The sequence below is a fragment of the Providencia sp. PROV116 genome, from assembly GCF_028482485.1.
Lineage (GTDB): Bacteria > Pseudomonadota > Gammaproteobacteria > Enterobacterales > Enterobacteriaceae > Providencia > Providencia rettgeri.
Genome location: NZ_JAMPQO010000022.1, coordinates 57,672 through 142,402 on the forward strand (window position 1 = coordinate 57,672; position 84,731 = coordinate 142,402).

An 84,731-nucleotide genomic window follows, 5' to 3' on the forward strand; every position below is an offset into this window, starting at 1 on the left:
TAGTTAACTACTTAGCTAACTATAAATTATTGAAGTGTGAAGAGTAAGTCACCAAACCTTGGTGTTCTCCAATTTCACCATTCTCTAAGCCACAAACCAAAAAATGAGCTTGTTGTTCAGGCCATTGGCAGCTTATACCGTGACTTGCAGCGGGTTCAAAACCGAAGCGCGAATAGTAGCGTTCATCCCCCAGTACAACGACTGCACCATAACCAAACTCATTAAGGCTATCTAACCCTTCATAGACCAGTTTTTCTGCAATCCCTTGGCCTTGATGCGCTTTATTTACCGCTAATGGTGCAAGGCCAACCCATTGCACGTCTTCATCGTTAACGTCGACAGGCGTGAAGCCTACATAGCCAATCACTTCACCATCATCATTTGTTGCCACAACCCCGAGAGTTAGCAAACCATCCTCACGTAAATGTTGAACAAGATTAGCTTCTGCTTCAGTTGGAAACGTTTCACGCAATAATTTATCAATACCCATTGCGTCGACAGGGATTTCAACTCGAATTAGCATGAAGTTAACGCAGGCGACTTATGCTCTACGTCCTCACTTTCATGCACGGTTTTAATTACATCAGCCAATTGTAATAAAGCAAAACGCAACGGAGCTGGCATATTTTCGAGTTCAAAAGCATCCATTAAGTTTTTCACATAGAGGCCAAGCTCTGTATCCCCTTCAATCACCAACCTACGTTGGAAAAAGAGCGTATCAGGGTCTTCTTTACGCGCGGCGATCAGTACTAGATCATTCGCATTACCACTCACACTAACATCAGCCTCTGCATGCTGTTTGACGGACAGTTGGCCGCCTTGCAAACTGATAAACCAGACTAACGCTAAGTCACGAACTTCAACCTTTAGCCATTTGTCTTCGAGAAAATCAAGTTCCCCTTCTTTCACTGATTCACGAAATTGCCAGCTTAGTAATTGCTCAAGAACTTGGCGCTGCAATGCGAATGGGGTTACTTTTAAAGGCAGTTTCAAAAATGAAGGGCCTTTCGTGATGAGTTGAGAACGAATTTTACCTAACACAGTACTGACTCCCGTAGTAATTGTCTGCCCGTTTTCGTGTAACTACTTAACAGCAGTAGCAGCTCGAATTATTTAGGGTAACATATTGCATATTTAGACGATTAAATTTTCGACGCTAATAACCCCATTTATTGAAGCCATTAACCTAACATTTGACTCACGATAAGTTATCTTGCCAAAAAATGTTATTATTGGCTTGATCCTATATCAATTTTTGCCCATCCCGCCAATATTTATTTCTCACTTCCCATGGATAAAAAATCATCCCTAATTACCTATCCGTTCCAATAAACGATCAAAAACTAGTCATAGATAATTCATATACCCTATTTATAAAACTTATCCTCTTTCATTTGGTAAAGTTGCTTTATTACCCACCAGCCCCCTTATTTCCCTAACGACCTTAATTAACGAATACTGATATCCATTAACAATTTCTCTGCTCTAAATCAAAATCTATAACAGTTCTGTTGACTAGAATGTCAGCTGTTAAATTTTACACAGGGATAGGACAATGGAATTACTCTGCCCCGCAGGGAATTTGCCCGCTTTAAAAGCGGCGGTCGATAACGGCGCTGATGCCGTTTATATTGGACTAAAAAATGATACCAATGCACGGCATTTCGCAGGACTTAATTTTACTGAAAAAAAACTGCATGAAGCTGAGCGTTATATCCATAACCGTAAACGAAAATTACATATTGCGATTAATACGTTTGCACATCCTAATGGTTACGAACGTTGGCAAAACTCCGTCGATCTTGCCGCAGATCTTGGTGCTGATGCCTTGATCTTAGCCGATATTGCCATGTTAGAGTACGCTGCAAATAAATACCCGCATATTGAAAGGCACGTTTCTGTCCAAGCCTCAGCGACCAATACTGAAGCCATCCGCTTCTATGAACGTAATTTCCAAGTTCACCGCGTTGTCCTTCCACGTGTGCTATCTATTCACCAAGTGAAACAATTAGCCAAAAATAGCCCTGTGCCACTGGAAGTGTTCGCTTTTGGTAGTTTATGTATCATGGCTGAAGGGCGCTGCTATCTGTCTTCATATCTCACAGGTGAGTCACCAAATACGGTAGGCGCATGCTCTCCAGCCCGTTTTGTTCGTTGGCAACAAACGGAGGAAGGAATGGAATCACGCCTCAATAATGTGTTGATAGACCGTTACCAAAAAGATGAAAATGCAGGCTACCCAACGCTATGTAAAGGACGTTATCTTGTCGATGAACAGAAATATCATGTCCTTGAAGAGCCTACCAGCCTCAACACCATTGAATTATTACCTGAACTGATAGCAGCAAATATTGCCTCTGTCAAAATTGAAGGCCGCCAGCGCAGTCCTGCTTATGTGACTGAAGTGACGCGTATTTGGCGCCAAGCCATCGACCGCTTTAAATCCAACCCTAACAACTTTGTCACTGACCCGAAATGGCTAAAAGCGTTAGGTGGGCTGTCTGAAGGAAGCCAAACCACATTGGGTGCCTATCATCGTAAATGGCAGTAATTTAAAAGGTAAATATCATGCAGTACTCGTTAGGATCTATTCTTTATTACTGGCCAAAACAAACGCTGGAAGATTTTTATCAACACGCCATGCAAAGTGACGCTGATATTATTTATCTCGGTGAGACTGTGTGTAGTAAACGCCGAGAAATGAAGCCCAATGACTGGATAGAACTCGCACAACAACTGGCCAAGAGCGGCAAACAAATTGTTCTGAGTACCCTTGCTCTTCTTCAAGCTCCTTCCGAACTTAAAGAAATCAGCAAGTTAGTTGATAATGGCGAGTTTCTCGTTGAAGCCCATGATTTTGGTGTGATCAACATGTTAGTCGAAAGAAACCTTCCTTTTGTCGCTGGTCACGGTTTGAATTGCTATAACGCACAAACCTTAAATATTCTCTTACGCCAAGGTATGGTGCGCTGGTGTATGCCTGTAGAGTTATCGCGTGACTGGCTGGTTAATTTGCTAAATCAGTGCGATGACATAGGTATTCGTGGCAAATTTGATGTTGAAGTAATGAGCTACGGTCACTTACCACTTGCCTATTCCGCACGCTGCTTTACTGCGCGCTCTGAAAATAAGCAAAAAGACGAATGCGAAACTTGTTGTATAAACTACCCACAAGGGCGCAAGGTGCTTTCTCAGGAACATCAGCAGGTGTTTACGTTGAATGGTATTCAAACGCTCAGTGGTGCTTGCTATAACCTTGGCAATGACCTGTATTCAATGCATGACCTTGTGGATATTGTACGCATATCCCCTGAAGGTATTGAGTCACTTGAGATATTCAAGCAATTTAAAGCGAATGAAAATGGGGATATTCCATTGAATATTTCAGATAAAAATTGCAATGGTTATTGGCGACAAATTGCAGGATTGTCGATGGTGCCTTAAATCAATTACCCACCTTATAACCACCTATCCTCAGGTACAATGCATTTGCATTACACTGAGGATAGACTGGAAAGTTTTGAGGTAAATAAAATGATTGATATAGACCCAAGCACCGTGTCTTTACGTGCAAAATCCCACCTTACCGAATGCAGCCAAACAACTATCCCTGCGGCTATACGTGATGCCTATCAAGTATTTGCCTCAATGCTAAGTACAGGTAGCCCTCCTGATGACTGGGAAACCTTAAGCCAAGAAGCAAAAATGGCAACAAAAGCCGTTGATCTCAACTCAGCAATAGGTTTCCTACTCAAAAATAACGGTTAATGCCGATGCCTGCGCCAACGGTTAAACATATGGCTAATATGGCGTAATTCTCCATCTCGCAGCATACCAATGAATACCCCAATAACCGTGTAAATAACGCCTAAAATCAACATCATCACGATATCCATAAGTACATCACTAAACGGTAATCCCATTTGGTTAAGGCCTGCCATGGCGTTTGTAGCCCATGTAGATGGTAATGCAGAGGCAATCATACGTACCCAATCAGGCATCGCCTGTAGTGGCCAAATCGTGCCTGACATATAAAACACCGGGGTGGTAATAAATGCCAAAGTTAAGTAAATCATTTCAACACTGCGCAAACATTCCGTCACTAACTTGCCAAGCCCTAAAACAGCCAATAGGAATGGGAACGTGAACATCCAAATCACATACAATGGCGCTTCTTGTCGGTAGCCCAATACCCATGGCCAAAGCGCGAAAAATACAGTGGATAAAAATAACCAGATCGGAATTAAAGCAGATAACGCCCCTAAATAAACGGCTAATGGCGGCTTTCCTTTAGGTGTAGAACGCACCGCGATACTGACTCGTACACAGGCAATAAGTAAGGAGTGCTGCAATAACATCACCAATAAGCCAGGAAAAACGATCGCTGCAAAGCTGATCCCTGGGTTATACAATGGCTCAGTTTCACTGCGGATAGGGGTAATAATCACTTTGGCCTGCTCTTGGCTATAACCTGCTTTAGTGAGTAATTGGGTGTTATAAGCATTGAGCAGGGTTTGGTAGGCTTTTGATAACTCTTGCTGAATTTGCCCACTCGCTAGCCGGTTGGTTCCATCTCCATACACTGGCACCGTGATATTTTTACCGCTCAGTAAATGTTGTTGGAAATCCGTTGGAATGATAATTATCGCGAATAGTTTTCTCGCGATCATATCTTGACGTGCTTGAGCAAGGTTATCATAACTTTGCAATTCCACTTTCGGTGTCGCATCGAGGTCACGGATTAACTCGCGGCTTGCTGTGCTGTGATCCATATCAATCACAGCAACAGGTAAATCCCAAAGAACAGGCTTTGCATAAACTAAGCTCATGACGCACAGAGAAACCAACAATAATAGCCACATCGGTTTTTCCAACATTCCCAGTAGCACTTTACGAAAGGTTGCAAAATAGATAGTCATCAGACAACCCCTCCTTGGTTTTCTAACCGTTTGACTAAACGCTTACGAATTAAAAAGCCAATTACAAATGGGTAAATCAATAAAAATAGACACACTTGAACAATGCGAGCAAAGGAAATCTCCCGCAAGAAAATATCAAACATGGCATTTAATGTATGTGTAAGTGGTTCAATATTCGAAATAATTTGTGCAGGCAATATCATTGACAGTTCCGGTACCGCCATACCCGAAAAGGCCAAAGCGATACTCACCAGCATCCCTATCAAGCTATACGCCATAATGGCACTTGAGGTAAAACTAAACAGCAATAAACCAATACTCTGCGCTGCTATGACATAGAAAAAACCTAATATAATCATATACAACGGGTTTCCTACCACTTTAGCATCAAAAATAGTAACTAATGCCGCAATCTCTACAGCAAGTAATATACTGAAAAATAAGGTATAAGGGGCTAACTTCCCAAGTAACGCCATCACAAACGGTTTAACACTTTGTAAGGTAGAACCTCGTGACATCGTATAGATTGTTGCGGTAACAACAAACAGCTGGAGCATATGAATGGTTGCGGCAAACTGTTGATAATAAATATAACTACCGCTCGGGTTGAATAAACTGTCATAAGAAAGTGTCACTTGGGCTAACGGAGGCAGCGCCTTTCCCATTGACTTGGCCATTTCTTGGCGATACTTCGCATTCAGCTCTGCCACTAACCCACTAAAATCTTGAATCGCATAACTGCCTGATGCATAGAAGAGCGCATTATAATACATACGTAGCTCAGGTTGACGTCCTCGTAAGACATCTTCTTCGAAGTTATGAGGAATGTACAATAACGCGTAATCTTTTGAACTACCCAGTCTTTTTAATGATGTACTGAGATTGTCATCAATGGTTTTCACATCCGCATGTGGACCCGCATCGAGGTCACGAATAATTTGCCGAGACACTGGGCTATGGTTATTGTCCACCACAGAAACGGGTAAATCCATCAATGTCCCCTCTGAAAAGTTAGCACTAACTAACGTAAACAGCATTAATGGAAACAGCCAGCTTAACCAATGAAAAACAGGGCTACGAATAGCCATTTGGGTTTCACGGCTAAAGGCGTGCTCAAAACCGTGCCAAGCGAACTTAAATTTCATGGCAACACCTTTTACTTATCCCAGTGCCATAACACACTCATACCAGGCCTTAGCCCATCAATCGGCTCTACAGGGTATAAACGAATTTCAAATGTTTTTAAATCGAAGTCACCGGTTGCACGTGTCGCTCGTTTTGTCGCATAGTCACCTTTCGGTGCGATATAGCGAACCTCAGCCTCAATTAACTTATTCCCCAAGGCAGGCACATCAAGTTGCACTTTGTCGCCTTTTTTCACATCAACTAAAATATCTTCACGCAAGTTATAGACAAAATAAGCTTGAGGAAGTCGAATTAATGAAATTAAAGGACTACCGGCATTGAAAAGTTCACCTATTTCAGCAGGAATAGGACCAACTTCGCCATCTACAGGGGCTTTTACTTGCAAGTCATCAATTTGTACTTGGATTTCAGCAAGTTTATGTTCTGCTTGTTGTAATGCCGCTTCATATTGTTGGCGTTGCTCTATACGGTCACCATGTAAGCCCTCATCTAAGCGCGCTTTTGCACTTTGCACTTGCGAAAAAGCCACATCTTTGGCTTTACGTGCATTATCAAGCTCATTCGCGGAAACATACCCTTTACCTTTCAAATTACTCAAACGAGCATATTCACGAGACGCATTTTGATATTGAGAATTGGCTTGTGATAATGAGGCTTGTAAATCGCGGATGGTTTCAACACGAGTCCCATTCATGGATTGTTCTAGTTGCGCTTTTGCTTGGTCTCTCGCGGATTTCGATGCCTCATATTGCGCTTGCAGTTCTGGGCTCTCTAGAGTTATCAGTAATTGCCCTTGTTTGACATCATCGCCACGCTCTACGTGGCGTTCTATCACTCGTCCTTTTGCCTTCGAGGTGACGATTACCTCGGGTGCATCCACCTCTCCCTGTAACAATAAATATTGGTTATGGGAATGAAAAAGTGCCGCTGCTGCGATTAAGATAAGCATCAGCAAAATCAGTGCTATTGTTCTTTTTTTCATTATTTATGTGAACCTTAAATAATAACGGGGGAAACTATCATCCCTAGAGTATGACAAGAAAGTAAAATACAGCGTTAATAAATTCGTGCGCAAGATCACGAAAAGGTAGGACATTGACTAATATTGAAGCGATTTCTACCTTATGTCAAATAATGATGAGTGCACTTTTCTCAAATGCCGATTACTTAGCCAATGACTTACGGTATAATGACTAGCCAAATAAATACTAAAAATAGATAACAATAGTAAATAACTCAACCCCAAATAAGAATCCCACAACGTGAACACGACGAGCCATGCTCTAAATAATTCGCGATGTGGGTAGGCGGCAAGCGAGACTATCTTGGGAAGCATACATCAGCATGTGACCCGAGTAGGCGAGAGCAGCCAACACCCCCACAACGTGAAACATAACGAGCCATGCTCTAAATAATTCGCGATGTGGGTAGGCGACGAGGAAGCGAGACCCTAGGAGCATACATCAGTATGTGACTAGGGCGAGATGACGAAGTCAACACCCCCACATCACGAATTATGACGAGCATGTACGAATTTGATTTAATATTACTCCTACTCCAGCAAATGTGTGTCTACCTCGTTATTGCTTGGGCGCTTAGCCGCACACCATTAGTTATCCCTCTTCTGAAGGTGACCATCCGCTTACCGCATAAAGTCATGTGCTACCTGATTTTCTCGGTATTTTGCATTATCGGTACTTATTTTGGTTTGCATATCAATGATTCTATTGCCAATACTCGCGCTATTGGAGCCGTTCTTGGCGGCCTATTAGGCGGCCCTGTGGTCGGCTTTGCTGTCGGTTTCACTGGTGGGCTGCATCGTTATTCATTAGGAGGGATGAGCGCCTTTGCTTGTATGGTCTCGACCATTGTTGAAGGATTGATTGGCGGGTTAGTTCATCGTTACTTTATGAAACGTGGCGAAATTAATAAAATTTTTAATCCTATGATTGCCAGTTGTGTCACTTTTATCGCTGAAATCATACAGATGCTAATTATTTTATTGCTGGCGAAACCTTTCGATGAAGCGCTAGAACTCGTTAAAAATATCGCTGCACCGATGGTGATCGCGAATACTATTGGTGCGGCAATGTTTATTCGAATTTTACTCGACCGCCGTGCGATTGTTGAGAAATACACTACCGCGTTCTCTGCTCAGGCACTAAAAATTGCTTTAACGACTGAAGGGATTCTGCGTAAAGGCTTTAATGCTGACAACAGCATGAAGGTCGCTAAGATTATTTATCAAGAGTTAGAAATTGGTGCTGTCGCCATTACAGATCGTGAAAAAATACTCGCGTTTATTGGCATTGGCGCTGACCACCATCGACCCGGGACACCGATTTCGTCAAGCCAATCAAGGCAAGCTATTGAGAATAATGAAGTCGTCTATGCTGACGGCAATGAGACTCCGTATAAATGCTCATTAAGCCCCACCTGTAAACTCGGCTCTGCGTTAGTGATCCCATTACGCGGAGAAAACGAAAAAGTGATTGGTACCATTAAACTGTATGAAGCGAAAAATAGCCTGTTTAGTTCCATAAACCGTACTCTCGGTGAAGGAATTGCCAGCTTGTTTTCTGCACAAATTTTAGCGGGCCAATATGAACGCAACAAACAATCATTGTTGCAATCCGAAGTTAAGCTGCTTCACGCTCAAGTAAATCCTCACTTTTTGTTCAATGTGCTCAACACTCTGCAAGCCGTGATCCGCAAAGATAGCCAACAAGCAGGCCAGCTTGTGCAGTATATTTCGACGTTTTTCCGTAATAACCTAAAGCGGCCCGAGCAAAGTGCCACACTCGGCGAAGAAATTGAACATATCAATGCCTATTTACAGATAGAAAAAGCCCGTTTTCAAGAAAGCTTACAAATTCATATTGAGATCCCTGATGAAGTCAAACAGGTTGAACTGCCTGCATTTACCCTACAACCATTGGTTGAAAATGCAATTAAACATGGCACCTCACAGTTATTAGAAACGGGTTATATTACAATACGTAGTTATATCGGCAGTGAACATGTGTATATCGAAATAGAAGATAACGCAGGGCTATATAAGCCTGCAAAACAGTCTGATGGCTTAGGGATGGGCTTAGTCGATAGGCGCTTACGTTTAAAATATGGTGAGCAATATGGCATCAGCGTAGAACACGAGCCAGAAAAATTCACCCGAATGAAAATTCGCCTGCCTTATTTGGCTACAACATAATAATGATTAAATTACCTCTATGAATGTATTGATTGTTGATGACGAACCTCTTGCACGGGAAAATGTGCGTTGCCTGCTCGAAGAATACGATGATATTGAAATTATTGGCGAATGTGCCAACGCAATAGAAGCGATTGGCATCATCCATAAAAAAAAGCCTGATGTGGTCTTTTTGGATATTCAAATGCCACGCCTAACGGGTTTAGAAATGGTACGCATGCTAGATCCAGAAGACCGCCCTTATATTGTCTTTCTTACCGCTTTTAATGAATTTGCCATTCAGGCTTTTGAAGAACATGCTTTTGATTACTTGTTAAAACCCCTTGAAACAGAACGATTAGAAAAGACCTTAAACCGCCTACGCCAAGGCAAGCAAAAACAAAATCTAGAGCTGTTAAGTAACAATGAGCCACTAAAATTTATCCCTTGCACTGGCCATAGCCGTATTTATTTAATGAAACTTGATGAAGTGCTATATGCCACCTCGCGAATGAGTGGCGTGTATGTAATGAGTACGCAAGGATTGGAAGGTTTTACAGAGCTCACTCTGAGAACATTAGAGACTCGAACACCTTTAGTGCGCTGCCATCGCCAATATTTAGTCAATATGACCCAATTAAACGAAATTTTATTTGGTGACAGTGGGCAAGCGGAGTTAGTACTGAGCTCAGGTGAGCGCATTCCTGTTAGCCGTCGTTATCTAAAGCCACTAAAAGAGGCATTGGGGTTAGCTTAAAATCATAATATGAAAAATTGTTCTCTAATATGTATAACAATTTGAAAACACAACAATCAGATGCTTTATTAAAACTGATTATAGCCGCTAAAAATAACGTGGATAATAATCGTATAATGACAGTTAGTGAAGCTAGAAGAAGGTTGATTGAAAGAAGGGCTAAACAAACTTAAATAAAAAAACCCGCACTTCAATGAAATGCGGGTTTTGTGTTTTAGTAGGGAATTAATCCCTATAAAACCAAGTCATTATGCGTTATGGCTGCTGCTACGACGACGAGGTGCCGCATTAGTGCCATCTTGGCGTGGAGCAGAGTTACCACGGTCACGGTTACCACCGCCACGACGCTCACCGCCGCCACGACGTTCACCACCGCGCTCACCGCCACGGTCATTACGACGACCTGCACCGAAGCCACCTTCGCTACCGCCATCACGACGACCACCACCACGACGCTCACCACCGCCACGACGTTCGAACGGTTGTGCATCACCGATCAGCTGCATTTGAGTTGGTTTATTCAAAATGCGTGCGCGACTTAAATGAGTTAACACGTCCGTTGGCATACCTTTTGGCAATTCAATTGTCGAGTGCGTTCCGTACAATTTGATATTACCGATATAACGGCTGCTGATATCCGCTTCGTTAGCAATCGCACCAACAATGTGACGAACTTCCACACCATCATCACGGCCAACTTCGATACGGTACATCTCCATATCACCCACATCACGACGCTCACGACGACCGCCACGCTCACCGCGTTCTGCACGGTCAAAACCATTACCATTGCTATTACGGTCACGACGATCACCACGACGATCATCACGGTCGTTGAATTCACGACGTGGGCGACGCGGTGCATCTGGTGGCAAGATCAGCGCACGTTCACCTTGTGCCATTTTCAGCAAGGCTGCGGCTAAGGTTTCCATATCAACATCTTCTGATGGGGACATTTTCGCTAACAGTGAACGGTATTGGTCTAAATCGCTGCTTTCTAATTGCTGTTGAATTTTCTCAGCAAATTTCGCCTGACGACGTTGGCTAAGCAGATCTGCATCTGGTAATTCAACTTCAGGAATAGTCAGTTTCATCGTACGTTCAACGTTACGTAGCAGACGACGTTCACGGTTCTCAACAAACAGTAACGCACGGCCCGCACGGCCCGCACGACCTGTACGACCAATACGGTGAACGTAAGACTCCGCATCCATTGGGATGTCGTAGTTAACAACTAAGCTAATACGCTCAACATCCAGACCACGCGCTGCAACGTCAGTAGCGATCAAGATATCTAGACGACCATCTTTTAAGCGCTCTAACGTTTGCTCACGCAGTGCTTGGTTCATGTCACCATTCAATGCGGCGCTGTTGTAGCCATTGCGTTCTAATGCTTCAGCCACTTCTAATGTTGCATTTTTGGTGCGTACGAAAATAATCGCAGCATCAAAGTCTTCTGCTTCTAAGAAACGTACTAACGCTTCATTTTTACGCATGCCGTACACAGTCCAATAGCTTTGAGCAATATCTGGACGAGTGGTAATGCTAGCCTGAATGCGAATCTCTTTCGGGTCTTTCATAAAACGACGTGTAATACGACGAATTGGTTCAGGCATTGTTGCAGAGAACAGCGCAGTTTGGTGCTCAGCTGGAATTTGGCTCATGATGTTTTCAACATCTTCAATGAAGCCCATACGCAGCATTTCATCAGCTTCGTCTAAAACTAAGCCTTTTAATTTAGAGAGGTCTAACGTTCCACGTTTTAAGTGATCCAGAAGGCGGCCTGGTGTACCCACAACAATTTGCGGTCCTTGGCGCAGCGCACGTAACTGTACGTCATAACGTTGGCCACCATACAGGGCAACAACGTTAACGCGGTTCATATGTTTAGAGAAATCGCTCATTGCTTCCGCCACCTGAACAGCCAACTCACGAGTTGGTGCCAGAACTAAAATTTGCGGAGCTTTTAAATCTGGGTCGATGTTATGCAGCAATGGCAAACTAAATGCAGCAGTTTTACCGCTACCTGTTTGTGCCATACCTAATACATCATTACCATCCATTAACAATGGAATACATTGTTGTTGGATTGGTGATGGTTTTTCATATCCCAGGTCGTTTAGTGCTGTCAAAATAGATGCTGATAAACCTAACTCAGCAAAAGAAATATCGGTCTCAGTAGTCATGTAAAGGTGCCTCATACATAATGGCAGCCAGTTTACATAACCATGCGAAAATCATTTCGGTCATTTTCATTTAAAATGTGAACTGGCTCAAATTGTGTTTATTAAACGAACAAATAGGCCGTCACCCCGAGGGATGATGACTTAAAAAAATATCGTGAAATGTTCGTCAGCTATTGCTGGCCCGATTCTAAAAGGTCGTCTTGTTCTTGGCCTAACAGCGCCAATTCCAACAATGCATAGCGGTGTTCAACAAAGCTGTGAGCGTTGTTAGCTACCGTCAGTTTGAATAACGCAACTGCGCTATCCTTATCCCCCAGACTTAGGTAATGCTTACCTAAATAGAAGTTAGTTTCACTGAGATGCTCAGCGAGCGAAGTGTTATCCGTAGACGTTTCTTTCAAACGCGCCATCAATGTATTTTCATCGATATTGCCAAGATAGAATTCTACGATATTCCAGCCCCATTGCCCTTTCTCCGCTTGGTTGTAGCGGGCGGCAAGATTATCTTGCGCCATACGCGGGTCTATGTCTTTCTCTACGAGATAAAGCCACAGAGTACGAAAAGGATCATTTGGATCTATCTGATAATACGCCAGCAGATCATCCTGCGCTAGTTTGTATCGTTCACCGTAATATAATGCGATGCCACGATTCATTCGCGCGAAATTGTAAGTTGGATCAAGCTCTAAAACAGAATCAAACGCTTCATAGGCAGCATCATAATTGCCTGCCTGCGTAAAATATATCCCTAAAAAATTAAAAACTTCAGGAATATCAGGACGAATGGCTAACGCAGTTGAAAAATCATTACGCGCCAGTGCCCTTAAACCGAGACTATCATACAACACACCGCGCTCATATAAAAGCTGTGCGTATTCATCATCGGTTAAAGACCGGCTCGCAAGAATTTGTTCCATACGAGCCAGTATCACTTCTTGTTGCAATGAAGGTTGAAGTGGAACGGCAAATACCTCGTTCTTTCGCCAATCTTTGCTACTACATCCAATAATAACAAAAAAGATAAGCGCCAAGAGCACACGCGGTAACGTGCGATAATCTCTCACCCGAAGACAGATACTGTTCGACATACTCCGCCCTTACATTACCACGCTTTACAAATTATGGTTTCAGCAAATTTAGGCTGATAGCGCCCTAACTTAATAGAGCGCGGTTAGGTCAGCTTACTCTGCTGAGTCCTGCGGCTGTGCAGTTGATTCTTCAGTTGCTACCGCTTCTTTCATGCTAAGGCGGATACGACCTTGACGGTCAATTTCCAATACCTTAACAGGAACTTCTTGACCCATTTGCAGGTAATCTGTCACTTTCTCAACACGCTTGTCCGCGATTTGAGAAATATGAACCAGACCTTCTTTACCCCCACCAATCGCAACGAATGCACCAAAGTCGACGATACGGGTTACTTTACCTGGGTAAATGCGGCCCACTTCAACTTCTGCAGTAATGTCTTCGATACGACGAATTGCTTCTTTCGCTTTCAGGCCATCCGTTGCAGCAATCTTAACAGTACCATCATCTTCGATTTCAATCGTTGTGCCAGTTTCTTCCGTTAATGCACGGATCACTGAACCACCTTTACCGATGACATCTTTGATTTTGTCTGAGTTAATTTTGATCGTGTAAATGCGTGGTGCAAATTCAGAGATCTCTTCACGTGGGCCATTAATTGCTTGTTCCATTGTACCAAGAATGTGCAGACGTGCACCTTTTGCTTGGTTCAGAGCAACTTGCATGATTTCACGTGTGATACCTTCGATTTTGATGTCCATTTGCAGTGCACTGATACCTTCACGGCTACCAGCTACTTTAAAGTCCATGTCACCTAAGTGGTCTTCGTCACCTAAGATGTCAGACAGAACAACGAAATCGTTACCTTCTTTCACCAGACCCATTGCAATACCTGCAACAGCGGCTTTAATTGGCACACCAGCATCCATCAGTGCTAATGATGCACCACAAACAGATGCCATTGATGATGAACCATTAGATTCAGTGATTTCAGATACAACACGGATAGTGTATGGGAAATCAGCGTGGTCTGGCATTACTGCTAACACACCACGTTTCGCTAAACGGCCATGGCCGATTTCACGACGTTTTGGTGAACCCACCATACCAGTTTCACCAACAGAGTATGGAGGGAAATTGTAATGGAATAAGAAACGGTCAGTATATTCGCCCATTAATTGGTCGATAACCTGCGCATCACGTTCTGTACCTAACGTTGCCGTTACCAGTGCTTGAGTTTCACCACGAGTAAACAGTGCAGAACCGTGAGTACGTGGCAGAACTCCTGTACGAACGTCCAGAGCGCGAACCATATCTTTTTCGCGGCCATCGATGCGTGGCTCACCACGGATAACACGGCTACGAACAACTTGCTTTTCTAAGCTTGCTAAAATGTCAGCAACTTCAGAAACATCAACGTTTTCGTCTTCAGCAACTAATACTGCAGTGACTTCTTCTTTGATTAAGTCAACCTGCGCGTAGCGCTCTTGTTTCTCAGTGATGCGGTAAGCGTCGCCCATACGGCTTTCAGCTAATTGTGCAACACGGTCATGCAGAGCTTGGTTAACTGGCTCTGGCTGCCAATCCCATTTCTCTTTACCTGCTTCTTTCACTAATTCATTGATATTCTGAATAACAACTTGTTGTTGGTCGTGGCCAAATACCACCGCACCTAACATTTGCTCTTCGCTTAATAAATCAGCTTCAGATTCAACCATTAATACCGCGTTATCAGTACCTGCAACCACTAAATCCAAACGGCTGTTTTTCAGCTCGTCCGCTGTAGGGTTCAGAACATATTGGTCATTGATAAAACCAACACGCGCCGCACCAATTGGGCCATTGAATGGAACACCTGACAGTGCTAATACTGCAGATGCACCGATCATCGCAACGATATCTGGGTTAACTTGTGGGTTAACAGACACAACAGTCGCAATGATTTGAATTTCGTTATAAAAACCTTCTGGGAACAGAGGGCGTAGAGGACGGTCAATCAGACGAGCGATTAACGTTTCACCTTCACCAGGACGACCTTCACGACGGAAGAAGCTTCCAGGGATGCGGCCCGCTGCATATGTACGTTCTTGATAGTTAACAGTTAAAGGGAAGAAATCTTGACCTTCTTTCACTTTTTTCTGTGCAACTGCAGTCACAAATACTGCAGTGTCATCCATGTTAACCATAACAGCAGCAGATGCTTGGCGTGCAATCATACCTGTTTCAATCGAGACAGTATGTTGACCGTATTGGAATTTACGAACAATAGGATTTAACACTATATTACCCTTTTTGTAAGGCTACCTGAGATTCTCAGGGAGCATTGGCTTACTCTTCCTACTACAGCCTCGCGACTAATGAGAATACTGATATTCCAGTGATCAGCTCTCTCATTAGCCGCGCGAATCGGATGCAGCGAAGAGGCATTAATAAAACAGCTTACTACGACTTATAGCTTAGCATTTAAGTTAAGTATAATTCGAGTATTACTTCAACTTTCAAAATAACTTTTAGAAGAAAAGGGGCCTCTGGCCCCTTTTCTCTGAAACTGACTCTACTCGTCATACTTCAAGTTGCAACGTTGCTGACTACATTCACTTGTACTAGCCATATACTGATGTATACACCTAGCAACTCACTCATTTGTCGCCTAGCTGCAACTCAAATTATCTAGAGTAAGATTAGCGACGCAGACCTAAACGCTCGATAAGAGCAGTGTAACGCGCGATATCTTTACCTTTCAAGTAAGCTTGTAAGCGACGACGCTGAGCAACCATACGCAGCAGACCACGACGGCTGTGGTGATCTTTTTTGTGCTCTGCAAAGTGGCTTTGCAGGTGGTTGATTTGTGCAGTCAGCAGAGCGATTTGAACTTCGCTTGAACCAGTGTCATTTTCACCGCGGCCGAACTCAGCAACGATTTTAGCTTTCGCTTCATTACTTAGAGACATAATAAACTCCAAAATGATTAATGTAAGTGATGAGAGCCAATCTCTAATTTAGCATCTCAAGATTAAGCGCCGCTATTCTACGCTGCTTAAGGCAGCAAAGCAATAAGCGCTACTACGCGGGCTGTTCATTTTCCACAACCAAACGCTTCGGTGCGATGCGTCCATCCTCACTCACCAAAGCAATACCGATAAACCGCCGCGCTGTACCACAAGTGACTCGAACCATACCGTTTTCTTCAAGGCCTTCAACCGCGGCTCTCACAGGTTGTCCCTGTTTAAAGTAAGCCCCTGTTTCCTCTGTAATATTTACAGCTGGAAAATGAACGACTGCGGTATCCATTGGCAATAATAAAGTATCAAGCAAGGACTCAAAAGACCCTTCACCTGCATCTACTTTTGCTCGTAAAGCGGCTAATTGCTCTAATGTTACCATTCGCTCATAAGGGTAATTCGCCACTTGTACACGACGCAGATAAATCACATGCGCACCACAACCTAGCATCTCGCCTAAGTCATCAATAATGGTACGAATATAGGTGCCTTTTGAGCAATGAATTTCCAGCTCTAACTCATTATTTTCTAAACGAATAAACTGTAGCTCATACACAGTAATCGGGCGTGCTTCACGTTCAACCGTAATTCCTTTACGTGCATATTCATACAATGGACGCCCTTGATGTTTTAAGGCTGAATACATCGATGGAACTTGCAGGGTATCACCACGAAAAAATTCTAGAGCATCGTCCAGTTGCTGCTGTGTAAACTCTACGTTACGCTCACTGATAATTTCACCATGAGAATCTGATGTATCAGTTCGTTGCCCAAGACGAGCAATGACGCGATAACGTTTATCTGAATCGAGTAAAAACTGGGAAAATTTCGTCGCTTCGCCAAGACAAACAGGTAACATGCCTGTTGCTAGAGGGTCAAGTGCCCCCGTGTGTCCAGCTTTATTGGCATTAAAAAAGCGCCGCACTTTTTGCAGCGCATCATTTGAAGAAATATCCGTGGGTTTATCCAGCAGCACTACGCCGTCAATATTACGGCCGCTACGACGACGCCCCATTATTTTTCCTCTTTACTATCTGTATCAGCACGACGTTCTTCGTCATGGCGAATGACATTCGATACCAGATTAGACATACGCATGCCATCGACTAGTGAGTTATCATATTCGAACGTTAGCTCAGGAATGATACGTAAGCGCATTGCTTTTCCAATTAATGAACGTATAAAGCCTGATGCTTCATTTAATGCTTTAATGCCGTCTGCAACCATTTCTTCTTCACTTTTATCATTAGCGATATTGAAGAAGGTCACAAAGACTTTACCGTATGCAAGATCGCGAGATAACTCGACACCTGAAACAGTAGCCATACCAATACGTGGGTCTTTGATCTCACGTTGTAAGATGATCGCAATTTCTTTTTGCATCTCTTGCGCAACGCGCTGAGCACGACTGAATTCTTTTGCCATCGTTATATCTCCTGACAATAAAGGGGGCTATCGCCCCCTTATAACACTATTTTGTAATCACGATACTTCGTGGGCTCCCACAAAATTAACCGTCGATAGAACGCTTAACTTCAATGATTTCGAAGACTTCGATCATATCGCCAACGCGAACGTCGTTGTAGTTCTTAACGCCGATACCACATTCCATACCGTTACGAACTTCATTGACGTCATCTTTAAAGCGACGCAGTGATTCTAATTCACCCTCATAGATAACGACGTTATCACGTAATACACGGATTGGGTTATTACGTTTGATGGTGCCTTCAGTGACCATACAACCAGCAACAGCACCGAATTTCGGTGATTTAAACACATCACGAACTTCTGCCAGACCAATAATTTGCTGTTTGTACTCAGGCGCTAACATACCGCTCATCGCTTGTTTGATTTCATCAATTAAGCTATAGATAACAGAGTAGTAGCGTAAGTCAACACTTTCACTTTCAATCACACGACGAGCAGAAGCATCTGCACGTACGTTGAAGCCTAAGATAATAGCATTCGATGCCGCAGCTAATGTTGCGTCAGTTTCAGTGATACCACCGACACCAGAACCGATGATCTTAATTTTAACTTCATCAGTCGACAGCTTCATTAGAGAGTCAGTAATCGCTTCACAAGTACCTTGAACGTCGGTTTTCAGAACGATGTTCAGCTCAGATACTTTACCTTCTTCCATGTTAGCAAACATGTTTTCCAGTTTAGATTTCTGCTGGCGAGCTAATTTAACATCACGGAATTTACCTTGACGGTACAGGGCAACTTCACGTGCTTTTTTCTCGTCACGTACAACGGTGGCTTCATCACCCGCCGAAGGCACGTTAGATAAACCTAAAATCTCAACAGGCATTGAAGGACCTGCAGATTGAACTTCTTTACCTAATTCGTTACGCATTGCACGAATACGGCCATATTCGAAACCACACAGGACGATATCGCCTTTGTTCAATGTACCTTCTTGAACCAGGATTGTTGCAACTGGGCCACGACCTTTGTCTAAGTACGATTCAACAACGACACCGCTTGCCATACCTGCATATACTGCTTTCAGTTCTAAGACTTCAGCTTGCAGCAAGATAGCATCAAGCAGCTCATCAATACCGGTACCTTTCTTCGCAGAAACGCTGATGAACTGAGTATCACCACCCCAATCTTCAGAAATAACACCGTACTGAGACAGCTCATTTCTAACGCGATCTGGGTCTGCTTCTGGTTTATCAATTTTATTTACCGCGACAACAATTGGCACACCTGCCGCTTTCGCATGCTGAATAGCTTCAATTGTTTGTGGCATAACACCATCGTCTGCGGCAACAACCAGAACAACGATATCCGTTGCCTGAGCACCACGAGCACGCATTGAAGTGAATGCGGCGTGACCTGGAGTATCTAAGAAGGTGATCATACCCTTGTCAGTTTGTACGTGGTAAGCACCAATGTGCTGAGTAATACCACCCGCTTCACCTGATGCTACTTTCGTTGAACGAATGTAGTCAAGTAGAGAGGTTTTACCATGGTCAACGTGACCCATAATGGTCACAACTGGCGCACGTGGCTCTTGAAGTGCAGAACCCGTGTCACGGTCATTCATTACCGCTTCTTCTAATTCGTTTTCACGACGCAGAATAACTTTGTGGCCCATTTCCTCTGCGACCAACTGTGCAGTTTCTTGGTCAATCACTTGGTTGATAGTCGCCATGGCGCCCATCTTCATCATAGTTTTGATGACTTGAGAACCTTTTACTGCCATTTTATTAGCAAGTTCACCAACGGTGATCGTTTCACCAATTACCACATCACGGTTAACCGCAACGGCTGGCTTAGTAAAGCTTTGTTGTAAAGAACTACCTTTACGTTGCTTACCTTTGCTGCGACCTGAACGGCCAGCGGCACGTTCTTCTTCGCGATCTGCTTTTTCAGAAAGTTTATTACCTTTCTTTTGGCGAGGTGCTTTTGCAGTACGATTACGTGAACGACGGCCTTCTTCTTTCTCATCACTTTCATCTTCGGCTGCACGAGCGTGCGTCGAAGTTGTTGTGTGATAATCGCTGTCTTCTTCAGTTTTCGTGTCTGCAGTCCACTTTTCACCGTTTTCTTCAGCCATTTTGCGTGCTTCTTCAGCCACGCGACGTGCTTCTGCTTCAACTTTGCGCTGAGTTTCTTCTTCAGCTTTACGTTTTAGCTCCGCAGCTTCAGCTTCACGGCGTTGTTTGTCGGCATTACTTTCTACAGCTTTGCCTGCTTTTTGTTGATTTTCGCTTGGTTTCACTTTTTCTCTTTCCGCTGCTTCGCGCGTAGCTTTATCTGCTGCTTCACGTTTTGCTTTCTCTTGGGCTTCACGTTTTGCCTTTTCTTCCGCTTCACGTTTAGCTGTTTCTTCTGCTAATCGTTTTGCTTCTGCTTGACGTTGTGCCAGTTCTTCAGCTTCGCGCTGTGCCTGCTCTTCCGCTTCACGCTGCGCCTGCTCTTCCGCTTTTGCTTCTTCAGCATCACGGTTCACATAAGTGCGTTTTTTGCGGACTTCGACATTTACCGATTTGCTTTTGCCACCGGTGACGGGGACACTCAGCGTACTACGAGTTTTGCGCTGTAGTGTCAATTTGCTTGGCTGACCCGCTGCTCCGCCTTGTTCACGGTTTAAATGGCTCAGTAAAGCTTCTTTTTCTGACTGGCTAACAGAGTCATTCTCACCTTTTTTGATCCCTGCTTCAGCAAATTGCTGTACCAGGCGATCAACTGTGGTTTGAATTTCCGTTGCCAATGTTTTTACAGTTTCTGTCATGCCGTTCCTTCCTGCTACAGTGTTTACGCATCGTTACCGAACCAGCAAATATTACGTGCGGCCATGATGAGCGTACCTGCTTTCTCATCATCCAGACCTTCAATATCAATCAGGTCGTCGATGCCCTGCTCAGCAAGATCTTCCAGTGTACAGATTCCACGAGTAGCCAAATTATAGGCAAGAGTACGATCCATACCTTCAAGATTCAACAAATCTTCTGCTGGCTGATTATCACCTAGGCTCTCTTTTTGAGCCAATTCTATTGTGGTGAGGGCCGCTTTCGCTCTTTCACGTAGAACTTCAACAGTCTCTTCATCAAGACCATCAATTTCCAGAAGTTCATTAATAGGCACGTAAGCCAGTTCTTCTAACGTCGAGAAGCCTTCTTCAACAAGTGCAGTGGCAAACTCTTCATCAATATCAAGATGCTTGGTGAATGTATCAATAGAAGCATGTGCTTCTGCCTGATGTTTTGCATTAAGCTCTTCTGCGGTCATGACGTTTAATTCCCACTTGTCATCACCACGGTGTTTTTTCAGTAATTGCGCTGCCAGACGCACGTTTTGACCGTTACGTCCAATGGCTTGCGCCAGATTACTGCTTTCTACGGCAACATCCATCGTACATTTGTCTTCATCGACCACGATAGATGCAACATCAGCCGGAGCCATTGCATTAATAACGAATTGAGCTGGGTTATCGTCCCATAACACAATATCAATTCTTTCGCCGCCTAATTCACTAGAAACGGCTTGAACTCGCGCTCCACGCATACCAACACAAGCACCAACAGGGTCGATACGCTTGTCATTAGTTTTAACCGCAATTTTTGCACGAGAACCTGGGTCACGGGCAGCGGCTTTGATTTCAATAATTTCTTCACCGATTTCTGGCACTTCAATGCGGAATAACTCAATCAGCATTTCAGGGCGAGAACGCGTAACAAAAAGTTGTGCGCCGCGCGCTTCAGGACGAACATCATACAGGACTCCGCGGATACGGTCACCTGGACGGAAGTTTTCACGTGGCAACATATCTTCACGCAGAATCACAGCCTCAGCGTTATTGCCTAAGTCTAACGTGATATTTTCACGATTAACTTTTTTCACCTGAGCAGTGATAATTTCACCTTGTTGCTCACGGAATTGGTCAACAACCATCGCACGCTCTGCTTCGCGTACTTTCTGTACGATAACTTGCTTAGCTGTTTGAGTGGTAATACGGTCAAATACAACAGACTCGATTTGGTCTTCGACGTACTCTCCAAGCTGCAGTGCAGGATCTTCGTATTGAGCCGCTTCTAACGTAATTTCACGCGTTGGCATTGTGACTTCTTCGACAATTAACCAACGACGGAAGGTGTCGAAATCACCTGATTTACGGTCAATTTCTACACGGACATCAATTTCTTGCTCGTATTTCTTTTTAGTTGCCGTCGCTAATGCAGTTTCCAGAGCCTCGAAGATTTTTTCACGAGGGAGGGATTTTTCGTTAGAAACCGCTTCTACAACAGCCAGAATTTCTTTATTCATCCTAGTTGCCTCATTGAACTTTATTAAAAGTGGGGTACCAAGTTAGCTTTCTGGATGTTGCCGAGGGCGAACACCTCATCCTTACCATCTACAGTAACCGTAATCATTTCACCGTCTATGGCCTTAATAACGCCTTGCCACCTACGGCGGTTCTGCATTGCTATACGCAAAGTCAATGCCACCTCTTCACCCATAAAACGCTCGTAATGCGCAACAGTGAATAATGGACGCTCAAGCCCTGGTGACGATATTTCCAGGTTATAAATGACAGAAATTGGATCTTCAACGTCCAATACTGCACTGACCTGATGGCTGACATCAGCACAATCATCAACAGTGATGCCTTCTTCACTATCGATGAAGACACGCAGTGTCGATGTGCGACCACGGATAAACTCTAAGCCAACAAATTCAAAGCCTAGCGCCTCCACCGGTGCTGAAATCATCTCTGTTAATTTCTGTTCTAATGTGGACAAGCCCACCCCCAGACATAAAAAAAGGGCTATAAAAGCCCAGTTAATTCGATTGTCAAATAACAAAAAACCCCGAAATTCGGGGCTTTATGCAACTGGACCCTGTAGTGCACGGGTTCACCATATTCTTATTATACCTGTAAAATCTAGAGAAATCGATGAGAAATTTTGAGAGCTGTTAGTTAACTGCACTTGATTGCTACACCGGATAACTACTATAGACTAAGATACTGACAAGGTATGTTGAATAAGAAATGGTTGCGGGAGCCGGATTTGAACCGACGACCTTCGGGTTATGAGCCCGACGAGCTACCAAGCTGCTCCATCCCGCGTTCGAAAACGTGTCATATTCTACACAGATAACCTGCAAATCACAAGCTATCTAAAATAATGGTGCCGAGGACGGGACTTGAACCCGTACGCCCGTTTTGTAGGCACTACCACCTCAAGGTAGCGTGTATACCAATTTCACCACCTCGGCACTGAGGCGAGGTTATCAATAGTTAATCAATAACCTCAAATTTTAACTTCTCACTCATCGCTGAGCTTACTACTTAATGATGGCATTAGTTGCCTTCATTCGGAATCTTTCACACTTAACGAGGGATATCACTCGTTGGTGTAGCTGGTGCTGCCGGAACGTCTGTTGGTTGCTCGACTTTTGCAGGTTCACTAATGTTTTCCCACTTACTACCACTACCAGTTCCGTACTTGTTAGCAGTCATATTGCCAAGTACCAAACTGATGATGAAAAACACAGCAGCCAAGATTCCAGTCATACGGGTCATGAAGTTACCTGAGCCCGATGAACCAAACAGTGTTGCAGAAGCGCCCGCACCGAATGAAGCTCCCATGTCAGCACCTTTACCTTGCTGTAACATAATCAGACCAATAAGCCCGATAGCCGCTAGCAAGAAAATAATTAAAAGAGCTACATACATTTGAGTTACCTATTCAGTTGCGGTGCATAGCCTAATGCTATGACCTTTATCACTGCACACCTACTCATTTCGACCGTGAAATAATACTCTTACGGGATTGAGCAGGTGCGAATACTAACCAAAGCTGAGCCGACAAGCAAGTCTATTTTGATTCCATTTGATTATTTGCAGAAAAAAACAACAAATTATCAAAATATCGCTCAGCTTCACCCATAACAACTTAGCCTGCGGCTTTCACAGCATCCGCAATATGGTTTGCCATTGCAGTCACATCAGCTTCGTTTTCACCTTCAACCATGACACGGATTAGCGGCTCTGTTCCTGATTTTCTCAATAATACGCGGCCTTTTCCTGCCAATTGTTTTTCAACTTCTTCGTTCGCTGCAACCACCGCATCACTTTGTAGTGGGTCGTGTTGGCCTTTGAAACGGACATTGACTAACACTTGAGGTAATAATTTCATACCACTGCATAAGTCATGTAAGCTCATATGGTTACGTACCATAGCACTTAATACCTGCAAGCCTGCAACAATCCCGTCACCAGTAGTCGTTTTATCCAATAAAATCACGTGGCCTGAGTTTTCAGCCCCCATGCGCCAACCTTTTTCCTGTAATTTTTCGAGGACATAGCGGTCGCCCACTTTTGCACGCTCAAAAGGAATTCCTAATTGTTTCAGAGCGATTTCTAACCCCATATTACTCATTAGTGTTCCGACTACGCCGCCTTTTAGCTGGCCTTGACGTAGCGCTTCACGAGCAATAATAAAGAGGATTTGGTCACCATCGACTTTTTCACCGAGGTGGTCAACCATGATAATGCGGTCGCCATCACCATCAAATGCCAAACCAACGTGCGCTTTTTCTTCCAGTACTTTTTGTTGCAATTGACGCACATCCGTTGCACCACATTCTTCATTGATGTTGATCCCATTAGGATCACAACCGATAGTGATAACCTCAGCCCCTAATTCACGAAACACATTTGGTGCGATGTGATAAGTCGCCCCGTTAGCACAGTCAATCACTATTTTTAAACTTGCTAGGCTTTGTTCGTTCGGGAACGTACCTTTACAAAATTCAATATAACGGCCCGCAGCATCGACAATACGGTTTGCACGACCTAATTCTGCTGATTCAACGCATGTGATCGGCTTTTCCATTTCAGCTTCAATAGCTTCTTCGACTTCATCAGGCAATTTGGTTCCATCAATTGAGAAGAATTTAATCCCATTGTCATAATATGGGTTATGAGATGCTGAAATGACAATCCCCGCTTCTGCGCGGAAAGTACGTGTTAAATAAGCGACCGCAGGGGTTGGCATTGGGCCAGTGAAAGATGCAGATAAACCTGCAGCAGCTAAGCCGGCTTCTAGCGAGGACTCCAGCATATAGCCAGAAATACGCGTATCTTTACCAATAATAATTTTACGTGAACCATGGCGTGCGAGAACTTTTCCTGCCGCCCAACCTAATTTTAAAACAAAATCAGGGGTAATTGGGCTATCACCCACTTTGCCACGAATACCATCAGTACCAAAATATTTACGGTCGCTCATACGCTTATTTTTCCTTTTCTGACAGAGTCATCTGTACCACTTGCATCGCTTGCACGGTTTCTTTGACATCATGAACTCGAATGATGTGTGCTCCTTGCATCGCAGCAATCACTGCACAAGTTAGGCTGCCTGCGAGACGTTCTTGTGGTGGAACATTTAATAATTGTCCAATCATAGATTTACGTGACATCCCTGCCAATAGCGGTAGTCCGAAATTATGAAATTGTTCTAAGTTTGCCAATAACTGGTAATTATGCGACAAGTTCTTACCAAAACCAAAGCCCGGATCAAGGATAATTTGCTGTTTCTCTATCCCTGCTGTCACGCATCGGGTGATTTCAGCATCAAGATAGTCTTTTACTTCACGCACCACGTTTTCATAGTTTGGTGCTTCTTGCATCGTTCTTGGCTGGCCTTGCATATGCATAATGCAAACGGGTAAACCTGTTTTCGCAGCAACTTCTAATGCACCTGGTTCATGGAGCGAACGAATGTCATTGATAATATGCATGCCTGCGTTTGCGGCTTCGGCCATGACTTTCGCTTTCGAAGTATCGACTGAAATCCACACATCAAAACGCTGTGCTATCGCTTCAACAATGGGAATAACTCGGTCAAGTTCCTCATTCACAGAGACTTCAGCGGCGCCAGGACGGGTCGATTCGCCACCAATATCAATGATAGCCGCGCCGTGTTGAACCATTTTTGCCACATGCTCAAGCGCATCATGATAACGATTATGAGTGCCACCATCTGAAAATGAATCAGGAGTGACATTCAAAATCCCCATCACCTTTGGTGTTGATAAGTCAAGAACACTGCCTCTCGCTTTGATTTGCATTGTTATTTTTCCTTAACGAAAAAAACCCCAGCGAACTGGGGTCTTAGTATTTTATTTCACGACCGCTTATTGTGGTTTGCTGTCGTTATTATCTGATGGTTTTGATTCATCAGTATTATTACTATTATCGGTATTACTTGGTTCTTCAGCACTGTTGTTAGGTTCTTCAGATTGAGGTTTTTCGGCTGTTTTTGCTACATTTGCCGCACCTTTACCAAATGTTCCCGTCACATTACTGACTTTTTTATCTTCATCCCAACCCGCTGGTTCACGAACTGGACGACGATTCATTAAATCATCAATCATTGGCATATCGATAGTTTCATATTTCAGTAATGCATCTTTCGTTGCATGTAGAATATCGATATTGTCTTCCAGTGTTTTGTAAGCCAGTTGGTAACAGTGGTCTAAAATTTTCTTAATTTCTTCATCAACAATACGTGCTGTTTCATCAGAAATTCCAGAACCATTACCTGAAGAACGACCTAAGAACGCTGGACCTTCTTCTTTCGAGTATTGCATTGGGCCTAAACGGTCTGAGAAGCCCCATTGCGTTACCATGTTACGTGCGGTATTGGTTGCAAACTGAATATCTGAAGATGCTCCCGTCGTTACTTTATCGCGACCGTAAATCAGTTCTTCAGCAATACGCCCCGCATAGGCTGTCGCAATCATACCTTCGAGTTTCAAGCGACTACGACTAACTTCATCACCTTCCGGTAAGAAGAAGGCCACACCCAGTGCTTGACCACGTGGAACAATTGTGACTTTGTGAACAGGGTCATGCTCTGGCATTAAATGACCGATAATCATATGACCACCTTCATGGTAAGCCGTTGATTCTTTTTGCTCTTCGGTCATCATCAGAGAACGACGCTCTGCACCCATCCAAATTTTGTCACGCGCTTTTTCGAATTCAACCATGGAAACGACACGCATGTTTGCACGTGCGGCAAACAACGCGGCTTCGTTAACCAAGTTTGCCAATTCAGCACCCGAGAAGCCAGGTGTTGCACGTGCAAGAATGAAAGTATCTACGCTTGGGTCGATAGGAACACGACGCATATGTACTTTCAGAATTTGTTCACGGCCACGAACGTCTGGTAAGCCAACAACTACCTGACGGTCAAAACGACCTGGACGTAATAAAGCAGGGTCAAGTACGTCAGCACGGTTAGTTGCTGCGATAACAATAATACCCTCATTACCTTCAAAACCGTCCATTTCAACTAGCATTTGGTTCAGTGTTTGCTCACGCTCATCGTGACCACCACCAAGACCAGCACCACGTTGACGACCTACTGCGTCAATCTCATCGATAAAGATGATACAAGGCGCTGCTTTTTTCGCTTGTTCGAACATATCACGAACACGAGAAGCCCCCACACCCACAAACATTTCCACGAAGTCTGAACCGGAAATAGTGAAGAATGGGACTTTTGCCTCACCAGCGATAGCTTTTGCCAGTAATGTTTTACCTGTTCCTGGAGGCCCTACCATCAGGACGCCTTTTGGAATTTTACCGCCAAGTTTTTGGAAACGAGCAGGTTCACGCAGAAACTCTACGATTTCGCCTACTTCTTCTTTGGCTTCATCACACCCAGCAACGTCTGCAAATGTTGTTTTGATCTGATCTTCTGTCAACATGCGGGCTTTACTTTTGCCAAATGACATCGCCCCCTTGCCGCCACCGCCTTGCATCTGGCGCATGAAGAAAATCCAGACACCAATCAACAGAAGCATTGGGAACCAGGAAATAAAAATAGATGTCAGTAAGCTAGGTTCTTCTGGTGGTTCACCAACAACCGTCACATGCTTATTCAGCAAAGTGTCTAACAGCTTCTCATCCTGCATAGGAAGATAAGTTGTATAGCGGCTATTATCAGCCTTTCTGACGTTCAGTTCACGACCAGTGATACGAACTTCACGCACCTGATCCTGGGCTAACTCATTGATAAACGTAGAATAATCGACTCTGCGACTATTCGAATCGCTTGGGCCAAAACTCTGGAACAAGGACATCAGAACAACTGCGATGACTAACCAGAGAATCAGGTTTTTCGCCATGTCACTCAAGGGATTAACCTCATATTACAACTGTGTTAACAAATAACGCTCAGGGTACTATAGTTTTAGCCCTGTCGCTACAATGTATACTTCACGTGACCGTGCCCGCGAAGATTCGGGTTTACGAACTTTTACTTTCGTAAACAGGGAGCGGATATCCCTAAGGTAATCGTCAAAGCCTTCTCCCTGAAACACTTTAACAATGAAACTCCCCCCAGGCGCCAATACAGCACGGCACATATCCAATGCTAATTCAACTAGATACATAGAGCGAGGAATATCAACCGCTGGTGTCCCACTCATATTTGGCGCCATGTCAGACATGACCACCTGTACTTTTTTGTCGCCAACGCGTTCTAACAAAGCGGCGAGAACGGCTTCATCGCGAAAATCCCCTTGCAGGAAATCAACGCCAACGATTGGGTCCATCGGCAATAAGTCACAAGCAATAACCCGCCCATTATGACCTATTTGGCTAACAACGTATTGCGACCAACCACCAGGGGCTGCTCCTAAATCAACAACGGTCATACCTGGTTTAAAAATTTTATCACCTTGCTGGATTTCTTCCAGCTTAAACCATGCACGTGAGCGTAGCCCTTTTTTTTGTGCTTGCTGAACATATTTATCACTAAAATGCTCTTGCAACCAGCGACTTGAGCTTGCCGAACGTTTTTTATTGGCCATTGTGCTTTCCAACTATACTAAAAGAACTTCACCTAACTTGCTGCTTCTTTACCATCAAAAAGATATAATTGATGGTGATAGATATCAGATGGCGGTAGAATAAGCCATTTTCAATACTAACCAAGCAAAAAATCAATGAATCTTAATAAAAAACAAATTCAGCACCTAAAAAGTCTCGCTCACCATTTAAACCCTGTTGTTATGATCGGCAACAATGGTTTAACCGAAGGTGTTTTGGCTGAGATTGAACTCTCATTAGCGCATCATGAGCTTATCAAAGTCAAGATCGCAGGCGAAGACCGTGATACTAAAAATTTGATCGCTGATGCGATTGTTCGCGAAACTGGTGCAGTAAATGTACAAATCATCGGTAAAATTCTTGTTATCTACCGTCCTTCGGCAGACCGCAAAATCATTTTACCTAAATAATTTCCCATCATTTATATAAAAATGCCATTGAAAGCATGTTTTATATGATGAAAAAGGCCGCCTGCGGCCTTTTTCTTTAAATCAGGGAAATAATATAACCAATTCAGGGAAATAGGAATCAGATATACTCAACTTTAAGAATTTCGAACTCAACATCGCCACCTGGGGTTTTAATTGAGACCACGTCATCAACTTCTTTACCCACTAAACCACGTGCTATCGGGGAGTTAACAGAAATCAGATTGATCTTAATATCTGCTTCGTCATCACCAACGATACGATATGTTAGCTCTTCATCGGTATCAACATTCAGTACTGTCACAGTTGCGCCAAAGATAACGCGACCATTATTGACCATTTTAGTTACATCGATCACTTGAGCGTGAGAAAGCTTACCTTCGATTTCTTGAATACGGCCCTCACAGAAACCTTGTTGCTCACGTGCTGCATGATATTCTGCATTTTCTTTTAAGTCACCGTGCTCACGCGCTTCTGCAATAGATGCAATAATTTCTGGGCGACGGACAGATTTAAGGAATTCAAGCTCTTCTCTTAGCTTATCCGCACCAAGTACCGTCATCGGGATCTGTTTCATTAATAAATACCTCGGTTCAATCCTATCTAAAAACAAGTATCTTCCTGATTTTGTAACAACAGTACACCGAACACCTACGTAAAACCGGGGGGTGTTCTAGTAAAAAAACGCAATCAGACTTATGTACTCATTTATCTTATCATAATGTACGCTATTTTAACTGAGACTTAATAACGGGTCACCGTTTACTTTCTTGGGCATTACACTTTAGTATGTATTATATGTCCACCCTAATGCGTGAAATATATGTCATTATTAACTTTAACCAGAAAATGGATCATCTCTTTAGGAATTACCTTAGCCAGTACGCAAGTTTTTGCGATTCCTATTGATGAGTACAAACAATATTTACCTGATGGCACTAACCTTGCTCTGGTCGCGCAAAAAGTGGGAAGTAGTACCCCATTAATTGATTATAATGCACAGCAAATGGCATTACCTGCAAGTACACAAAAGGTTGTGACCGCTCTTGCTGCCCTATTACAACTGGGGCCAGATTACCGTTTTGTCACCAATTTTGAAACTGATGCAAAACTTAGCAACAACACATTGACTGGCGATTTAGTGATCCGCTTCAGTGGTGACCCAACACTAACCCGTCAACAAATTCGCAATATGGCTAATGCGTTAAAGCAGCTTGGGATCCATAAGGTTGATGGCGATCTCGTCGTTGATATTTCTGCTTTTACTAGCCATGACAAAGCGCCTGGTTGGGTTTGGAATGATATGACCCAATGTTTTAGTGCGCCACCTGCAGCTGCTATCATTGACCGCAACTGTTTTTCAGTTTCTCTTTATCCCGCAGAAAAAGCAGGTGATTATGCCTTCATTAAGGCGGCTAGTTTTTACCCTGTCAATATGTTCAGCGAAGTCAAAACATTAGCTAAAGGCTCCCCTGAAGCGCGCTATTGCGAACTTGACGTCGTTCCTGGTGAACTAAACCGCTATACCCTGACAGGTTGTTTAACCCAACGCAGCGAGCCTTTACCACTTGCCTTTGCGGTGCAAAACGGAGCGAGTTACTCAGGGGCGATTGTCAAAAATGAGTTAACCACTGCGGGTATTGAGCTCACCGGCCATGTGAAAAAGCGCACATTCCCAGCGCCTCAATCACAAGTGTTAGTCAAAACTGAATCTAAACCACTGCATGACTTGTTAAAAGTGATGCTAAAAAAATCCGATAATATGATAGCAGACACTGTTTTTCGTACTATCGGTCGAGAATATTATGGCGTCCCAGGTACTTGGCGCTCAGGATCCGATGCGGTAAGACAAGTACTGAAGCAAAAAGCGGGGATCGATATTGGCAATACTGTGATGGTTGATGGCTCAGGGCTGTCTCGCCACAATTTGATCACGCCTGCAACAATGATGGAGATCTTGCAATTTATCGCAAAAAACGATCAACAGCTCGATTTTATCTCCATGCTTCCACTTGCAGGCCATGATGGCACATTGCGTTATCGTGGCGGCTTTGATGAAGCTGGTGTAAATGGTAAAGTTTCCGCCAAAACGGGGGCATTACAAGGGGTCTATAACCTCGCAGGTTTTATCACAACTGCCAGTGGCCAGCGTGTTGCTTTTGTGCAGTTTATCTCTGCTTATGCAGTACCGCAAAACCAGCAACGTACTCGTCGAGTACCATTAGTACGGTTTGAAAGCCGTTTGTATAAAGATCTGTATCAGAAAAACTGATCATACGTGATTTAGATATTAAAAAGGCGCTTTCGCGCCTTTTTATATTTCTAAGATAAACTATTTTTGATAAATGATTTCGACACCTTCGTCGTCATCTTCATCCCAATCGTCATCCCAGTCATCATCAAAATCTTCAGTACCAGAAAGTTGTTCCTTATGATAATCATCCCACATGAATTCAACTTTTTCAGGTTGCTGTGCATCTTCAGTTGTTGCCATATCACGTGGTTGAGTATTCATAAATTCCATGATATCCCAACACAGTGCTTTCACACCTTCGTGGTTAACCGCTGAAATCATGTAGAATTTATCTTCCCAGCCCATCGCTTTAGCAATTTCTGCCGCACGCTGTGCGGATTCCTCTTCACCTAAGATATCAATCTTATTGAAAACTAACCAACGTGGTTTTGCAGCCAGTTTTTCACTGTATTTTTCTAACTCACTGATGATGATCTTCGCATTTTCGACAGGATCAGACTCATCAATAGGGCAAATGTCAATCAAGTGAAGTAAGACACGACAGCGCTCTAAGTGTTTCAGGAATTGGATCCCAAGGCCTGCACCTTCTGCTGCGCCTTCGATCAACCCTGGAATATCTGCAACCACAAAGCTTTGCTCGTTATCCATACGCACGACACCCAAGCTTGGGACTAAAGTGGTAAATGGATAATCAGCGACTTTTGGTTTTGCTGCTGATACAGAACGGATAAATGTTGATTTACCTGCATTTGGCATACCAAGCATGCCCACATCTGCTAACAGCATCAATTCTAACAGTATTTCGCGGGTTTCACCTTTAGTCCCCATAGTACGTTGACGTGGAGCACGATTTACTGAAGATTTAAAACGGGTATTCCCAAGCCCATGAAAACCGCCTTTAGCGACCATATGACGTTGATCATGACGAGTCATATCACAAAGTACTTCGTTGGTCCCTAAATCGCGTACACGCGTTCCTACAGGTACTTTTACAGTGATGTCTTGACCACGTTTACCTGTACATTCACGGCTTTGGCCATTTTGGCCACGTTCTGCACGAAATGATTTTTCAAAACGATAGTCGATTAGCGTGTTGAGGTTTTCGTCTGCTTGTAAGTAAACGTCCCCACCATCGCCACCGTCACCACCGTCCGGTCCCCCTTTAGGGATGTATTTTTCACGGCGGAAGCTGACACAACCATTGCCACCATCTCCTGCCACGACCAATATTTTGGCTTCATCTACAAATTTCATAATTCTTTCTCCGCTTCTGAGCCGCATAACGCTGGATGGCTGTTCTACTCAGAGATGGTGTATCTTTAATACGTGTATAGTTCATTAAAGATCAAATATCTGAATATAAAAAGCCCCGCAAAAGGTTTTTGCAGGGCTTTAATTCTGAATTAAAGGTCAGAAAACTTATTCAGCTTCGATGCTGATAAATTTACGATTGTTTGGACCTTTAACTTCAAATTTAACTTTACCGTCCGCTAATGCGAACAGAGTGTGGTCACGGCCACAACCTACGTTGTTACCTGCGTGGAACTTAGTACCACGTTGACGAACGATGATGCTACCTGCTAATACAGCTTCACCACCAAAACGTTTAACACCTAAACGTTTTGCTTCTGAGTCACGACCGTTACGAGTCGAACCACCAGCCTTTTTGTGTGCCATTAATCTGCTCTCCTAAATCTTAAGCGATGACAGTGATCTTAACATCAGTGAACCACTGACGATGACCCTGTTGTTTACGGCTATGTTTACGACGACGGAATTTGACGATTTTAACTTTTTCGCCACGACCGTGTGCAACCACTTCCGCTTTCACTTTAACGCCTTCAACGACAGGAGCGCCGATTTGGATCTCATCGCCATTAGCAACCATCAGAACTTGATCAAATTCAACAGTTTCACCTGTTGCGATGTCCAGCTTTTCTAGGCGGACAGTTTGACCTTCGCTAACTCGGTGTTGTTTACCACCACTTTGGAAAACCGCGTACATATTAACTCCGCTTTCCGCGTACCCGCTAAATATTTCAATTCCAGAGTACGCTATAAAATATTCACAATAGGGCGCGAATTCTACGCAAAAAAGCAGCAGAACACAAGCCAATAATGCGGTTAGATGACAAAAAATACGACTTTTTTCTCAATAACCGTTTTTGAGCATTGATTTCGTCCCTATTCACTCAATTGTTACTTATTTAAACATTTTTTGCATCACACCTGATAATCTTATAATTAATAATGTTATGCTAGAAAGATAACTGTTCTATCGGTCTCCCATTTTTTTATTTCGGGAATGAACCAAAAACTAATAATATGAATAAATTACGATGAATTTAGAATCTATTATTGAACTGACAACTGAGGATATGTCAGCGGTAAACGAAGCCATCCTCAGTCAATTGAATTCAGATGTTACACTAATTAACCAGCTTGGTTATTACATAGTCAGTGGTGGCGGTAAAAGGATCCGGCCAATGATCGCAATACTTGCAGGTCGATCCTTAGGCTATTCGGGTCATAAACATACCCAAGTTGCTGCATTGATCGAGTTCATTCATACAGCAACATTGCTGCATGATGACGTCGTTGATGAATCTGACATGCGTCGTGGAAAGCAAACTGCAAATGCTGTTTTTGGTAATGCCGCGAGTGTCTTAGTGGGTGATTTTATTTACACTCGATCATTCCAGATGATGACGGATCTTGATTCAATGCGAGTGCTAAAACTAATGTCTGAAGCGACGAATGTGATCGCTGAAGGCGAAGTTTTACAGTTGATGAACTGCAACGACCCTAACATTACTGAAGAAAACTACATGCAAGTGATCTACAGTAAAACCGCACGTCTGTTTGAAGCTGCGGCTCATGCATCTGCGATTTTAGCCAATGCAACACCCGTGCAAGAAAAAGCACTACAAGATTATGGTCGTTATATTGGTACCGCTTTCCAGTTAATTGATGATCTCCTCGATTATGATGCAGACAACGCTCAACTGGGAAAAAACACGGGTGATGACTTAGATGAAGGTAAGCCTACACTTCCCCTACTTCACGCGATGCAAAATGGTAACGAAGAAGAATCAGCATTGATCCGCCAAGCCATTGAACAAGGTAATGGACGCCATCTGTTAGATACTGTTCTCGCAACCATGAAACGCTGTGGTTCTCTTGAATATACTTATGAAAGAGCCCAAGAAGAAGCACAAAAAGCGATTGATGCCTTACATGTCATTGAAGATTCAATTTATAAAGATGCATTGATCGGCTTAGCTTATATCGCAATCCAACGCCATTCTTAGTCACTAAAAAAGATAAAGCGGGTCAAGAAAAGGGGAAACGCTATTTTTCCCCTTTGTCTTCTTCATCAATTTGAGCAAGCAGTGATGACAGACCATAACGCAGGATGTATTTCACTATTTTATTGCGCTCAGGCTCAGTCAGTTGGTAATACGCTTCCGACCAGATTTGCAATGCATCGGTTCTTTGGCTTTGATAAGTTACCGAAGGCTCATGCAGGCTAAGCTGCCCTTGGATTTCCCCCGGTAAGCTTTCAAAGTAATACTCAACAGCCTTACCCTGTACCCCTCTTTTACGGCGGTTTTTCCAGCCTTCTCGTCTTGCCATTAGGTTAATTCCCTGGGGTGATGTAGGGAGCCCTTCTAACCCTGCTAATTCTTTGGCAGTGAACCACAATTTTTTCATTTTCACTTCACGCTTATATTATGAAACCCGCTGTTGCAGCTTTGCTAAAATGTCATCAGTTAAAAAAATTTTTAAATTCAATATAATATTATTTTTATATATTAATTATTTACACCTTAAGTAATTGTAAATTATTTATTATTAATTAAATTAATTAGCGCTAATGCCCCTTCACGCATAATAAATGTCAGGATAATGTCTCTCTCCTCATTGGAAAGCTGGTTATAAGCTTCCTGCCAAATAAAGGCATTATCATTTCTTTTTACTTGATAAGGTGGTGAAGTTTCGTTAGCAAACTGACCTTCAAAAATATCGATAGGTAAAGAACTAATATGGTATTCCAATGCTTTGCCTTGAATACCCCGCCTTTTGCGGTTTAACCAGTTTTCACGCCTTGCCATTGCATTAATACCTTGAGTTGTCATGGGAAGCCCTTGTAACCCAACCAACTCTTTTGCCGTTAGCCATTCCTTGTACATGCTGACCCTCCTAGTCATGATGACAATTTAATTTTCAGTTGTTGAAAACTATCTATATTTTCTCAAAACCTTATTGACTCATTCGTTTTATTTATACCTATAAATAATAATATACAAATTATATTTGTTATTAGCATTCTAATTTCTTTTAATAACAGATAATTAAATAATTTACTTGCTAATAATTTAACTAATTTTATTAACTAATCTAGATATATTACTCGTACAAGTAAAAAGTAGCATTAAATACGCTATTCTTGTCCCTAACTAGAAAGAGTTAGTTTTAACATCAAAGTTTTATCCTAATTCACAGTTATTCATTCTGACTTTCTATTTAATTTCATAAAAACCACGACAGTTTCATAAAATGAATTTTTAAGAAAAAATCAGAAATTATTTTGGGAAATTTCTGTTATTTTATTTCCAATAACTAAACGGATGTACTGAATGTATCATAATTTTCGGTTACTCGTACCACTAACTCTACATGATTCTAAGTGAAAAAAGGACTAAAAAATGATTTTACGGAAATCGGACTGGCACCCTGCAGATATCATCGCAGCTTTACGTAAACGTGGAACTACGCTTGCCGCAATTTCACGCGAGGCTGGGTTAAGCTCTTCAACGTTAGCAAATGCACTATCACGCCCTTGGCCTAAAGGGGAATGGATCATTGCAAATTTCTTAGCGATCCACCCTGCTGAAATTTGGCCGAGTCGTTATTACGATCCAATTACAGGGGATTTATTAGAAAGAAAAGTCAGAGTAAAAGCACCAGTGGAAGATTAAAAACTGAATGAAATAAATTATAAGGCCGTGAATAATAAATTAATTTATTCACGGCCTTATCTTTTGATGGCAAATCAATAAAAAATGGCTTTGTTTACTTCATTCGCGCGAAACCATCAGCAAGGTCTTGTTTTAAATCATCTAAATTTTCTAAGCCAATCTGCAAGCGCAATGTCGGCCCTCCAGGATTCCAATTAGTCACAGTTCGATATTCAGCACAATTAAATGGAATAATTAAGCTTTCAAATCCCCCCCATGAATACCCCATACCAAAAATTGATAAGCCATCCAGCATTCTTGCAATATCTGTTTGGGTATATTTAGGATCAAGTACAATGGAAAATAGCCCCGATGAACCCGTGAAATCCCGCTTCCAAATTTCATGGCCTGGGCAATCAGCAAATGCAGGGTGCAAAATACGAATCACTTCGGTGCGTTCTTGCAGCCAATGTGCAATATTTAAAGCTCTTTCTTGGGCTTCTTTTAAACGAATAGGTAAGGTTCGCAAACCACGTAACGCAAGAAAACAGTCCTCTGCTCCCGGCAGCATGGCCATGTAATCATAAGTTTCACGTAATTTCGGCCACCACGCTTGGTTTGCTGAGACAACTCCCATTAGCAAATCAGAATGGCCACCTAAATATTTGGTACCCGCCTCCAGCGAGATATCACAACCCAGTTCATGAGCTTTAAAAAATAGAGGTGTCGCCCATGTATTATCAATAATCGTCGCAATATTATGGCGTTTTGCAACCTCAACAATTGCAGGAACATCCTGAATTTCGAAACTTTGAGAACCGGGGGATTCTAAAAAAATTGTGCTGGTATTTGGCGTTACTAGTTTTTCAATATCAGCACCAATCATCGGATCATAATAGGTCGTGATGATCCCCATTTTATCCAACAAACCATGGCAAAATTTACGTGTTGGCCGATAAACACTATCAGGCATTAATAAATGATCACCGGTTTTCAAGGTTGTCAGCAATGCCAACACAATCGCGCCTAAACCAGATGGTGAAAGCACCGTACCTTCAGCTCCAGCAAGAGCAGACCAAGCTTGCTCCAATTGCTTAATTGTTGGCGTGCCCGCTGTGCCATAATTAAATTCCGCCCTATCATTGATTAAGGCATCAACCGTTGGAAATACGACCGTCGAGCCACGATAAACGGGGGCATTTACAAACCCAGCTTGCTTAGCAGGGTCTCTCCCTAGCTGGGTGACTTGTGTATCAACATGAAATTCAGATACCGCTTTTTTCTTCATGAGATCCTCTCAACAACATCATTATTTATTCGAAAAATTTAAAGAATGGAGATAGGCATAACAGCACACCAAAGAAAATGATGAACCACACTGTTGGGCCTTTAAATTTGTGTAATGCAGGGACTTTGTAAACCAGATAGCAAGGAATTAAACATGAAACGATACCAAATAATGGGCCGCCAAGTTGCATAAAAAACAGAATTGAGAACCGTGTTGAAACCCAAAACCACAGTGCAATGATAACGCCTAAGCATACCCCATAATGTAGCACTGTTTGGTTAATGCGTTCTTCAGGAATAAATCGGCTCAATAGATTGATAACGATGCCTTTTATCGCTTCTTGGAATCCTAAATAAATGCCTAAGAATGCTGTCAAGATAGCAAAAATATTGAGTAATGCGGTCATTACTTTCACAACGGCACCGGGTATCACTTGCGCAGCAATCGCTAATGCTGAAATATTTTGTTCAAAGGCTGATACTGCTTGCTCATGGCTAATTGAGAAAGTAAAAGAAAAAGCAAAAAACAAGACTGCAACAGCGAGAATAATATATGCAACACGGTTGGCACGTATTGCACGGTATGTCGCAATGCGTTTATCACTTTCTATTTTACGATACGCAATATTCATGGGACTCAATATTTGTACAAATAATATAGAAAATAGGGTAAATGGGAGTGTTAAAAAAACATCTCGCATAAATGGGAGAAAATCAGGAAAAGCCGTGATGTTCGCAAAATTCCAATATGGCACCATCACTATACCAAGCAGTACGATAATACCGAATTTTACAATAACCATTGGACCAGAGACTTTAAACAGTAACCGCTCCCCTTGTGCAGCAATGGCGACTAATACCGAAATAATAATCAGCCCATACCAAACAGAATCGGATAATAATCCTTCCGTTAATCCAAACGTTTTAATGTAGGAAGCGCTATCGAAGGTGACTGCCAGTGAGTAAGAAAACATCCCGTGCAATAACATCAAGAAATAGGCAATTCCTAATGCTATCCCCCAGTTCTTCCCCAAATATTGTGTAATAACACTCGCGTAATCATTGCATTCTTCAGATTCTGATAATGTTCTGAGATATAAATTTTGTAGCCAATAAATTGCTGGATAAGAAAGCATTGTTGCTGCAATAAAGACCCAAATACCTTTGATACCAATTTGCACAGGCATAAAAACAATTCCTGAACCAATTGCCATTCCAATACATAAAATAACCCAACCAACATCATATTTTGTAAAGGGGATCTTTTTCGTATTAATCGGATTATCTGCACTTGCCTGAATACTATTAGACATAGTCTATTCCTCAACGTTATAGATTTAATTATAAAAAAGTTAGGAACAACATTATTGTGTAGGAGCTACGTTTCTTTTTAAAACTGGTGTGGCATGAGTAAACTGCGATAAATTCACAATTATAGTATGCTGGAATAAACGGGTTTAATAGGGCATGACAATGCTAATAAATAAAAACACTTTTGCGTTTAAAGCAAAAATTGACAGCTACGCGATTTTTCGGCATTTAGAGCTATTCATTAAAATCGTCGAATGCAATAGCTTCAGCCTTGCCGCTAAGAAGCTGAATGTAACACCATCGTCAGTTAGTCGAGGCCTTCAACAACTCGAAGATCAGTTGGGGGTTGTACTTCTAAAGCGCACAACGCGAAATTTTATTTTAACGGATGCAGGGCGCTATTTATTGCAACGATCGCAAAACTTATTGGCCGATCTCGATGATTCACTCATCAATACCGCCAGCTTCTATCAACACGCTCAAGGGCAATTAAAAATTACCTGTTCTATTGCATTTGGTGTTTGTCATTTAATGCAAATATACAGTGAATATCGCGAGACCAATCCTAAAGTAAGTTTGTCTGTTGACCTTAATGATGAGCTCATTAATTTAAATGAAGTCGATTTTGATATTGCGTTACGAATTACCAGCCATCCCCCCGAAAACTTTGCGTTACGAAAAATTTGTAATATTAATTGGGTATACTGTGGGAGCCGTACTTATTTCGAACGATATGGTATTCCTCAATCTCCTGCCGATATTGCATCACACAATTGTTTAATTAACCCAAATATTCCTGACACTTGGCGCATGACGGATAAAGACGGGAGCGCATATCCTCTCGAAATTAATAATATGATTGAGGTAAATAGTAGCTTAGGATTATTAGAGGCGGCTCGCTGCCATCAAGGTATCGTTTGTTTACCAACTTATATGCTAGGCAATTATATTGAAAACGGGGAATTGCTCCCTGTCTTATTGGATTATGACCCTAAATCCACTCCATTTGCCCTATATGCCTTATACCACCCAGCCCATACACACTCGCCTAAAATCAGGACATTTATTGATTTTTTAGTAGAGAAAATACCATCAGATCCGCATTGGGACCATTGGATGCGACAGCATGCTTCATGATGACTTACCAATAAAAAAGGTTGAGTTCAAAACGAAACTCAACCTTTTCCTATTAGGAAAAATTAATTGGCATTAGCCATTAATGAATTTTTCACCTAATTCGATATCTGCTTTTAATACACCTAGCATATCTTTCAGTGCTTTTTCTTCAAATGCACTTAATTTACCAATTGGTAAATGCTTTTCGATACCGTTTTTGCCTAAAACAACAGGTTGTGCGAAGAAGCGAGCATGTTCACCATCACCTTCGGTGTAAACACATTCAACCACATTGCTTTCGCCTTGGAGACCACGAATTAAAGATAAACCTAAACGTGCAGCTGCTTGGCCCATAGATAAAGTTGCAGACCCGCCACCCGCTTTCGCTTCAACGACTTCTGTACCTGCATTTTGAATACGTTTAGTTAACGCAGCAACTTCCTCGTCAGTGAAGCTAACACCTTCAATTTGAGATAACAGAGGCAGAATGGTCACACCAGAATGGCCGCCGATCACAGGCACTTCAAGATCATTAACATTTTTGCCTTTTAATTCAGCAACAAACGTATTAGAACGAATGATATCTAATGTCGTCACACCGAATAAACGGTTTTTATCATAGACGCCTGCTTTTTTCAGGACTTCTGCAGCGATAGCAACAGTGGTATTCACTGGGTTAGTGATAATACCAATCAATGCTTTAGGGCAAGTTTCAGCAATTTGTTGAATCAGGTTACGGACAATACCCGCATTGATGTTAAATAAGTCAGAACGATCCATACCTGGTTTACGAGCAACACCCGCAGAAATAAGGACAATATCAGCACCTTTCAATGCAGGTTTTGCATCTTCGCCAGCAAAGCCTGTCACTTTAACATCAGTAGGGATATGGCTTAAGTCAGCAGCAACACCTGGAGTGACTGGTGCGATGTCGTAGAGGGAGAGTTCTGAACCTGCTGGGAGCTGGTTTTTGAGAAGAAGGGCGAGAGCCTGACCGATACCACCTGCTGCACCTAGGACTGCAACTTTCATTCTGAAACTCCTTAATTTGTACTTTAAAAAGATATCACTTTATTTGTTATACACTTAACACATTACGTATAAAAAACAATTTGTTAACAGATAGAGAGAGAGTTTAACGCAAGAGAACTTGTTTAATAATTGCCAGTATTCTAAACAAATTCCTTATCTGTTAATGAGATAACGGGCACTTTTTTAACAAATAGTTTTTCCGGCTATTGCATTTCGCACAATAAGTTGTTTTTAGTGTATATTATTCAATCAAAAATATTTTTGTTAACAATAAATTTACAACGAATATCTGAAAAATTCATTGCTCTATCATGCTAATTTTTCATTTCCATAATTTACGATAAATAAATACTTCTGACTATCAACTCAAAACGCGCTTACCTAACTTCAAGTGATTACTGGTTATAAAATCATCATAACGCAATTTTGTTGCATAAAAATGCACTTTTACGGATAATACAACTTAGTTCAATGCAAAAGAATGGGTTAATTATGCGCACTCCGTCTAAACAAGAAGACTTGGTTAAGGCTTTTAAAGCCCTACTTAAAGAAGAAAAATTTAGCTCGCAAGCTGAGATCGTCACGGCTTTGCAAGAAGAAGGCTTCGAAAATATTAACCAATCAAAAATTTCCAGAATGCTAACTAAATTTGGTGCTGTTCGTACCCGTAATGCAAAAATGGAAATGGTATATTGCTTACCTACTGAGCCCGGTGTCCCTACTGCCACCAGCCCACTCAAAAATTTGGTTTTGGATATAGACTATAACCCTTCTGTTGTCGTGATCAGAACGAGCCCAGGAGCTGCACAGCTTATTGCTCGCTTGTTAGATTCATTAGGTAAAGCGGAAGGAATTTTAGGTAGTATTGCTGGTGATGATACTATCTTCTCAACACCAGCAAACAATTTCACCACAAAAGAGCTGTATGAAGCGATTTTAGCGTTGTTTGAACAAGAGCTCTAATCCATACTAATTTAAGCATCAAAAGAGGGAAATTGAATTTCCCTTTTTTTGTTTTTATCTATTTCTATTCGATTTTGAGACATTATTTTGCTATTTGATATTTTTCGTAACTTCATACACTATGGATTCCATTTTCTGATGCCAATTGCCTTTGGTTACCTGTTTTGGCGAAAAAATTGGAAACTAGCCGCCTTGATTATGATTGCCACAATGGCTATCGACTTAGATCATCTACTGGCTGATCCGATTTTCGACCCAGAGCGCTGTGGTATCGGATTCCACCCGCTTCATTCTTTTTGGGCTGCGGTTATCTATGTGGTGTTATTATTCATGCCATCATGGAAACTTAAAGCCATTGCCGTTGGTTGTTTATTCCACCTTTTTACTGATTCACTAGATTGTTATATGGGAAGCTTAAAAAAAGAAATGAATGCTCCAATTACATTGAGTTTAACAATACAACAATGCCCTATTTCCGTTTCCTCATGATAAAATAAAAGCGTTTTTGATTTATTACTGCAGGTATAATTCCAAAGAACGATAGTCATCTATCGCGACAATATTTAATGTTAATTAAACACTTTATTAACATTTAAAGGTTGTCGAATGATTCAAAAAACACTTTTAGCTATTGCATTGAGTAGTGCAATATCGAGTTTTGCTTACAGTGCTCCCCCTGAGAAACCCAATGTTTTAATTATTATTGCCGATGATATGGGCTATTCCGATATCAGCCCATTCGGAGGGGAAATTCCTACACCCAATTTGCAGACTATGGCCGAACAAGGTGTCAGGATGAGCCAGTATTATACTTCCCCAATGTCAGCCCCCGCTCGTTCCATGTTGCTCACTGGCGCAACTAATCAACAAGCGGGGATTGCTGGAATGTGGTGGTATGAGAATACGGTTGGTGAGCCCGGCTATGAATTACGGCTTACTGACCGTGTGGTCACTTTGGCTGAGCGCTTCCAAGATGCAGGCTATAATACTTTGATGTCCGGTAAATGGCACTTAGGTTATAGCCATGGCTCGCGGCCAACAGATAGAGGATTCAACCAAGCCTTTGCCTTTATGGGAGGGGGGACTAGCCACTTTGATGATGCAGTTCCATTAGGAACGGTCGAAAGTTTCCACACTTATTACACATTAAATGGTGAAAAAACACCGTTACCCGCAAACTTTTATTCCAGTGAAGCCTACGCAAAAAAACTTGAAGAGTGGATAAAAGAAACCCCTAGTGGCCAACCTATTTTTGCCTATTTGGCTTTTACTGCCCCTCATGACCCTTTGCAAGCGCCAGATGAGTGGATCCAACATTTTGATGGCCAATATGATGAAGGCTATGGAAAAATTTATCGACAGCGCATCAATCGATTAAAAGAAATTGGAATTATCATAGATAAAACCCCAATGCCCCATCTTGATTTAGATAAAGAATGGGAGCAACTCACACCTGAAGAAAAACGCTATGCAGCGAAAACAATGCAAGTCTATGCAGCAATGATTGCCAATATGGATGAGCAAATTGGCAATGTACTCAATACATTAAAAGAAACTGGCCGCGATAAAAATACGATTATTATTTTTGCGACAGACAATGGGGCCAACCCAGCTCAAGGCTTTTATTACGAGGGCGATTCTGCATTTTGGCAGCAGTTTGATAATAGCTACGAAAACTTAGGACGTAAAAATTCCTTTGTCTCTGCGGGACCTCATTGGGCCAATGTTAGTAATGCACCCTATGCAAACTTCCACAAAACGACCAGTGCACAAGGTGGGATTAACACCGATTTAATCATCACAGGTCCCGGTATCAATAAAGCAGGAAGTATTGATAATACTCCGATGGCCGTTTATGACATCGCTCCAACCCTATATGAATTTGCTGGTATTGACCCTAATAAAAAGATTAAAGATATCAGCCCAGTGCCAGTTCGAGGTGTTAGCTTTAAACAGCATTTCACCCAAGGTACTCCAGTAAAAACGCGTTATTCATTTGCTATGGAGTTACATAACCAAGCAGCCTTAGTTGAAGGTAATTGGAAACTACGTCGCCTTGTCCCTACCTCGGCCAAAGCAGAAATGGCGCCATGGGAGCTGTTTAATTTAAAAGACGACCCGCTGGAAACGCAAAACCTTGCCGCACAGTACCCTGACATTCTTGAAAAACTTCGCCAGCAATATGAACAGTTTGCCAAAACAGGAATGGTTATTGAGGCTAAAGGAGAAGCGATTGATTATATTGGTTATAACGAAAAAACGGGTAATTACCTTGGTATTGACCCCGAAACACATAAGCGCATAGTGCCAACGCTAACTCAGTCAGGGGAATAACATGAAAATCGCCTTTCATGATAACCCGCCGGTATTTTCGCCGCCCACACGAGCGGTCGTTCCCTTTCATATTTTGCTTAAACCCGTTGGCGCTGGCTGTAATCTTAAATGTGATTATTGTTATTATCCAGAAGATCAGCTGGCGAGATCTAAACCCATGATAAAAGAGATGTTAGAACCTTTTATCCGTCACTATATCGCATCACAACCTGCCTACAGCAAAGAAATTAACTTTGTATGGCAAGGTGGAGAGCCCTTACTTGCAGGGTTAGATTTCTATAAAAAGGCCATTGCGTTGCAACAAAAATATGCACCAAGCCAAGTCAAAATTTCTAATAGCCTACAAACTAATGCCACCTTGCTCACTCCTGCCTGGTGCCGCTTCTTAAAACAGCATGATTTTATTGTTGGTGTCAGCTTAGATGGGCCAAAAGAAATTCATGACCGTTATCGTTTAAATAAAAAAGGACAACAAGGAAGTTATGATGGGGTCCTAAAAGGTATTCGGTTATTACAAGAGTTTGGCATTGAGTTTAATATTCTGACGGTTGTACATGATGCGGTTGCCAACCAAGCCGTAACTATTTATGACCACTTCACTCAGTTAGGTGTGAAATTCATTCAATTTCAACCGTTAATGTCTGAAGGTAGTGCGCTTGAGCATCATTTTACGTTGTCTGCTCATAATTGGGGGCAATTTTTGACAGACATTTATTCACGCTGGCAATCCAAAAATCACATTGGCCAAGTATTTGTGATGAATATTGAACAGGTATATAACCAATATTTTACTTATGTAAGCCAAACTTGCGTCCATTCAGAGCGCTGTGGGACTAACTTAATCATGGAAACGCAAGGCGAAATATTTGCCTGTGATCACCAAATGAACGCCAGTCATTATTTGGGGCATTTTTCAGAGTTAACGCCATTTAGTGAACAAGTCTCCAACTCTATTTCTCTCTCTTTTGGGCAAAATAAAAGTACCCGCAGAGAATGCCAGTCCTGCACAGTAAAGAGCGTTTGCCAAGGCGGCTGCCCTGCGCATATCAATTCAACAGGGAAAAATGCACTGTGCGATGGTTATTTTCGATTTTTTGATGTGGTGATGGCCCCTGTGCGAAAATACGAACGCAGTATGCGGGGTGTGCAACAATGGCGGCAGGCAATAATGTCTTAGTCTCTCAGTTAATAATAAACCCCCTTCATCAATGAACTACCCTCGACTCATTGATGCTGGGGGTTATTTTCTAAATGATTAAGAGGCCATTAATCATCTTGCTCTGTTTCTGATTTGGCTTTCAAACCTGCGAGTAATTTGCCATGAATACCGCTGAAACCACCGTTGCTCATCACCAAAATATGATCGCCCGGTTGTGCGGTTTCAATAATCATATTGGTAAATGCCTCAATATCTGCACTCCAACGTGCGGGTTGAACACATTTTTCAGCGATGTCTGTGACCATCCAAGGGATATTGGCAGGTTGGAACAGAAATACTTCATCTGCACGGCCTAACGCAGGCGCAATATCATTTTTATTGATACCCATTTTCATCGTATTCGAGCGAGGTTCAAGCACCGCAAGAATACGTGAAGTCCCGCCAACTTTGCTGCGAAGTGCTTCTAACGTTGCCAAAATAGCAGTTGGATGATGTGCGAAGTCATCGTAAACACTGACACCATTTTCAACACCACGTAGCTCAAGGCGACGGCGTGCATTGATAAAACGATTCAAAGCGAGGCAAGCTTCTTTTACTGGAACACCCACATGGTGAGCCGCCGCAATCGCCATCAATGCATTTTGGATATTGTGGTTACCCACTTGTGACCAAGTGACTTCTCCAACTTTTTCTTGTTGGTAGTACACGGCGAAGTGGCTGCCATCGTGGCTGAGCTTCTCAGCTTGCCATCCGCCATGCTCTCCACCCACCAGCTCTTGTTCACTCCAGCAGCCCATTCCAATCACTTGTTTTAAATGATTGTCGTTGTCAGGTGTAAAAATTTTGCCGCTGGCTGGCACAATACGTACAAGATGATGGAACTGTTTTTGAATCGCTTCGAGGTTTTCAAAGATATCCGCATGGTCGAATTCAAGGTTGTTCAATACCAAGGTTTTCGGGCTGTAATGCACAAATTTAGAACGTTTATCAAAGAATGCACAGTCATACTCATCCGCTTCGATAACAAAAAACGGGCTTTCACCTATCTTAGCGGAGACATCAAAATTCCCTGGAACACCGCCAATTAGAAAACCAGGCTTGTAACCACAGTCTTCTAAAATCCATGCAAGCATTCCCGCGGTGGTTGTTTTACCATGAGTTCCCGCCACAGCCAGTACCCAACGTTCAGGTAAGACATGGTCATGAAGCCACTGTGGGCCAGATGTATACGGCAAACCTCTTTCTAACACGGCTTCGACACAAGGGTTACCACGCGTCATTGCATTACCAATCACTACCATATCCGGTATTGGGTCAAGCTGAGCCGGATCATACCCTTGAATGAGTTCAATTCCTTGATTTTCAAGTAATGTGCTCATCGGTGGATATACATTGGCATCCGAACCCGTCACTTTATGTCCTAAAGAACGAGCCAATATTGCTAAGCTTCCCATAAAGGTACCGCATATACCTAAAATATGTATGTGCATTCTTTTTCATCCAATTAGCATGAGGTTGGTCACTATTCTACCCATCAAAAACAGGTTTATAAATGCATTAACCTATTAATCTTTTTTTTATTTAGTTAAACTCTTCCCGCGCGAGGGTAAATGCCCCGCAAAACCTCTGTCAATTTTATTCAGGACCTTCGTCATGAAAACATTAGGCGAATTCATCGTCGAAAAGCAACAAGATTTTCCTCATGCAACAGGTGAGCTGACTTCTTTATTATCAGCTATCAAACTGGGCGCTAAAATTATCCATCGTGATATTAATAAAGCTGGACTTGTCGATATTCTTGGCACTAACGGTGTTTCGAATATTCAAGGTGAAGTTCAGATGAAGCTTGACCTGTATGCAAACGAAAAACTGAAAGCGGCTTTAAAAGCACGCGGAGAAGTCGCCGGTATCGCCTCTGAAGAAGAAGACGAAATTGTCATTTTCGAAGGAGACCGTGCAGAAAACGCAAAATATGTTGTTTTAATGGACCCGCTTGATGGTTCTTCGAACATCGATGTAAACGTTTCCGTTGGAACAATTTTCTCCATTTACCATCGTATTACACCGATTGGTCAACCGGTTACAGAAGCCGATTTCCTGCAACCAGGTAATCGCCAAGTGGCTGCGGGCTACGTGGTTTATGGTTCATCAACAATGTTGGTTTACACCACTGGTGTTGGTGTGCATGCGTTTACTTACGACCCATCATTGGGCGTTTTCTGCTTATCTCATGAAAAAGTGATGTTCCCATCAGAAGGGAAAATGTACTCCATCAACGAAGGAAACTATATCAAGTTCCCGATGGGTGTTAAAAAGTACATTAAATATTGCCAAGAAGAAGATAAAGCAACAAATCGCCCGTATACCACACGTTATATCGGTTCTTTGGTTGCAGACTTCCATCGTAACTTGCTCAAAGGGGGAATTTATATTTACCCAAGTACCGCAAGCCATCCAAATGGAAAACTGCGCCTTCTGTACGAATGCAACCCAATTGCATTTTTAGCAGAGCAAGCCGGTGGTAAAGCCAGTGACGGAGCAAACCGCATTTTAGATATCATGCCTAGCGAATTACACCAACGCGCACCGTTCTTTGTCGGAACTGAGTCGATGGTAGAGAAAGCAGAATCATTTATGCGTGAATTCCCTGACACGGAATAATCTAATTCATTAATTATAAGGCGGGGCTTCCCGCCTTTTTTGTTCCTTTTTTTCACCAACTAGTGAGTTTTACCCCTCTTTACGGCTATAATGTTCCCCACGCTATCTACCCGAGTATTTAATTTGTCTGAAGGCCGCCATAAATGTGATGCCCTCCAACAAGTTAGCAAGGGTAAATTCATTATTCACACAAAGGATACATTTAAATGGGCCTGAACAATGTACCGGCAGGTAAAGATCTGCCAGAAGATATCTATGTTATCATCGAAATTCCAGCGAACGCAGATCCTATCAAATATGAAGTTGATAAAGAGTCTGGTGCGCTGTTTGTAGACCGTTTCATGTCAACAGCGATGTTCTATCCATGCAACTATGGTTACATCAACAACACCCTGTCTCTAGATGGCGACCCAGTTGATGTGTTAGTCCCAACACCATACCCATTACAACCAGGCTCAGTCATTCGTTGCCGCCCTGTTGGCGTACTGAAAATGACTGACGAGTCAGGTGAAGATGCAAAATTAGTTGCTGTTCCGCACACTAAATTAAGCAAAGAGTACGATCACATTAAAGATGTGAACGACCTGCCAGAATTACTGCGTGCTCAAATTACTCACTTCTTTGAACATTACAAAGACTTAGAAAAAGGTAAGTGGGTTAAAGTTGATGGTTGGGAAGATGCGGCATCTGCAAAAGCAGAGATCATCGAGTCTTTCGAACGCGCTGCAAAAAAATAATCTCCCTCTCGGAACATTATGAAAGCTCTGGTTAATACCAGAGCTTTTTTATGGGCCCTAACAAGCCAATTCGTTGATAAAAAACGCCAGCAATAGTACTGGCGTTTTATATTTTTACGACTCGATAGTGGTTATTGAGCCGTTATACTTCTTCATCACGTTTCAGCCAATCGCCACTTTTTATTTGGCGTAGACCATCAACAGAATGTTTATACAGATAAATCCAAGCGTTGCCATACGGCGTTGAGATGAGCTCCCTCACATAGTCTTGAGAGTTTTTCTTTAGCTCATCTAACTCTGTCAAAATGGACGGGTTGATTCGATAAACCTCGCACTCTATTGCCCCATCTCCTTTGACAACCGCAGGATAATATCCAAGATCATACAGTTCATAGCCTTCTAGCTTATGCTCACCGAGTAGCTGAGCATAAGTCATCCAGTGATGATTTCCTTGCTTTTGTCTTAAGCTGCCATAAACAATTACACGCATAATCTAAAACTCAAATTGGTAGAGGAGATCCAATGCCTGATTCACACCAGACACAGCTTCTAAATACAGTTTTGGCATCAACCGATAACGTAAAGTTAACGTCGCCAATGAGTCAAAGATACCAACTCCATACTTCACTTGTAAATCATTAGTGATCTTACCACTTACAACGACTTGAGAACCATCCCCCACACCTTGGGTATCGACGGCTAAATCAGAGACTCCAAATGTCTCACCTATTTTACCCACGAGTTGCCCACTTTGTGCTACACCTAAGCCTATTAACATAGATGTCATTTGTGAACCATTTGCGTCTCCACTATCTAAGCCCTCTCCTCTTAATAAATAAGACAGCGCTTCTTGTTGTGTTTTCGCCGGTTCAGAGAATATTTCTACTTTCGGTTTATCCGCAAGCCCTGTGACCTTCACCCCAGCAATCACGCCATCTGCCGTGTTGTCTGGGTTACGAATGGCTTCTAAGTTTAAGAATGGTTGGTCCGCAGGGCCTGAGAATTGAATTTGGCCTTTACGGACAATCAAATCTTGCCCATAAGCACGGAAACGACCGGCTGGAATATCCACTTGGCCATTAATGTGCAGACCATGGATATTCTGAACCACTTTCAATAAACCCGTCAGGCGCGCTTTTAAGCCAAACGCATCCAATCGGACATCATTACCAATTTTAATATCTAAATTGGTCTGAATAGGAATGGACGGCGCTTTTTGTTCAATTGGCTGCAGGTTGCTATCTAGCATCACCACATCCGATGATGGGCTTACCGCCGACTCAGGGAGTTCTTGAACAGTAATTCGTGCCCACGGAATATTGACGGTACCGTTTAGCGTGAGTACCGAAGGTGATGCATCAAATACAATGTCCGGTTGAACATCAATTTGGATCATCGGCGGTAAAGAAACTCGAAGGTTATTACCTCGTGCCATGACTTTTGCACGCCATGCATTAACATTGCGCCAATCTGCATCACCATCAATGTTCAGATAGCCTTCTGGCGTGTTTATCTGACCATTCATTACTGAGCTTGTGCCGTTGAAATTAATACCTAAATGACCACTTTTGATATCAAACGGGATCATTGCCGATCTCACTTCTAAGCTCGAAAGCGCTAAATTACCATTTAATAATGGGTTATTCGCTGCCCCACCTAAACGTAAGTTCGCACTCAAGCGCCCATTCGCCACTTCCTTCTGGCCCAGCAACGGCTTGATTAAATCTAATGTCACTGAATTGATTTCAACATTACCCGACAGTAAGCGGCGATTTTCAATATCAGAAATTTGAATATTGCCGCGCATTTGGCCATTATTCGTTAGCCCAAACAACCAGTTAAGGTCTGCCTTGCCATTTTTCAAGCCCGCGCTTAACGTTAAGGTATCAAAAGCAATAGGTAAACGAGTGCCATCCACAAACTGAACCGCTTTGACATCATTTCCTCGCAAGTCCAACTTCACTTGCGGCATACTGCCATCTGCTTTCCAAATCGCATTAGCTTTACCCGTAAATACGCCGCTGACTCGAGTATCTTGTGGCATAAACGGTTTGATCATCGCGAGGTCAAAACGTTCTAGCACGATATCTGCGCTACCACTTTTACCTGCTTTAATCGGTTTTGGTACACACAAACGGGCATTCGGGTTGACCCAACAATGGCTGCCGATAGTCACTTCTTGCGTTTGGTTAGCATAATTGAGTGACATCGCTTGGTTTAAGCGCCATTCACCCACCACCGTATCAAATAAGGTATTGGTTAAATTCCCTTTCCACACTTCAGTCTGCCGGTCAAAACTACCTGCTAATGCTAATTGTCCAGAAACCGGTTCACCCTTCATGTTCAACTTGAGCGAGTGCTGTTTTTCACTTCCTTTCGCATCTAAAGTCAGGTTATTGACGACAAGATCACCTTGTTTCAACTGACGAAGAACAACGGATAAATCCCCTTTAATTTGCTCGCCTGTTGCTACATTTCCTTTGATAACAACATTCTCGATAGCAAGATCATCTTGCCACTTCACGCCGCGTGCCGTAAGGTCAACAAGGGCTTCAGGTGTCTGTAAATTACCACGCAATTTCACATCACCGGCAATCACTCCCCCTAAGCCGGGTAGCAAGCCATTGAGAGCAGGGGCATTAATTTTGGCATCAAGGTTCCATTTATCGGCAAGAGAGCCTTTTACATCGACATGGTTTTTACCCAGTGCCAAATTAAAGTTTGGAATATCCCATTGACCAGCTGCGTTACCTTTGGCTTTACCGCGCGCTTTTAAGAGGTTATTTTTAACATTGCCGTCTAAAACAATTTCAGGAATATCCAACTGCCAACTACCGCCGTATAAACTTCCGCGCGTGGCAATTTTACCTTCCACTTTAGCAGGCCATTCAGGGTACTGTTTGGCAGTATTAATACCTGAAAGGGTCAATACTGCATTCCAACTAATTGCCTTGCTCCAGTCCGCAACGCCAGTAATATCAGCATGACCTTGCAAAGCAGCTAAACGTAAGCGAGTTAAATTAATTTGCTCTTCATTACCTTTCGCATCTAATAGCAAGGTCGAAGGTGGTAAATCCTGCCCAGTGATAGCTGAACGTACAGACATGTCATAAGCTGACGGTCGGCCATTTAGACGCAGACGTGTCCCATCGAGTTGGTATTGTGCTTCCCCCACTAACGGCCACGTTAACTTATCGCTTTCTAGTGTAAGCAAAATAGGTAAGTCTGCTTGTGACAAATCCGTTTCTGCATCTAATTTTGCATTAATTGGCCCATGTAAGTTCAAGGCCAATTTTAGTTCATCAATCAAACCGCCTTTTAAGGAGAGGTCTATTTTTTGCCCATTTAAATCTTCTAAACGGCTTTCCCCCACGACTGATAATGAGACTGGCCATTTATCTTGCAAAGTTGCCGAGCCAGATAACGCAATATTCCCCTGCGGTGCATCGACTTTTAACTGTTTAACGAGGACTTGTTGTCCTTCATTTGAAAGACTCAGGTGCAATTGGTTAATTTTAAGATCAGTCGCCCCCGTTAACTGAAAATTCGAAGCATTAATGCCATCAACATTTAAATCAACAGGTAAAATAACTTCTGGTAATTCAGCGAGTAACGGTTTAGAAAATAGTGCTTTTAATTCGTCTGCCAATGATTTTTGTTCGTTGATCGGCGTTGGGTCTGGCTGTTTCTCTTCAACGACGGCATCTGATTTGGTTTCAGGTAAATTAATCGCTAAATCAATGATATCAGTTGGAATGATAGTAATCGTTTTCCCTTCCCACGTTGCTCCTGTGGTAAATTTCGCTAAATCAATATCCATACCATCCACATTGACGTGCGTTGAAACCAAAGCCAATTGATTCAAACGAATGGTCAAAGGCGCCTTGAGTTCAGTCAATGGTTCAGATGGTGGCGTTTCTTCTGAAGGGGGGAATTGGGTGGTATCGACAGTCACAGTGACATTTTCCGTGCCTAAGTTGTCGACACATAGCTCACGGCTTGTTAAACAACCTAGACGTACCGCTAAATTTAATTTCCCCGCATTAACATCAACGCCTGGCATTTGATATTTAACGCCACTTAGCGTTAAGTCACTAATATCACCGTTAATTTTATCAATGGTTAATTCAGGAACAAAACGTGTCGCTGTATTTAATGCAAAGTGAAGACCTGATTGCGTTCCAATCACCCAACTGAGTGCGGCAACAACCAGAACAAGAATTAATAAAATGGAAAGACTGGTCCATTTTAGCCACTTCAACCACCTCATAGCTCAGTCCCCAAGCCGATATAAAACTGTATTTTGTTGTTATCTGGATCGCCAATAGGTTTGGCTAAATCTAATTTTATTGGCCCAACCGGTGAGACCCAACGGATACCGACTCCCGCCCCCGTTTTAAAATCATTATCCTTAAAATTATCAACGGCTTCACCACTATCAATAAAGGTCGCACCCCACCAATTCCCAGTAAAGTTATATTGGTATTCCACAGAGCCTACAGCCAATTTTGATGCCCCTGTCAGCTTACCTTTACTATCTTCTGGAGAGATTTTTTGATAGCCATATCCACGCACACTGCCATCACCCCCCGCAAAGAAGCGTAAGTCCGGTGGAACCTTATCGAAATCATTGGTTTCAATCCAACCGATATTTCCACGAACAATAAAGCGATGACCTTCCCATGGCGTTCTGATCCACACATTTTTAGCTTGTAGTACCGCAAAGTCGATGTCTGAACCCCAAATTTTATTCGAGTAATCAATAGAGTAACGTTGGCTATCCCCCCATGTTGGCATCACACCTCCACGTTGGCGAATTCGGCTCACATAGGCCCCGGGATACAGCAACATCGTCGTATTCGTCACGTTGGCTTGGGTAAAGTTACTCAGCATCCAACGCATATTCACACCATATTGCCAACCGGATGAATAATCCCAGTTACGAGACACATTCAAGGTTGTTGTATTCGCTTGCGTATCATTTAAATCTGTCCGTTTAAAGCCCCCTTGAACTGCATAATATTGCTCAAGTGGGTTCGCTTTTAATGGAATTTTATAGCTTGCATCTATTAATTGTTCTGGTTGGGATAAACTAATATTTGACGTTAAACTCTGCCCACGAGAGTTAATCCAAGGCTTATTCCATGTCGTTTTAACGCGAGGGCCTACATCTGTTGCATAACCCCCACCGAGCTCAATAAAATTTTTGGCTCTAGGCGTCATCACCGCTTCCATCGGTAATTCATAGGAGTTATCTTTTCGGGCACTCACGATACGCGGAGTCACAATCGCAGAAGAGAACCACCCTGTTTCAGCTAATCGGCGGTTAAATTCAGCAAGTTGCTCTGATGTGTAGTATTCCCCTTTTTTGAAAGGCGCAAGGTTGTTCAGATAATCTTCACGGATTTGTGAGCCTGAATAAGAAATGGCGCCAAACCGATAACGTTCGCCACTGTTAAAATCAAAATCCCAATAAGCCGCATGGTGGTCAAGAGAAATACCCAGTTGGCTTTTCTCCATCATCGCATCAAAATAACCTTTGCGAATGGCTAAACTGCTAAAGCGCCCTTTAAATTCTTCGTATTCACCATCATTTTGAACTGTATCGAGCTTTGGCGTATATTGTTTGAGCATCTTTTCATAGTCAGGGTCCGTTTTAGCGCCACCTTGCAATTCAACATTCACCCCTTTTAATAAAATAGGTTCCCCAGGAGTGACTTTGGCGGTTAAAACAGAACGAGCAGGCGGTGTTTTTTCTTCATAGCTAAATTCAACCGTGGGTTGGTAATAGCCTAAAGGCTTTAAACCTTCTTTAATTGCTTTCTCAACACGGGCTCGAAAACGACCGTTTGGCACAACTTCATCTTGCGATATATTAGACAGTTGTACACGAACGTTTTGATTAAGTTGTCCTTCAAGGCCTTCAATATTAAGACGAAGATTAGCTGCGTGTACCACTGGCACTGCCGCAGTTAGGCAGAGAAAACAAATTAGAGGGTATTTCGACACGCCTACTCCTAAGGTGATTGTTCGATTGACTAAATACTTCATATCAATTTATTTTGAGTAAAATTCGCCATAGACACAAGTTTTTATCCCTATTTTTAGATTATTTGTGTGGTCACTATATATAGGAATCATTATGCCTTTTAATAAATTTCACTCTGCAAGTATTGCACAACCTCTGCCTGGCAGAGCAACTGCTATGACCTACTCACCATATCATGCGCTTAACCATCATTCGATTGAGATTATTCCTAAGAATATGGAAATTGCGTATTTTGCCATGGGCTGTTTTTGGGGAGTTGAACGATTATTTTGGCAGCAAGCTGGGGTTTATTCAACTTCTGCGGGGTATTGTGGTGGTGTGACCCCTAACCCAACCTACGAAGAAGTTTGCTCAGGACGAACTGGCCACGCGGAAGCAGTTCGGGTTGTTTTTGATCCGCAAGTTATCAGTTACTCCCAATTATTGACGTTATTTTGGGAAAACCATGACCCTGCACAAGGCATGCGCCAAGGGAACGATATGGGCAGCCAATATCGCTCTGCCATTTATACTGTGTCAGACGAGCAAGATAAGCAAGCGATGGACACACTGCAAGCTTACCAAAATGCAATGAAAGCGCAGCATGACGCCCGTGCAATCACGACCGAAATAGCGCCATTAGATACTTTCTATTTTGCCGAAGATTACCACCAGCAGTACTTATATAAAAACCCGAATGGATATTGCGGATTAGGAGGAATTGGTATCTGTTTACCACCTTCGTTAAACAACTAAATCAATAACTTATTACAGTGAGTTCATCTTTCCAACCATTCAAGTTGCTTTTCAATATGACTTAAAGCAGCTTGAATGATGATGAATATCTAGGCAGATAAATCACCTCAGTGCTATACTAATGCAACATATCAACAATTTGCGCATATCGCGCAACATATATTTGCATACTCAATATATTTAAATACACGAGACTATGCCTTCAGAGATTTTTGAATTTTATGGATTCTTCCTTTGATTGGCTGGATAACTTATGCTCAACAGTTTATTAATTGTTCTATTATTATGTGCAATCAGCGCATTCTTTTCTTTGTCAGAAATTTCTCTGGCGGCTTCCCGCCGCATTAAACTTAAACTTATGGCCGATGAAGGCAACATTAATGCGGCTCGCGTGCTTAAATTACAAGAAATGCCGGGAATGTTTTTTACCGTCGTTCAAATTGGTTTAAATGCCGTTGCTATCCTTGCCGGTATTGTGGGAGAGTCTGCTTTTTCTCCAGCTTTGTACGATATCTTTATTCAATTTTTATCGCCAAGCTGGGCTCAGCAAGTTTCATCAATACTGTCGTTCACCATTGTGACGAGCCTGTTTATTTTAGTGGCAGATTTAACACCTAAACGTATCGGTATGGTAAAACCTGAAGCCATTGCGATTCGCATTGTGAATCCAATGCGCTTCTGTTTAGTGGTACTGGGCCCATTCGTCTGGTTTTTTAATGGCCTTGCGAACCTCTTTTTTAAATTATTCAAATTACCTACATCACGTAACGAAGATATCACTTCTGATGATATTTTTGCGGTCGTTGAAGCGGGTGCTGTAGCGGGTGTGTTACGTAAGCAAGAACACGAATTGATTGAGAATGTGTTTGAACTGGAATCACGCACTGTGCCATCAGCTATGACCCCACGTGAGAGCATTATTTATTTTGACAAAGACGAGTCAGAAGACAGTATCAAACATAAAATTTCAACCCAACCCCATTCTAAGTTCCTAGTGTGTGCAGGGGATATCGATCATGTTATCGGTTATGTTGATTCAAAAGAATTACTTAATCGCGTGCTCAATGGGCAGAGCTTAAGTTTAAAAGATGGTGCTCACATTAGAAATACGCTAATGATCCCTGACACTCTCTCATTATCAGATACCTTAGAAGCATTTAAAACAAACGCCGTCGATTTTGCTGTTATTCTCAACGAATATGCATTAGTCATGGGTATCATTACCATCAATGATGTAATGATCACTTTAATGGGAGACTTAATTGGTCCAGGACAAGAAGAGCAAATCGTGGTACGTGATGAGAATTCTTGGTTAGTTGAAGGCGGAACACCAATCGAAGATGTGATGCGCATTTTGGATATTGATGATTTCCCTGACTTTAGCAACTATGAAACCATCGCAGGGTTTATGATGTACCGGTTAAGAAGAATGCCAAAGCGCACAGACTATGTGAAATATGCGGGATACAAATTTGAAGTTGTCGATATTGATAATTACAAAATTGACCAATTACTCGTAACTCGTCTTACTACGGTGCCATCACCTGTCGTTGTACAGCCCGGAAAAAATACTATTGAAACGGCTGACGCAAAACAACAAACAAAAGATACTGAACATTAGTGCTTGATGGCGAAGCCGTTTCTTTCAATGCGCCACCCATGTGGCGCGTTGTTAACCAAAACCTTCTTGATTAACCTACCCCATTTCTGCCTGCAATAATGAAACCTGTTTGTTGACCTCACTCATCACATTGTAATGGCGCTTATCACTAATTTTAGGTGGTAGAATTTTCCCATAGTTAAACTCAAATGCCCCAAAATCCTTAATATAGAGCCGGCCACGGAATAGCGTTTTGACGTAAAGAGCAATCTTTGATGGGTTATAACGGTTAAAAATTTTCATTAGAACTTTGCCTCCCCTTTGTTCTTACGATATTCAATAACTCATACCGTACAATAATCATAGACCAGAAATTTTCACTTTGGTTCTAAAATTGCAGTTTTATTCAATTTACTGACATAACATGACACTGTAAACTAACTGTTAAAACCCTATAAACATTGTTTTTATTCTGAATTTTAAAAAAATGTTAAATTACCTCTTGTAACTCATCCGATGAGCTATGCTATAAATAGCAGTAATCAGACAAACCGTTAGGCTCACATGACAAAATAATCAATCAAGGGGCTGTTATGATAAGAAATTATTTACTTTTAATATGCTTGCTAGGGGCATCAGCGATAGCTTCTGCTGCAAATATTCAATTAAACCAATCTGTTCCTACCATTTCTGTCACCGACAAAGGTGAGCTTGTCATAAATAATGAAGGGAAGTTGGATTATCAACCGTGGAAAAGCCAACAGCTCGTTGGAAAAGTACGGACAATTCAACATATTGCTGGCCGTTCTTCCGCAAAAGAGCTCAATGCCCCTTTAGTTGAAGCCATCAAACAAGCCAAATTCCCGCATGATACCTATCAAACAACAACAATCATTAATACTGATGATGCAATGTTCGGTACGGGTGTATTTGTTAAAAATAGTGTTGAAGATAGCAAAAAAGAGTTCCCTTATTCACAATTTATTGTTGATAGCGAGGGTACGGTGAAGAGTGCATGGGGTTTGAAACCAGAAAGTTCAGCAATTATCGTATTGGATAATCAAGGAAAGGTGTTATTTTTCAAAGATGGTGAATTAAATTCCCAAGAAATTCAAAAAGTCATTAGTTTGTTAAGCTCATCACTAAACCAATAAGGTCAAACTTTTACTATTATGTAGTGTGCGTAATTTCGCACACTACACTTACAATTCAGTCTATCTCTATTACATCAAAAATAGTGAGTTATGCTAAAATACCCTTACATTAAACATGCATAATTATGATTGTTTTTTTCATAAATAATCATGACTAATGTGCGCATTATCACGCTTTAGTTTCATTCCAATACACTTTGGCGCAAAACCCGCCATTAGTGCCATGAGTAAAAATAACCTGCAAATGATGCAATTGCGCAATCCGCTTAACAATAGAGAGTCCTAAACCACTCCCTGTCTTTTCTTGTCCTGGTGGACGATAAAAACGCTCACCTAGACGCTGTAAAACTTCAGGTGTCACACCATTACCATCATCTTGAATTTCAAGGTGGTCAGCATACAAAATGATCTCCACTCGCCCAGCTATTTTTCCATAACGTATTGCATTATTGAGTAAATTTCTCAGCAACGCATTGAGTAGTAATGGCTGACCTTGAAAATCAGGGGGACGACTTATTAAGGTGTTTATTATCGTTGTTTGCTGCTCTTGAGCTTCGGGTTCAACATCCTTTATTGCTGTTTCAATTAATATGGCCCAAGATACCGCCGTAATATCATCAAGTTGCGAGGATGACTCTAACCGAGACAACATGAGTAGTTGGTCAACAAGCCTTGTTGCCCTATCAATACCTTCCGATAAATTAGCCACTGCATGATTACGGATATCTGTATTATTCCCCGCAATTTGTACCACTTCCGCCTGTACTCTTAATGCTGCGAGTGGGCTACGTAATTCATGAGCGGCATCCGATGTAAATTGTCGCTCGCGAGCGAACATGTCATTAATACGGCCAAATAGCACATTCATGGAGTCAATAATGGGTCTTACTTCACTGGGGATGCGCGTTAATTGTACTGGGGTTAATTCATCTGGCTTTCGGTGATATAACTGCTTTGCTACATCCCTCAATGGACGTAAAGCACGTGTGAGCAGCCATAAAAATAGCAATAACATAATTGGCAAAGCCATCAACCAAGGCATAAATTGTGCAACCATAATATCGGTCGCCATTTCTTGCCGGTACTCCCACTCTTGCCCTACTGCAATAACATATTGACCATCTTGAGATTTTAACCACACCAAACGCCAAGGGTCGTCACTTCCTTGGAGCATCCCATCGGTAAACCCTTCTCGCTTAAATTGGTAGACAATATCTCTACCATTATCACCGTCGTTTAATACCATTTCGCCATTCTGTGAAAAGATAGCAAATGCCAATGCATCGTCATCCTGATGGCCACGGTTCTTGCGCAATAATTTTTTGGTTTTAGTCAGGGAAGGCCGGCTCAATTCAAAGTCTGATGGTAAAACAGATAGCCGTTTAGCAAACGCCATTTGCTGGGTATCAAATAGCTCATTAATCGTTTTATAGCTTTGGTACCACGCTAACGAACTGGCGATCCCCCATGTCAGCAAAGCCAACAGGAGCAGCATTAAAGTGAGTTTTAACCTAAGACTAAATGTCTTCATCATTTATCATCACCTAATCGATAGCCAACACCATGAATGGTTCGAATAAACTTATTACCTAATTTACGCCTTAAATGGTGGATATGTACCTCAACAGAATTGCTAGAGACCTCTTCATCCCAGTTATACAATTTTTCTTCAATTAAAGGACGAGAGAAAACTTTATTTGGGTTATGCATAAATAAAGACAATAAGGCAAACTCTTTACCTTTTAGTTGTACAGGTTTACCTTGCAGTGTCACCGTCATTGCAACCGGATCCATTTCAACATCACCATGCGTAAGTTTGGAGGATAATTGCCCACTTCGACGACGGATTAACGCCTGCAAGCGCGCCATGACTTCCATTAAAGCAAATGGTTTACAAAGATAATCATCAGCCCCTTGTTGTAGCCCTTGAACACGTTGATCCAGTGCATCTCGTGCCGTCAAAATTAAGACTGGCTCATCACGCCCCTCCTTGCGCCAATGTTTCAAAATATCCATACCGTCAATATTTGGTAATGAAAGATCGAGTACAACAGCGTCATAGGGCGCATCAAATAAAGCGAGTTGCCCTTGTTTACCATCCATAAACCAATCAACCGTAAACCCTAGCTGTGTTAATCCCACTTTTAAACCATCACCAATTAGCCTGTCATCTTCAATTAATAGAATACGCATAATATCCTCCACCTCAGAATATTATTATATTTATCCCATCAGTCTTGAGATGACTAGCTATAATTAACAAAATTAAAAATATAATTCGTTAATTATGTTTCTTAAGATCCTGTTAAGATTTACTTGGTTTAATACCCTCCATACAAACAAGTTCATGTCCATTTGGAGATACTGATGATGAAAAAATTACCTGTAATCGCTTTAGTTGCTGCACTCGCAAGTGCGCCTGTTTTCGCTGCAAATGGTGGATTTGATGGCCCAGGTGCTGCCACAAATACAACGACTCAAACGACTCAAACGGGTGGTTTCATCGGCCCAAATAGTGGGGAAATGACGGTCGCAAAAGCACTTGATATGTCAGATGATAGCTGGGTTATTTTACGTGGTAATATCGTTAAACAACTCGACAATAAACATTATGAGTTGACTGATGGTACTGGCACCATTAATTTAGAAATCAGTGAAAAGCGTTGGAACGGTATCAATGTAACGCCAAAAGACAAAGTTGAAATTCGCGGTAAAATTGATAAAGACTGGAATTCAAGAGAAGTCGAAGTTAAACAAATCCAAATCATTAAATAATTCACAGCTTTACAATGGGATCTGCTTTAAAGTAGGTCCCATCTAAATCCTATTTCATACAAAAATTAACAGTGTTAAATTAACAAAATCATTTTTGCTTACTAAGGCTGATTAATGACTGTAAAACTCCCCAACATACGTAATATTCGAGAGAAACTGCTTTCAGACAATTGGTATATTTTAAGAAAATATACTTATGAGTTACAACGACGAGACGGTAGTTGGCAACAACAAGAACGCGAAGTCTATGATAGAGGCAATGGTGCCGTTATTTTGTTATATAACAAAATAAAGAATAGCATTATATTAATTCGTCAATTTCGTATGCCAGTCTATATAAATGGCTATTCTAATTTTCTAATTGAAGCTGCCGCAGGTTTACTCGAAAACGCCTCACCAGAAACACGAATTATTGCTGAAGCCGAAGAAGAAACGGGTTTTAAAGTCGATAAAATTCAAAAAGTTTTTGAAGCCTTTATGAGCCCAGGCTCTGTCACCGAAAAACTCCACTTTTACATCGCTGAATACAGTGATAATAATCGTCAAAACGCGGGTGGTGGACTTAAGGATGAAGGCGAAGATATTGAAGTTTTAGAGTGGCCTTTCTCTAAAGCCATTGATGCGATTAAAACGGGAGAAATTGTTGATGGTAAAACCATCATGTTGATCCAATACCTCGCCCTAAATGCTATTCTAAAATAGCTAATCCAGCTCTGATAGCTCATAATGATAAAATAAAGTCATAGTGAGCTTTCCTATTTTTTATCAATCATTAAACGAACGATAAAAATAAAAACAATCGTAAAAAGATAATCAACTTTTATTATTTTATTCTTTTATTAAAAAATAAAACCATAATTCCAAGATAAAACATATTTCACTTTGACCTATCCGCTAAAAAACCTTAAATTTAAATAATATTTAATTTTATTTATCATCATTTTAAGAGTCTTATTTTTGTATCCAATTAATATCAAATAATTGTTATACACTACAATCGGTGATTAAGGAGCTAAATAAAATGATACGCTGCGTTCGTATGTGGACAGGAGAAGATGGAAATTCTCTATTTGAAGAAGGCACTCTTGAGCTCAATAATGTCACAGGAGGAGATAGCCAAACCTCTGCCATTGCAGCCAGTGAACTAACCTTCCGTGAAACAGTTTCCGGCGGTTCTTTTGATTGGCATCAAGACCCTGTTCCTCGTTATGTCATTACCCTTTCCGGCACTTTAGAATTCGAAACTAAAGATGGTTCTAAATTTATCATCAATCCTGGTGATATCTTACTTGCGCAAGATAATACAGGAACCGGCCATAAATGGCGGCTTATTGGTGATGAGCCATGGCGTCGTGCTTATGTTGTCTATCAAGAAGGTACCAATCTTAGCTTTACTCCAACAAAAAAATAGAGGCCATCATGAATAAACCGATTGCTGAAAATGTCGATATTGCTCTCATCGGCGCAGGGATCATGAGTGCAACGCTTGGTACATTTCTCAAAGAACTAGAGCCTTCGCTAACGATTGCTGTTTTTGAAAGGCTAAACGACTGTGCCCAAGAAAGCTCCCATCCGTGGAACAATGCGGGAACAGGTCATGCCGCTAACTGTGAGATGAACTATACTCCACCAAACCCAGATGGTACGGTGGATATCAGTAAAGCGCTTGAAGTCAATACGGAGTTCGATCTCTCTCGCCAGCTTTGGTCTTATCTAGTCACCAAAGGTAAAATTAAAGATCCACGTGACTTTATTCACCCATGCCCACATATGAGCTTTGTTTGGGGTGAGGATAATGTAAAATTCTTAAAACAACGCTACCTACAGATGTCAGCTCACCACTGTTACCACAATATGGAATACAGTGATGATCCAAAACAGATCAACGAATGGGCACCACTGATCATGGAAGGCCGTGATCCTAAAGAAGCGATTGCGGTTACCCGTGTTAATACTGGTGCTGATGTTGATTACGGTGCACTAACGCATTTATTAATTGCACAATTAAGCGAACAATCCGGTTTTTCAATTCACTATAAACATGAAGTCATCGATGTTAAAAAGACCCCCGATGGCAGATGGAATATTGAAGTTAAAAATCTACTCACGCATGAAAAAACGATCACTTCCGCGAAGTTTGTGTTCGTTGGTGCAGGCGGGCGGGCAATCGAATTACTGCAGAAATCTGGGATCCCTGAAGGAAAAGGGTATGGTGGATTCCCTGTTAGTGGTATCTGGTTGCGTTGTGATAACGAAGAAATTGCTTCTCGCCACCATGCTAAAGTTTATGGTAAAGCAGATAAAGGCTCACCACCAATGTCTGTTCCACACTTGGACACTCGCATTATTGGAGGTAAACGTTCTCTATTATTTGGGCCTTATGCCGGTTTTTCGAGTAAATTCCTTAAGCATGGCTCTTATTTAGACCTGTTTGAATCGGTTAAATTGAATAACATTGAACCAATGCTTGCGGTTGCGAAAGATAACTGGTCACTCGCAGAATATTTAGTAGGCCAAGTTCTGCAAACTTCTGCTCACCAATTTGCCATGTTGCAACAATTCTACCCAGAAGCACAGCATGAGGATTGGAAAGAGGTGGTTGCAGGGCAACGAGTACAAATTATTAAGCCTGACCATGATAAGAAAGGGGTTTTAGAATTTGGTACAGAACTGATTACCAGTGCGGATAAATCATTTACTGTATTGATGGGCGCATCTCCGGGGGCCTCCACTGCGGCATTTATTGCACTAAATGTATTAAAAACCTGTTTTGATGACCAACTCAAAGCCGATGGATGGGAAACACGTTTAAAAGATATCATTCCAACCTATGGGATTGATTTAAAAACGGATGCAAAAGCCTGTTTAGATATTCGTACAGCTACTGCCAAAGTGCTGAAACTAGATAATTAGTTATTAATTAGGTTGGGAAATCACTTCCCAACCTTTACCAATATTTAGAATAAAATGACCCGAAAACCTGGGTTCAAAAAGGATTCTCGCGGTGTGTAGTCTAACGTTTTTCCGTGCCAATCAACGACTTTCGCACCTGCACCAATGGCAACCGCATGACCCGCAGCAGTGTCCCAAATATTCGTAGGCCCAAAACGTGGATAAAGCTGTGCTTTTCCTTCCGCAACCAAACAAAATTTGAGTGAAGAACCAATTTCTACTGTCGTGTGTTCACCCATTTGTTTTAAATAATCCATTAATTCATTGTCTTGATGAGAACGGCTAATAACAATCACCGGAGGCTTAGCATCATTCACATGAATAAGTTGCTTGTGGCCACCTTCTTCCTTCCAGGCTTGATTTCCTTCCGCATAATATAGCAACCCTTTCGCGGGGGCATATACCACCCCCATCGTTGGTACGCCATTCTCAATCAGTGCAATGTTAACCGTAAAATCCCCATTACGATTAATAAATTCTTTCGTTCCATCCAATGGGTCAATCAACCAATAACGTTGCCAATTCTGCCTGGTTGACCACTGTGGAGGGTCTTCTTCAGACAGTTGAGGGATATCAGGGGCAATGCGAGCAAGGCCTGCTGTAATCACATTGTGGGCGGCAATATCAGCCTCGGTCACAGGCGAATTATCACTTTTATGTTCAACCTGTAAAGGTTCTTGCGCATTATAAGTTTCCATAATCGCATAACCCGCTTCTTGAGCTAATTCGCAAATTTGCTGTAGCATATTATTCACCTCTCTGATGACCCTTTATAGCAAGAGTAGCAATTGTGTGAAATTAACGCCATAAAAAAAGCCCCAAAGTCCAAAGACAATGAGGCTTTTTAGCTGTGAACTGAATTAACAGAAATTATAAAATTTCAAGTAATTCAACTTCAAATACTAATGTGCTGAATGGCGGGATTGATGCGCCTGCACCACGCTCACCATAAGCTAATTGATGAGGAATATACAATTCCCATTTAGAACCAACTGGCATCAGAGTCAATGCTTCAATCCAACCAGGAATAACACCACTTACAGGAAATTCTGCTGGCTGCCCACGCTGTACTGAGCTATCAAACACAGAACCATCAATTAAACGCCCTGTGTAGTGAACACGTACACGGTCTGAGCGGGATGGGATAGCACCATCACCTTGGTTAATCACTGAAAATTGTAAGCCTGACTCAGTCGTTGAAACACCATCACGTTTTTGGTTTTCATCTAGGAATTTTTGGCCTTCTTCCGCTAATGCTGCCTGACGAGAGACACGGACAGCGTCGGCACGCTCATGCACTTCACGCAATGCTTTGTGCAGAGTTTCAACAGGTACCGATGGCATATTGCCTTCTAAAGCATCAACGAGACCTGCTAGGATTGCATTTGGCACTAAACCTTCTAGCCCTGACTCTAATAATTGCTGCCCAACTTGTAGACCTATGCCATAACTCGCTTGAGCTTCTACCGAATCGAAATTTTGGTTTGCCATGAAAATACCCATATGATTTTGAGAAAAACCAAGAATAGCAGCCTCACCCTTATGGGTAAACCCAAACAATGAATCTAAAGAATAAAACTGATTGATTCCCGACAAATTTATTCAGTGTTCTCTGAAAAATTCAGCTAAACGCTAAAAATGTCTAAAAAGGGTGCTAGTATGCGTATTAATACGGTCTAATTTACTCATTGCCTCATCAAGGAGGAGTGATGTTTAAACTTTCAAAATTTCATCGCTATGGTATTGCACTGCTCGCTCTAATTGTCGTGGTCGCTTTTTTTTGGCCTACAAGTGATAAATCCCCCAGCGATATTGTTCAAAACCAACCGATTGTCATTCCCCCACCCACTACCCCTGAGGTCATGCCTGAATCTACTATTACACCACCAGTACCAGAGCCAGTGCCGACACCTGAAGGTAATTCCCCACTTTTACCTACTGAGCCTGAGATTATTCCAGAACCTATTGAGCCCACACCCAATGAGCCTCCAATAGTGACTTCACCAGAAAAAACGCCTGAGCCCAAAACCACTCGCCCTTCAACTAGCGAATGGCAAAACTACCGAGTTCAAAAAGGGAAGACTCTCGCACAACTGTTTCGTGATAATAACTTACAAGCCAATGACGCTTTTATTATGGCTCGCGTAGAAGGTGCAGAAAAACCACTGAGTAATTTACGTCAAGGGCAAAAAATTCGATTAAAAGCCAATGCAAAAGGGGAAGTTCAATTATTAGAAACTACCGGTTCTGATGGAAAAACCTATAGCTTTGCGCGATTAAGCGATGGGAGTTATTACAGAACGCCTTAGTATTAGTGCAAAAACGCTTGTGAAATAAAAAACAGATATCTAAAAAGCAAAAAACACCGGACTTAACCGGTGTTTTTTATTTGCACCATGGATAACCCAATGATGCATATCATCATTATTGATTACTCAGCAACGATGATAACGTTCAGCTCTGCGAAAACATCGCTGTGTAACTGGAAGTGAACTTCGTGGTCACCAGTAGTACGCAGAACGCCGTTTGGCAGACGAACTTCGCTTTTCGCGATTTGAACGCCAGCCGCAGTAACTGCGTCAGCGATATCACGAGTACCGATTGAACCGAACAGTTTACCTTCGTCACCAGCTTTAGAAGCTAAAGTTACAGAACCCAGTGCAGTAACAGCTGCTGCACGAGCCTGTGCTGCTGCCAGAACGTCAGCTAATTTAGCTTCCAGTTCAGCGCGGCGAGCTTCGAAAAATTCAACGTTTTTCTTAGTTGCAGGAACAGCTTTGCCCTGTGGTACTAAGAAGTTACGAGCATAGCCCGATTTAACGTTAACTTGGTCACCCAGGCTACCTAGGTTAGCTACTTTATCAAGCAGAATAACTTGCATTACCTTATCCTCTATTAGTCGTTAATGGACTGTACCAATTACTGATGACGATCAGTGTATGGTAACAGAGACAGGTAGCGAGCGCGCTTGATAGCACGAGCGAGCTGGCGTTGATATTTTGCACGAGTACCGGTGATACGGCTTGGTACAATTTTACCACTTTCAGTGATATAGTTTTTCAGCGTTGCGATATCTTTATAGTCGATCTCTTGAACGCCTTCCGCTGTGAAACGGCAGAACTTGCGACGACGGAAATAACGTGCCATATGGCTAGTCTCCAGAATCTATCAAATCAATCTGCTCGGCATGGAGGACAATCTTGCTGATCCCATTGCGACCCTGATGGGTACTAATGAAACCGCTTACTGTAAGCCAACTGCCGACCGTTATACTGTGAGTATGAGCTTGTAAGGTTTGTCCGCTGGCGATAATGGGCATTCTGCACCATGCTTGCCTTGACAACCCCGCTTCCTGTTGCTCCGAACGATGTTCTAAAACAAACTGGCAGTGAGGAATGCCTGACGGACTCACTTTTCGAATCAATGCTTTACAGACTGTACCTGTGAGCACCAAACGATTAGTGGTCACTTGCGCAATTACTCTTCAGAATCCCCAGTTTCTTCTACTTCTTCATCCTGATATTCATCAGACATGTCACGGCCACGACGTTCGTCTTTAGCTTTGACCATTGGAGAAGCTTCTGTTACTGCGTGTTTTAAGCGCATAACCATGCTGCGGATAACGGCATCGTTGAAGCGGAAGTTAGTTTCCAGCTCATCAATCGCTTCCTGCGGCGCTTCTACGTTCAGAAGAACATAGTGTGCTTTGTGCAGTTTGTTGATTGGGTAAGCCAGTTGACGGCGGCCCCAGTCTTCCAGACGGTGAATCTGACCTTGTGCGTTAGTGATAACAGCACTGTAACGCTCGATCATGCCCGGAACCTGTTCGCTTTGGTCAGGATGGACCATAAAAACGATTTCGTAATGACGCATTAGTAGTTGCTCCTTACGGATTATTAGCCTCCTGTCTGGGTTAACCGCGGCCCGCGGAGGCAAGGAACTTGTTGAGTGCGGCTAAAAAATTGACGCGTAATTATACCCATCCCTGAGATAAAACTCAAGAGATGGATGCAATTTTACGCTAAATATTATTTTTCTACAGAAACGGATAAGCGCTGACGCACGGCTTCAAACAAGCAAACCCCTGTTGCTACAGAGACGTTCAATGATGACACAGAACCTGCCATTGGAATGCTAATTAACTCGTCACAATGCTCACGAGTTAAACGACGCATACCTTCACCTTCAGCTCCCATCACCAGAGCTATCGGGCCCGTTAACTTGCTTTGATATAAATTGTGGTCAGCTTCACCTGCCGTTCCCACAATCCATACATTGTATTCTTGTAGCAAGCGCAATGTCCTTGCTAGATTCGTCACACGAATAAGAGGAATATTTTCTGCCGCACCACAGGCCACTTTTTTCGCAGTTGCATTAAGCTGAGCGGATTTATCTTTAGGAACAATCACAGCATGAACACCTGCCGCATCAGCGCTACGTAAACATGCACCTAAGTTATGTGGGTCTGTCACGCCATCCAATACCAATAAAAATGGCGATGGTGTGCTCTCCAATAAATCAGGCAGGTCACCTTCTTGATATTGTTTACCTGGTAGTACTTTCGCAATGATGCCTTGGTGAACCGCACCTTCAGTTTGGCTATCCATCCATTGACGATTCGCCACTTGAACGACGACACCTAATGCTTCAATTTCATGCACCAACGGCATTAATCGGCGATCTTCACGACCTTTCAGAATATAGACTTCTTTGATGCGTTGCGGTGAACGCTCCAGTAAGGCTTTCACTGCGTGAATGCCATAAATCATTTCGCTCATAAATTTCTTATTTATATAAATAGTAAAGTGGCGCTAATACGCCACTTTGGTTAATAACGATGGTTAATCACTACAGCAATACCATTATCCCTCTTGTTTTTGGGATTTTTTTGCAACGCGTTTAGCTTTTAATTTTGCTGTAATTTTTCTGGTTTTATCAGACGGCTTTTTGCCTTTTCCTTTCCCTTTCGCCTCTGGTTTAGCTTCAGCTTTTTTCCCTTTTTTCTCTGAACGGCGAAATGCAGAATCAGGCTCGAAGTTTTTATCTTTGCTCGCATCCGCTTTTCGACGAGCTGGACGCGTCGCATTTTTCACTTCTTGCTTCATTTTGTCCCGCGCTGTTTTGCCCGGGTTTTTCGCTTTACGAGTAGTTGAAATTAAGGCGAAATCAATGGTGCGCTCATCCATATGCACCGCCTCGACACGAATTTCCACTTCATCACCAAGACGATAAGTGGTACCTGATGATTCACCAATTAAACGCTGACCGACCGCATCATAACGGTAGTAATCATTATCTAACGTTGAAATATGCACTAAACCATCAATAAATAAATCATTAAGGCGCACAAAAAAACCAAAACCAGTGACACTTGTGATTAAACCTGTAAAGGTTTGGCCAACTTGGTCTTGCATGAAATCACATTTCAGCCAGTCAGCGACATCACGCGTCGCTTCATCCGCACGGCGCTCAGTCATTGAACAGTGCTCACCAAGCTGTAACATGCTATCCATGTCTGAATGCCAGCCACCTGTTTCCGTCCAGCGCTTATCTGAATGACCATGTTCTTTCGCCAGTAAATATTTTATCCCACGATGTAACGTCAGGTCAGGATAACGACGAATTGGTGATGTAAAGTGAGCATACGATTTCAAACCTAAGCCAAAGTGACCGCGGTTTTCAGGATCATAAATCGCTTGTTTCATCGAACGTAAAATCATGGTTTGCAGTAATTCATGGTCAGGGCGCTCAGCCACTTCATTCATTACCTGCGCATAATCTTTCGGCTCTGGCTTCATTCCACCCGGTAGAGTCAACCCTAATTCACTGAATACTGAGCGTAAATTCATCACGCTTTCTTCTTTAGGACGGTCATGCACACGGTATAAAGCAGGCTCTTCGTTTTTCTCAACAAACCGAGCCGCCGCAATATTAGCCAAAATCATGCACTCTTCAATCAATTTATGTGCATCATTTCGCTCAACCGGTTCGATACTTTCAATACGGCGTTCTGCGTTAAAAATAAATTTCGCTTCTTCGGATTCGAAGGAAATTGCACCACGCTCAATACGTGCAGCATCCAGTGCTTTATATAATTGGTGCAGATGCTCAATATGCAGCACTAAGGCTTTATAATGCTCACGCAGCTCTTCGTCTCCTTCCAAGATTTTCCACACTTTCGTGTAAGTTAACCTTGCATGAGAGCTCATAACCGCTTCATAGAACTTGTATGACGAAAGCTTACCGGATGCCGATACTGTCATTTCACACACCATACACAGGCGGTCAACACCAGGGTTCAGTGAGCACAGGCCGTTCGATAAGACTTCCGGGAGCATAGGAACAACTTGAGATGGAAAATATACCGAGTTACCGCGACTACGAGCTTCTGTATCTAGAGCTGTTTGCGGACGGACATAATAGCTGACATCCGCAATCGCCACCCATAAGCGCCAACCACCGCCTTTTTTCGGTGCACAATAAACCGCATCATCAAAGTCGCGGGCATCTTCGCCATCAATGGTCACTAAAGGGAGATCACGTAAATCAACGCGCCCTTTTTTCGCAGACTCAGGGACATGCTCACTCAGGTCCGCAACTTGTTTTTCAACTTGTGGTGGCCATGAATGTGGAATTTCATGGGTACGTAAAGCGATCTCTACCGCCATACCTGTTCCCATTGTTTCGCCTAATACTTCAATGATATTCCCCACCGCTTGCGAGCGACGTTGTGGGCGGGTGACTAATTCAACCACCACCACATTTCCCATACGAGCGCCAAGGACGCGATCTTTCGGAATCAAAATATCAAAGCTTAAACGGCTATCATCCGGTACGACAAACCCCATACCCGATTCAATAAAATACCGGCCAACAATTTGGTTATTACGCGGTTCTAACACACGAACAACACGAACCTCTGTCCGCCCCTTACGGTCTTGCCCATAAGGTTGCGCTAGAATAACGTCACCATGTAGGGCGCGTTTCATTTCGTCTTGAGATAAATAGTAATCTTCTTTTTTACCCTCAACACGCAAGAAGCCGTAGCCATCACGATGGCCAATCACTTTCCCTTTTAATAAGTCTAAACGCTCCGGTAATGCATAACACTGACGGCGAGTGAAGACTAATTGCCCATCCCGTTCCATGGCTCTTAATCGACGACGCAGTGCTTCTAATTCATCTTCTGTCGATAAATTCAATAATTGTGCGATTTCTTCGCGATTAGCGGGTGCAGTACGCTTCGAGATAAGGTCAAGAATGTATTCTCGACTTGGAATTGGGGACTCGTATTTTTCTGCTTCTCTTTCCTGAAAAGGATCTTGTGACATCGTTACCTCCGTTGTCATCAGAATTCATAACTACCGCAAATACTAGTCAAGCAGTAGTTGATAGAGCGGGCTGTTATCTTTCACCATGTCCGCCAGCGTGTATTGATCAAGTTCTTGTAAAAACTGCTGTATTGCTTGGTGTAGCACACCTTTTAAACGACACGCAGGTGTAATGTGGCAAAACTCGCCACTACAATTAACAAGAGTCAGGGGCTCTAATGCTCTGACAACGTCCCCTATACGAATTGATTCCGCTGGTTGTCCTAGTGTAATCCCGCCATTTTTGCCACGAGTGGCTTTAATATAACCTAGGTGACTGAGCTGATTAATAATTTTTACCATATGGTTACGCGATACACCGTAAACCTCGGTGACCTCTGTAATACTGGTCATTTTCCCTTCACCTAGGGATGCCAGGTAAATAAGAGCTCGTAACCCATAATCTGTAAAACTAGTCAGTTGCACAATCACCTCAAAATTTTAGCTATAACGCTGTTGGCCGCAAATCATTGGCCTAAAAAATGCGACTCATTTTAAAATTCACGCTTGCTATTTCTAACCCAACACTTTCAGTTTTCTGAACAAAATATAGCATGCTAATAAATTATATGTCGTTAAATAAAGTTTAACGTATAACACAAGTCAAATATGCACTTAATTGCACATAATTTGCACACAAAAGTGACTTGATTCAATCATTATGGGGAATTTTGACTGTTTTATCAAAGAAGCTGCATAGTGGAAGGAGGTAAAGCAGTAAAAAACTGCGCCTGTATTAGGCGCAGTCAGTGTTATTACTCAACGTCAAATGGATCACGCAGGATCATGGTTTCTGAACGATCTGGACCGGTTGAAATAATATCAACTGGAATACCCGTTAGTTCTTCAACGCGTTTGATGTAATTCAGAGCTGCTTGTGGCAGTAATTCTCTTTGTTTCACACCAAAAGTTGTTTCTTTCCAACCTGGCATTGATTCATAAACTGGCTCTAAGCCATCCCACTCATCAGCAGCTAAAGGCGTTGTTTCAAGCACTTTGCCATCTGGACGACGGTAGCCTACGCAGATTTTGACTTCTTCTAAACCGTCTAAAACATCCAGTTTAGTCATACAGAAGCCTGACAGTGAGTTAATTTGTACCGCACGATTAATCGCAACGATATCTAACCAACCAGTACGGCGTTTACGACCCGTAGTTGCACCAAATTCTTGGCCTTTTTCACGCAGGAACTCACCCACTTCGTCAAACAGCTCAGTTGGGAATGGACCTGCACCAACACGCGTTGAGTAAGCCTTGATGATACCTAATACGTAGTTGACATAGCGAGGACCTAAACCAGAACCTGTCGCTACACCACCAGCGGTCGTATTTGAAGAGGTTACATAAGGATAAGTACCATGGTCGATATCTAATAATGTCCCTTGTGCACCTTCAAACATCACTAATTCATTCTTCTGATTTGCTTTATATAGCAGATCAGAAACATCAATTACCATGCCAGTCAGGATATCCGCTACAGCCATAATATCATCTAACGTTTTTTGGTAATCTACAGCTGGTTCTTTATAATAATGAACAAGTTGGAAGTTATGGTATTCAACGATTTCTTTTAATTTTTCTGCAAACGTGGCTTTATCGAACAAATCACCAACGCGTAGACCACGACGTGCAACTTTATCTTCATAAGCAGGACCAATACCACGACCTGTTGTTCCAATCGCTTTGGAACCACGTGCTTTTTCACGCGCATTATCTAATGCGATATGATAAGGCAGGATCAGTGGGCATGCTTCAGAAAGACGTAAACGTTCCCGAACAGGAACACCGCGGTCTTCCAATTCTTTCATCTCTTTCATTAATGCGTCTGGCGCTAAAACAACACCATTAGCAATAATACTGATGACATTTTCACGAAGAATACCGGATGGAATTAAGTGGAGAACGGTTTTTTCACCGTTTACAACAAGAGTATGGCCAGCATTATGGCCGCCCTGATAGCGAACTACGTATTTAGCACGCTCTGTCAGCAAGTCAACGATCTTGCCCTTCCCTTCGTCACCCCATTGGGTGCCCAGTACGACAACGTTCTTACCCATTTTGAAATACACTCGGTTGCTTAAAAATGAATTCTACCATCAAAAATGAACTGTTCCAGTGATATTTTGGCAATACAAAAATTTTTTCCTGGAAAGCAAGTAAAATGGTATTTTTTATTTCTGCCGTAAACTCAAAATGAATGCCATCAGTTGAGCAGCTCAAATTTTCCCTGAAAAATCCTATACTTAAAACGACAGGCGAAAAAAAGCCCACCGAAGCGGGCTTTTCTTTAATAGATTAACAGTTATTTTGCTAGGTTGCACGCAACTTAGCTTGTTATTAATCTGTCGCGCGAAGCTTAGTTGGTGCCTTCATAAAGCGGAAGAAGTCAGTGTCTGGACTCATGACCATCACGTCATCACCACTCTTAAAGCTTTGTTCATAAGCACGTAAGCTACGAATAAACGCATAGAACTCTGGGTCTTGGTTGAATGCATCAGCAAACAATTTTGTTGCCATCGCATCACCTTCACCACGGTAAGTCAGTGCGGTACGCTCCGCTTCAGCCAACGTTTCTGTTACTGTTTTATCTGCAACAGCGCGGATCTTAGTCGCTTCTTCTTGACCTTGTGAACGGTGTTGACGTGCAACTGCTTCACGTTCTGCACGCATACGCGCATAAATAGCTTCAGAAACTTCGTTTGGTAGCTCGATACGTTTAATACGTACGTCGACAACTTCAATACCTAACGCCGCCATACTGTTTGCATTCACAACCAGTGGCTTCAGGTTTGTTTCTTCTTCAACACGTTTTGCTGCATCCGCAATCGCTGCATCCGCTTCTTTGGTTGCATCGTCAGTTGCTGTACCTTTGTTCAAAGCATCACGGACATCAATGGTCAAACGGCCACGTGAGTCAGTAATGATATCTTTTACGCTTAAGCGACCAAACTCAGAACGTAAACGGTCACTAAATTTACGTTTTAACAGGGTTTCCGCTTGGAATGGATTACCACCGCCAGTCGCTACATAGTAACGACTGAAATCAGTAACGCGCCATTTCAGGTAGGAATCCACCATTAAGTCTTTGTTTTCACTTGTCAGATAGCGGTCAGCCTGAATTTCCAGTGTCTGAATACGTGCATCCAACATTTTTACCGTTTCAATAAATGGTACTTTGAAATGCAGACCCGGCTCATAAATGATCGGTTTGTTTTCAGAATCACGCAGAACCTTACCAAAACGCAAGACAATGCCGCGATCAGTTTGAGGAACAATAAAGATAGATGCGTATGCGACTGCCAAAATGGCCAGAACGATAACAATTAGCGATTTACGCATGATTATTGTCTCCCTACTCTAACTGCATCACCACGAACAGCACTGTTTGGCTGAGCTGATGTTGCGCCATTAGATGACGCGTTATTATTTGGCGTCGCCATTCTGGCTGATGGACTGACTTTCGGTGCTGATGTAGCGTTCGTATTAGCACCACGCATGATTTGATCAAGCGGCAGCACTAACATGCTGTTGCTCTTATCATTTGCTATCACTTTACGTGTATTACCTAATACACGTTCCATCGTTTCGATATATAGACGTTCACGGGTAATCTCAGGTGCAGCACGATATTCAGGCAACATTTTTGCAAAACTTGCCACCTCACCCTCTGCTTTGAAGACCACACTGGCTTTATAAGCTTCAGCTTCTTCAATTAAGCGTTGTGCGTTACCTTTTGCCAGAGGAAGAACTTCGTTTCGATAAGCATGTGCTTCACGAATGGTTTTTTGTTCTTCTTCCCTTGCTGCAATTACATCATCAAATGCGGCTTTAACGTCTTCAGGCGGACGCGCTGCCTGGAAGTTGACGTCAAGCAGTGTGATACCCATTTTGTATGGCGCAATCGTTGCTTCGAGCTCTTTTTGTGTTACATCACGGATAAAAGCACGATTCGTAGTCAGTACTTGCTCCATCGCAGACTGACCGATTACACCACGCACAGCACTATCTAGCGCCTGACGCAGACTATTGTCTGGGTTTGTGACACTAAATAAATATTGCGCAGGGTCGGTAACACGATATTGAACGTTCATTTCAACGCGGATCACGTTTTCATCTGACGTTAACATCATGCCATTTGTCGCTTGTTCACGTACGGTTTCTACGTTGACAGGAATAACTCTATCAATGAAGGTTGGTTTCCAGTTCAAACCAGGCCCAACAACACCACTATATTCACCAAAACGTAATACTACGCCACGGTCACTTTCTTTGATGGTGTAGAAGCCTGAACCTGCCCATACAACAACGATAGCAGCAAGAGCTAACATACCTAAACGGCCGCTGATTTGTGATGGTTGTTTATTATCGCCATCACCACCGCTGCCTTTATTTCCACCAAGCTTGCTGCCTAGTTTACGAAAGAGATCGTCGAGATCATAAGCCCCACGTTTTCGACCACCTTTGTTCCCGCCAGAGTTGCCGCCTTTATTGCCGCTTCCCCACGGATCGCGGTCTTGTCCGTCATTACCGGGCTGATTCCACGCCATGTTTTAGCTCCATTCTTTATGATTGATTTTCAGGGCTAAGAGCGATAGGGCTCTTAATATCAATTCCATTGCCTAACTACATCATTAATCACCAAAACAATTAAATAACGTAGTCAGGTAATTGCTGCTCTTGTTTGCACAGACGCCGCCAATCCACCATTGGCATACGCACCTCAAGGCCAATTGAGCCGTCTTCTTCCTGCCATTCACGTTCGATTGACTGAAGTTGGTAGAAACGGCTACGTAAACGGCCTTCATTCGGTGGTAAACGCAATTCAACATGTGCGATTTCACCTGAAAGACGTTCCGTCAATGCCTGTAGCAGCAATGAGATACCATCGCCCGTTTGCGCTGAAACCCAGACACGAACCGGCTTGTTATCCTCATCTCTGTCAATACGCGGGACAAAATCCTCCAGCATATCAACTTTGTTCATCACTAAAAGTGTTGGTATTTCATCCGCTTCGATTTCTTCTAACACACTTTCAACTGCATGAATATTTTCATCCAAGCGATTATCAGCTGCATCGATAACGTGCAGCAGTAACGTTGCTTCACGTGTTTCTTGCAGGGTTGCTTTAAAAGCTGCAACCAAATCATGGGGTAAATGACGGATAAAACCCACAGTATCTGCAAGAACGACAACACCAACATCTTCTACATCAATACGACGAAGTGTTGGGTCAAGTGTTGCAAATAACTGGTCAGCAGCATAAACATCAGCGGCCGTCATGCGGTTAAACAAACTAGATTTACCAGCGTTGGTATAACCGACAAGCGAAATAGTCGGGATATCAGCCTTACTTCTCGCTTGACGCCCTTGTTCACGCTGTTTTTCCACCCGACTAAGACGAGATAAGATTTGTTTAATTTTATCTCTTAATAGCCGGCGGTCAGTCTCAAGTTGAGTTTCACCGGGACCTCGTAAGCCAATCCCGCCTTTTTGTCGCTCTAAGTGCGTCCATCCCCTCACTAAGCGAGTCGATAAATGCCTTAACTGAGCCAATTCAACTTGAAGCTTACCTTCGTGTGTACGTGCGCGTTGAGCAAAAATATCTAAAATTACCCCTGTACGGTCAACCACCTTACATTGGCAAATCCTTTCGAGATTACGTTCTTGAGCAGGGCTTAGAGTATGATTAAACAACACCACATCTGCACCACTTTCCTCAACAGCTTGGGCAATTTCTTCTGCTTTACCTTCCCCAACAAAAAACTTTGGATGAGGGGCTTTACGACTGCCCGTGACTATTTGTACTGGTTTTACGCCAGCAGATGTCACAAGTGACTCAAATTCTGCCAGATTATCAACATCTTTTTCTTGAGAAAAAAAGACATGGACTAATACAGCTAGTTCACCGCCTTCATACCTATCAAACAAGGTGTAACCTCTTAGGCTAAACAATAATTGCAAAGGAAAAACACAGGTACAGTCTCCCTACCCATGCTTTCCTTGTCTTTTAGCGTACAAACTTACTCAGTTACTTCGCCATCTTGCGCTGCAGGGTTACCTGAATGGTAATTACCATTGCCAGTGCTACCCGCAGTACCGCTATGATGAGAAACAGGGCGAGCAGGGACAACAGTCGAGATAGCGTGCTTATAAACCATCTGGCTAACTGTATTTTTTAATAAAATGACAAATTGGTCAAAAGACTCAATTTGCCCCTGCAATTTGATGCCATTAACGAGATAAATAGAGACCGGAACCCTTTCACGACGTAATGCGTTCAGGAACGGATCTTGCAAAGATTGCCCCTTAGCCATTCTATGTTTTCCTTATTTTGTTGTTTTTAAAAGAGAATCTTTTAGATTCCAAAAAGTAACTACTCAAAAATTGCGCTTAACGTTCTAATTGTACACAAACATCAGTCCTATGCACGCATAACCTGCATAACGGTGCTAAGCGCTTGCTGAGGTTGTTCACTATCTAACCAATGAACATTCTCCCAGCCTCTTAACCAGGTAATTTGACGTTTTGCCAATTGGCGAGTTGCACAAATTCCCCGATAAATCATTTCATCATGGCTAATTTCACCATCTAAATATGACCACATTTGCCGATATCCCACACAACGGATTGAAGGGAGGTCAACATGTAAATCATTTCGTTGATGCAATTTGCGAACTTCTTCTTCAAAACCCGCATCTATCATCAGATGAAAACGTTGTTCTATGCGCTCATGTAAAATTTTACGATCTTGTGGCGCAATAGCAAACTGAAACACATTATAAGGTAATTCTTCCCCAGCTGTTTGTGTCATTTCAGTCAAAGTTTGTCCCGAAATGAGATATACCTCTAAAGCACGGGATAATCTTTGTGGATCGTTAGGGTGGATCCTTGCCGCGGCAACTGGGTCAGCTTCAGTAAGACGACGATGAATTTCTCCCCATCCTTGTTCTTTCGCAATGTGTTCAATTTCAGCACGAACTGTTGGGTCAGCTGAAGGAAGTGGTGAAAGTCCTTCTAATAAGGCTTTAAAATACAACATAGTGCCGCCAACTAATAACGGAATTTTACCTTGTGAGGTAATTTCAGCCATGGCATTTAATGCGTCACGGCGAAAATCGGCAGCGCTGTATGGTAGAGACGGATCAAGGATATCAATCAGACGATGGGGAGCTTGGCTGAGTTCTTCCGCTGTTGGTTTTGCTGTGCCAATATCCATTCCTCGGTAAATTAATGCCGAATCGACACTAATAATTTCCACAGGCAAATGCTTGCGAAGTTCTATCGCTAAAGCGGTTTTACCTGAGGCCGTTGGACCCATTAGGAATATTGCGTCAGGTTTTTTCTGAGTTGCTAAATCACTCATTTGTTAGTGTAGCTACCACGGATTGTAAATTAATTAATTGTAATAATGTTGGTGGGGGATTTTTTACCCACTGAGGGCATACCCGCTCAACATCAGCCAGCAACTGAACAGCCTGTGCTAAACTCCAACTTTCTTCTGTTTTAACCTGTGAAACTGCTTTAGCGAGCCATTGTGCAATCTCTTCGTCAGTGACACTTTCTTTTCTCGATAAAAAATCGAGTAATTCAGAAAAAAGCTGTGATAAATTTTGTGTTCTTAATGGTAACGATACCGTATGAATTGTTACTTTTCCATGTAATATCGTGGCTTCGATACCAAATATTGTCAATTGTTCCTTGTACCGCTGTAAAACCTCTATTTCATCATTTTTAAGTGACACTTTTAGAGGTATTAACAATGGCTGAGGCTTTAAGGCTCCGCCACCCGGTGACAATTGTGACAATTTCAATAAATAATTAGCTTCCGTTAAGGATAACAGGATTAGCCCCAACGAAGACTCAATTAATGCAAAGTTTTTTGCGTAAATTGTCAATACCTTGCCAAAAAGGTAGTTATCCGCATTTTTTGCTACAGGTTGTGACGATATTGGTGGCGAGTTTATCGGTTTACGCTCAGGAAAAAGCGGTTTTTTATCTTCAGAGGCAACGGGAATTGACATTAAGCTCTGATACAGCTCACCCGCTTTTTTGTCATACGTTGAACCAAACGTTTTTGCTGGCGCATTTTCTGAAAAACCTGACGTTGTCTTCGGTGAAGAAAAAGCGTGATTTGCGGCACTATCCTTTAAGTGGCTGGGCTGGTCATAAGGTATTTTAGACTCTCGAACGGTATTTTCAATGAGCGTATGATTTTCTGTCTTATGTTGCTGCTTGGGAGTCACGTTTGGTGAAGAAAAATAGTTTTCCCCCGCAGAAGGTCGATTTTCTAACTCTATATTTGCTGGTTCAATACCCGGAAGCTCATCAATAGATGCAGCTTCTAATAATACCGTTCGTACCGCTTGATAAATAAAATCATGTACCAAGCGAGCTTGGTGAAAACGAACCTCATGTTTTGCTGGGTGTACGTTAACATCAACTTGTTTTGGATCAATCGTCAAATACAAGACATAAGCAGGCTGTTGGTTTTCGTCTAAATGCCCTTCATAGGCTTGGCGAATAGCATGGTTAATCAGGCGGTCACGCATCATACGGCCATTAACATAGCAATATTGCGTTTCGCTACCTGATGTCATTGATGGAGAAACAACCCACCCTTTGATAGCAAGGTCGCTATGTTCCCAAGATAACGCCAAAGCGCTTTGCAGAAAACCCGTACCGCAAATCGTCCCGAGACGCCGCTCTTGCTGCGCTTCATCATGAGCGGCTCGATATTGCTTTACTAATTTCCCGTTGTGAGTCAGGTTAATAGCCACATCAGGACGAGAAAGTGCAATTCGGCGAACAATTTCATCAATATGGCCGAACTCGGTTTTTTCTGTGCGCATAAATTTACGGCGAGCTGGCGTATTATAGAATAAATCTAATACTTCAACCGTTGTGCCATTGGGATGCGCTGCGGGTTTAACCATCACTTCCATATCCCGGCCTTCGGCATATGATTGCCATGCTTCTGTTTGGTCTGCGGGCTTGGATGTCAATGTTAAACGTGAAACGGAACTGATACTCGCTAGCGCTTCACCGCGAAACCCCATACTCATAATAGCTTCAAGGTCATCCAAAGTGGCAATTTTACTGGTCGCATGGCGAGCTAATGCGAGAATCAGTTCATCTTTACCGATACCACAGCCATTATCACGAATACGGATCAGTTTTTCTCCACCACGCTCAATGTCGATATCAATACGCGTTGCCCCGGCATCAAGACTGTTCTCAACGAGCTCTTTAACCACTGACGCAGGCCTTTCGACCACTTCTCCTGCCGCAATTTGGTTGGCTAGCTGTGGGGAGAGAATATGTATTGCCATGTCTTCCCCCCTTATTGTGGTGCCGCTTGTATTGGATTCGCCAAGAAATATTGACGTAATCCTAAATGGATAGCTTCTGCGACTTTGTCTTGGAATTCATTAGATTTTAGCAACTGTTCTTCTGCCGTATTACTAATAAAACCAGTTTCGACTAAAATCGATGGGATATCTGGGGAGCGCAATACACCTAAACTTGCATGCTCAGGTGTTCTTTTATGAATATTACCCACTTTTCGCAGCTGTTCGATCACTTTAACCGCAACATCGTACCCCACACGCTGAGAATGGCCGAATTGTAGATCTAAAACAGCTTGGCTTAAATAAGGGTCCGCACCACTAAGCGCATCACCCGCCCCACCTAATAATTCAGATTGTTTTTCACGTTGTTCGAGCCAGCTACCCAGCTCACTGTTTGCACGTCGATTAGACAATACCCACACTGATGCGCCTCGTGCACTGCTATTCGGGGCCGAGTCTGCGTGAATTGACACCAACATATTAGCCCCTTTCTTACGTGCCACATCAGAACGGCCACTAACGGAAATAAAATAGTCTCCATCACGTGTCATCGCAGGTTTAAACATTGGGTCGGCTTCAAGACGTTGGTATAACTTACGTGCAACACTAAGAGTCACATCCTTTTCTTTATAACCATTCTTACCAATCGCACCAGGGTCTTTTCCACCATGCCCTGCATCAATCGCAATAACTACCTGCTTGCTGCCCTTCGGCATATTTTTATATTTAGTCGGTGTTGGCGTGGCAACAGGCGCAGGATTATTTATCTTCAATGGTTTATCTTGAGCGCTATTTGCCGCTGCTTTAATCGTATTATTGGTTTGATTAAAGGAGGTAGAACCGGATGAATTTCCCGTCGATATCGTTAATACCAACTGATATTCACCTGAAACTTGTTTAAGTACTGCTTTCGTTTTGGCTGCGCGAGATAGCTCTAAAACTAAGCGTTTGTGTTGATTATCAGAAGGTTGGCTTGCCCGTACTAGTTTTACAAGATCCCCTGCGGGAACTTTAAGCGGTAGGCCAATAATCTCGCCTCGCTGTTTGATATCAACAACAAGGCGCTCAGGTGAATGCAATGGGAAATAGGAGTAATCAGGCTTACCATCAACAAAGCTTAGTACCACTTCTGCTTGTGATGGACTATTGTTAACTTGAATATTCGATAATGTTGCCGCTTGTGTTTTTGCAGCAAACAGCCACATAACGGATACCATAAACAAGACGAAAACAGTAAAAAAACCCTTTTTTGTTATTCTGTGCATTGATGCATTCAACATGAGCAATAGCTTCCTTAGAGTAGGGGTAATGCTTCTAACAACGACTCCCCATTGGCAGAAAAAGCAACAAAGTGAGCCTGACGCCCTTCGCCTTGATAGGTCAGATGGAGCTCAAGATCCGCTTCAGGTAAAAAACCTTTACCTTGTTGCGGCCATTCGACCAAACAGATCGAATTTCCAGAAAAATAGTCACGAATTCCCATAAATTCAAGTTCTTCAGGATCTGCTAACCGATAGAGATCAAAGTGGAAAACTTGACGATCCGCTAATTCATAGGGTTCAACCAATGTGTAAGTTGGACTTTTTACATGGCCTTGATGACCTAGCGCTTGTAAGAAACCTCGGCTAAAGGTGGTTTTCCCTGCACCAAGATCACCGTATAAGTGAATCACAGTGCTTTGATGGCAAGCCTTAGCGATAGCATTACCTAACGCAACAGTTTGCGCTTCATTGGCAAGTTGTATTGTACATTCTTTCATATTGTTCTTTTATTATGTCATTAATAGGCGGTGTCACCTGTTTATCCTTTAAATGCATAGTTTATATTGCTGATCAAAATGCATAAAGAGATATCAACAAACATCAATATTACCGCTTATATTAACCTAAGATGGGGCTTTTTTCTTAATTAACATTGCTTGAATGATGAGTTCAGAAATATCCTATAATTGTTCTCAATATTGACGGTATTTTTCATGCATTTTGATGAACAACGCAGGTCATGATAGAGTGCCTGCCGTTTTAATCTTTATCAAGATAGGATCTGATGGCAAGATACCTCGATCTCGATCTTCTCGCTCAGAATATTAAACAATGGGGCATTGAAGCAGGTTTCCAACAAGTAGGGATCTGCGATACTGACCTTTCTGCGGAAGAGCCCAAATTACAAGCATGGCTAGACAAACAATTTCATGGCGAGATGAAATGGATGAGCCGCCATGGAATGATGCGAGCCAGACCACACGAACTGCACCCAGGCACGTTACGTGTCATTAGTGTGCGTATGAATTACTTGCCCGCCAAAGCCGCATTTGCTAGTACATTAAATAACCCCGAATTAGGTTATATCAGCCGTTATGCCTTAGGACGAGACTACCACAAGCTATTAAAAAAACGCCTAAAACAACTTTCAGATCGTATTTTAGACTATTGTCGTGAATTTAACGGAATGATACTGCCCGATGGTGCCAGTAGCGATGATCTTAATTTTCGACCTTTTGTCGATTCCGCTCCAATCCTAGAACGCCCTCTCGCTGTCAAAGCGGGTTTAGGATGGACAGGAAAACATTCATTAGTCTTAAATCGTGAAGCAGGATCTTGGTTTTTTCTCGGTGAGTTATTGATTAATTTACCCGTTCCTGTTGATAAACCTGTCGAAGAAGATTGTGGTCGCTGTGTTGCTTGTATGACAACCTGCCCAACAGGTGCGATTGTTGAACCTTACACCGTCGATGCAAGACGCTGTATTTCTTATCTCACAATCGAGCTAGATAGTGCTATCCCAGAAGAATTTCGTCCACTCATGGGAAATCGGATCTATGGTTGCGATGACTGCCAGCTCATTTGCCCGTGGAACCGTTTTTCCCAGCTTACTGATGAAGATGATTTTAGTCCAAGAAAGGACTTACATACACCAGAGCTACTTGACTTGTTCTCATGGGATGAAAAAACCTTTTTAAAGGTGACCGAAGGCTCTGCAATCCGCCGTATTGGTTATATTAAGTGGCTGCGAAATATCAGTGTGGCGCTAGGCAATGCACCTTATCAAGACCGTATTGTACTTGCTTTACAAAATAGATTGGGGATCAACGAAATGCTAGATGAGCACTTCCAATGGTCTATACAACAACAGCTTAACCGACGCGATGCGAACCAAGTCACAATTCAAACTTCACAGCAAAAACGCCTTGTACGCGCTATTAACAAAGGTTTACCGAGAGACGCCTAGAAAAAAGCCTGCTATATATCCGGAATGAAGAATTGTCAAATTGATGTGAATAAAATAAAAAATGCTTACCTGACAATAGGTAAAGAATTTGCAAGCTGTGCTAGCCTCATTTTGACAAAATAATTCACAGACCAATAAAATCAATAAGTTATAACAATACAATTTAAGCGCTAGAATTAAATAGCACAGCAGGAATTTGTTAATTAGCCTGTGGATAACTCTGTGTAATAAGTTATTTCAAATCGCAATAAAAACTCAGATTGATTGAGTTAGCTGTGGATAACTTTCTAATGTCGCGTTGAAAAGAAAAATACTGATTTTACGTTAACTAGCAATACAAAAGTGACCAAAAAGCAAGGTTAAAATGAGAAAACACTCGAAGTAAATAAAAAAGCATATTTTTGTTTATTATTTAAACTTCATGTTTTCATCTTAGAGATGGAAGTAAAACACCCTATTGCTAAGGGGTGGCTATTCTATGGCGCCCTGAAAATGAATGCAAGCACAAATCTGGATATGATCCAAAAAAGATCGCGAAACCCTTTTAGATCCCAGTGTTCAAGGGATAAAAACAGTGAACAAGCGCAGTTCATATGCACTAAGTGATTTTACTTAAATAAAATTAAGTTAAATGGATATTATGTGAGATTTAATTAAGAAGAAAAGTTAAGAGATAAAGAAAATA

General features: G+C 42.4%; 79 protein-coding genes and 2 tRNA genes (1 of these 81 only partly in view). 26 read left to right on the top strand and 55 right to left on the bottom strand.

Translation table 11 applies throughout. From position 1 onward, the window contains the following. A protein-coding gene (locus tag PSE72_RS15520; protein ID WP_004907500.1) for a GIY-YIG nuclease family protein crosses the window boundary here: on the top strand, nt 1-47 show its 3' portion. The gene continues 292 nt to the left of window position 1, outside the view; only the last 47 of its 339 coding nucleotides appear in the window; its start codon lies beyond the left edge, outside the window; its stop codon occupies nt 45-47. On the opposite strand, the gene PSE72_RS15525 is transcribed toward PSE72_RS15520, so the two are convergent. Both PSE72_RS15525 and ubiT read right to left on the bottom strand, forming a co-directional pair. Beyond that, a complete protein-coding gene (locus PSE72_RS15525) occupies nt 20-523 on the bottom strand; it encodes a GNAT family N-acetyltransferase (protein ID WP_004907498.1) in 504 nt (167 codons plus the stop codon). The two genes, PSE72_RS15520 and PSE72_RS15525, sit on opposite strands and share 28 nt — an antisense overlap. Beyond that, nucleotides 517-1,041 (bottom strand): ubiquinone anaerobic biosynthesis accessory factor UbiT, encoded by a 525-nt coding sequence (ubiT, locus tag PSE72_RS15530; RefSeq protein ID WP_004907497.1) that lies wholly within the window; start codon nt 1,039-1,041, stop codon nt 517-519. Before ubiT ends, PSE72_RS15525 begins: the two co-directional genes overlap by 7 nt. 514 nt (nt 1,042-1,555) lie before the next feature. Between ubiT and ubiU the strand changes: the two genes are divergently transcribed. The 3 genes from ubiU (at nt 1,556) to PSE72_RS15545 (ending at nt 3,768) form a co-directional block, all read left to right on the top strand. Beyond that, nucleotides 1,556-2,551 (top strand): ubiquinone anaerobic biosynthesis protein UbiU, encoded by a 996-nt coding sequence (gene ubiU, locus PSE72_RS15535; RefSeq protein WP_115168084.1) that lies wholly within the window; start codon nt 1,556-1,558, stop codon nt 2,549-2,551. 17 nt (nt 2,552-2,568) lie between these two features. Further along, nucleotides 2,569-3,444, top strand: coding sequence for a U32 family peptidase (locus PSE72_RS15540; protein ID WP_109912114.1), 876 nt, complete (start codon nt 2,569-2,571; stop codon nt 3,442-3,444). 90 nt (nt 3,445-3,534) lie between these two features. After that, nucleotides 3,535-3,768 (top strand): hypothetical protein, encoded by a 234-nt coding sequence (locus PSE72_RS15545; RefSeq protein WP_232800925.1) that lies wholly within the window; start codon nt 3,535-3,537, stop codon nt 3,766-3,768. On the opposite strand, the gene PSE72_RS15550 is transcribed toward PSE72_RS15545, so the two are convergent. Genes PSE72_RS15550 through PSE72_RS15560 form a run of 3 tightly spaced genes read right to left on the bottom strand, consistent with a single transcriptional unit; the run spans nt 3,765 to nt 7,047 of the window. Beyond that, complete coding sequence (locus PSE72_RS15550) at nt 3,765-4,919, bottom strand: ABC transporter permease (RefSeq protein ID WP_115168085.1); 1,155 nt, start codon at nt 4,917-4,919, stop codon at nt 3,765-3,767. The genes PSE72_RS15545 and PSE72_RS15550 overlap by 4 nt on opposite strands. Next, the gene (locus PSE72_RS15555) at nt 4,919-6,064 is read right to left on the bottom strand and encodes an ABC transporter permease (RefSeq protein WP_004907489.1); all 1,146 of its coding nucleotides are present in this window, start codon (nt 6,062-6,064) and stop codon (nt 4,919-4,921) included. The genes PSE72_RS15550 and PSE72_RS15555 overlap by 1 nt, the downstream gene beginning before the upstream one ends. Nucleotides 6,065-6,075: 11 nt before the next feature. Continuing rightward, nucleotides 6,076-7,047, bottom strand: coding sequence for an HlyD family secretion protein (locus tag PSE72_RS15560; RefSeq protein ID WP_115168086.1), 972 nt, complete (start codon nt 7,045-7,047; stop codon nt 6,076-6,078). Between the two features lie 543 nt (nt 7,048-7,590). Between PSE72_RS15560 and PSE72_RS15565 the strand changes: the two genes are divergently transcribed. Then, nucleotides 7,591-9,276 carry a sensor histidine kinase gene (locus PSE72_RS15565; RefSeq protein ID WP_004907485.1) on the top strand — a complete coding sequence of 562 codons (1,686 nt, stop codon included), beginning with the start codon at nt 7,591-7,593 and terminating at the stop codon, nt 9,274-9,276. A 19-nt stretch (nt 9,277-9,295) separates the two neighbouring features. Next, nucleotides 9,296-10,012 carry a two-component system response regulator BtsR gene (gene btsR, locus PSE72_RS15570; protein WP_109912117.1) on the top strand — a complete coding sequence of 239 codons (717 nt, stop codon included), beginning with the start codon at nt 9,296-9,298 and terminating at the stop codon, nt 10,010-10,012. Nucleotides 10,013-10,260: 248 nt separating this feature from the next. Here btsR and PSE72_RS15575 read toward each other — a convergent pair whose 3' ends face one another. The 16 genes from PSE72_RS15575 to rlmE form a co-directional block, all read right to left on the bottom strand. After that, complete coding sequence (locus PSE72_RS15575) at nt 10,261-12,198, bottom strand: DEAD/DEAH family ATP-dependent RNA helicase (protein ID WP_004907484.1); 1,938 nt, start codon at nt 12,196-12,198, stop codon at nt 10,261-10,263. Nucleotides 12,199-12,368: 170 nt separating this feature from the next. Continuing rightward, complete coding sequence (gene nlpI, locus PSE72_RS15580) at nt 12,369-13,286, bottom strand: lipoprotein NlpI (protein ID WP_004907480.1); 918 nt, start codon at nt 13,284-13,286, stop codon at nt 12,369-12,371. 93 nt (nt 13,287-13,379) lie between these two features. Beyond that, a complete protein-coding gene (gene pnp, locus PSE72_RS15585; RefSeq protein ID WP_004907477.1) occupies nt 13,380-15,503 on the bottom strand; it encodes a polyribonucleotide nucleotidyltransferase in 2,124 nt (707 codons plus the stop codon). A gap of 402 nt (nt 15,504-15,905) precedes the next feature. After that, the gene (gene rpsO, locus PSE72_RS15590) at nt 15,906-16,175 is read right to left on the bottom strand and encodes a 30S ribosomal protein S15 (protein ID WP_004905890.1); all 270 of its coding nucleotides are present in this window, start codon (nt 16,173-16,175) and stop codon (nt 15,906-15,908) included. 112 nt (nt 16,176-16,287) lie between these two features. Further along, nucleotides 16,288-17,241 carry a tRNA pseudouridine(55) synthase TruB gene (gene truB, locus PSE72_RS15595; protein ID WP_115168087.1) on the bottom strand — a complete coding sequence of 318 codons (954 nt, stop codon included), beginning with the start codon at nt 17,239-17,241 and terminating at the stop codon, nt 16,288-16,290. Then, on the bottom strand, nt 17,241-17,651 hold the full coding sequence (gene rbfA / locus PSE72_RS15600; protein ID WP_115168088.1) for a 30S ribosome-binding factor RbfA: 411 nt from the start codon (nt 17,649-17,651) through the stop codon (nt 17,241-17,243). Before rbfA ends, truB begins: the two co-directional genes overlap by 1 nt. An 85-nt stretch (nt 17,652-17,736) precedes the next feature. Next, nucleotides 17,737-20,475 carry a translation initiation factor IF-2 gene (infB, locus tag PSE72_RS15605; protein WP_004907473.1) on the bottom strand — a complete coding sequence of 913 codons (2,739 nt, stop codon included), beginning with the start codon at nt 20,473-20,475 and terminating at the stop codon, nt 17,737-17,739. 23 nt (nt 20,476-20,498) lie between these two features. Continuing rightward, complete coding sequence (nusA, locus tag PSE72_RS15610) at nt 20,499-22,007, bottom strand: transcription termination factor NusA (RefSeq protein WP_004905898.1); 1,509 nt, start codon at nt 22,005-22,007, stop codon at nt 20,499-20,501. Nucleotides 22,008-22,030: 23 nt separating this feature from the next. Next, the gene (gene rimP, locus PSE72_RS15615; RefSeq protein WP_147281961.1) at nt 22,031-22,483 is read right to left on the bottom strand and encodes a ribosome maturation factor RimP; all 453 of its coding nucleotides are present in this window, start codon (nt 22,481-22,483) and stop codon (nt 22,031-22,033) included. A gap of 252 nt (nt 22,484-22,735) precedes the next feature. After that, nucleotides 22,736-22,812 (bottom strand) — tRNA-Met (locus tag PSE72_RS15620). A gap of 59 nt (nt 22,813-22,871) precedes the next feature. Next, nucleotides 22,872-22,961, bottom strand: a tRNA-Leu gene (locus PSE72_RS15625). Nucleotides 22,962-23,076: 115 nt separating this feature from the next. Next, nucleotides 23,077-23,421 (bottom strand): preprotein translocase subunit SecG, encoded by a 345-nt coding sequence (gene secG, locus PSE72_RS15630; protein ID WP_115168089.1) that lies wholly within the window; start codon nt 23,419-23,421, stop codon nt 23,077-23,079. A gap of 220 nt (nt 23,422-23,641) precedes the next feature. Continuing rightward, nucleotides 23,642-24,979 (bottom strand): phosphoglucosamine mutase, encoded by a 1,338-nt coding sequence (glmM, locus tag PSE72_RS15635; protein WP_004905906.1) that lies wholly within the window; start codon nt 24,977-24,979, stop codon nt 23,642-23,644. Nucleotides 24,980-24,983: 4 nt separating this feature from the next. Beyond that, entirely contained in the window at nt 24,984-25,820 is an 837-nt protein-coding gene (folP, locus tag PSE72_RS15640) for a dihydropteroate synthase (RefSeq protein WP_115168090.1), read from the bottom strand. Between the two features lie 66 nt (nt 25,821-25,886). Next, entirely contained in the window at nt 25,887-27,896 is a 2,010-nt protein-coding gene (gene ftsH / locus PSE72_RS15645) for an ATP-dependent zinc metalloprotease FtsH (RefSeq protein ID WP_004907466.1), read from the bottom strand. A gap of 48 nt (nt 27,897-27,944) precedes the next feature. Continuing rightward, nucleotides 27,945-28,574 carry a 23S rRNA (uridine(2552)-2'-O)-methyltransferase RlmE gene (gene rlmE, locus PSE72_RS15650; RefSeq protein WP_004905912.1) on the bottom strand — a complete coding sequence of 210 codons (630 nt, stop codon included), beginning with the start codon at nt 28,572-28,574 and terminating at the stop codon, nt 27,945-27,947. Between the two features lie 135 nt (nt 28,575-28,709). Between rlmE and yhbY the strand changes: the two genes are divergently transcribed. Beyond that, on the top strand, nt 28,710-29,003 hold the full coding sequence (gene yhbY / locus PSE72_RS15655) for a ribosome assembly RNA-binding protein YhbY (protein ID WP_004905914.1): 294 nt from the start codon (nt 28,710-28,712) through the stop codon (nt 29,001-29,003). A 118-nt stretch (nt 29,004-29,121) separates the two neighbouring features. Here the strand turns inward: yhbY and greA are convergent, their stop codons facing one another. Further along, nucleotides 29,122-29,598: a transcription elongation factor GreA gene (gene greA / locus PSE72_RS15660; RefSeq protein WP_004907463.1), complete on the bottom strand. Its 477-nt coding sequence runs from the start codon at nt 29,596-29,598 to the stop codon at nt 29,122-29,124. A gap of 246 nt (nt 29,599-29,844) precedes the next feature. On the opposite strand from greA, the gene dacB reads away from it, so the two are divergent. After that, nucleotides 29,845-31,293, top strand: a complete 1,449-nt coding sequence (gene dacB / locus PSE72_RS15665) for a serine-type D-Ala-D-Ala carboxypeptidase (protein ID WP_115168091.1) — start codon at nt 29,845-29,847, stop codon at nt 31,291-31,293. A gap of 60 nt (nt 31,294-31,353) precedes the next feature. Here dacB and cgtA read toward each other — a convergent pair whose 3' ends face one another. The 3 genes from cgtA to rplU form a co-directional block, all read right to left on the bottom strand. Further along, the gene (gene cgtA, locus PSE72_RS15670; RefSeq protein WP_004907460.1) at nt 31,354-32,529 is read right to left on the bottom strand and encodes an Obg family GTPase CgtA; all 1,176 of its coding nucleotides are present in this window, start codon (nt 32,527-32,529) and stop codon (nt 31,354-31,356) included. A 165-nt stretch (nt 32,530-32,694) separates the two neighbouring features. Further along, complete coding sequence (rpmA, locus tag PSE72_RS15675; RefSeq protein ID WP_004905922.1) at nt 32,695-32,952, bottom strand: 50S ribosomal protein L27; 258 nt, start codon at nt 32,950-32,952, stop codon at nt 32,695-32,697. A 19-nt stretch (nt 32,953-32,971) separates the two neighbouring features. Beyond that, entirely contained in the window at nt 32,972-33,280 is a 309-nt protein-coding gene (rplU, locus tag PSE72_RS15680; protein ID WP_004905925.1) for a 50S ribosomal protein L21, read from the bottom strand. A gap of 334 nt (nt 33,281-33,614) precedes the next feature. On the opposite strand from rplU, the gene ispB reads away from it, so the two are divergent. After that, nucleotides 33,615-34,586, top strand: coding sequence for an octaprenyl diphosphate synthase (ispB, locus tag PSE72_RS15685; protein WP_004907459.1), 972 nt, complete (start codon nt 33,615-33,617; stop codon nt 34,584-34,586). Nucleotides 34,587-34,626: 40 nt separating this feature from the next. Here ispB and PSE72_RS15690 read toward each other — a convergent pair whose 3' ends face one another. Both PSE72_RS15690 and PSE72_RS15695 read right to left on the bottom strand, forming a co-directional pair. Next, on the bottom strand, nt 34,627-34,989 hold the full coding sequence (locus PSE72_RS15690) for a DNA-binding protein (protein WP_004907457.1): 363 nt from the start codon (nt 34,987-34,989) through the stop codon (nt 34,627-34,629). Nucleotides 34,990-35,120: 131 nt separating this feature from the next. Further along, complete coding sequence (locus PSE72_RS15695; protein WP_109912123.1) at nt 35,121-35,468, bottom strand: DNA-binding protein; 348 nt, start codon at nt 35,466-35,468, stop codon at nt 35,121-35,123. Between the two features lie 516 nt (nt 35,469-35,984). Here PSE72_RS15695 and PSE72_RS15700 point away from each other — a divergent pair. Then, entirely contained in the window at nt 35,985-36,257 is a 273-nt protein-coding gene (locus PSE72_RS15700) for a helix-turn-helix domain-containing protein (RefSeq protein ID WP_115168092.1), read from the top strand. A gap of 94 nt (nt 36,258-36,351) precedes the next feature. On the opposite strand, the gene metC is transcribed toward PSE72_RS15700, so the two are convergent. Both metC and PSE72_RS15710 read right to left on the bottom strand, forming a co-directional pair. Continuing rightward, complete coding sequence (gene metC / locus PSE72_RS15705; protein ID WP_115168093.1) at nt 36,352-37,524, bottom strand: cystathionine beta-lyase; 1,173 nt, start codon at nt 37,522-37,524, stop codon at nt 36,352-36,354. 25 nt (nt 37,525-37,549) lie between these two features. Then, the gene (locus PSE72_RS15710; protein ID WP_232800960.1) at nt 37,550-38,737 is read right to left on the bottom strand and encodes an amino acid permease; all 1,188 of its coding nucleotides are present in this window, start codon (nt 38,735-38,737) and stop codon (nt 37,550-37,552) included. A 259-nt stretch (nt 38,738-38,996) separates the two neighbouring features. On the opposite strand from PSE72_RS15710, the gene PSE72_RS15715 reads away from it, so the two are divergent. Next, nucleotides 38,997-39,971: a LysR family transcriptional regulator gene (locus PSE72_RS15715; RefSeq protein WP_115168095.1), complete on the top strand. Its 975-nt coding sequence runs from the start codon at nt 38,997-38,999 to the stop codon at nt 39,969-39,971. A 72-nt stretch (nt 39,972-40,043) separates the two neighbouring features. On the opposite strand, the gene mdh is transcribed toward PSE72_RS15715, so the two are convergent. Then, nucleotides 40,044-40,982 (bottom strand): malate dehydrogenase, encoded by a 939-nt coding sequence (gene mdh / locus PSE72_RS15720; RefSeq protein WP_115168096.1) that lies wholly within the window; start codon nt 40,980-40,982, stop codon nt 40,044-40,046. A gap of 492 nt (nt 40,983-41,474) precedes the next feature. On the opposite strand from mdh, the gene argR reads away from it, so the two are divergent. The 4 genes from argR to PSE72_RS15740 all read left to right on the top strand — a co-directional run bounded on the left by argR (nt 41,475) and on the right by PSE72_RS15740 (nt 45,456). Further along, entirely contained in the window at nt 41,475-41,945 is a 471-nt protein-coding gene (gene argR, locus PSE72_RS15725; protein ID WP_004907450.1) for a transcriptional regulator ArgR, read from the top strand. A gap of 87 nt (nt 41,946-42,032) precedes the next feature. Then, complete coding sequence (locus PSE72_RS15730; RefSeq protein ID WP_115168097.1) at nt 42,033-42,434, top strand: DUF6122 family protein; 402 nt, start codon at nt 42,033-42,035, stop codon at nt 42,432-42,434. A 120-nt stretch (nt 42,435-42,554) separates the two neighbouring features. After that, nucleotides 42,555-44,279 (top strand): arylsulfatase, encoded by a 1,725-nt coding sequence (locus PSE72_RS15735; RefSeq protein ID WP_272691005.1) that lies wholly within the window; start codon nt 42,555-42,557, stop codon nt 44,277-44,279. A gap of 1 nt (nt 44,280) precedes the next feature. Next, on the top strand, nt 44,281-45,456 hold the full coding sequence (locus PSE72_RS15740) for an anaerobic sulfatase maturase (RefSeq protein WP_198641726.1): 1,176 nt from the start codon (nt 44,281-44,283) through the stop codon (nt 45,454-45,456). 89 nt (nt 45,457-45,545) lie between these two features. On the opposite strand, the gene mpl is transcribed toward PSE72_RS15740, so the two are convergent. Next, nucleotides 45,546-46,928 carry a UDP-N-acetylmuramate:L-alanyl-gamma-D-glutamyl-meso-diaminopimelate ligase gene (mpl, locus tag PSE72_RS15745; protein WP_109912127.1) on the bottom strand — a complete coding sequence of 461 codons (1,383 nt, stop codon included), beginning with the start codon at nt 46,926-46,928 and terminating at the stop codon, nt 45,546-45,548. A gap of 163 nt (nt 46,929-47,091) precedes the next feature. Here mpl and fbp point away from each other — a divergent pair, with 163 nt between their 5' ends. Together fbp and ppa are read left to right on the top strand one after the other, a co-directional pair. Continuing rightward, nucleotides 47,092-48,099, top strand: coding sequence for a class 1 fructose-bisphosphatase (gene fbp, locus PSE72_RS15750; RefSeq protein WP_004907443.1), 1,008 nt, complete (start codon nt 47,092-47,094; stop codon nt 48,097-48,099). Nucleotides 48,100-48,305: 206 nt separating this feature from the next. Continuing rightward, on the top strand, nt 48,306-48,836 hold the full coding sequence (gene ppa, locus PSE72_RS15755) for an inorganic diphosphatase (protein ID WP_004905951.1): 531 nt from the start codon (nt 48,306-48,308) through the stop codon (nt 48,834-48,836). Between the two features lie 142 nt (nt 48,837-48,978). On the opposite strand, the gene PSE72_RS15760 is transcribed toward ppa, so the two are convergent. The 3 genes from PSE72_RS15760 to tamA are packed head-to-tail and all read right to left on the bottom strand — an operon-like array spanning nt 48,979 to nt 54,845. Continuing rightward, nucleotides 48,979-49,326 (bottom strand): gamma-glutamylcyclotransferase family protein, encoded by a 348-nt coding sequence (locus tag PSE72_RS15760; RefSeq protein WP_110731586.1) that lies wholly within the window; start codon nt 49,324-49,326, stop codon nt 48,979-48,981. Between the two features lie 3 nt (nt 49,327-49,329). After that, nucleotides 49,330-53,106: an autotransporter assembly complex protein TamB gene (gene tamB, locus PSE72_RS15765; protein ID WP_217007830.1), complete on the bottom strand. Its 3,777-nt coding sequence runs from the start codon at nt 53,104-53,106 to the stop codon at nt 49,330-49,332. Beyond that, on the bottom strand, nt 53,103-54,845 hold the full coding sequence (gene tamA, locus PSE72_RS15770; RefSeq protein ID WP_115168098.1) for an autotransporter assembly complex protein TamA: 1,743 nt from the start codon (nt 54,843-54,845) through the stop codon (nt 53,103-53,105). The genes tamB and tamA overlap by 4 nt, the downstream gene beginning before the upstream one ends. A gap of 133 nt (nt 54,846-54,978) precedes the next feature. Between tamA and msrA the strand changes: the two genes are divergently transcribed. Both msrA and PSE72_RS15780 read left to right on the top strand, forming a co-directional pair. Next, nucleotides 54,979-55,620: a peptide-methionine (S)-S-oxide reductase MsrA gene (gene msrA / locus PSE72_RS15775; RefSeq protein ID WP_004907437.1), complete on the top strand. Its 642-nt coding sequence runs from the start codon at nt 54,979-54,981 to the stop codon at nt 55,618-55,620. Nucleotides 55,621-55,873: 253 nt separating this feature from the next. After that, nucleotides 55,874-57,241: a hemolysin family protein gene (locus PSE72_RS15780; protein ID WP_115168099.1), complete on the top strand. Its 1,368-nt coding sequence runs from the start codon at nt 55,874-55,876 to the stop codon at nt 57,239-57,241. A gap of 75 nt (nt 57,242-57,316) precedes the next feature. Here PSE72_RS15780 and PSE72_RS15785 read toward each other — a convergent pair whose 3' ends face one another. After that, complete coding sequence (locus PSE72_RS15785; RefSeq protein WP_109912131.1) at nt 57,317-57,523, bottom strand: DUF1107 domain-containing protein; 207 nt, start codon at nt 57,521-57,523, stop codon at nt 57,317-57,319. A 290-nt stretch (nt 57,524-57,813) separates the two neighbouring features. On the opposite strand from PSE72_RS15785, the gene PSE72_RS15790 reads away from it, so the two are divergent. Then, nucleotides 57,814-58,374, top strand: a complete 561-nt coding sequence (locus PSE72_RS15790; protein WP_115168100.1) for a YtfJ family protein — start codon at nt 57,814-57,816, stop codon at nt 58,372-58,374. Nucleotides 58,375-58,543: 169 nt separating this feature from the next. Here the strand turns inward: PSE72_RS15790 and qseC are convergent, their stop codons facing one another. Next, a complete protein-coding gene (qseC, locus tag PSE72_RS15795) occupies nt 58,544-59,905 on the bottom strand; it encodes a quorum sensing histidine kinase QseC (protein ID WP_272691006.1) in 1,362 nt (453 codons plus the stop codon). Continuing rightward, nucleotides 59,905-60,567, bottom strand: a complete 663-nt coding sequence (gene qseB / locus PSE72_RS15800) for a quorum sensing response regulator transcription factor QseB (protein ID WP_115168101.1) — start codon at nt 60,565-60,567, stop codon at nt 59,905-59,907. The genes qseC and qseB overlap by 1 nt, the downstream gene beginning before the upstream one ends. Nucleotides 60,568-60,744: 177 nt before the next feature. On the opposite strand from qseB, the gene PSE72_RS15805 reads away from it, so the two are divergent. The 4 genes from PSE72_RS15805 to mqo all read left to right on the top strand — a co-directional run bounded on the left by PSE72_RS15805 (nt 60,745) and on the right by mqo (nt 64,062). After that, nucleotides 60,745-61,149, top strand: coding sequence for a YgiW/YdeI family stress tolerance OB fold protein (locus PSE72_RS15805; protein ID WP_272691007.1), 405 nt, complete (start codon nt 60,745-60,747; stop codon nt 61,147-61,149). A gap of 114 nt (nt 61,150-61,263) precedes the next feature. Then, entirely contained in the window at nt 61,264-61,851 is a 588-nt protein-coding gene (gene nudK, locus PSE72_RS15810; protein ID WP_198641729.1) for a GDP-mannose pyrophosphatase NudK, read from the top strand. A gap of 319 nt (nt 61,852-62,170) precedes the next feature. Then, complete coding sequence (locus PSE72_RS15815; protein ID WP_004907427.1) at nt 62,171-62,560, top strand: cupin domain-containing protein; 390 nt, start codon at nt 62,171-62,173, stop codon at nt 62,558-62,560. Between the two features lie 8 nt (nt 62,561-62,568). Continuing rightward, nucleotides 62,569-64,062 carry a malate dehydrogenase (quinone) gene (gene mqo, locus PSE72_RS15820; protein ID WP_109912134.1) on the top strand — a complete coding sequence of 498 codons (1,494 nt, stop codon included), beginning with the start codon at nt 62,569-62,571 and terminating at the stop codon, nt 64,060-64,062. 44 nt (nt 64,063-64,106) lie between these two features. Here the strand turns inward: mqo and cysQ are convergent, their stop codons facing one another. Both cysQ and PSE72_RS15830 read right to left on the bottom strand, forming a co-directional pair. Further along, a complete protein-coding gene (gene cysQ, locus PSE72_RS15825) occupies nt 64,107-64,847 on the bottom strand; it encodes a 3'(2'),5'-bisphosphate nucleotidase CysQ (RefSeq protein WP_004907423.1) in 741 nt (246 codons plus the stop codon). Between the two features lie 124 nt (nt 64,848-64,971). After that, nucleotides 64,972-65,592 (bottom strand): peptidylprolyl isomerase, encoded by a 621-nt coding sequence (locus PSE72_RS15830; protein ID WP_004907421.1) that lies wholly within the window; start codon nt 65,590-65,592, stop codon nt 64,972-64,974. Nucleotides 65,593-65,810: 218 nt separating this feature from the next. Between PSE72_RS15830 and PSE72_RS15835 the strand changes: the two genes are divergently transcribed. Further along, complete coding sequence (locus PSE72_RS15835; RefSeq protein WP_115168103.1) at nt 65,811-66,410, top strand: LysM-like peptidoglycan-binding domain-containing protein; 600 nt, start codon at nt 65,811-65,813, stop codon at nt 66,408-66,410. Between the two features lie 122 nt (nt 66,411-66,532). Here PSE72_RS15835 and rplI read toward each other — a convergent pair whose 3' ends face one another. From rplI to tsaE, 16 genes are all read right to left on the bottom strand, one after another. Further along, a complete protein-coding gene (gene rplI, locus PSE72_RS15840; protein ID WP_004907418.1) occupies nt 66,533-66,982 on the bottom strand; it encodes a 50S ribosomal protein L9 in 450 nt (149 codons plus the stop codon). A gap of 38 nt (nt 66,983-67,020) precedes the next feature. Continuing rightward, nucleotides 67,021-67,248, bottom strand: a complete 228-nt coding sequence (gene rpsR / locus PSE72_RS15845) for a 30S ribosomal protein S18 (RefSeq protein ID WP_000135199.1) — start codon at nt 67,246-67,248, stop codon at nt 67,021-67,023. A gap of 4 nt (nt 67,249-67,252) precedes the next feature. Continuing rightward, nucleotides 67,253-67,570 (bottom strand): primosomal replication protein N, encoded by a 318-nt coding sequence (gene priB / locus PSE72_RS15850; RefSeq protein ID WP_115168104.1) that lies wholly within the window; start codon nt 67,568-67,570, stop codon nt 67,253-67,255. 8 nt (nt 67,571-67,578) lie between these two features. Next, entirely contained in the window at nt 67,579-67,974 is a 396-nt protein-coding gene (gene rpsF, locus PSE72_RS15855) for a 30S ribosomal protein S6 (protein WP_004905988.1), read from the bottom strand. A gap of 155 nt (nt 67,975-68,129) precedes the next feature. Further along, nucleotides 68,130-68,879: a 23S rRNA (guanosine(2251)-2'-O)-methyltransferase RlmB gene (rlmB, locus tag PSE72_RS15860; protein ID WP_004907412.1), complete on the bottom strand. Its 750-nt coding sequence runs from the start codon at nt 68,877-68,879 to the stop codon at nt 68,130-68,132. 84 nt (nt 68,880-68,963) lie between these two features. After that, a complete protein-coding gene (rnr, locus tag PSE72_RS15865) occupies nt 68,964-71,432 on the bottom strand; it encodes a ribonuclease R (RefSeq protein ID WP_115168105.1) in 2,469 nt (822 codons plus the stop codon). Nucleotides 71,433-71,474: 42 nt separating this feature from the next. Further along, the gene (gene nsrR / locus PSE72_RS15870; RefSeq protein ID WP_004907407.1) at nt 71,475-71,897 is read right to left on the bottom strand and encodes a nitric oxide-sensing transcriptional repressor NsrR; all 423 of its coding nucleotides are present in this window, start codon (nt 71,895-71,897) and stop codon (nt 71,475-71,477) included. Nucleotides 71,898-72,226: 329 nt separating this feature from the next. Continuing rightward, on the bottom strand, nt 72,227-73,528 hold the full coding sequence (locus tag PSE72_RS15875; protein WP_004907406.1) for an adenylosuccinate synthase: 1,302 nt from the start codon (nt 73,526-73,528) through the stop codon (nt 72,227-72,229). 280 nt (nt 73,529-73,808) lie between these two features. Then, nucleotides 73,809-74,810 (bottom strand): protease modulator HflC, encoded by a 1,002-nt coding sequence (hflC, locus tag PSE72_RS15880; protein ID WP_109912137.1) that lies wholly within the window; start codon nt 74,808-74,810, stop codon nt 73,809-73,811. A 2-nt stretch (nt 74,811-74,812) separates the two neighbouring features. Then, nucleotides 74,813-76,018 (bottom strand): FtsH protease activity modulator HflK, encoded by a 1,206-nt coding sequence (gene hflK, locus PSE72_RS15885; protein ID WP_109912138.1) that lies wholly within the window; start codon nt 76,016-76,018, stop codon nt 74,813-74,815. A gap of 100 nt (nt 76,019-76,118) precedes the next feature. Further along, nucleotides 76,119-77,399, bottom strand: a complete 1,281-nt coding sequence (hflX, locus tag PSE72_RS15890) for a ribosome rescue GTPase HflX (RefSeq protein ID WP_004907402.1) — start codon at nt 77,397-77,399, stop codon at nt 76,119-76,121. Between the two features lie 92 nt (nt 77,400-77,491). After that, nucleotides 77,492-77,785 (bottom strand): RNA chaperone Hfq, encoded by a 294-nt coding sequence (gene hfq / locus PSE72_RS15895; protein ID WP_004906005.1) that lies wholly within the window; start codon nt 77,783-77,785, stop codon nt 77,492-77,494. Between the two features lie 107 nt (nt 77,786-77,892). Next, nucleotides 77,893-78,834, bottom strand: coding sequence for a tRNA (adenosine(37)-N6)-dimethylallyltransferase MiaA (miaA, locus tag PSE72_RS15900; protein ID WP_109912139.1), 942 nt, complete (start codon nt 78,832-78,834; stop codon nt 77,893-77,895). Further along, nucleotides 78,827-80,800 (bottom strand): DNA mismatch repair endonuclease MutL, encoded by a 1,974-nt coding sequence (gene mutL / locus PSE72_RS15905; protein WP_115168106.1) that lies wholly within the window; start codon nt 80,798-80,800, stop codon nt 78,827-78,829. Before mutL ends, miaA begins: the two co-directional genes overlap by 8 nt. An 11-nt stretch (nt 80,801-80,811) precedes the next feature. Next, the gene (gene amiB / locus PSE72_RS15910) at nt 80,812-82,098 is read right to left on the bottom strand and encodes an N-acetylmuramoyl-L-alanine amidase AmiB (protein WP_004907395.1); all 1,287 of its coding nucleotides are present in this window, start codon (nt 82,096-82,098) and stop codon (nt 80,812-80,814) included. A gap of 14 nt (nt 82,099-82,112) precedes the next feature. Beyond that, on the bottom strand, nt 82,113-82,577 hold the full coding sequence (gene tsaE / locus PSE72_RS15915) for a tRNA (adenosine(37)-N6)-threonylcarbamoyltransferase complex ATPase subunit type 1 TsaE (RefSeq protein ID WP_004907392.1): 465 nt from the start codon (nt 82,575-82,577) through the stop codon (nt 82,113-82,115). 287 nt (nt 82,578-82,864) lie between these two features. On the opposite strand from tsaE, the gene queG reads away from it, so the two are divergent. Further along, a complete protein-coding gene (gene queG, locus PSE72_RS15920; protein ID WP_198641734.1) occupies nt 82,865-84,046 on the top strand; it encodes a tRNA epoxyqueuosine(34) reductase QueG in 1,182 nt (393 codons plus the stop codon). The last annotated feature ends 685 nt before the right edge of the window (nt 84,047-84,731 follow it).

Bases quoted from the DNA above. Each gene is read 5' to 3' on its own strand.
- PSE72_RS15525 (WP_004907498.1), bottom strand. From the start codon at position 523: ATGCTAATTCGAGTTGAAATCCCTGTCGACGCAATGGGTATTGATAAA.
- ubiU (WP_115168084.1), top strand. From the start codon at position 1,556: ATGGAATTACTCTGCCCCGCAGGGAATTTGCCCGCTTTAAAAGCGGCG.
- PSE72_RS15540 (WP_109912114.1), top strand. From the start codon at position 2,569: ATGCAGTACTCGTTAGGATCTATTCTTTATTACTGGCCAAAACAAACG.
- PSE72_RS15545 (WP_232800925.1), top strand. From the start codon at position 3,535: ATGATTGATATAGACCCAAGCACCGTGTCTTTACGTGCAAAATCCCAC.
- PSE72_RS15550 (WP_115168085.1), bottom strand. From the start codon at position 4,919: ATGACTATCTATTTTGCAACCTTTCGTAAAGTGCTACTGGGAATGTTG.
- PSE72_RS15555 (WP_004907489.1), bottom strand. From the start codon at position 6,064: ATGAAATTTAAGTTCGCTTGGCACGGTTTTGAGCACGCCTTTAGCCGT.
- PSE72_RS15560 (WP_115168086.1), bottom strand. From the start codon at position 7,047: ATGAAAAAAAGAACAATAGCACTGATTTTGCTGATGCTTATCTTAATC.
- PSE72_RS15565 (WP_004907485.1), top strand. From the start codon at position 7,591: ATGTACGAATTTGATTTAATATTACTCCTACTCCAGCAAATGTGTGTC.
- btsR (WP_109912117.1), top strand. From the start codon at position 9,296: ATGAATGTATTGATTGTTGATGACGAACCTCTTGCACGGGAAAATGTG.
- PSE72_RS15575 (WP_004907484.1), bottom strand. From the start codon at position 12,198: ATGACTACTGAGACCGATATTTCTTTTGCTGAGTTAGGTTTATCAGCA.
- nlpI (WP_004907480.1), bottom strand. From the start codon at position 13,286: ATGTCGAACAGTATCTGTCTTCGGGTGAGAGATTATCGCACGTTACCG.
- rpsO (WP_004905890.1), bottom strand. From the start codon at position 16,175: ATGTCTCTAAGTAATGAAGCGAAAGCTAAAATCGTTGCTGAGTTCGGC.
- truB (WP_115168087.1), bottom strand. From the start codon at position 17,241: ATGGGGCGTCGTCGTAGCGGCCGTAATATTGACGGCGTAGTGCTGCTG.
- rbfA (WP_115168088.1), bottom strand. From the start codon at position 17,651: ATGGCAAAAGAATTCAGTCGTGCTCAGCGCGTTGCGCAAGAGATGCAA.
- infB (WP_004907473.1), bottom strand. From the start codon at position 20,475: ATGACAGAAACTGTAAAAACATTGGCAACGGAAATTCAAACCACAGTT.
- nusA (WP_004905898.1), bottom strand. From the start codon at position 22,007: ATGAATAAAGAAATTCTGGCTGTTGTAGAAGCGGTTTCTAACGAAAAA.
- secG (WP_115168089.1), bottom strand. From the start codon at position 23,421: ATGTATGTAGCTCTTTTAATTATTTTCTTGCTAGCGGCTATCGGGCTT.
- glmM (WP_004905906.1), bottom strand. From the start codon at position 24,979: ATGAGCGACCGTAAATATTTTGGTACTGATGGTATTCGTGGCAAAGTG.
- folP (WP_115168090.1), bottom strand. From the start codon at position 25,820: ATGCAAATCAAAGCGAGAGGCAGTGTTCTTGACTTATCAACACCAAAG.
- rlmE (WP_004905912.1), bottom strand. From the start codon at position 28,574: ATGGCCAATAAAAAACGTTCGGCAAGCTCAAGTCGCTGGTTGCAAGAG.
- yhbY (WP_004905914.1), top strand. From the start codon at position 28,710: ATGAATCTTAATAAAAAACAAATTCAGCACCTAAAAAGTCTCGCTCAC.
- greA (WP_004907463.1), bottom strand. From the start codon at position 29,598: ATGAAACAGATCCCGATGACGGTACTTGGTGCGGATAAGCTAAGAGAA.
- dacB (WP_115168091.1), top strand. From the start codon at position 29,845: ATGTCATTATTAACTTTAACCAGAAAATGGATCATCTCTTTAGGAATT.
- cgtA (WP_004907460.1), bottom strand. From the start codon at position 32,529: ATGAAATTTGTAGATGAAGCCAAAATATTGGTCGTGGCAGGAGATGGT.
- rpmA (WP_004905922.1), bottom strand. From the start codon at position 32,952: ATGGCACACAAAAAGGCTGGTGGTTCGACTCGTAACGGTCGTGACTCA.
- rplU (WP_004905925.1), bottom strand. From the start codon at position 33,280: ATGTACGCGGTTTTCCAAAGTGGTGGTAAACAACACCGAGTTAGCGAA.
- ispB (WP_004907459.1), top strand. From the start codon at position 33,615: ATGAATTTAGAATCTATTATTGAACTGACAACTGAGGATATGTCAGCG.
- PSE72_RS15690 (WP_004907457.1), bottom strand. From the start codon at position 34,989: ATGAAAAAATTGTGGTTCACTGCCAAAGAATTAGCAGGGTTAGAAGGG.
- PSE72_RS15695 (WP_109912123.1), bottom strand. From the start codon at position 35,468: ATGTACAAGGAATGGCTAACGGCAAAAGAGTTGGTTGGGTTACAAGGG.
- PSE72_RS15700 (WP_115168092.1), top strand. From the start codon at position 35,985: ATGATTTTACGGAAATCGGACTGGCACCCTGCAGATATCATCGCAGCT.
- metC (WP_115168093.1), bottom strand. From the start codon at position 37,524: ATGAAGAAAAAAGCGGTATCTGAATTTCATGTTGATACACAAGTCACC.
- PSE72_RS15710 (WP_232800960.1), bottom strand. From the start codon at position 38,737: ATGGCAATTGGTTCAGGAATTGTTTTTATGCCTGTGCAAATTGGTATC.
- PSE72_RS15715 (WP_115168095.1), top strand. From the start codon at position 38,997: ATGCTAATAAATAAAAACACTTTTGCGTTTAAAGCAAAAATTGACAGC.
- mdh (WP_115168096.1), bottom strand. From the start codon at position 40,982: ATGAAAGTTGCAGTCCTAGGTGCAGCAGGTGGTATCGGTCAGGCTCTC.
- argR (WP_004907450.1), top strand. From the start codon at position 41,475: ATGCGCACTCCGTCTAAACAAGAAGACTTGGTTAAGGCTTTTAAAGCC.
- PSE72_RS15740 (WP_198641726.1), top strand. From the start codon at position 44,281: ATGAAAATCGCCTTTCATGATAACCCGCCGGTATTTTCGCCGCCCACA.
- mpl (WP_109912127.1), bottom strand. From the start codon at position 46,928: ATGCACATACATATTTTAGGTATATGCGGTACCTTTATGGGAAGCTTA.
- fbp (WP_004907443.1), top strand. From the start codon at position 47,092: ATGAAAACATTAGGCGAATTCATCGTCGAAAAGCAACAAGATTTTCCT.
- ppa (WP_004905951.1), top strand. From the start codon at position 48,306: ATGGGCCTGAACAATGTACCGGCAGGTAAAGATCTGCCAGAAGATATC.
- PSE72_RS15760 (WP_110731586.1), bottom strand. From the start codon at position 49,326: ATGCGTGTAATTGTTTATGGCAGCTTAAGACAAAAGCAAGGAAATCAT.
- tamB (WP_217007830.1), bottom strand. From the start codon at position 53,106: ATGAGGTGGTTGAAGTGGCTAAAATGGACCAGTCTTTCCATTTTATTA.
- msrA (WP_004907437.1), top strand. From the start codon at position 54,979: ATGCCTTTTAATAAATTTCACTCTGCAAGTATTGCACAACCTCTGCCT.
- PSE72_RS15780 (WP_115168099.1), top strand. From the start codon at position 55,874: ATGCTCAACAGTTTATTAATTGTTCTATTATTATGTGCAATCAGCGCA.
- PSE72_RS15785 (WP_109912131.1), bottom strand. From the start codon at position 57,523: ATGAAAATTTTTAACCGTTATAACCCATCAAAGATTGCTCTTTACGTC.
- PSE72_RS15790 (WP_115168100.1), top strand. From the start codon at position 57,814: ATGATAAGAAATTATTTACTTTTAATATGCTTGCTAGGGGCATCAGCG.
- qseC (WP_272691006.1), bottom strand. From the start codon at position 59,905: ATGAAGACATTTAGTCTTAGGTTAAAACTCACTTTAATGCTGCTCCTG.
- qseB (WP_115168101.1), bottom strand. From the start codon at position 60,567: ATGCGTATTCTATTAATTGAAGATGACAGGCTAATTGGTGATGGTTTA.
- PSE72_RS15805 (WP_272691007.1), top strand. From the start codon at position 60,745: ATGAAAAAATTACCTGTAATCGCTTTAGTTGCTGCACTCGCAAGTGCG.
- nudK (WP_198641729.1), top strand. From the start codon at position 61,264: ATGACTGTAAAACTCCCCAACATACGTAATATTCGAGAGAAACTGCTT.
- PSE72_RS15815 (WP_004907427.1), top strand. From the start codon at position 62,171: ATGATACGCTGCGTTCGTATGTGGACAGGAGAAGATGGAAATTCTCTA.
- mqo (WP_109912134.1), top strand. From the start codon at position 62,569: ATGAATAAACCGATTGCTGAAAATGTCGATATTGCTCTCATCGGCGCA.
- cysQ (WP_004907423.1), bottom strand. From the start codon at position 64,847: ATGCTACAGCAAATTTGCGAATTAGCTCAAGAAGCGGGTTATGCGATT.
- PSE72_RS15830 (WP_004907421.1), bottom strand. From the start codon at position 65,592: ATGGCAAACCAAAATTTCGATTCGGTAGAAGCTCAAGCGAGTTATGGC.
- PSE72_RS15835 (WP_115168103.1), top strand. From the start codon at position 65,811: ATGTTTAAACTTTCAAAATTTCATCGCTATGGTATTGCACTGCTCGCT.
- rplI (WP_004907418.1), bottom strand. From the start codon at position 66,982: ATGCAAGTTATTCTGCTTGATAAAGTAGCTAACCTAGGTAGCCTGGGT.
- rpsR (WP_000135199.1), bottom strand. From the start codon at position 67,248: ATGGCACGTTATTTCCGTCGTCGCAAGTTCTGCCGTTTCACAGCGGAA.
- rpsF (WP_004905988.1), bottom strand. From the start codon at position 67,974: ATGCGTCATTACGAAATCGTTTTTATGGTCCATCCTGACCAAAGCGAA.
- rlmB (WP_004907412.1), bottom strand. From the start codon at position 68,879: ATGAGCGAAATGATTTATGGCATTCACGCAGTGAAAGCCTTACTGGAG.
- rnr (WP_115168105.1), bottom strand. From the start codon at position 71,432: ATGTCACAAGATCCTTTTCAGGAAAGAGAAGCAGAAAAATACGAGTCC.
- PSE72_RS15875 (WP_004907406.1), bottom strand. From the start codon at position 73,528: ATGGGTAAGAACGTTGTCGTACTGGGCACCCAATGGGGTGACGAAGGG.
- hflC (WP_109912137.1), bottom strand. From the start codon at position 74,810: ATGCGTAAATCGCTAATTGTTATCGTTCTGGCCATTTTGGCAGTCGCA.
- hflK (WP_109912138.1), bottom strand. From the start codon at position 76,018: ATGGCGTGGAATCAGCCCGGTAATGACGGACAAGACCGCGATCCGTGG.
- hfq (WP_004906005.1), bottom strand. From the start codon at position 77,785: ATGGCTAAGGGGCAATCTTTGCAAGATCCGTTCCTGAACGCATTACGT.
- miaA (WP_109912139.1), bottom strand. From the start codon at position 78,834: ATGAGTGATTTAGCAACTCAGAAAAAACCTGACGCAATATTCCTAATG.
- mutL (WP_115168106.1), bottom strand. From the start codon at position 80,800: ATGGCAATACATATTCTCTCCCCACAGCTAGCCAACCAAATTGCGGCA.
- amiB (WP_004907395.1), bottom strand. From the start codon at position 82,098: ATGTTGAATGCATCAATGCACAGAATAACAAAAAAGGGTTTTTTTACT.
- tsaE (WP_004907392.1), bottom strand. From the start codon at position 82,577: ATGAAAGAATGTACAATACAACTTGCCAATGAAGCGCAAACTGTTGCG.
- queG (WP_198641734.1), top strand. From the start codon at position 82,865: ATGGCAAGATACCTCGATCTCGATCTTCTCGCTCAGAATATTAAACAA.